At 65.0% G+C, this 112172-nt stretch carries 109 protein-coding genes and 1 other RNA gene (2 of these 110 cut by a window edge); 46 read left to right on the top strand and 64 right to left on the bottom strand.

From position 1 onward, the window contains the following. Positions 1–947: the 5' portion of an acyl-CoA carboxylase subunit beta gene (locus tag QTI04_RS11410; RefSeq protein WP_286615697.1), read on the bottom strand. Its footprint begins 673 nt before the window's first position; 947 of the gene's 1620 nt are visible here — the first part of the coding sequence; its start codon is at positions 945–947; its stop codon lies off the left edge, out of view. Between the two features lie 18 nt (positions 948–965). Then, a complete protein-coding gene (locus QTI04_RS11405) occupies positions 966–2141 on the bottom strand; it encodes an acyl-CoA dehydrogenase family protein (protein WP_286615696.1) in 1176 nt (391 codons plus the stop codon). 142 nt (positions 2142–2283) lie between these two features. Here QTI04_RS11405 and QTI04_RS11400 point away from each other — a divergent pair, with 142 nt between their 5' ends. From QTI04_RS11400 to QTI04_RS11375, 6 genes are all read left to right on the top strand, one after another. Next, positions 2284–4143: an acyclic terpene utilization AtuA family protein gene (locus tag QTI04_RS11400; RefSeq protein WP_286615695.1), complete on the top strand. Its 1860-nt coding sequence runs from the start codon at positions 2284–2286 to the stop codon at positions 4141–4143. A gap of 102 nt (positions 4144–4245) precedes the next feature. Further along, a complete protein-coding gene (locus QTI04_RS11395; protein ID WP_286615694.1) occupies positions 4246–5238 on the top strand; it encodes a substrate-binding domain-containing protein in 993 nt (330 codons plus the stop codon). Between the two features lie 5 nt (positions 5239–5243). Beyond that, positions 5244–5984, top strand: a complete 741-nt coding sequence (locus QTI04_RS11390; protein ID WP_286615693.1) for an ATP-binding cassette domain-containing protein — start codon at positions 5244–5246, stop codon at positions 5982–5984. Then, positions 5984–7033: an ABC transporter permease gene (locus QTI04_RS11385; protein WP_286598450.1), complete on the top strand. Its 1050-nt coding sequence runs from the start codon at positions 5984–5986 to the stop codon at positions 7031–7033. The genes QTI04_RS11390 and QTI04_RS11385 overlap by 1 nt, the downstream gene beginning before the upstream one ends. 125 nt (positions 7034–7158) lie before the next feature. Continuing rightward, a complete protein-coding gene (locus tag QTI04_RS11380; protein ID WP_286615692.1) occupies positions 7159–10095 on the top strand; it encodes a C1 family peptidase in 2937 nt (978 codons plus the stop codon). A gap of 145 nt (positions 10096–10240) precedes the next feature. Next, positions 10241–10486, top strand: coding sequence for a hypothetical protein (locus tag QTI04_RS11375; protein WP_286598452.1), 246 nt, complete (start codon positions 10241–10243; stop codon positions 10484–10486). A gap of 4 nt (positions 10487–10490) precedes the next feature. Here the strand turns inward: QTI04_RS11375 and QTI04_RS11370 are convergent, their stop codons facing one another. Next, a complete protein-coding gene (locus QTI04_RS11370) occupies positions 10491–10982 on the bottom strand; it encodes an H-NS family nucleoid-associated regulatory protein (protein ID WP_286598454.1) in 492 nt (163 codons plus the stop codon). Positions 10983–11142: 160 nt separating this feature from the next. On the opposite strand from QTI04_RS11370, the gene QTI04_RS11365 reads away from it, so the two are divergent. Next, complete coding sequence (locus tag QTI04_RS11365) at positions 11143–11877, top strand: response regulator transcription factor (protein WP_336621880.1); 735 nt, start codon at positions 11143–11145, stop codon at positions 11875–11877. Between the two features lie 20 nt (positions 11878–11897). On the opposite strand, the gene QTI04_RS11360 is transcribed toward QTI04_RS11365, so the two are convergent. After that, positions 11898–12104 (bottom strand): hypothetical protein, encoded by a 207-nt coding sequence (locus QTI04_RS11360; RefSeq protein WP_286598455.1) that lies wholly within the window; start codon positions 12102–12104, stop codon positions 11898–11900. Positions 12105–12210: 106 nt separating this feature from the next. After that, entirely contained in the window at positions 12211–12555 is a 345-nt protein-coding gene (locus tag QTI04_RS11355; RefSeq protein WP_286615691.1) for a hypothetical protein, read from the bottom strand. A gap of 123 nt (positions 12556–12678) precedes the next feature. Between QTI04_RS11355 and QTI04_RS11350 the strand changes: the two genes are divergently transcribed. The 3 genes from QTI04_RS11350 (at position 12679) to QTI04_RS11340 (ending at position 14860) form a co-directional block, all read left to right on the top strand. Continuing rightward, the gene (locus QTI04_RS11350; RefSeq protein WP_286615689.1) at positions 12679–13245 is read left to right on the top strand and encodes a hypothetical protein; all 567 of its coding nucleotides are present in this window, start codon (positions 12679–12681) and stop codon (positions 13243–13245) included. Between the two features lie 93 nt (positions 13246–13338). After that, positions 13339–14355, top strand: coding sequence for a tripartite tricarboxylate transporter substrate binding protein (locus QTI04_RS11345; RefSeq protein WP_286598459.1), 1017 nt, complete (start codon positions 13339–13341; stop codon positions 14353–14355). Between the two features lie 40 nt (positions 14356–14395). Then, a complete protein-coding gene (locus QTI04_RS11340) occupies positions 14396–14860 on the top strand; it encodes an EVE domain-containing protein (protein WP_286615688.1) in 465 nt (154 codons plus the stop codon). A gap of 9 nt (positions 14861–14869) precedes the next feature. On the opposite strand, the gene QTI04_RS11335 is transcribed toward QTI04_RS11340, so the two are convergent. After that, positions 14870–16153, bottom strand: coding sequence for an alpha/beta hydrolase (locus QTI04_RS11335; RefSeq protein ID WP_286598463.1), 1284 nt, complete (start codon positions 16151–16153; stop codon positions 14870–14872). A 112-nt stretch (positions 16154–16265) separates the two neighbouring features. Here QTI04_RS11335 and QTI04_RS11330 point away from each other — a divergent pair, with 112 nt between their 5' ends. Genes QTI04_RS11330 through QTI04_RS11320 form a run of 3 tightly spaced genes read left to right on the top strand, consistent with a single transcriptional unit; the run spans position 16266 to position 17028 of the window. Then, positions 16266–16649, top strand: a complete 384-nt coding sequence (locus tag QTI04_RS11330) for an META domain-containing protein (RefSeq protein WP_336621879.1) — start codon at positions 16266–16268, stop codon at positions 16647–16649. Then, positions 16646–16783, top strand: a complete 138-nt coding sequence (locus QTI04_RS11325; RefSeq protein ID WP_286615686.1) for a hypothetical protein — start codon at positions 16646–16648, stop codon at positions 16781–16783. The genes QTI04_RS11330 and QTI04_RS11325 overlap by 4 nt, the downstream gene beginning before the upstream one ends. After that, positions 16780–17028: an META domain-containing protein gene (locus QTI04_RS11320; protein WP_286615685.1), complete on the top strand. Its 249-nt coding sequence runs from the start codon at positions 16780–16782 to the stop codon at positions 17026–17028. Before QTI04_RS11325 ends, QTI04_RS11320 begins: the two co-directional genes overlap by 4 nt. Positions 17029–17065: 37 nt before the next feature. Here the strand turns inward: QTI04_RS11320 and QTI04_RS11315 are convergent, their stop codons facing one another. The 10 genes from QTI04_RS11315 to QTI04_RS11270 form a co-directional block, all read right to left on the bottom strand. Then, positions 17066–19090: an autotransporter outer membrane beta-barrel domain-containing protein gene (locus QTI04_RS11315; RefSeq protein ID WP_286615684.1), complete on the bottom strand. Its 2025-nt coding sequence runs from the start codon at positions 19088–19090 to the stop codon at positions 17066–17068. Then, positions 19087–20280, bottom strand: coding sequence for an ESPR-type extended signal peptide-containing protein (locus QTI04_RS11310; RefSeq protein ID WP_286615682.1), 1194 nt, complete (start codon positions 20278–20280; stop codon positions 19087–19089). Before QTI04_RS11310 ends, QTI04_RS11315 begins: the two co-directional genes overlap by 4 nt. A 221-nt stretch (positions 20281–20501) precedes the next feature. Beyond that, positions 20502–20924, bottom strand: a complete 423-nt coding sequence (locus QTI04_RS11305) for an FHA domain-containing protein (protein WP_286615681.1) — start codon at positions 20922–20924, stop codon at positions 20502–20504. 43 nt (positions 20925–20967) lie between these two features. Beyond that, positions 20968–21537 (bottom strand): NADPH-dependent FMN reductase, encoded by a 570-nt coding sequence (locus QTI04_RS11300; protein WP_286615680.1) that lies wholly within the window; start codon positions 21535–21537, stop codon positions 20968–20970. Positions 21538–21539: 2 nt separating this feature from the next. Next, on the bottom strand, positions 21540–22265 hold the full coding sequence (locus tag QTI04_RS11295) for an ABC transporter ATP-binding protein (RefSeq protein WP_286615679.1): 726 nt from the start codon (positions 22263–22265) through the stop codon (positions 21540–21542). Then, on the bottom strand, positions 22258–24069 hold the full coding sequence (locus tag QTI04_RS11290) for a branched-chain amino acid ABC transporter ATP-binding protein/permease (RefSeq protein WP_286615678.1): 1812 nt from the start codon (positions 24067–24069) through the stop codon (positions 22258–22260). The genes QTI04_RS11295 and QTI04_RS11290 overlap by 8 nt, the downstream gene beginning before the upstream one ends. Further along, positions 24066–24920: a branched-chain amino acid ABC transporter permease gene (locus QTI04_RS11285; RefSeq protein ID WP_286615676.1), complete on the bottom strand. Its 855-nt coding sequence runs from the start codon at positions 24918–24920 to the stop codon at positions 24066–24068. The genes QTI04_RS11290 and QTI04_RS11285 overlap by 4 nt, the downstream gene beginning before the upstream one ends. An 11-nt stretch (positions 24921–24931) precedes the next feature. After that, on the bottom strand, positions 24932–26146 hold the full coding sequence (locus QTI04_RS11280) for an amino acid ABC transporter substrate-binding protein (RefSeq protein WP_286598477.1): 1215 nt from the start codon (positions 26144–26146) through the stop codon (positions 24932–24934). Between the two features lie 37 nt (positions 26147–26183). Further along, entirely contained in the window at positions 26184–27038 is an 855-nt protein-coding gene (locus tag QTI04_RS11275; RefSeq protein ID WP_286598479.1) for a fumarylacetoacetate hydrolase family protein, read from the bottom strand. Positions 27039–27092: 54 nt separating this feature from the next. Then, the gene (locus QTI04_RS11270) at positions 27093–28064 is read right to left on the bottom strand and encodes a VOC family protein (protein ID WP_286615675.1); all 972 of its coding nucleotides are present in this window, start codon (positions 28062–28064) and stop codon (positions 27093–27095) included. 114 nt (positions 28065–28178) lie between these two features. Here QTI04_RS11270 and QTI04_RS11265 point away from each other — a divergent pair, with 114 nt between their 5' ends. Beyond that, on the top strand, positions 28179–28895 hold the full coding sequence (locus tag QTI04_RS11265; protein ID WP_286598482.1) for a GntR family transcriptional regulator: 717 nt from the start codon (positions 28179–28181) through the stop codon (positions 28893–28895). A 5-nt stretch (positions 28896–28900) separates the two neighbouring features. Here QTI04_RS11265 and QTI04_RS11260 read toward each other — a convergent pair whose 3' ends face one another. Next, positions 28901–29281 (bottom strand): hypothetical protein, encoded by a 381-nt coding sequence (locus tag QTI04_RS11260; RefSeq protein WP_286615673.1) that lies wholly within the window; start codon positions 29279–29281, stop codon positions 28901–28903. A gap of 460 nt (positions 29282–29741) precedes the next feature. On the opposite strand from QTI04_RS11260, the gene QTI04_RS11255 reads away from it, so the two are divergent. Continuing rightward, the gene (locus QTI04_RS11255) at positions 29742–29990 is read left to right on the top strand and encodes a hypothetical protein (protein WP_286615672.1); all 249 of its coding nucleotides are present in this window, start codon (positions 29742–29744) and stop codon (positions 29988–29990) included. A gap of 26 nt (positions 29991–30016) precedes the next feature. On the opposite strand, the gene QTI04_RS11250 is transcribed toward QTI04_RS11255, so the two are convergent. The 10 genes from QTI04_RS11250 to QTI04_RS11205 all read right to left on the bottom strand — a co-directional run bounded on the left by QTI04_RS11250 (position 30017) and on the right by QTI04_RS11205 (position 40494). Beyond that, positions 30017–31225: an OmpA family protein gene (locus tag QTI04_RS11250; RefSeq protein WP_286615670.1), complete on the bottom strand. Its 1209-nt coding sequence runs from the start codon at positions 31223–31225 to the stop codon at positions 30017–30019. Further along, on the bottom strand, positions 31222–33189 hold the full coding sequence (locus tag QTI04_RS11245; protein ID WP_286615668.1) for a serine/threonine protein kinase: 1968 nt from the start codon (positions 33187–33189) through the stop codon (positions 31222–31224). The genes QTI04_RS11250 and QTI04_RS11245 overlap by 4 nt, the downstream gene beginning before the upstream one ends. A 253-nt stretch (positions 33190–33442) precedes the next feature. Next, the gene (locus tag QTI04_RS11240) at positions 33443–34066 is read right to left on the bottom strand and encodes a hypothetical protein (RefSeq protein WP_286598488.1); all 624 of its coding nucleotides are present in this window, start codon (positions 34064–34066) and stop codon (positions 33443–33445) included. Between the two features lie 192 nt (positions 34067–34258). After that, on the bottom strand, positions 34259–34894 hold the full coding sequence (locus QTI04_RS11235; RefSeq protein WP_286598489.1) for a protocatechuate 3,4-dioxygenase: 636 nt from the start codon (positions 34892–34894) through the stop codon (positions 34259–34261). Between the two features lie 16 nt (positions 34895–34910). Further along, positions 34911–35291, bottom strand: coding sequence for an FHA domain-containing protein (locus tag QTI04_RS11230; RefSeq protein ID WP_286615667.1), 381 nt, complete (start codon positions 35289–35291; stop codon positions 34911–34913). Between the two features lie 359 nt (positions 35292–35650). Then, positions 35651–35989 (bottom strand): hypothetical protein, encoded by a 339-nt coding sequence (locus QTI04_RS11225; RefSeq protein ID WP_286598491.1) that lies wholly within the window; start codon positions 35987–35989, stop codon positions 35651–35653. 142 nt (positions 35990–36131) lie between these two features. After that, positions 36132–37604, bottom strand: a complete 1473-nt coding sequence (locus tag QTI04_RS11220) for a DegQ family serine endoprotease (protein ID WP_286615665.1) — start codon at positions 37602–37604, stop codon at positions 36132–36134. A gap of 90 nt (positions 37605–37694) precedes the next feature. After that, a complete protein-coding gene (locus QTI04_RS11215; protein ID WP_286615664.1) occupies positions 37695–39008 on the bottom strand; it encodes an ATP-binding protein in 1314 nt (437 codons plus the stop codon). Further along, the gene (locus QTI04_RS11210) at positions 39005–39664 is read right to left on the bottom strand and encodes a response regulator (protein ID WP_286598494.1); all 660 of its coding nucleotides are present in this window, start codon (positions 39662–39664) and stop codon (positions 39005–39007) included. The genes QTI04_RS11215 and QTI04_RS11210 overlap by 4 nt, the downstream gene beginning before the upstream one ends. Positions 39665–39723: 59 nt before the next feature. Further along, positions 39724–40494, bottom strand: a complete 771-nt coding sequence (locus QTI04_RS11205; RefSeq protein WP_286598495.1) for an IclR family transcriptional regulator C-terminal domain-containing protein — start codon at positions 40492–40494, stop codon at positions 39724–39726. Between the two features lie 122 nt (positions 40495–40616). Between QTI04_RS11205 and pobA the strand changes: the two genes are divergently transcribed. Further along, positions 40617–41798 (top strand): 4-hydroxybenzoate 3-monooxygenase, encoded by a 1182-nt coding sequence (gene pobA / locus QTI04_RS11200; protein ID WP_286598496.1) that lies wholly within the window; start codon positions 40617–40619, stop codon positions 41796–41798. Between the two features lie 11 nt (positions 41799–41809). Here pobA and QTI04_RS11195 read toward each other — a convergent pair whose 3' ends face one another. Beyond that, a complete protein-coding gene (locus tag QTI04_RS11195) occupies positions 41810–44140 on the bottom strand; it encodes a xanthine dehydrogenase family protein molybdopterin-binding subunit (protein ID WP_286615662.1) in 2331 nt (776 codons plus the stop codon). A 116-nt stretch (positions 44141–44256) separates the two neighbouring features. On the opposite strand from QTI04_RS11195, the gene aat reads away from it, so the two are divergent. From aat to QTI04_RS11180, 3 genes are read left to right on the top strand one after another with little or no spacing between them, the layout of a single operon-like run. After that, positions 44257–45009 (top strand): leucyl/phenylalanyl-tRNA--protein transferase, encoded by a 753-nt coding sequence (aat, locus tag QTI04_RS11190; RefSeq protein WP_286615661.1) that lies wholly within the window; start codon positions 44257–44259, stop codon positions 45007–45009. Further along, positions 45006–45755, top strand: a complete 750-nt coding sequence (locus tag QTI04_RS11185) for an arginyltransferase (protein WP_286599262.1) — start codon at positions 45006–45008, stop codon at positions 45753–45755. Before aat ends, QTI04_RS11185 begins: the two co-directional genes overlap by 4 nt. Positions 45756–45784: 29 nt before the next feature. Further along, positions 45785–46579 (top strand): IclR family transcriptional regulator, encoded by a 795-nt coding sequence (locus QTI04_RS11180; RefSeq protein WP_286598499.1) that lies wholly within the window; start codon positions 45785–45787, stop codon positions 46577–46579. Positions 46580–46633: 54 nt separating this feature from the next. Here QTI04_RS11180 and QTI04_RS11175 read toward each other — a convergent pair whose 3' ends face one another. The 7 genes from QTI04_RS11175 to QTI04_RS11145 all read right to left on the bottom strand — a co-directional run bounded on the left by QTI04_RS11175 (position 46634) and on the right by QTI04_RS11145 (position 55831). Then, positions 46634–47788 carry a serine hydrolase gene (locus QTI04_RS11175; RefSeq protein WP_286615660.1) on the bottom strand — a complete coding sequence of 385 codons (1155 nt, stop codon included), beginning with the start codon at positions 47786–47788 and terminating at the stop codon, positions 46634–46636. A gap of 117 nt (positions 47789–47905) precedes the next feature. Further along, positions 47906–49444 (bottom strand): 2-isopropylmalate synthase, encoded by a 1539-nt coding sequence (locus tag QTI04_RS11170; protein ID WP_286598501.1) that lies wholly within the window; start codon positions 49442–49444, stop codon positions 47906–47908. Positions 49445–49504: 60 nt separating this feature from the next. Beyond that, on the bottom strand, positions 49505–51208 hold the full coding sequence (gene leuA, locus QTI04_RS11165) for a 2-isopropylmalate synthase (RefSeq protein WP_286615658.1): 1704 nt from the start codon (positions 51206–51208) through the stop codon (positions 49505–49507). A 180-nt stretch (positions 51209–51388) separates the two neighbouring features. After that, positions 51389–52213 (bottom strand): CDP-diacylglycerol--serine O-phosphatidyltransferase, encoded by an 825-nt coding sequence (gene pssA, locus QTI04_RS11160; RefSeq protein ID WP_286598503.1) that lies wholly within the window; start codon positions 52211–52213, stop codon positions 51389–51391. Positions 52214–52376: 163 nt separating this feature from the next. Beyond that, positions 52377–53393, bottom strand: coding sequence for a ketol-acid reductoisomerase (gene ilvC / locus QTI04_RS11155; RefSeq protein WP_286598504.1), 1017 nt, complete (start codon positions 53391–53393; stop codon positions 52377–52379). 40 nt (positions 53394–53433) lie between these two features. Then, positions 53434–53925: an acetolactate synthase small subunit gene (gene ilvN / locus QTI04_RS11150; RefSeq protein WP_068683703.1), complete on the bottom strand. Its 492-nt coding sequence runs from the start codon at positions 53923–53925 to the stop codon at positions 53434–53436. Between the two features lie 130 nt (positions 53926–54055). Then, on the bottom strand, positions 54056–55831 hold the full coding sequence (locus QTI04_RS11145) for an acetolactate synthase 3 catalytic subunit (protein WP_286598505.1): 1776 nt from the start codon (positions 55829–55831) through the stop codon (positions 54056–54058). 287 nt (positions 55832–56118) lie between these two features. Between QTI04_RS11145 and QTI04_RS11140 the strand changes: the two genes are divergently transcribed. The 6 genes from QTI04_RS11140 to QTI04_RS11115 are packed head-to-tail and all read left to right on the top strand — an operon-like array spanning position 56119 to position 59547. Further along, positions 56119–56685, top strand: a complete 567-nt coding sequence (locus QTI04_RS11140; protein WP_286598506.1) for an RNA polymerase sigma factor — start codon at positions 56119–56121, stop codon at positions 56683–56685. Continuing rightward, positions 56682–57113, top strand: a complete 432-nt coding sequence (locus tag QTI04_RS11135) for a DUF3619 family protein (RefSeq protein ID WP_286598508.1) — start codon at positions 56682–56684, stop codon at positions 57111–57113. The genes QTI04_RS11140 and QTI04_RS11135 overlap by 4 nt, the downstream gene beginning before the upstream one ends. A gap of 53 nt (positions 57114–57166) precedes the next feature. Further along, positions 57167–57952: a DUF3106 domain-containing protein gene (locus QTI04_RS11130; protein ID WP_286615656.1), complete on the top strand. Its 786-nt coding sequence runs from the start codon at positions 57167–57169 to the stop codon at positions 57950–57952. Positions 57953–57971: 19 nt separating this feature from the next. After that, positions 57972–58538, top strand: a complete 567-nt coding sequence (locus QTI04_RS11125; protein WP_286615655.1) for an RDD family protein — start codon at positions 57972–57974, stop codon at positions 58536–58538. After that, positions 58535–58927: a diacylglycerol kinase gene (locus tag QTI04_RS11120; RefSeq protein ID WP_286598513.1), complete on the top strand. Its 393-nt coding sequence runs from the start codon at positions 58535–58537 to the stop codon at positions 58925–58927. The genes QTI04_RS11125 and QTI04_RS11120 overlap by 4 nt, the downstream gene beginning before the upstream one ends. A 29-nt stretch (positions 58928–58956) precedes the next feature. After that, on the top strand, positions 58957–59547 hold the full coding sequence (locus QTI04_RS11115) for a TIGR00730 family Rossman fold protein (RefSeq protein WP_286599263.1): 591 nt from the start codon (positions 58957–58959) through the stop codon (positions 59545–59547). 132 nt (positions 59548–59679) lie between these two features. Here the strand turns inward: QTI04_RS11115 and QTI04_RS11110 are convergent, their stop codons facing one another. Both QTI04_RS11110 and QTI04_RS11105 read right to left on the bottom strand, forming a co-directional pair. Then, complete coding sequence (locus QTI04_RS11110; protein ID WP_286565984.1) at positions 59680–60018, bottom strand: P-II family nitrogen regulator; 339 nt, start codon at positions 60016–60018, stop codon at positions 59680–59682. Next, positions 60015–61709, bottom strand: coding sequence for an NAD+ synthase (locus tag QTI04_RS11105; RefSeq protein WP_286615654.1), 1695 nt, complete (start codon positions 61707–61709; stop codon positions 60015–60017). Before QTI04_RS11105 ends, QTI04_RS11110 begins: the two co-directional genes overlap by 4 nt. A 107-nt stretch (positions 61710–61816) precedes the next feature. On the opposite strand from QTI04_RS11105, the gene QTI04_RS11100 reads away from it, so the two are divergent. Next, entirely contained in the window at positions 61817–62755 is a 939-nt protein-coding gene (locus QTI04_RS11100; protein ID WP_286615652.1) for a DMT family transporter, read from the top strand. A gap of 10 nt (positions 62756–62765) precedes the next feature. After that, positions 62766–64025: a GNAT family N-acetyltransferase gene (locus QTI04_RS11095; RefSeq protein WP_286615651.1), complete on the top strand. Its 1260-nt coding sequence runs from the start codon at positions 62766–62768 to the stop codon at positions 64023–64025. 65 nt (positions 64026–64090) lie between these two features. Here the strand turns inward: QTI04_RS11095 and ppa are convergent, their stop codons facing one another. Beyond that, the gene (gene ppa / locus QTI04_RS11090; RefSeq protein WP_286598519.1) at positions 64091–64618 is read right to left on the bottom strand and encodes an inorganic diphosphatase; all 528 of its coding nucleotides are present in this window, start codon (positions 64616–64618) and stop codon (positions 64091–64093) included. 258 nt (positions 64619–64876) lie between these two features. Here ppa and QTI04_RS11085 point away from each other — a divergent pair, with 258 nt between their 5' ends. Further along, positions 64877–67405 (top strand): sodium-translocating pyrophosphatase, encoded by a 2529-nt coding sequence (locus QTI04_RS11085; protein ID WP_286615650.1) that lies wholly within the window; start codon positions 64877–64879, stop codon positions 67403–67405. 204 nt (positions 67406–67609) lie between these two features. Then, positions 67610–68458 carry a metal-dependent hydrolase gene (locus QTI04_RS11080; RefSeq protein ID WP_286615648.1) on the top strand — a complete coding sequence of 283 codons (849 nt, stop codon included), beginning with the start codon at positions 67610–67612 and terminating at the stop codon, positions 68456–68458. Here QTI04_RS11080 and QTI04_RS11075 read toward each other — a convergent pair. The 4 genes from QTI04_RS11075 to QTI04_RS11060 form a co-directional block, all read right to left on the bottom strand. Beyond that, on the bottom strand, positions 68445–69011 hold the full coding sequence (locus QTI04_RS11075; protein WP_286565992.1) for a hypothetical protein: 567 nt from the start codon (positions 69009–69011) through the stop codon (positions 68445–68447). The two genes, QTI04_RS11080 and QTI04_RS11075, sit on opposite strands and share 14 nt — an antisense overlap. A gap of 231 nt (positions 69012–69242) precedes the next feature. Next, positions 69243–69485: a hypothetical protein gene (locus tag QTI04_RS11070; RefSeq protein ID WP_286598524.1), complete on the bottom strand. Its 243-nt coding sequence runs from the start codon at positions 69483–69485 to the stop codon at positions 69243–69245. After that, a complete protein-coding gene (locus QTI04_RS11065) occupies positions 69478–69825 on the bottom strand; it encodes a hypothetical protein (RefSeq protein ID WP_286615647.1) in 348 nt (115 codons plus the stop codon). Before QTI04_RS11065 ends, QTI04_RS11070 begins: the two co-directional genes overlap by 8 nt. 64 nt (positions 69826–69889) lie before the next feature. Next, a complete protein-coding gene (locus tag QTI04_RS11060; protein WP_286598525.1) occupies positions 69890–71467 on the bottom strand; it encodes a phospholipase D family protein in 1578 nt (525 codons plus the stop codon). Between the two features lie 117 nt (positions 71468–71584). Between QTI04_RS11060 and QTI04_RS11055 the strand changes: the two genes are divergently transcribed. From QTI04_RS11055 to QTI04_RS11025, 7 genes are all read left to right on the top strand, one after another. After that, entirely contained in the window at positions 71585–72139 is a 555-nt protein-coding gene (locus tag QTI04_RS11055; RefSeq protein ID WP_286615645.1) for a peroxiredoxin, read from the top strand. Between the two features lie 48 nt (positions 72140–72187). Next, positions 72188–73621, top strand: a complete 1434-nt coding sequence (locus QTI04_RS11050; protein ID WP_286615644.1) for an aldehyde dehydrogenase family protein — start codon at positions 72188–72190, stop codon at positions 73619–73621. A gap of 32 nt (positions 73622–73653) precedes the next feature. Then, positions 73654–74415: an SDR family oxidoreductase gene (locus QTI04_RS11045; RefSeq protein WP_286598529.1), complete on the top strand. Its 762-nt coding sequence runs from the start codon at positions 73654–73656 to the stop codon at positions 74413–74415. A 70-nt stretch (positions 74416–74485) separates the two neighbouring features. Next, positions 74486–75604: a GTP 3',8-cyclase MoaA gene (gene moaA, locus QTI04_RS11040; protein WP_286598530.1), complete on the top strand. Its 1119-nt coding sequence runs from the start codon at positions 74486–74488 to the stop codon at positions 75602–75604. Beyond that, positions 75601–76251, top strand: a complete 651-nt coding sequence (gene mobA / locus QTI04_RS11035; RefSeq protein WP_286598531.1) for a molybdenum cofactor guanylyltransferase MobA — start codon at positions 75601–75603, stop codon at positions 76249–76251. The genes moaA and mobA overlap by 4 nt, the downstream gene beginning before the upstream one ends. 13 nt (positions 76252–76264) lie before the next feature. Beyond that, entirely contained in the window at positions 76265–77581 is a 1317-nt protein-coding gene (gene glp / locus QTI04_RS11030; RefSeq protein ID WP_286598532.1) for a gephyrin-like molybdotransferase Glp, read from the top strand. A gap of 29 nt (positions 77582–77610) precedes the next feature. Further along, positions 77611–78093 (top strand): Crp/Fnr family transcriptional regulator, encoded by a 483-nt coding sequence (locus QTI04_RS11025; RefSeq protein WP_286598533.1) that lies wholly within the window; start codon positions 77611–77613, stop codon positions 78091–78093. A gap of 20 nt (positions 78094–78113) precedes the next feature. On the opposite strand, the gene rnhA is transcribed toward QTI04_RS11025, so the two are convergent. Both rnhA and QTI04_RS11015 read right to left on the bottom strand, forming a co-directional pair. Next, a complete protein-coding gene (gene rnhA / locus QTI04_RS11020) occupies positions 78114–78563 on the bottom strand; it encodes a ribonuclease HI (RefSeq protein WP_286598535.1) in 450 nt (149 codons plus the stop codon). A gap of 17 nt (positions 78564–78580) precedes the next feature. Further along, positions 78581–79348 carry a class I SAM-dependent methyltransferase gene (locus QTI04_RS11015; RefSeq protein WP_286615643.1) on the bottom strand — a complete coding sequence of 256 codons (768 nt, stop codon included), beginning with the start codon at positions 79346–79348 and terminating at the stop codon, positions 78581–78583. Between QTI04_RS11015 and gloB the strand changes: the two genes are divergently transcribed. Beyond that, positions 79347–80144, top strand: a complete 798-nt coding sequence (gene gloB / locus QTI04_RS11010) for a hydroxyacylglutathione hydrolase (protein WP_286615641.1) — start codon at positions 79347–79349, stop codon at positions 80142–80144. The two genes, QTI04_RS11015 and gloB, sit on opposite strands and share 2 nt — an antisense overlap. Next, entirely contained in the window at positions 80141–81703 is a 1563-nt protein-coding gene (locus QTI04_RS11005; protein WP_286615640.1) for a transglycosylase SLT domain-containing protein, read from the top strand. Before gloB ends, QTI04_RS11005 begins: the two co-directional genes overlap by 4 nt. 32 nt (positions 81704–81735) lie before the next feature. Here the strand turns inward: QTI04_RS11005 and QTI04_RS11000 are convergent, their stop codons facing one another. From QTI04_RS11000 to dnaX, 7 genes are all read right to left on the bottom strand, one after another. Continuing rightward, positions 81736–82569 (bottom strand): ABC transporter permease, encoded by an 834-nt coding sequence (locus QTI04_RS11000; RefSeq protein ID WP_286598542.1) that lies wholly within the window; start codon positions 82567–82569, stop codon positions 81736–81738. A gap of 1 nt (position 82570) precedes the next feature. After that, a complete protein-coding gene (locus QTI04_RS10995) occupies positions 82571–83386 on the bottom strand; it encodes an ABC transporter ATP-binding protein (protein ID WP_286615638.1) in 816 nt (271 codons plus the stop codon). A gap of 49 nt (positions 83387–83435) precedes the next feature. Then, the gene (locus QTI04_RS10990) at positions 83436–84470 is read right to left on the bottom strand and encodes an ABC transporter substrate-binding protein (protein WP_286598546.1); all 1035 of its coding nucleotides are present in this window, start codon (positions 84468–84470) and stop codon (positions 83436–83438) included. A gap of 112 nt (positions 84471–84582) precedes the next feature. After that, positions 84583–84975 (bottom strand): MAPEG family protein, encoded by a 393-nt coding sequence (locus QTI04_RS10985; RefSeq protein ID WP_286615636.1) that lies wholly within the window; start codon positions 84973–84975, stop codon positions 84583–84585. 25 nt (positions 84976–85000) lie between these two features. Continuing rightward, complete coding sequence (gene recR / locus QTI04_RS10980; protein WP_286598550.1) at positions 85001–85591, bottom strand: recombination mediator RecR; 591 nt, start codon at positions 85589–85591, stop codon at positions 85001–85003. Between the two features lie 17 nt (positions 85592–85608). Beyond that, a complete protein-coding gene (locus tag QTI04_RS10975) occupies positions 85609–85941 on the bottom strand; it encodes a YbaB/EbfC family nucleoid-associated protein (RefSeq protein WP_012747441.1) in 333 nt (110 codons plus the stop codon). A 41-nt stretch (positions 85942–85982) separates the two neighbouring features. Then, positions 85983–87800 (bottom strand): DNA polymerase III subunit gamma/tau, encoded by a 1818-nt coding sequence (dnaX, locus tag QTI04_RS10970; RefSeq protein ID WP_286615634.1) that lies wholly within the window; start codon positions 87798–87800, stop codon positions 85983–85985. 112 nt (positions 87801–87912) lie between these two features. Between dnaX and QTI04_RS10965 the strand changes: the two genes are divergently transcribed. Together QTI04_RS10965 and ffs are read left to right on the top strand one after the other, a co-directional pair. Beyond that, positions 87913–89037 carry a hypothetical protein gene (locus QTI04_RS10965; protein WP_286615633.1) on the top strand — a complete coding sequence of 375 codons (1125 nt, stop codon included), beginning with the start codon at positions 87913–87915 and terminating at the stop codon, positions 89035–89037. 38 nt (positions 89038–89075) lie between these two features. After that, positions 89076–89172: signal recognition particle sRNA small type (gene ffs / locus QTI04_RS10960), an RNA gene on the top strand. A gap of 389 nt (positions 89173–89561) precedes the next feature. On the opposite strand, the gene QTI04_RS10955 is transcribed toward ffs, so the two are convergent. From QTI04_RS10955 to QTI04_RS10945, 3 genes are read right to left on the bottom strand one after another with little or no spacing between them, the layout of a single operon-like run. After that, positions 89562–90812 carry a TIGR03862 family flavoprotein gene (locus tag QTI04_RS10955; RefSeq protein WP_286615631.1) on the bottom strand — a complete coding sequence of 417 codons (1251 nt, stop codon included), beginning with the start codon at positions 90810–90812 and terminating at the stop codon, positions 89562–89564. Further along, the gene (locus QTI04_RS10950; RefSeq protein WP_286615629.1) at positions 90809–94066 is read right to left on the bottom strand and encodes an exodeoxyribonuclease V subunit beta; all 3258 of its coding nucleotides are present in this window, start codon (positions 94064–94066) and stop codon (positions 90809–90811) included. Before QTI04_RS10950 ends, QTI04_RS10955 begins: the two co-directional genes overlap by 4 nt. A gap of 8 nt (positions 94067–94074) precedes the next feature. Further along, positions 94075–96627, bottom strand: a complete 2553-nt coding sequence (locus QTI04_RS10945) for a PD-(D/E)XK nuclease family protein (protein WP_286615627.1) — start codon at positions 96625–96627, stop codon at positions 94075–94077. A gap of 129 nt (positions 96628–96756) precedes the next feature. On the opposite strand from QTI04_RS10945, the gene trxA reads away from it, so the two are divergent. Next, positions 96757–97089 (top strand): thioredoxin TrxA, encoded by a 333-nt coding sequence (trxA, locus tag QTI04_RS10940; protein WP_286566019.1) that lies wholly within the window; start codon positions 96757–96759, stop codon positions 97087–97089. Positions 97090–97274: 185 nt separating this feature from the next. Next, a complete protein-coding gene (gene rho / locus QTI04_RS10935; protein ID WP_286566020.1) occupies positions 97275–98540 on the top strand; it encodes a transcription termination factor Rho in 1266 nt (421 codons plus the stop codon). A 24-nt stretch (positions 98541–98564) separates the two neighbouring features. Here rho and QTI04_RS10930 read toward each other — a convergent pair whose 3' ends face one another. Then, entirely contained in the window at positions 98565–99626 is a 1062-nt protein-coding gene (locus QTI04_RS10930) for an oxidoreductase (protein ID WP_286615625.1), read from the bottom strand. Positions 99627–99777: 151 nt separating this feature from the next. On the opposite strand from QTI04_RS10930, the gene QTI04_RS10925 reads away from it, so the two are divergent. From QTI04_RS10925 to QTI04_RS10915, 3 genes are all read left to right on the top strand, one after another. Then, positions 99778–100044: a type B 50S ribosomal protein L31 gene (locus QTI04_RS10925; protein ID WP_286598560.1), complete on the top strand. Its 267-nt coding sequence runs from the start codon at positions 99778–99780 to the stop codon at positions 100042–100044. 80 nt (positions 100045–100124) lie between these two features. Then, the gene (locus tag QTI04_RS10920) at positions 100125–101867 is read left to right on the top strand and encodes a hypothetical protein (RefSeq protein WP_286615624.1); all 1743 of its coding nucleotides are present in this window, start codon (positions 100125–100127) and stop codon (positions 101865–101867) included. Then, positions 101860–103200 (top strand): MATE family efflux transporter, encoded by a 1341-nt coding sequence (locus QTI04_RS10915; protein WP_286615622.1) that lies wholly within the window; start codon positions 101860–101862, stop codon positions 103198–103200. The genes QTI04_RS10920 and QTI04_RS10915 overlap by 8 nt, the downstream gene beginning before the upstream one ends. On the opposite strand, the gene phoR is transcribed toward QTI04_RS10915, so the two are convergent. The 7 genes from phoR to pstS are packed head-to-tail and all read right to left on the bottom strand — an operon-like array spanning position 103184 to position 109818. Next, positions 103184–104524 carry a phosphate regulon sensor histidine kinase PhoR gene (gene phoR, locus QTI04_RS10910; protein WP_286615621.1) on the bottom strand — a complete coding sequence of 447 codons (1341 nt, stop codon included), beginning with the start codon at positions 104522–104524 and terminating at the stop codon, positions 103184–103186. The two genes, QTI04_RS10915 and phoR, sit on opposite strands and share 17 nt — an antisense overlap. Before the next feature lie 44 nt (positions 104525–104568). Continuing rightward, positions 104569–105261, bottom strand: coding sequence for a phosphate regulon transcriptional regulator PhoB (gene phoB, locus QTI04_RS10905; RefSeq protein ID WP_286598564.1), 693 nt, complete (start codon positions 105259–105261; stop codon positions 104569–104571). Positions 105262–105303: 42 nt separating this feature from the next. Further along, positions 105304–106005 carry a phosphate signaling complex protein PhoU gene (phoU, locus tag QTI04_RS10900; protein WP_286566028.1) on the bottom strand — a complete coding sequence of 234 codons (702 nt, stop codon included), beginning with the start codon at positions 106003–106005 and terminating at the stop codon, positions 105304–105306. A gap of 9 nt (positions 106006–106014) precedes the next feature. Then, entirely contained in the window at positions 106015–106794 is a 780-nt protein-coding gene (gene pstB / locus QTI04_RS10895) for a phosphate ABC transporter ATP-binding protein PstB (RefSeq protein ID WP_286566030.1), read from the bottom strand. A 5-nt stretch (positions 106795–106799) separates the two neighbouring features. Continuing rightward, positions 106800–107684, bottom strand: a complete 885-nt coding sequence (pstA, locus tag QTI04_RS10890; protein ID WP_286615619.1) for a phosphate ABC transporter permease PstA — start codon at positions 107682–107684, stop codon at positions 106800–106802. Further along, entirely contained in the window at positions 107681–108751 is a 1071-nt protein-coding gene (gene pstC, locus QTI04_RS10885) for a phosphate ABC transporter permease subunit PstC (protein WP_286598566.1), read from the bottom strand. The genes pstA and pstC overlap by 4 nt, the downstream gene beginning before the upstream one ends. 23 nt (positions 108752–108774) lie before the next feature. Then, positions 108775–109818: a phosphate ABC transporter substrate-binding protein PstS gene (gene pstS / locus QTI04_RS10880; RefSeq protein ID WP_286598567.1), complete on the bottom strand. Its 1044-nt coding sequence runs from the start codon at positions 109816–109818 to the stop codon at positions 108775–108777. A 245-nt stretch (positions 109819–110063) separates the two neighbouring features. On the opposite strand from pstS, the gene QTI04_RS10875 reads away from it, so the two are divergent. Next, the gene (locus QTI04_RS10875) at positions 110064–111584 is read left to right on the top strand and encodes a Ppx/GppA phosphatase family protein (RefSeq protein ID WP_286615618.1); all 1521 of its coding nucleotides are present in this window, start codon (positions 110064–110066) and stop codon (positions 111582–111584) included. 13 nt (positions 111585–111597) lie between these two features. Here the strand turns inward: QTI04_RS10875 and QTI04_RS10870 are convergent, their stop codons facing one another. Further along, the gene (locus tag QTI04_RS10870) at positions 111598–112059 is read right to left on the bottom strand and encodes a histidine phosphatase family protein (RefSeq protein ID WP_286615616.1); all 462 of its coding nucleotides are present in this window, start codon (positions 112057–112059) and stop codon (positions 111598–111600) included. A gap of 5 nt (positions 112060–112064) precedes the next feature. Continuing rightward, positions 112065–112172, bottom strand: the end of a protein-coding gene (gene ppk1 / locus QTI04_RS10865) for a polyphosphate kinase 1 (protein WP_286598572.1). The gene runs 2031 nt beyond the window's last position; only the last 108 of its 2139 coding nucleotides appear in the window; the start codon falls outside the window, past its right edge; the stop codon is at positions 112065–112067.

Genomic DNA, 112172 nt, shown 5'->3' with positions numbered 1-112172 from the left:
GAGTCGTCGGCGATACGGGCAATCACCTCTTTCATGTTCACCGGGCGCTTGGGGTCCATCGGCATGATGCCGAGCAACTCTTCGGCGTCGTAGCGTGGAGGCTTGAACTTGCCGGCGCGTTCCGGCGGCATGTCGCGATGCCAGTCGATGTGGGCGAGGATCTCCCGCGCGATGCGGATGGCGTCGCGATCGTCTTCTGCCAGGTAGTCGCCCAGGCCGGAGATCGAGGTGTGCATCACCGCGCCGCCCAGCTCTTCCTCGGTCGCGATCTCGCCGGTGGCGGCCTTGAGCAGCGGCGGCCCCGCGAGAAAGGCGCGCGAGCGGTCCCGCACCATCACGATGTAGTCCGACAGGCCCGTCTGGTAAGCGCCGCCAGCCGTGGAGGAACCGTGCGTGACAGTGATCACCGGCAAGCCAGCTGCCGACATGCGTGCGAGATTCCGGAACAGGCTGCCGCCGGTCACGAACTCCTCGACCTTGTAGGTCATGAGGTTGGCGCCCGCGCTTTCGACCAACTGCACGTAGGGCAGCTTGTTCTCGAGCGCCAGTTCCTGAACGCGCAACTGTTTGGGGATGCCCATCGGCTGCAGCGCGCCGGCGTCGATGCCCGAATCCGAAGCGTTCACCATGACGCGCACGCCCGACACCCAACCGATGCCGCTGATGACGCCTCCGCCCGGAACGCTTTTCTCCAGGTCGGGGTTGTCCAGGCCCAGCCCGGCCAGCGAGCAGATCGGCAGAAAAGGCGTGCCGGGGTCGAGCAACAGCGACAGGCGCTCGCGCGGCAGCAATTGGCCGCGCTTCTCGAAGCGCTCGCGCGACTTGGCCGAAGTGGCGGCGCTGCGTTCTTCGTAGCCGCGCATGCGCTCGATCAGGGCCAGCATGCCCTCGCGATTCGCCTGGAAGGTGTCGCCGGCGGCGGAGATGTTCGATTCGATGGTTGCCATGTGCCTTTGCCTGCCTTCCTATACGCCCAGTTGCCGGGCGGCGAGGTCCTTCATCACCTCTTCGGACCCGCCGCCGATCATCATCACCTTCACTTCGCGGTAGATGCGCTCGCTTTGCGTGCCGCGCATGTAGCCCATGCCACCCAGCAACTGCACGGCCTGGTCGGCGCAGAACTGCATCGCCTGCGTGGCCTGGACCTTCGCCAGGCACACGCGCGCCACCAGTCGGGCCGGGTCGTCGAGCTGGTGCTGGATGCGGTAGGTCAGGTCGTAGACGAGAGTGCGCGCCGCATCGATGCGAAGGGTCATGTCCATGAGCTTGTGCCGCACGACCTGCCGCTTCGACAGCGGCGCGCCGAAGGAGATGCGTTGACGCGTCCAGTCGACCGACTCCTTCAGGCAGACCTCGGCCATTCCGCATGCGAGCGCCGACATGAAGAGCCGCTCGGAATTGAAGTTGTTCATGAAGGTCTTGAACCCGTGGTTCTCCTCGCCGACGAGATGGGCGACGGGGACACGGCAGTTGTCGAAACGCAGGTGAGCGGTGTCGGAACTCCACCAGCCCATCTTCTTGAGCGGTGTGCGCGTCAGTCCCGGCGTATCGCCGTCGATGACCAGCACCGAAATGCCGCCTGCGCCTTTGCTGGCAGGGTCGGTCCGGACGGCCGTCGTGATGAAGTCGGCACGGATGCCCGAGGTGATGAAGGTCTTCTCGCCGTTCACGACGTAGTGGTCGCCGTCTCGGATCGCGGTGGTCCGAAGGCTGGCCACATCGGAGCCGCCCGAAGGCTCGGTCACGGCCAGCGCGGCGATCTTCTGCCCCGCGAGCACTGGCGGGAGCACGCGGCGTTTGAGCGTCTCGCTGCCGGCGACAAGGATGGGCGGCAGCGCAATGCTGTGCGAGTTGAGAGACGCCTGCACGCCGCCGCAGCCGCAGCGGGCGAACTCTTCGGCCACCACGATTTGATAGAACAGGTCCGCCGGTGTACCGCCGTACTCCTCGGGATAGTTCAGGCCCAGCACGCCCATCTCGGCCGCGCGTTGGTACAGCGAGCGCGGGAAGGTCTCGGCCTCGTCCCACTCGTTCACGAAGGGCGTGATTTCGCGGGCGATGAACTCGCGCAGGCTGGCACGGAACTGCTCGTGATCGGGACTGAAATAGAAAGGCAGCGGCGGCGCGTCCAGGAATTCCATGGGTGACTCCTCATGGCCCTGGAGACTAGCTACCGCACTCCTCGCGGTCTTGCGCGGAGTGGCTACGGCGTAGCGACTTGGCACAAGCCTTTCAGGGTGCATCCCGATAAGCTGAACGCATCCCTACAGCCAGGAAATACCCATGACCAGCCGCCGCCCTCCAGCCGCACAGAAGATTGTTCGCATCGGCGGCGCCTCGGGCTTCTGGGGCGACAGCATGGTGGCCGCGCCGCAACTGGTGAAGCTGGGCCGTCTCGACTACCTGGTGTTCGACTTCCTGGCCGAGACGACCATGTCCATCCTCGCGGCGGCGCGGGCCAAGAGACCCGAGATGGGCTACGCGACGGACTTCGTTGACATCGCGATGAAGTCGGTGCTCGGCGAGGTCAAGCGCCAGGGCATCAAGGTGGTCAGCAATGCGGGCGGCATCAACCCCCACGGGTGCGCCGATGCGCTGCGGGCGCTGGCGGAGGCCGAGGGCATCTCGCTGCGCATCGCCGTCGTCGAAGGTGATGACGTCAGCGCGCAGATGCCGGTGCTGCGCGAGCGAGGCGTGGCGGATATGTACACCGGCGAAGGACTGCCAGAGAAGGTGTTGAGCGCCAATGCCTACCTTGGCGCACTGCCGATCGCGGCCGCGCTGGCGGCGGGCGCCGATGTGGTGATTACTGGCCGCTGCGTCGACAGTGCCGTCACCCTCGGCCCGCTGATGCACGAGTTCGGCTGGACCAGCGACGACTTCGACCTGCTGGCCTCTGGCAGCCTCGCGGGCCACATCATCGAATGCGGATGCCAGGCGACCGGCGGCCTGCACACCGATTGGGAGGACATCCCCGACTGGGCGAACATGGGCTACCCGATCGTGGAGTGTCATGCCGACGGCAGTTTCTTCGTCACCAAGCCCGAAGGCACGGGCGGCAAGGTGATCCGCGCCGCGGTGGCCGAGCAGATGCTGTACGAGATCGGCGACCCCGCGGCTTACATGCTGCCCGACGTGACCTGCGACTTCCGCCATGTGGTCATTGAGCAGCAGGCCGAGAACCGCGTGCGCGTCAGCGCCGCGAAGGGCCGGGAGCCCTCCCCGACCTACAAGGTTTCGGCGACCGAACTCGATGGCTTTCGCTGCGCCGGCAGCCTGGTGATCATCGGCATCGACGCCGAGAAGAAGGCGCGGCGCACAGCCGAAGCGATCATCGAGCGCACCGGCCGCATCCTGCGCGAGAGCGGCCAGCCGCCCTTCACTTCCACCTGCATCGAGGTGATCGGGTCGGAGTCGCTGTACGGCCCGCACGCGCGGACACGCGGCGTGCGCGAGGTCACGATGCGCGTCGTGGCGAACCATCCGCAGAAGGCGGCGCTCGCCATGTTCGCGCGCGAGATCGCTCCGGCGGGCACCTCCTGGGCACCCGGAACGACCGGTCCCGGTGGCGGGCGGCCGGCGGTGTCGCCATTGATCAAGCCTTTCTCCTTCCTGCTCGACAAGGAGGCAGTGCCGGTGGCATTCGTGCTCGATGGCGAGCGCCATCCGGTGACCGTGCCTCGGTTTGCAGAAGATGCGGAAGCTCCGGCCATCGAGCTTCCCGCTGTCTATCGGAACCCCGACGAACCACAGGAGGATGTGCGCCTGATCCAGCTCGCCTGGGCGCGCAGCGGCGACAAGGGCGATCTCTCCAACATCGGCCTGGTTGCCCGTCGCCCCGAATGGCTGCCCGTACTGTGGGACCGCGTGAGCCAGCAAGCGGTGCGCGACTACCTCTCGCACCTCGTCCATGGGCCGGTCGAGCGCTTCTACCTGCCGGGCACCGCCTCGATGAACCTCGTGCTGCACGATGCGCTCGACGGCGGCGGCCCTTCGTCGATGCGCATGGATCCGCTCGGCAAGGGCATGGCGCAGATGCTGCTCGATATGACGATCTCCGTGCCGGCGTCTGTTGCAGTGCAATGCGCGACCGCGAAACCTACGGGTCAGCACGCTCGACAGGCCCAGGGGCCAGTCCTATAGTCGGGCTCCTCTTGGGCCGCAGCCAGCCCGCAGGAGATGCCGCAGCAGGCCCGCGATGCAAGAGTGATCGACAGTGCAAATCCACAACGAAGGAGACGCGCAATGAAGAAGTCGGTTCTCATGGTTGTCGGCGCCACCCTGGTCGCTCTTTTCGCCGCCGCTCCGGTGCTGGCGCAAAAGAAGACACTCGCCGTCGTCGTGAAAGGGTTGGACAACCCTTTCTTCACTGTGCTCGGTGACGGGTGCGCTCTCTGGAACAAGGAAAACGCCAGTTCCGAGTACACCTGCCTCTACACCGGCCCGGCATCCAGCGCCGACGAGGCAGGCGAAGTGCAGATCGTCGAGGACCTGATCAACAAGGGCGTTGCCGGCATCGCCATCTCGCCGTCCAACGCGCCGGCCATGGCCACGATGCTCAAGGCCAAGAACCCGAAGATGCCGATCATGACGATCGACGCCGATCTCGCCACCGCCGACCGCTCACTGCGCAAGACCTATCTCGGCACCAACAACTACGACATGGGCGTGCTCATGGCGAAGCACCTGAAGGAACTCAACGCCAAGGGCGGCACGGTCTGCATGCAGCTCGGCAACGTGGCGGCAGACAACATCAACGCACGCGCCGCGGGCTTCCGCGACACCATCAGCGGCAAGAAGGGCATCGACCGGCTCAAGGGTGAAGGCGGATGGACCGAGATCGCGGGCTGCCCGCTCTTCACCAACGACCAGATCGACCTCGCCAATCAGCAGATGGCGGATGTGTTCACCAAGAACCCGAAGCTGAACGCGTTCATCCTGGTCGGCGGTTGGGCGCAGTTCGGGCCGCAGGCCTACGCGCAGGTGACCGACCAGGTCATGCCGAAGCTCAAGTCCAAGGAGCTGATCATCATCGCGGGCGACACGCTGCCGCCGCAACTGGATGCGCTGAAAGCCGGCCGCAGCCATGTGCAGGTCGGACAGCGGCCCTTCGAGATGGGCCGCCGCGCGCCGGCCGTGCTGATCGACCTGATCACCGGCAAGAAGGTGAACGATCCGCTTTACACGGGCCTCGACGAGTGCGTCCCGACAAACCTGGACAAGTGCCCGGCCAAGTAACGCCCATGGCTGTCCTGGAGCTCTCAGGGGTCTCCAAGCATTTCGGCGCCATCCAGGCGCTGACCGATGTGTCCCTGTCGCTCGGGGCCGGCGAGGTCGTCGGCCTGATGGGCGACAACGGGGCGGGCAAGTCGACGCTGGTCAAGATCGTGGCGGGCAACTACCCGCCGAGCCAGGGCGAGGTGACGATGGAGGGCCGCAAGGTCGCCTTCCACAAACCCGCCGACGCGCGTGAGGAAGGCATCGAGATCGTCTACCAGGACCTCGCGCTGTGCGACAACCTCACGGCCGCTGAGAACGTCTATCTCGGCCGCGAGTTGACGCGCGGCATCGGCCCTATCAGGGTGCTGGACTACCGCGCGATGTTCCAGCGCGCCGGGGAGTTGTTCGCCGAACTCAAGTCGGAGACGCGGCCGCGCGACCTCGTGCGGCGCATGTCCGGAGGACAGCGCCAGGCCGTCGCGATCGCGCGGACGCGGCTGGCGGACCCTCGCATCGTGTTGATGGACGAGCCCACCGCCGCCATCAGCGTGCGCCAGATCGCCGAAGTGCTGAGCCTGATCCGGCGGCTGCGGGACCACGGCATTGCGGTCGTGCTGATCAGCCATCGCATGCCGGACGTCTTCGCCGTCGCTGACCGGATCGTCGTGCTGCGCCGCGGCGTGAAGGTGGCCGACAAGCCCATCGCGCAGAGTTCGCCGGAAGAGGTCACGGGCCTCATCACCGGCGCCATCGGGACCGCGTGATGAGCCTCCCCGGCGAATTCGATGCGGCGACAAGCCTCCAGGATTCGATAGGCCGGCGGACACACCGCACCTGGCTGGGCTGGCTCGTCAGCCAGCAGACCTTCTGGGTGTCGGTGGCCGCAGTCGTGGCCTTCGTCGTGCTGTCGCTGGCGAGCGATGTCTTCGCGACACAGCAGAACCTCTTCAACGTGACGCGCAATTTCGCTTTCGTCGCGATCATCGCGATCGGCATGACGGCGGTCATCATCACAGGCGGCATCGACCTTTCGGTCGGCGCGGTGCTCGTGCTCTCGGGCATGGTGATCGGCATGACCATGAACGCGGGCACCTCGATCTGGGTGGCGATCCCGCTGGCGCTCGGCGCCTCGCTGCTGGTCGGCGCGTTCAACGGCGTGATGATCGCGTACGTCGGTGTGCCGCCCTTCGTGGTCACGCTGGGCATGCTGTCGATCACGCGCAGCCTGGCCATGGTGTTGTCCAACAACCGGATGGTCTATCAGTTCGGCCCCGACCAGCCGCAGTTGCTGGCACTGGGCGGTGGCTTCGTCAATCTCGACCTGCCTTTCGTCGATGTGATCCGGGTGCCCAGTCCCGTGCTGTTCCTGATCGTGTTGCTGGTCATCGCCAGCTTTCTGTTCCGCTGGACGCGCTGGGGCCGGTACCTGTATGCCATCGGCGGCAACGAACGCGCGGCGATCATGACCGGCGTGCCCGTCAAGTTCGTCAAGGTCAGCGTCTACATGTTCTGCAGCCTGTGCGCAGGCGTCACCGGCATCCTGGAGGTCGGCTGGCTCGGCACCGTCACCACCAGCCTCGGCCAGGGAATGGAACTGTCGGTGATCGCGGCATCGGTCATCGGCGGCACGAATCTCACGGGTGGCATCGGTACCGCGTTCGGCGCGGTGGTCGGAGCGGCGCTGATCGAGGTCATCCGCAACAGCCTGATCCTGCTGGGCATAAGCACCTTCTGGCAAGGCACCTTCGTCGGCAGCTTCATCATCGTCGCGGTGCTCTTCGACCGGCTGCGTGCGCGCGGCGCGAACGACTGAACGGCACCGCACTGCCCTTCCGTCATACCCCGTTTGTAGAATGACGATTCGCGGAGGATTTCTGCACGATGGGCAGTGCCCCGACGAGCGTCGCCCTGCGTCGCGCCGAGGCTGGAGAGAGACGTATGGACATCCTGATGCTCAAAGGAAGCAGCGGCGCGGACGTCGACAAGCTGCGCACGGCGCTTGCAGCAACACTCGGCAGCGAAGCGGCCGGATTCCCCTCGCTCGGCAAGCCGGGCACTCCGATCGACGAGGACTTCGACGCGGCGATCAAGCGATGGCAGGCAGGCATCGGCGTCATCGCGGATGGCGTGGTCGGGCCGCGATGCCAGATGCTGCTGGACCTGATTCCCGACGTCGAAGCCAGCCTTTCGCTCCCGCTGACGGTGGGCAAGGTGAGCCAGGTGTTCCCGGCCACCAAGCCCGCGAACATTGCGCGCTACCTGCCCTACATCAGTTCGGCACTGGGCGTGGCGCACCTCACCGACCCCGCCATGATTCTCGGTGCGCTGGGCACCATCCGCGCGGAGACCGAAGGCTTCGTGCCGATCTCGGAGTTCCAGTCCAAGTTCAACACCGCGCCCGGCGGTCCGCCCTATGGGCTCTACGACCTGCGCAAGGACATCGGCAACGGCGCGCCGGGGGACGGCGCGAAGTACAAGGGCCGCGGCTTCGTCCAGCTGACGGGCAAGGCCAACTACGTCAAGTACGGGAAGGACGTCGGTCTTCAGCTCGCGGCCATGCCGGACATGGCCAATGCGCCTGAGATCGCAGCCGTGCTGCTCGCCCTCTTTCTCCAGGACAAGGCCACGGCGTTCCGCGCCGCGATCGCGAAGGACGACTACAAGGCTGCCCGCAGGCTGGTCAATGGCGGCTCGCACGGCCTGGACAGCTTCCGGGACGTGTTCCTCCGCGCCAAGGCCGTCTGGAAGGACGAGCTGACCATCGCCGCCGCCGGCAGCATCCCCGCGGGCAGGCCGGGCGTTGCCGCCCGACGCGCCGTGGCGAGCGCCACCCGATCGATTGCATCTCGCTCGGCCCGTCCGCGCAGCAGCAAGGACTCGTTGACCCGCAAGGATGCCGCCGACATCCGGGACCGCCTGTACATGCCGCCGGCAGTCAGCCTGCCGGACGTCTACCCGCCCATCGAACAGTTCCACTACCTGCCGAGCTACACCAGGGCCAACCTGATCCTCGCCCAGGGCCGTGAGGGGGCGTGCACCGGCTTCGGGCTCACCTGCGTGATCAACTACATGCGCTGGATCAAGGAACGCACGCCCCCGGACATGACCTCGGTCAGCCCCCGGATGCTCTACACCCTCGCGCGGCGCCACGACGAGTACGAAGGCGAGAACTACGAAGGCTCGACCTGCCGCGGCGCGATCAAGGGCTGGTTCAATCACGGCGTCTGCCTGGAATCCGATTGGCCCTACACAGCGGGCAAGGCCACGGCGCCGAAGTATGGTTTCGCCAAGCGAGCCGCGAACATCACGCTGGGGGTCTACTACCGGATCGACACCAGCTCGATCACGGACCTGCAGGCCGCGATCTCGCAGCATGGCGCCATCTTCGCGTCGGCCTACACGCACGACGGCTGGGACACCGTCCCCACGTTCGATGCTCCGTCGGATCACTCCAAAGTGCCGGTCATCGAGTTCGACGGCCGGAAGTCGGAATCGGGCGGCCACGCCTTCGCCTTCGTCGGCTACAACGAGCACGGCTTCATCCTCCAGAACTCCTGGGGCACGAGCTTTGGTGCGGGCGGCTTCGCCGTGCTGGGTTATCTCGACTGGCTGGCCAATGCGATGGATGCCTGGGTCGTGTCGCTCGGTGTTCCGCGCGTCATCGCCGGCCAGCTGGCGGCCGCGGGATCGAGCGGCGTGGATGTCGGACGCTCCGGTGCGGACAGGAGCAAGTGGTGGGACACCAGCCTCGCCTACCAGCACAGCGTCGTTCTCGGCAACGACGGCCGCGTGAGCCGGTACCTCACCGAGGACGAGCAGCCGAGAAAGCTCCAGCAGCAGGCCTACGTGCTGCCCGACGCATGGTTTCGCCAGCAAGGGGGCCAGCGCAAGCGCCTGGTCCTGTATGCGCACGGCGGCCTCAACAATGAAGCGACGGCCATCAAGCGCGCGAGCGCCATGGGACGCTACTTCATCGGGAACGGCTGCTATCCGATCCTTCTCGTGTGGAAGACCGGCCTGCTGGAGTCGTTGACCGACATCATCACGGACATGTTCCGCAAGCAGCCTGCCGTGGCCGGCGCGCCGGGCTGGGTCACGGATGCGAGCGATCTCGCCATCGAGAAGACCATCGCCCGGCCCGGAGCGAAGCCGATCTGGAGCGAGATGAAGGAGAACGCCGAACTCGCCTTCGTGGAACGGCGCGGCGGGGATCTCCTGCTGGACGCGCTATCGAACCTCGCCGGCACATGGGGCAGCGACTTCGAACTGCACGTCGCCGGCCATTCGGCCGGTTCCATCGCCATCGGCCACATGCTCAAGGCACTGGCTCTGCGGAGAGACAGTGGAAGGGACCAGGGTCTCTGGAGCAGGCTCACTTCGCTGAGCCTGTTCGCGCCGGCATGCAGCGTGGACTTCGCCAACCGCACTTATGCGAAGAACCAGGAAGTGATGCAGCGGCTCCACCTGGACATCCTCGCGGACAAGGTCGAGCGTGACGACAATGTGGCTGCGATCTATCGCAAGTCGCTGCTCTACATGGTCTCGAACGCACTGGAGGCCGACGTGCATGCGCCTATCCTCGGCCTGGACCGGGTCACGGATGCGAACGATACGGGTTGGGATGGAACCTCGGACACGGGCGATGCGCTCAAGGCCTGGCGACAGGCGGCCGAGGACAGCGCCCTCGCCGACCGGACCACGAAGGTGACGGCCTCACAGGTCAAGGCGGCGATCGACGTCAACGGCAAGCCGGTAATGATCCCCGCCGCGCACGGAAGCTTCGACAACGACATCGACGTGATAAGCCGCACCGTGCTGCGCATCACGGGGGACGCGAAGCTCGCCATGCCCATCGACGATCTGCGCGGCTTCTAGGTCGCTCAGGAATGGAGCGGCGGCAGGGTTCCCCGTGCGCCGCAGTTTTCTCTGGCGGTCGTGACTTCCTACCTTGGGAGTCCGATCCGCTCCGCGATCCAATACGGACCGCATGAACCCGATTTCACAGCGAATGAAGCCAGCCTTGAGCCTCGTCGTCGAAGAACCCATCGCCGGGCACTACTACTGGATGATCGTTCTGACGGGAGGGTGGCTTCGCCTCTCTCCCACCCTCATCGATTCCGCGTCCGGGCCGCTGCCTTCGTACCAGGCGGCGCAGGAGGCTGGGCGTCAGGTGCTGGGCGCCATCAAGGCGACGGATGATCGCCCCATTCCGAGTGGCTTCGGCGGCGCCTGGGACATCATGACGATGCCCGGCGCACTGGTCTGAGGCTTCAGCCTTTCAGGTCCTCGAGCGTCTTTCCGCTGGCCAAGGCCTCTTTCATCCAGCGCGGCTGAGGCCCGCGGCCAGTCCATGAGTGTCCGCTGCCATCGCGATAGAGCACGGACGACGGGCGGCGCTTGAACTTGCGAGTCTTGGCCTTCTTGGCCGGCGCGGCCGGAGTGCCGCTCATGAATTCGTCGAGCGATCGGCCCGAGGCCAATGCATCGCGAAGCCAATGCGGACGTGGCCCGCGACCCGACCAAGCATTGCCATCGCCATCGCTGTATTTGGCGCCCTTGACTGTGGCTGCATTCTTCGTCGCGGACTTCCGGACGGCGGCAGGCGCAGCGCCAAAACCGAGTTGGTGCGCGGTCAATCCGTAGTGATCGATCGCCACCTTGATGCGCGAGATCACGCCTGAGACCTCTTTCTCGCGAAGGGCATCGGCCTGTCGCTGCAGCGTCGCGATCTTCTTCTGAAGTTGTGAATAAGTTTGGGTCATAAGTCGTCTTTGTCTAATCAATCAAGAGGCGTAGCTTAATCCCAACGGTCATGACGCCTCCAGAAGAGTCCTTTTCCCTCTTTGAAACATCTGTTTTTCTGGGCGAACAATGCTATTTTTTTCGCCTTCAAACTCCCTCGAACGTGACAAACGCCGCGACATGTCCATCTGGTCGAACAGCACTGCCACTTCATGCGAGCTCTGGCATGCGAGGATCAAAAGCTCAAAGCAACTCGATAAGTTTGGCAAAGACGACATGAGCATTTATGTGATCGACGACCATCCACTCATGCGAGACGCAGTCTCCATGGTGCTGCGCAGGGTGCGCCCCGCGGCCAACATCGTCGAATTGGACCGACTGTCGCGATTGGACGACGCCGTCGTCAAGCACGGTGCGCCCGACCTGGTCTGCCTGGACCTGAATCTGCCGGACACCACCGGCTGCTCCGGTGTAATTGCCGTGAAGCAGTGCTTCTCGGGTGTCCCGCTCGCCGTCTATTCGGCCTCTCCTGCGGCTGACATGGAGGCGCAATGTCTCGCGCACGGTGCGGATATCTATATCGACAAGGCCAGTGGCGCCACGCAACTGACGTCATCGCTGCGAGCGCTGCTCGTCGATCCGGTCGACAACGACGCAGACTGCGATGAAGCGCTCGCCTCAGGAGATCCAATGACGAAGCGCCAGCGCCAGTTGGTGCAACTGCTCAATGAAGGACTGGGCAATCGCGAGATGGCCCAGCGTCTGGAGATCAGCGAAGACACGGTCAAGGTGCACATGTGGCGGCTGTACAAGCGCATCGGCGTCAGCAGTCGGACGCAGGCCCTGCACTACGCGAGGACGAAAGGATTACTAGGCCAGCAGGCCGATCAGTTTTCCAACGGCTCCGGGATCTGAGCAGACCGAACGCCCACCGATCAGCGAATCGTCGAAAGGCGCCCGAAGGCCGTGCCCGCGCCCATCGTGCTGGTGCATTCCTTGACCAGGGCGGCGGATTGCGTGACCTGATCGGTCATCCGCTCATTCAGTGGCCGCCAGCCGCGGTACAGGGGAACCACAAGGAACCAACCCGTTGCCCCCACGGCCAATGCGGCGCCAATGCAGACCCAGTGCATGAATTCCATTCCTCGACCTCTTCGTGTTGCGGTGGCCCTCAGTCTGCACGTTCACCCGTCCTTTGGGCATCCGCCGTTTGGCGCATCCTGAGCAGTTGCTCACGCTCTGAACCGGTCAGATATCACGATTTGCGTCGATCTCTGCGCTCGGCTTCCTGTCGATGCGCGGACTCATTCGCACGTGCACGATGCCGCGCGGGTACAGAAGCCCGCGGCGTTGGACGCCGTACTGGTTCCGGCCTTGCAGGAAGGCCGCGCTTTCGCTGGACAAGCAATGTCGCATCCCAGGCAGCCGCCAGATACCGGTGCAGCGCAAAAGTTGCCGGACTGCGGGGGCTGCATTGCGGTCGAAAGCGGTTGCCCGCAACCGCACAACAACGCCGCGACAATCAATATCAACGCTTTCATTGGACAGTTCCTTGTGTGGCCGATGGCCGATGTGTGAAATTCGTCTTCTCATCGTCGAATCTATCTTCAAGCCAGGCAGGGCGTGCAATTCGCACCGACTACAGTCTCGTTGGAAAAAAAGTCTTCAACTCGTGTGCGCGCAAGTCAGCCATGAGGCCAGCCTCACACGCCATTCATGACCTTCAAGAAACTGCGGATCACCGGGCCGGCAGCCAGCGTCTATGAGTTGGGCCAGCCCATGTGGGTTTACGACGGAAGCGTGCTCCTCGGGACGCTCGACCCCGTGCCATTGCTCAACATGGGCACGGAGATCCACGTCGAGGCCTTCACGCCCACCCGTGTCGTCCGTGACGAACGCCGCCACGTCGGCCGGCTGATTTTCCTGGAGATCTGCGCCTTCATTGCCGAGCACTTTCACCAGATCCAGGCGATCAGCTTCGTTTTCGCGCGGCAGGTCGACGTCCTGGGCGGCGGGGCGGAGCAGGCCACGTCGCGCGCTGAAACGGTGGACCGCATCGGCGCGGTCAATGTCCAGATCGCACCGAAGGCGGACGCCTTACCGGGCCACTTCGTCGTCTCGGGCGTCTGGGTCTACAGCGAGCGCAACCTCGAAACCCTCAAGATCGTGCTCGAAGAGCAGCGAGCGCTCTACCGCGCCACACCGATCGAAGCCGGCGCAAGAGACAAGCCCGGGCTCCGCGCAGCCCTCGCGCGCCTGATCGGCCGACGCAGCGATCCATAGCCGACGCTGCCGCGAAGGCACCGGTTCCCTTGTGAGTCACCCCGCACGCTCCTATGATGCGTCGATTGACCTCGCCAAGGTCGGGAGAACACCATGCTGCCCATCGAGTCGGACGTCTCACTTTCGCGTCGCATCGCATTGCAACTCGGCCTGGGCCTGGGCGCAGGCATGTTGCCTGGCATGGGAGCGGCGCAAGGCGCATGGCCCACCCGGGCGGTGACGCTGGTGGTCGGCTACCCACCCGGCGGGCAGACTGACTTCGCGGGCCGCATCCTCACGGCGGGCATGCAGACCAGTCTGGGCCAGGGTGTGGTGATCGACAACAAGCCGGGTGCCAACGGCAACATCGCCACCGACTTCATCATGAAAGCGCCGCCCGACGGCTACAAGCTGCTCGTGGGCAATGGCAGCAACATGGTGCTCAACCCGCACACCTATCGCAACACGGCCATGGCCGACCCGCTGAAGCTCGTGCCCATCGGGCTGCTGCTGACTTCGTCGCTGATGCTGGTCGTACCGTCGAGCCTCCCAGTCAAGGATCTGACCGAATTCATCGCCTGGGTCAAGGCACAGGACAAGGCGGGCACCGGCATCGACTATGCATCGGGCGGACCCGGCAGCCTCGTGCAGACCGCCATGGAGCTCTTCCGCGAGCGCATCGGCAAGCCCAAGATGAACCACGTCCCTTACAAGGGCAGCAGCCCGGCGATGACCGATCTGATCGCCGGGCGAGTCAACGCCATGTTCGACGCCTCGTCGGTGGTGGCCCCATTCCTCAAGTCCGGTCAGCTCAAGGCCCTGATGTCCACCGGCGCCAAGCGGGTGCCTGCGTTCCCGGATGTGCCGACTGCCACGGAGAAAGGCATCAAGGACTTCCAGATCATCTCCTTCATCGGGCTGTACGGTCCGCCCGGACTGAGCGCAGACATCGTCAAGAAAGTCAACACGGCGATGAACAGCGCGCTCAAGGATCCGAACGTGCAGAAGACCATCGCCGAGCGCGGCGACGATGCCGGCGGAGGCACGCCCGAGCAGTTGGGCGAGCTGACCCGCCACTACTACAAGCTGCTGGGCGAAGTCGTCCGGGCCAATGACATTCGCGCCGAGTGAGGCCTGCACCTCTGCCCACGAGAAGCCCAGAGACATTGAAGTGCCCCACTATTGGTTGATGAAATCCGAGCCCGACGACTGCTCGATCGACGATGCACTGGCCGCATCCGACGCAACGGTGCCATGGACCGGCGTGCGCAGCTTCCAGGCGCGCAACTTCATGCGTGATGGGATGCACGTCGGCGACGGCGTGCTGTTCTATCACTCGAGTTGCCCCCAGCCGGGGATCGTGGGAATCGCCCGCGTGGCATCCGGCACGCGGCCGGACCCGACGCAATTCGATCCGGGTTCGCCCTACTACGATTCGACTTCGCGGCGTGAAGCGCCGAAATGGCTGCTGCTGGATGTGCAGGCCCTGCGCAAGACCCGCCTGCTCGGCCTGCCCGAAATGCGCGCGACGCCAGAGTTGGCCGACATGATCGTGCTGCGCAGGGGCAACCGACTGTCCATCACCCCGGTCGACGAAGTGCACTGGCACCTGATCACCGACAGGATGCTGGCCTGATGGACGCTGTCAGCGTCTGAACAGGCGGTAGATCCGGTCGTAGAAATCGGAGGGAAAGGTCCAGTAGCGCGCACCGCCGGGCGACCTCTGTTCGTCGAGCCCGCGGCGCAGCGGCGGAGCGCTGAGTAGGAACTGCGCAAGCATGTCGCCGCTGACCCAGGGATCGTCGTACCAGAACGCGTGCGAACTCACCGGCAGGTTGGGAATGTCGTTGGGGTCCACGCGGATGAGGTCGAAGCGCAGTTTCTGCGATGCCTCCACCAGGAAGTTCGTCTGCTCGGCGCTCAGTTCGGTGAGGTTGGGCCGGCCGGCACGCGAAGCGCGGCCGACGATGGCGGCAAAGCGCAGCACCGAATCATTGAGGTTGGCCGCAATGCTGACGCGATCGATGATGTGGATGTACGCGCCCAGTTCGTTCACGAAGCGCCGCGTGTCGATGTCTGGCGCCGCGAAGTAGATCTGGCCCAGACGCAGGCGGGCTTGCAACGCTTCGTGCGATTCGCCTGGCCGTGGCGTCGCCAGACGTGCCAGCGCCGGGCTCAGCACCTGCGCGCCCGCGCTGTAGGCCAGCACGTCGATCCTCGATGCCTTGGTGTTCTCGGCCAGGAGCTCGACCAGCCGCGCAAAGGGTTCGACCGTCCGCGCGGCGTTGCTGACGTCCGTGAGGTAGCGAAGAATCGATCCCGCGGAAGGCCACATGAAGACCAGCACCACCATCCGACGCCCCGTGAAATGCCGGAACTGCGCCGCCTGCGCGGCCGCGCGCGGAACGGTGTTGTTGGACCCATGCACATAGATGAGCAATTCGCTGTTCGAGCTCGCTTCCAGCGCCTTGTTCACGAGTGCGAAGAAGGCCTGTGCCTCGGGTGAATCCTTCACCTCCTGCTTGGCCTTGAGCACGGCCATCTGCTCGAGACTCTCCAGATGGACGATGGGCCTCTCCGCGGGATCGTTGCTGGTGGAGAGCCGGTGAAGCGTCTCCCAGTCGAGCGTCTCGTCACCGACCCGGACATGTGCCACACCCATCCGCAGATCGTCCGTGGGCACGATCGTGTGCAGGGGCTCGGGCTCTTCGATCAACACCAGCCGGTTGGTGGCGTACAGCACGGGGACGTCGGTGGTCTTCAGCTTGGGACCGATCTTCTCGAAAGGATCGACATCGCCGTTGCTGAAGCTGACCGGCGTCGGCATGAGCCGCACATGCGAATCGCAACCGGACAGCAGACTCAGCGTCAGCAAAGCGACAACAGCCACGACAGCCTTGCCCAGGCCGGATTCGAGAGCGGATTTCATTGGCATTCTTGAACACATGGATGGACGCCACGATAGCGTTGTTTGAAGCGCTCATCATCGCCGCGGCTCGTGGCTAAGATGGCAGCCCAGCAGGACGAACGAAGGATTCGACGTGAAGGCCAAGTCACCACTGACGCTGATCATGCTCGCAGCGCTCGCCATTCCGGCGGCCGCCACGGAGTTCGAGGGGCCGACCTGGCAACTCACCGATCTTCGCGGGCTCGATGCAGGCACCCTCCCCTCGGGTCCCAAGTCGGTCACGGCGCATTTCGAGCGCGGTCGAATCAGTGGCTTCTCGGGCTGCAATCGGTACTTCGGGTCGTATGCAGTCAAGCAGGATCGCCTCGTCATCGGCTCCTTGGCGGGTTCCATGATGGCGTGCGACCCATCTTCGATGGCAGTGGAAAACGCCGTCAAGCGCGCGCTGGCCGGCACCTTCCGACCCGTCGTGGCCGACGGCCGTCTCAGCCTGACGGCGGAGAGCGGGGAGACGTGAGCGTCGTGCCGGGCATCGCGCTCACGACGGCCTGGCGACCGTTGTTGAATCCGGTGATGGTCGAGCTCAGGCCCTCCAGCGTGGGCGTGGGCTCGGCCTTGAACGACAGGATCGTTTCAAGGGAGGGCTCGTGAAGGGCTTCGCCGGCTGCAACACCTTCCGCGCTACATACAAGGTCGACGGCAACCAGATCGCAGTCGGCCCCGTGGCCACCACGCGCCGGATGTGTGCCGGCGAAGGCGTGATGCAACAGGAGCGGGAGTTCCTCTCGGCGTTGAAGTCGACGAGCAAGTGGGCCTTCAGCGGCGCCCTCCTCGACATGCATCGTCCCGATGGCGAACGTACGTTGACGGGCACCCGCGAAAGTACGCCCAACTAGTCCGACCTCACACCGCCGAGCGGATGCGGGCAGCGCATCACCATGTGTACTTGGCGCCCAGCCGGATGGTCGTGGCGCTGTAGTCCTGGCTGCCCCACTGGTAGCCCAGGTTGCCCCAGCCGGTCCAACCACGACCCAGGTCGGCATTGACCCCCACCTTCGCCTCGTAGCGATTCTTGGGGTACAGGTCCCCCAGAACCACCTGGTTGAATGCCAGAGCGCCATCCACGCTGTCATGCCACCAGTTCAGTGTGAGGTACGGCTGCCACTTGCGGCCGTCCTCTTGCGTCCAGGTGCGGTATGTGCGCAGTCCCAGGCGCGAGATCCAACCGCTCTGATTGCCGCCGTCCACGACGCGAGTGCCGTTGGTCTCGAGGACGTCGTCTTCGCTGTAGTGGAGGTAGATCAACTGCGCCTGCGGCTCGATGATCCAGTCGCTGTCCTGGCGAATCTTCATCGCATAGCCGCCTTCGCCTGACACGGTCAGCACCTTCGAGTCGTAGCGCACTTCGGGCAGCAAGTCGCCGTTTACCGTGTTCTTGAACCAGCCGTAGCTGCCCCATACATCGACGTAGGCGCCGAGCCTGCTCTCGTCGTTCTGGTACCAGGTGCCGTAGGCACCCAGATTCCAGCCGTCCGCCTTGCCACGCGATTGCGCCGTGTTGCCGGCGGCGGTCGCATCGCTGCGCGCCTCGCCATAGCCGAGCATGCCGCCCAGGTGGAGACGGCCGCGCTCGCCGCCTACGTTCCAACGCGCAAGGTCGCCGCCGCCCTGGATCAGGCTGGTGTCGGTGTCGGCGGTGAAATTGCCGTCGCGGCTGGTGGTGTCGGCGGTCCTGCCGACGACGCGTAGCCATCCGGAGCGACGCTTGTCGTCTTGATTGTCAAAGCGCTGGGTCTCGATCCATTGAGGCTCGCCCAGGCGGTCGTGCAAACTATGAACGAACATGTCGGCGGCCTGACGCTGGTTGGCAAGGTAGGCGCCGACTTCGGGACGGTACAGGGGCGCCTTGCCGATCGGCGGGGGCGGAGGCGCCACACCCGGCGGGGGCGGAGGCGCCACACCCGGCGGGGGCGGAGGCGCCACACCCGGCGGGGGCGGAGGCGCCACCTCGGGCGGGGGCGCAGGCACCACGATCTCGCGCTCCGAGCGCAGGTACCAGGCTTGCGCATTGGAGGCATCGGCACTGCCACGAAAGAGTCGGTATTCGTAGGGGCCTTCGACCACGCGGCCGCTGAGGGCGAATGCCCCCGGGGCGGTGGTGCCACCGTTGACCGTATCGATCAGCTGGATGCCGTTGCCGAGCGTCACGGCACCGGGGCCGCCCGCATTGGCGATGCGAAGCCCTGTCAGGCCCGTCGCCGTGCCGCCGTTGATGATCAGCCGATCCGACGGCGAACCATCTCCTCCCAGGAAGGTGTTCAAGCCGATCGTGCCGCCGCTGCCCGAGTAGTTGACCGCGGTCAGCGTCTTGAAGGTCGATCCCGCACCCGGAATTCCGGGCGGCGGGCTGAACATGATCTGGCTGGCAGTGTTCGTGAGGCTGGTCACATTCGAATTGCCCGTCAGCGTCCACAACGAGCCATCGCTGAAGGTCACATTGCTGGTGCTGTTCGCATCTGTGATGGCCGCCCCTTGCACGGTGGACGGGTCGACAGACAGGTTCAAGGTGGTCCGATTGCCGGTGTTGGCGCTGCTGACATTCAGCCACCGCCCGTCGTTGACGGTTGCTACCGAATTGTTGAACGTCATGTTGGTCACGCCGCCGGTGGCGGAGATCGATGCACCCTGCGGACTTGTGAGCGTCACATTGGAAAGTGCAGCCGTGTTCACCGTCGTCGCAGCGCCGGCGGATGTGAGGAAGCCGTTGCTGCCGGCGCCAGTGGCGGTCAGCTGGCTGTCGCTCAAGGTCAGCGTCGCGCCTTGGGCGACTTGCGCGCCGGGGGCGGTGGCACCGCTCGTCACCATCGCCAGGTTGTTGCCCGTGAGCGCTGAATTGAGGCCGGTCGCGATAACGCCGGGATTGGACGTCCCCGAGGTTTCGATCCTGCCTCCGGTCATGGAACCTCGTGCCCCACTCTGTACCCTGACGCCACCTCGGTGCCGCCGCCGCTCATGACGTCGATGTTGGTTGCGCTCAGCGTGGTGCCTACGTCTGTCACGTAAATACCCGTAGCAGAAGAACTCCGAACGGTCGCCTGGTCCAGTGTGACCGTCGCGCCAGCATGCGCAAAAATCCCGTGGGAACCACCCGTGCCGTTCGTCACTACAGAGATTCGGTTCCCGACGAGGGTTCCACCATTGGACTGAATCCCGACTCTGGCGGTACCGTCTGCGGTGATCGAGCTGTCAGAAATGTCGACGATTCCCCTCGTACTCAAAAGTCCGAGGCCGTCCGCAGTTTCGATCGTCACCCGCTGGAGGGTCGCTCGATCGCCCCCAACTTCAAGATGAACCCCCTGCGCATTGCTGCCGGTTGCCGTGATGGATGTATCGAAGAGGTTGACCGTTGCCACGGCACCGTTGTTAATGTTGACGACATTGGAGCCTGATCCCGTCGTCAGGAGCGTTGCATGATTGAACGTGGCCGTCGCTCCGGAAATATTGAGCAGCACGGCATACGTAGTGGCTCCTACGGTGGAAATCGAAATGGGGGAAATCGAAGTTCCGTTCAACTGAGCTATGGCAGCAGCATTGGAAAGCCGCACGCCATAGCCGGTGCCCGTCGTGTTGATGGTGACACCCGGGTTGACAATCATCGATCCCGGTCCCGATAGAAAGAGGCCGGAGGCCCCTGCACCAAGGCCCGATGTCGTGATCGTGATCGGCCCAGGCGCTGGCCCGGCCGCTGGATCGATCACCAATGTGCCACCGCCGACTTGAGCGCCGGCACCGGTCGCCGTTGACACGTTGGTGCCGCCGACGATCGTGGTCGTGCCGGTATTGACGATCACCGTGCTGGCTAGATTCCCCGGTCCGACTGTCTGGGCACGCGCGGATTCGAGGCCAATCCCAACGAGAGCGAGCGCCGTCCCGGTCGTTGCCGTTGCTCCCATCAGCGACCTGACGCCGCATGCGGTCAGAACTGCGAGATGCTGCCGCGTGAGGAGTGCGGGAACCCTGCGGATCGACTCGGACTTCAAGTGAGAGGCGGTGTTCGTGGTTGACTTCCTGCCGTGCCTGGCCATCTCGGATACGACAGCCCAAACCTGCTGCGAATCATTCCAGACAATGCTGAATACGCGATTCATGGTTCACCCCCTCTAACTCTTCTCAGACCAACCTGCGCGCCAGGATCCGTCCAACGAGGCCGTTCTCGCAAGGCGAGAGCGCATCGGGTGTCTACTACGATCGGTTTTCGGCTCGCTGTCAACCCTGTTGAATTGAAGTTGCAACTTCACGAAGCCCATGCGCTTTGAGCTCCGGCAATTGGCATTCGATCCGGGGGTCGATCGCCGTCGGGGCTACCTACTCAGAGCTTCCCGCGTCGGCTGGGCGGGACATCGGGCCTCGTCGGCTCGTGATGGGGATCGCGATCGCGATCGAGGTCAGGCGGAAAGCCGGGCACAGTGGGCACGCGCTGGGCCTCGACCCGGCTGAATTCCTGGTCGCCCTCGACGAACCGCATTTCGTGGTTGCCGAGCTGGATGATGTCGCCATCGACGAGAGCCTGGCTTTCGATGCGCTCACCATTCACGAAGGTGCCGTTCCGGCTGCCCAGGTCACTGATGGTCGTGAACGCCGCCTCGACGGTGATGACCGCATGCTGGCGACTCGCCTGGGCGGACGCGATCACGATATTGTTGTGCGCGCCCCGCCCCAGCGTGTTGTCGTGCTGATGGAGAGTGACCTGGCTGGTCTCTCCCGCGGCCGTCGTCGTGATCAGGTGGGGCATGCCGTATCGCTCTCAGTCGTCGCATGGCAATGCTATTCGCACTTCAGCTGTCGTGCGCGTGGGACGCGAGCTTTCCGACCAGTACGGCGAATCTGTCGACGAAGGCCTGGAGAAAGACCCGCGTCGATTCGTTGGCAATGTTGCCTTCGGCATCCAGCAGGTCGGGCTTGAAAGAGACATAGGCCTCGCCGCCCATCACCGTCGCGCCGAGGATACCGAGGATCTGCCGCAGGTGCTGCTGACCGACCGCAGTGCCGATAGCGCCCGGCGATGTGCCCGTGATGGCTGCAGGCTTGTCGCGCCAGACGTTCTTGTCGCTCGGCTTCGAACCCCAGTCGATCGCGTTCTTAAGAAGCGCCGGCAATGAGCGGTTGTGCTCCGGCATGACGATCAGGACCGCATCACACGCAGCCACCGCGGCGGTAAAGCGGTTCACCGTGTCAGGCCTGGCGCCTTCGAGATCACCGTTGTACATCGGCATGTCGTCGATGCGAATGTCCTCGAAGCTCAAGGTGGGCGAGCCCAGCCTCACGATGGCTTGCGCGAGCTTGCGGTTGATGGATTCGCGGCGGTTGCTCCCGACGATCACGCCGACTTTGCAGGGTAGTTTCATGTTCAGATTGTGGCGTGGTCGGCTTCGAGCCCGAGGTAGGCGCGGCGCAGTTCAGGGCGAGCCATCAGCTCGTCGGGCCGACCGAGGGCGACGATGCGGCCTTCTTCCAGCACTGCGGCGCGCTCCGCAATGTCGAGCGCCATACTCACATTCTGTTCCACCAGCAGTACGGCAATGCCGTCGGCGTGAATCCGGCGGATGGCATCGAACATGTCGAGCACGATGCTCGGCGCGAGGCCCAGCGAAGGCTCATCGAGCAACAGCAGCTTGGGTTGCGCCATCAGCGCGCGGCCGATCGCCACCATCTGCTGCTGGCCGCCAGAGAGCGAACCGGCGGGCTGCGCCAGCTTCTCGGTCAATGCCGGAAACAGCGCACACACGCGGTCCAGCGAGCGTGCGCGGTCGGCGCGCGCCGCCGGAAGATAGCTGCCGAGCTCGAGGTTCTCGCGCACGGTCATTTCCGTGAACAGGCGCCGGCCTTCGGGCACCAGCGCGATACCGCGGCCGCAGAAGCGATGCGGCGCGAGGCGCGAGATGTCGTGGCCATCGAACAGCATGTGCCCGGCGCTGATGCGATGCAGCCCGGCGATGGCGTTGATGAGCGTGCTCTTGCCCGCGCTGTTCGGGCCAACGACGCAGAGAAGTTCGCCCTGGCCGATGGAGAGCGAGACATTCCACAGTGCGGTTGCCTGACCGTATGCGACGCGGATCGATTGCAGTTCAAGCATGGGCCGGCTCCGAGTCGGCGACTGGCGCCGGTGCGGCGGATGCGCACACGGGCGCGCCCTCTTCCTTCGCATGGCCCAGGTACGCGGCGACCACCTCAGGTCGCTGCATCACGTCGCGAGGCGCGCCTTCGGCCAGAACTTCGCCGCGATTGAAGATCACGACGCGATCGCACAGCGCCATCACCGCACGCATGACATGCTCGACAAAGACGATGGTTGCACCCTGATCGCGAATCCGGCGGATGAGCGCCACGGCCTCGTCGATCTCCGAGGGCGTGAGGCCCGAGAGCACCTCGTCGAGCATCAGCACCTGCGGGCGCGATGCCAGTGCCCGCGCGAACTCGAGGAACTTGCGCTGATGCAGATTGAGTTCGCCCGGCAGTGCCTGGGCGCGCTCGGTGAGACCGGTGAATGCAAGCCATTGCCACGCCTCCGCTTCCGCCGTGCGGCGGTCCAGAGAGGCGGCGCCGAACATCGCCGGCAATGCCACGTTTTCCAGCACCGTGAGATGCGCGAAGGGCCTCGGAATCTGATACGTGCGCGCGATGCCGCCATGCGCGATGCGATGCGCCGGGATGCCGGAAATCTGCTTGCCTGCGAACTCGATCGAGCCAGCCGTCACGGCATAGTGCCCGCTCGCCACGTTGATGAAGGTGGACTTGCCCGATCCATTGGGCCCGAGAAGCCCGAGGATTTCGCCCTGCCGCACTTCGAGATGCACCCCGCGCAGTGCTTGCACACCTTTGAAGGACTTGCGCACGCCTTGCGCCCGCAACAGCACGGCACCGCTCGTCAGCAAGGTTCGCACCGGCTGGACTGCAGCAGGCGCGGCAATCGGCGCATGCGTCGCGCGTGCAATGCCACCTTTGCGCGCGCCCCACCACTTCAGCGCCTGGCCCAGCAGGCCCTCAGGCATGAAGAGAATCACGACGATCAGCACCAGTCCCGTGAGCCCCTTGCCTACGATAGCGCTGTCGCCTCCGGTGAAAGCGTAGAGCAGCAGCGTGATGGCCGTCGCACCGACGATCGGCCCGGCCCAGTGCCGCGTGCCGCCCAGCACCGACATCAGCACGACCGTGAGCGGCATCGCGATGGTGAAGGTATCGCCGGTCGTCACATAGGAGATGAAGAGCGCGTGTACGCCGCCCACCACGCCGGCGAGCCCGCAGGACAGCGCGAAGGCACCCAGCTTGTAGCGATAGGTCGGCACGCCCATGACCTCGGCGACGTCCTCGTCGTCATGGATCGCGAACAGGCCGGTACCGAAGCGCGAGTAGTAGACCGCGATCGCAGCCAGCACCGAGAGCACCGCCGCGAGGAGTGCGAGCAGATAGAACGTGCCCGAAGGCGACGGCCCGATCTTCGGGACTGGCACCGCGCTCATGTAGACGCCCGGCCCGCCGTCGATCGGCGTGTTGAGGATGATCGTCGCGACGACGAAGGTCGCGGCCAGCGTCAGCAGCGAAAACAGCTCGGCGCGCACGGCCTGAACCCGAAACGCCACGGCACCGAGCAATGCGCCGAACACCGCCGCGATGGCGGCTGCGGCAGGCAGCGTCCAGAGAAAGGGCACGCCGAATCGCGTGGCCAGCGTGGCCGTGGTGTACATGCCGATGCCGAAGAAGGCGCCGTGCCCGAAGGAGAAGTAGCCCGAGTAGCCCGACAACAAGTTCCACGATGTCGCGAGCGCGATCCAATGCAGCACCAAATAGAGGATCGACTCGTAAAAGGCCGGCAGGCCAAGCCAGGGAACGACCGCAAGGCCCGCTCCCGCGGCAAGGATCCATAGCAGGGAACGCTTCACGCCACCCTCCCCGGCCGCACCAGCAACACGAGCATGAGCAGCGAAAAGGACACCAGCGGCGCCCACGACGGCGCGGTCACCGCCATGGTGACGGCCTCGGTCACGCCGATGATGCAGCCGGCAATCAACGGCCCCAGCGGCCGGCCCAGGCCGCCCAGCATCACGGCAGCGAAGACAACGCCGATCCATGCGTAGATCTGCGACGGCGACAGCGTATAGGCCAGCGCGATGCAGACACCCGCCACCCCCGCCAGCGAAGCGTTGAGACCTGAGAGCATCAATGCCAGCGCGTTCTGGTTGACGCCGAAGGCCGCGGCAATCGGCGCGTCTTCCGCAGCGGCGCGCATCGCCTTGCCGAGATCGGTGCGGCGCAGCGCAAGCCAAACGGCCAGAGAGATGCCGACGCCAAGACCCAGCGTGATCAACTCAGGCACCGGCAGGAAGAGCGGCCCGAGGCGCAGTTTGTGCTCCGCATAGGCCGACTCCAGCTTGCGATAGTCGGCCGTCCACGTCCATTGCAGCAGCGCCTCGATGATCACCGTGATGCCGAAGGTGACGAGCAGCGAGTTGAAGGGACTCACTCGGAAGCGCGTCAACACCCAATGCAGCGCCGCGCCCAGCACGAAGAACAAGGGCACGATGAAGACGAGCGTGAGCAGCGGATCGACTCCGCGATGGCTCGACAACTCGTAGGTCAGGTAGGCCCCCAGAAACGCGAGCGCGAAGTGCGCCAGATTGATCTGCCGCAACATCCCCCACGACAGGCTCAACCCCAGCCCGAGCAGCCCGTAGAGCGCGCCAGTGAAGAGGCCCGCGAGAACGGCCTGGGCCAGGAGCGTGGCGCTGGGCAAGGTCATCCTTCTTATGCGCCTCGCGTTTGCAGCTTCGCGCCCGGGGCAGCCCAGTCAGCGGGCCAGACCGTGACCCACTTGCCGTTCTGCACCTGCTTGACGCGGCTCAGGTCCGCACCGAAGTTGCCGCGCTCGTTGAAGCGCAACTTGCCCTGGATGGTGTCCACCTGATTCGCCCGCAGCCAAGCGGCCATGGCCTTGTCGTCCAAGCCCTTGGTGGCGACCACCGAGGCTTCGATGAGCTGCCAAGCTGTGAACGACGCCGCGGCCTGCGTCTCGACCGCCGTGTCGGGCATGCCGGCGCGGGCAGCACGTTCGCGGTAGACCTTGACGAACTCGGCGGCCACCGGATTGTTGGTGAACGGCGGATGGTCCTCGAAGATCGTCATCGACAGCGCGCCATTGGCTTCGGGCGCCTTGAGCATCGGCGCCGGTGCGGGCACGTGATAGAAGTGATGCAGCGGCGCGTAGTCGATCTTCTTCATGGCATCTAGCAGCTGGTTGCCCTCCAGGCCGATCGCGCCGGTCCAGATGAAATCCGGATTCGCTTCCTTCACGCGCCCGGCGATCGGGCCGAAGTCGCGATTGCCGAAGTCCCACTCGAGGAAGATCACTTCCTTCAGACCGCGCTGCTTGGCGACTTCGCGCGCACCGAGCGCGACGAAATGCACCGAGGGGAACTTGCTCGTGACGACCGCGATGGTCTTGGGCGGCGTTGCCGAAGCGGCCAGCGCATCGAGCACCAGCGCCGGGAGCGTCTTCTCGGGGTCGGGCCCGATCGACCAGGCCGGAAACTGCTGGTCGTACTTCGCGAGGTTCGGTATGCCGAAGGTATGGTGCACCAGTGTCTTGTTGTAGCGCTGCGCCACGCCCATGGCCGACAGGATGTTGCCCGTCGCGTACGGGCCGATGAGCAAGTCCACCTTGTCGGAGGTCACGAGCTGCTCGTAGAGCGTGCGCGCCAGGTCGGGCTTGGATTGGTCGTCCTTCAGCACCCATTCGACCGGCCTGCCCAGCAGGCCGCCGCGCTTGTTGAGTCCATCGACATAGATCTCGCCGGTGAGCTTGTGCACGAGGCCCGTGGCCGACAGCGGCCCCGTGAGTGCCAGCGTGCCACCGACGCGGATGGGTGCACCGGCGGGCTGCGCCGATGCCGGATGAGTCAAGAGCGCACTGGCGCCCAGAGCGCCGGCGGCGGCAACGAAGGATCGACGGTCCATGTTCATGCTTGTCTCCTGTGGTTGTTCTGGGAAGCGAGAGGGCTCAGTCTCCATCGACGACGGGATTCGAGAGCAGCCCAATGCCCTCGATCTCGACCTCGCACACATCGCCCGCCTTCATGAAGATCGGCGGCTTGCGCGCGAACCCCACGCCCGCCGGCGTGCCGGCGATGATGATGTCGCCCGGCTGCAATGCAAAGGGCTCGGAGCACACCGACACCAGCGTTGCGACGTCGAAGATCATGTCGCGCGTGTTCGCCTCCTGCAGCACTTGGCCGTTGAGGCGGGTCTGCAGCTTGAGGCCGGTGGCGCCCGACGGCAGCTCGTCCGCCGTGACGAACTCGGGGCCGAAGGCACCGGAGCGATCGAAGTTCTTGCCCATCATCCATTGCGCCGACTTGAACTGGTAGTCGCGGATCGAGCCATCGTTGAAGAGCGAGTAGCCCGCGACGTGGTCGAGCGCCCTGCCCTTGTCGATGTAGCGGCCCGCCTTGCCGATGACGACCACCAACTCGCCTTCGTAGTCGAACTGCGTCGATACGTGCGGACGCACCAGCGGCTGGCCATGGCCAACCCATGAAGACGGAAAGCGGTGGAACAACACCGGGTACTTGGGAGGCTCGAAGTTTCCTTCGGCCGCATGGTCCACGTAATTGAGCCCGACGGCGATCGCCTTCGATGGCATCTGCACCGGTGGCAGCCAGTCGATGTCGGCGAGCGGCAGCCGCGAACGGGCCGACGTCCCGGCCCGTTTCACCGCCGCCAGCCCTTCAGGCCCGGCCCGCAGCAACTCGTCGAGGGTGGCGGGCAGGCCTTCGGCCGTGAGGTTGACGATCTCCTGATCGAGGCGCAGGCCAATGGCCGGCCGGCCGTTGCTCTGGAAAGCTGCGAGGCGCATGTTGGATGTCTTCCGTGAGGTGAAGGGAATACCGAAGGGACCGACGCCTGCAGTTCAGCCGTTGCGGATCTCGTAGTTGGTGATGAAGTCCTCCGGCACCGCCGGGCCCCATGCATAGAAAGAGTCCTCGGGCGGATGGTCGGCTGCGGGCCACTCGAAGCCGCCGGGCACGTAGTCGATGTCGTAGGAGTACTCGGCGTGGCTTCCCCACGGATCGCGCACGTAATAGAAGTAGTTGGAGCCCAGTACGTGGCGCCCGACGCCCCACCCCCGCGGATAGCCCGCCGCGTACATCTGCTCCATGCCGCGCCCGACCTCGTCGATGCTGGCGACGTCCCAGCTGGTGTGGTGAAGACCCGGGCCGTCGGACTTGGCCATCGCGATCAGGTGGTGGTCGCTTCCGTGCGCGCCGTGCATGAAGACCACGAGCTCGCCCGAGCGATCGGTGAGGCGCAGGCCGAGCGCATCCTGATAGAACACGATGGCATCGCCCACGTTGGGCGAAAACAGCAGCACATGCGACAGCCGCCTCGGCCGGACCTTCGGAATGCGAGATCGCGCGAGCGAAGCGCCGGTGCCCAGCGGCACCGCGGATTCCGCGACGCGTTCGGCACGCGCATCCGGGGAGCTCTTCGGCGCCGCGACGATCTGCACAGGGAAACCGTCCGGATGCCTGACCCAGATGCCTTCCGCATCGCCCAGCGGATGCGGCTCGCAGCGCGGGACGCCCAGCCGCTCGATGCGCTCGGCGACAGCCGCCAGGTCCTCGGTGAAGCAGCCGAAGCGCAGGTACTGAAGCTTCTTCGGGCCGCTCGCCTGAAACAGCGAACCCCATGCGTGGGGATGACCGACCGTGTACAGATCGAGCCGCCCATCCCTGCGTTCGACCTGAAGCCCAAAGGCCTCGTAGAAACGCGCCGCCTCATCGAGATCCGGCACGGTGAAGACGAAGCGGTCCAGCGAATGCACGCTGTGGTCGTCGGCGCGGTTCGAATCCTTGCGGGTGCGCAGCTGAATGTCGGCCATGTTGTCTCGCTCCAGTTCGAAGTTTGTACGCTTCTTGGAAATAATATATTCTTTGCGTCAAACTATATCGACAAGTTATTTATCTATGGTTAGGGTTTACAAGAAGTGGCTGCGATGAACGAGCGCCCCGGCAGAGGCATCAGCCAGACACGCCTCGTCTACGAACGGCTGCGCACGGCCATCGTCGGCGGCCGGTTGCTGCCCGGGTCCAAGCTCAACATCGCCGCGCTGGCCGAGGAAATCGAAGTCAGCGCAGGCGCGGTGCGCGAAGGCCTGGCCATGCTCGAGGCCGAGGCACTGGTGGTGTCGGAGCCGGCGCGCGGCTATCGGGTGAGCCCGGTGTCGGCGGTCGAGTTGCTCCACCTCGTCAAGGCGCGCATCGAGATCGAGAAGCTTTGCCTGGCCGAGGCGATTCGCCATGGCGACCTGGATTGGGAAGGCGCCATCGTCTCGGCCTTTCACCGCCTCTCGCGCGTGGCCGAGCGCGACGCGGAGCGCCCCACGCAACTCAGCGCCGAATGGGCGCAAAGCCACGGCGAATTCCATCGGGCGCTGGTGGCCGGTTGCCCGAACCAGTGGCTGCTGCGAATGCACCAGATCCTCTACCAGCAGAGCGAACGCTATCGACAGCTCTCGGCGCCACTGGCGATGACGGAGCGCGACGTGAAGGGCGAGCACCAGGCGCTGGTCGACGCGGTGCTCAACAGGGATATCGAATCTGCGCAGGCGCTGATTGCCGAGCACCTCGACAACACGGCGCAACTTTTGCTGAACTCTCCCCACCTGGCGTTGTCGCCCGCCGACGCGCCGACGGGAAACGTCGCCGCTTAGCCTGCCTAGGTGCTTTCGCGCGGCTTCAGCGTGGTGAAGTCGAGATACGCCGTGGCCTCGAAGCTCGATTCGGAATCCTCCCTTGGCGGAGTTGCCGGTTCGGCGAAGTCCATGAAGTCCGTCGGAGCGAACGCGACATCGCGCCGGACCGGGACCAGGGCTTGTGCATGCCGCTCTTTCGCACTCGCGCGCAGCCGGGCCAGATCTGCCCGCACCTCTTCCAGCGTTCTCATGGGCTTGACCGTCGCAGGCGCCTCTTCGGGCTCGGGCTGCACGACGGCTTGCACGACTTCTCGGACGGGCTGAGGCGGCGAGACGACGGGCGCCGGCGCTTCGGTCTTGATCGGCAGCGGCGGGAGAGGACTGCGCTCCTTGACCTGTTCCATGGGAGTGACAAAGACAGCAGGCTGCTTGAACACCGGAGCGGCCGGCGCTGGCGATCGGAACGGCTCCCTGGCCACAGGGTGTGCCGCCGGACGATGGCCCGATGCGACGACGCGTGGCGTCGAACGTGATGGCACGCGCTTTCTGGGTCCGCCACGAAGGCCACTCAGGAATCGAAGGAACGTTCTAACCCAGCGAGAAGTTTCCATGACGCGCGAGACCCAAAAAGTTTGGCGCGATTGTTAAACACCGTTACGTGTAATCGAATGGATTACTTTTCGCCGGGTTGGCGAATTTGCGCACAAATACACGAAGCTCTGTGGAGTCGAGGCTCCACGCCAAGGTGTCGCGGCGACCGACGCCTGCGGCCAAGCCGGCCGAGAAAGCGGCAGACCCAGCGTGATTTTCGGGTAGCGGTCGGCCGCCGCGACGCGTCACAATCTGTTCAACATGACACAGCAGATGCCCCACCCCGACGACCTGACTGACGACGAACTCGCCGAGCACGCCCATGCTTGGCGCCGTCAGGCACTGCGAGGAGATCGCAGTGCCCGGGCCCCGGCGCATGCCTACGAAACCGCGCTGCGGGAGCGTGTCCGCGCATCGGTTGCCGCGGACTTGATCGCCAGCGCTTCGAACGTCCAGTCCGAAACCAAGCGCCCGTGGTGGCGCAAGTTCTGGCCGTCGCAAGGCGGCAGCGCTTCCGTCTGACAGTCGCGCCTGCCCCGGCGACCGGATCAGCTGCAGGCGACGATCTTGAATTCGACCCGGCGGTCCAGCGCGTCGACCGCGTCGTCGGTGCCGCTGCCGATGATGTTCTCGCGAAAGCCCCTTCCGCTCGGCGTCGTGCGGTCGCTGAGCACCGTCGATTCATCGATCAGGCGCTGGCGGATGTAGCGGGCACGCTGCAACGACAGCTGATCGTTGTACGCGACTGGCCCCGTGTGACTGGTATGGCCGACGATGTCCATGCAGACCTTCGCATCGGCGCTGGCCCTGGCGATCTCGCGCAGCCACATCGTGTAAGGCCCGCTGATCCTGGTTTCCGACCAGAACGTCGTGGCGTTCGGATTGAACAGGAACTTCACTCCCAACTGCTGGTTGGCGATGCCATAGGCGACGATCTTGCCGAAGGCGTCCTCAGCCTCCGCTGTGCGCCCGAGCTTCACCGAACTCAGATAGATGCCGTTCAGCACACGCAACTGTTCGCCGGTCGGCCCGCCGCCCGCAGCGCTGTATTGCGCCAGCGCGTCCTGATAGCGCTGGGCGTTGTAGTGCGCGGTCCCCTCCTTGATCGCGGGCGCGGCCGCGAGACGCTCGAGGTAGTATGCATCCGCATGCTGGCCCGGCGGGGTCGCGGTGGTGCGCACGTAGCCTTCGATCACCCGGTCCTTGGTGGGCACGGGCGTGTCGCGGTAGTACGGCAGCGGCGTGTGATCGAGGCCCTCGTCGCGTGCCACGGCTGACGACTGGCCGACGACGGTGCCGCTGGCCAGTTCCGTCAGCGCGAGGTTGATCTGCAACGGACTGCGCGGTTCATCGACGGACAGGCGGGTCATCGTACCCGTCAGCAAGTAGCGGGCCTTGGCCAGGTTCGCGCTGTCGAATGGCATGATTTCCATCGTCTCGAACTTGGCGTTCAACCGCTCCGTCACCCGGTCCTGCAACATCTGGGTTGCAGCGGTCTGCTGTGCGCTTCCGGCATCGACCATCGGGTCGAGCACCACGCTTCGCTTCGATCCCATCTTGGCGAGAAAAGCCGGACCTTTCTGCGTCTGCTTGACCAGGCCGTCGGTCGCCTGCGCCACGGCCTGGTCGAAGGGAAGTTCGGTCTTCGATGAACTGGCGACGGGTGGTGCTGCGCAGCCTGACAGTCCCAGCATGAGCGACAGAACGCCCGTCAGGGATGCGGCTTGCAGCCAGCGAGCGAAGGTCGTGGTCATCATTCACACCCCTTTCTCAAGATAGCCGCCTCTTCCGCCGTGACGGGTCCCAGCGAGGCGCGTTGAAGAATGTCGGTGCACTTGTTGTGGACCTGCGGGATCTCAGGCGACACCATCTGTACGACGGCGGGACTCACCGGCTGAGCCGGTTGCTCTGCCGCTGGAATGCGCGCTTCGCGGCGGGTCTGGCGGACAGGTTCGACGGGCGCACGCGCGACGGGCCTGCGAGCCGGTGCGGGTGCCCGTACTTGGGGCGTCTTTGTTTCGCTTCGCGGCGATGATGGTTCAACGGCCGCGGCGAGGTCGGAATCAGTCAGCGGGGATGTCGGCGCTGCAACGACGGGTTCCACGGTTGGCACTGGCGCGTCGGGTCCCGGGACGACGGGCGCCCGAGACGGCGCAGGCAACGCAAGCGCCTCGGTCGCCGACATGGGCTCAGGCTCCGGGGCCCGGGCCGGCGCCGCAGCAGGCCTTGGGATCGCGGCCACGGTCGGTGCGGGTGGAGGGATCGGGTCCGGCACGGATGTGCCGGGCAAGGGTGTACGCGCCGCCGTCGGCGAAGGGGCACGATCATCGATGCGGTCATGGTCGATGTAGCCGAACACCACCAATCCGACGCACAAGACCGCGGCAGCCAGCGCAGCGATCTTGATCCGGCTGTTTCGCCTTTGCGCTGCACTCGGCGCCACGTGCAGCGGCGGCCAGTTGGAAACGGGAGGCCGGAAATGGGGTGCCGAAATCTCGAGCGGTGGCAGCGCAACATCGGCGGGTTCTTCTGAATCCCGCGCGTCGGAATCGCTCTCGTCGGCGGCGAGCGAGACTGTGCGCTCGGGCGCCGGCTCCATCGGCGGTTCCGCGAAGATGTCATCCATGCCCTCGTCGCCCGGCATGGTCGGCTCGGACGGCACCTCTACAACCAAGGGCGCAGGGGCCGCACCGCACGGCACATCCGACCGCCGCACCGCACGCAGAAGATCCAGGTCCTGGAGTTGCTGGCCACAACTCAACATGGTCCAGAACTCGGCGGCGCTTTGGGGCCGGTTGCGGGGGTGCAGCGCCAGCGCGGCATCGATGGCGGCCAGGAACGGCTCGCTGTAGCGGCCACGTGCCAACTCGGAAAGCGGCTTCAACCGATCGTCCATCAGGCGTTCGATTGACGGCGGCGGCGGTTGCCCGACGATGGCCGAGTAGACGACGCTGGCGAGCGCGTACAGGTCAGTCCAGGCGCCTTGCTTCATCGAAGCGACTTCGCCGTACTGCTCGATCGGCGCGAAGCCGGGCTTGAACACCACCGTCGGCGAGGGCCCGACGCCCTCGATCACCCTCCGCGCCGCGCCGAAATCGAGCAGCACGGGGCCGTGATCGGTGAGCAGGATGTTGTCCGGAGCGATGTCGCGATGGAAGCAACTCGCAGCGTGCATGGTGCCGAGCGCATCCAGCAGCGGATGCAACCAGCCGCAAAGCTCCGCTTCGTCGGGCGCCCTGCCGAGTTCCGCCAGCGCACGCGCGAGGGTCGGCCCCTCGTAGTACGGCATGGCCATGTAGGCCGTGCCGTTGCCTTCCCAGAAATGCAGCACCCTGACGAGCGAAGGATGGTCGAAGCGGGCCAGGATCCGAGCCTCGTTGAGGAAGCTGCGCATGCCGAGGCAGAAGTCGTCCTTGTGGCGCTGCGACTTGACCACGACCGCCGGCGACACGCTGGCGCGCGAGGCCAGGATGGCCGGCAGGTATTCCTTGATCGCGACGTGCTGCTCCAGCGAATGGTCCCAGGCCAGGTAGACGATGCCGAACCCGCCTTCGCCGATGGGCCCGACGATCTCGTAGTCCTGCAGCCGCATGCCTTCGGGCAAGGAATGTGCGCTGCCCTGAGTGATGTCGGCCCACTCCAGCGCCAGTTTTTCATGTGCGCCTCGTCCCGTCACCGAGCCCGGCACGGTGCGCGTATCGGATGAAATGACAGGGCTCATTGAATTTCAGCGGGCGTCTTGCGAACGCTTGCCCGATTTCCAAGCCATGCACAGCACGATGCGAACCAGCAATGAGATCACGTCAGATCCTCTCTGTCGTGACGGCGACTCTACTGCGCGCGAAGTGAGGAAACATTCACCAGAAGCACTAGCCGAACGGACGCTCCGCCTGCCCGTGTTCCGCGAGGCCCGGCCATATGCGGTATGGAAGGAAATTGCCGGCCTCGCCCCCGGTCGCCGAGCGACGCGCGAACTAGCTGGGTCTGTGCGTCGAATCGGCTGTCGAGCCGCCCGAACGGACCCAATAGAACTGCTTGCGCTCCGTCATCTCGGCAACGCGCACACGCCGTCCGGGCGCGGTGCGGATCTCGCCGTCGGCGGCGCAATACAGCGGCACCCCTTCCGGCGTGGAGCGATGGGCGCGCAAGAGCGCGTTCAACCGGACCCTGACGCTTTCGCGGGCTGGATTGCTGGAGTGGAGCACGAGCACTTCCCGGGTCGCGATGACGCGGGTGCGCTGCGGCTGGACCTCGTCGGTCGGCGACTTCCCCACGCCGACGCATGCCCACACCGCATCGACGTCCAGCGCCATCATCACTGCGTCAGGGGTTTCGAAGCCGCGCAGGGACGCACTGTTCGCCGCGGCGAGGCAGCCAGTCAAGTTGGGCGTGAGGTCGAAGCGGACTGAAGCGAACACGTCGTCGACCGAACGAGGGACTTCGACAACGATGTTTCGAATCGCGCCGGTCGCCGTCGCAACTTCATGGGCACGCTTGGCGCGTCGCCGGGCCCTCACGTGCGCGACGGCCGCAAACCCTGCCACGGGCGCGGCGGCGGCCATCACCTTGATTGCCAGCAGGCCATCACCCGAGAACATCAACAGGCCTCCAGGAGGCAGACGTGATCTGGGGCAATGTGTGGAAGCAGGGAATTCATACGGAGGCGTTGGGTTCCAGCACTCAAGGGCCGGGACTTGTAACAGCGAGGATACCTTCGACAGAGCGCGTGACGACCGCGTCACGGGCTGCCTTCGCTCATCGCACCGGCATTAATTCACGGGGGCGAACCCTCAAGCAACAACGACGATCGGGAAGCTGGCCTTCCATCCGTCCGGTGCACGCTCGAAAGGAACCGTGATCGCCGCGCGGTCCTGTTCGGACAGGTTGCGCCAGAGAAAATCACGCGCATTGCCGGGCGCGCCCGCCACATAGAGCTGGGTGGTGAGCAACTCGCGCGGACCGAGTTTGACCTTCACGTGGATGTGCGGCGTGCGACCCGTGTAAGGCACGGGGCGGATGGTGCGAAACCGATACCGTCCCTGCGCATCGACGGCGATCCGGCCGAAACCCTGAAAGGCCCGGTCGGCTCGGTCGCCGTCGCCCGGATGGTGGTAATGCCCGGCCTGATCGCACTGCCAGATCTCCACGAACGCTCCGGTCAGCGGTTTTCCGTCGAGATCCGCGACACTGCCTTCGACCCAGGTCGGCTCACCCGCCGCGTAGTTCAGTGCGCCGTTGCGTAGCAAATCGTTGTCCGTGTCGCCTGGCAGGGTCACGGGGTAGAACGGACCTTCCGTTTGCGACGGCGTTGCGCGCCGTGCTGCCTGCGGCTGCGCGCGAGCGCTCAGCCAGAAGGTCGGCAATGCCACCAGCGCCGCCGCAACGGAGCGTCGGGGAAGACCCACAGTGCTGCGCGGTGTGTTCATTGCAATGGACGGATGTTCAGGGCTTCACGCCGAGTTTCAGGAGGTCGATGTCCGCCAGCTTGCCCGGAATGGTGACCAGCCGCAATGCCTCGGCCGCCGCAATCGGACCGCTATCGGCCAGGTAGCGGATCTGGTAGCTCCCCAGTTTGATTTCGTCACCGTTGTTCAGGGCAACGGATTCCTTGCGTTCGCCATTGACGTAGGTTCCGTTGTGGCTCTGCAGGTCGCGAATGGTCATCGTGCCCCCTACCGCCTCGAACACGGCGTGCGATCGGCTCACGAGGGGATTGTCGAGAACAAGGTCGCAGCTGTCCGCGCGACCGATGACGAACGGGGTTCCCGTCACATTGACTTGCTTGGCCGAGCCATTCTTCTGCAGCACGATCAGTCTTGGCATCTTCTATCTTTTCATTCCTGTGCACGCGCACGTAACAGGCAGTGCGCCGAACTTCCGGAGTATGCCGGTTGGTGGTGCCATGCCCCCATTGGAGAGATTTTCGATTGCGGGATGACCACGTACCTTGTAGGTCATGCAACCAACCCTCACGCTCGCGGGCAGATTCCGCATGTCGTTCGCGCCAACCCGCACGTTTCAGCCTGCTGCGGTGCCCTGTAGCACGCCCGATGAACCGCTTCTGGTGTTGCGTGGCGTGTCCGTAAGGGAAACGATTCGATCGCGAGCGGCCAAGGTGATCGCCGTGACAGCGATGCATTTCGACGTGCGGCGCCGCTAGGCTGTGATGCTGGCGACGTTCGCTAGAGAACCGGGTGGCCGGTGGTGAACATGCACGAGTCGGGATCGGTGGAGGAGTTCGGTCCGCTGGCACCCTCATCCGGCAAAGGGGCCGCCGTGCTTTCCCCGATGCCGACGGGGTTCATGGGTTTGCCGAATGGCGCGAGCCCTTGCAGCACGCGCAAAGCCGAAGCGCCCTGAATGAGCGCTTCGGAATAATCGGGAAGACCTCGGGTCGAGGAATCGATGGGCCGGTATCCCAGGCACTCCTCGGATTCCGCCTGCACAGCCTCCAACAGGACCCAATGGAATTCATTGGGCTCCAGTTCAAGAACAGTCAAGGCCAGATCGCGCCGAACCATGGGATTCCTCTAATTCAGTTGTTTCAACGAATTGTTATCGTCCTGTGAAATTTCCACCAAGGCACTTTTGCACATGGGGCACGCCCTGCCCCCGCGAACCGGCACTTTGTCTCGATTTGCCGGCTTCGTGGAGGGCAGTGGATCAGCCGAGGCGAACAGGCACGAAGATCTTGTCGCCGTCGCGCTGAATCAGCAGGGCCACGGACTTGTCTGCCTTGGCCACCACTTCGCGCACTTGTTCGATGCTCTTCGCTGGCGTGCCATTGATAGCCAACAGCACGTCGCCTGGCTGAACCCCGGCCATCGCGGCTGGGCCGCCCACGTCCTGGATCAGCAGGCCGCCGTCGACTGCAGCGTCGCGCTGTTCCTGCGGCTGCAACGGGCGCAGCGCCAGGCCGAGCTTGCCTTGGCCGGCACCGCTGTCGTTCTTCGCGACGGTGGTCGACTTCTCGGCCGAATCAGCCAGCTTCGCGGAAATCTCCTCGCGCTGGCCCTGACGCCAGATTTCGAGCGTGATCTTGCTGCCAGGCTTCTTCTGGCCGATCAATGCCGGCAGGTCGCCCGAAGCAACGATCGGTTCGCCGTCGACCTTGCGGATGACGTCGCCCGAGCGCAGGCCGGCTTCATCCGCCGGACCACCCTTTTCCACGTTCGACACCAGCGCGCCTTCGGGCTTGTCGAGCTTGAACGAATCGGCAAAGGCCTGATTCACTTCCTGCACAGCGACGCCGAGGCGTGCATGGCTGGCCTTGCCCGTGGCGACGATCTGGTCCTTCACCTGGATCGCGACGTCGATCGGAATGGCGAACGACACGCCCTGATAGCCGCCGCTGCGACTGTAGATCTGCGAATTGATGCCCACCACTTCGCCGCGCGTATTGATCAGCGGGCCGCCGGAGTTACCGGGGTTCACCGCCACGTCGGTCTGAATGAAAGGCACATAGCTGTCATCGGGCAAGGTTCGGCCCTTGGCGCTGACGACACCAGCAGTCACGGTGTTCTCGAAGCCGAACGGCGAACCGATCGCGAGCACCCATTCGCCCACCTTGAGGTCCTTGGTGTTTCCGACCGACAGGGTCGGCAGATTCTTGGCGTCGATCTTGAGGACGGCAACGTCTGTCTTGGTGTCCGAACCCAGCACCTTGGCGCGGAACTCACGACGATCGGTCAGCTTGACGGTGACTTCCTTGGCGTCCTTCACCACGTGGGCGTTGGTCAGGATGATCCCGTCAGCGCTGACGATGAAGCCGGAGCCCTGTCCGCGCACCGGCGTCTCGCGCTGCGGTTGTTGTCCGCGCGGGCCGCCCTGGCCTTGGAAGCGGCGGAAGAACTCGTACATGGGGTCATTGGGATCCATGCCCTGGGGGCCCTCGGCACCTGCCGTCTTCGTCGTGCCGGTCACGCTGATGTTGACCACCGCAGGGGCATGGCGCGCCGTGATGGTCGAAAAGTCGGGCATGGAAACCTGCGGCCCAGCGGCGGGAGCCGTTGCGGCCGGAGACGGCGAGGCCACGGCATTGGCGCTGGTATAGGCACCGGTAGCCACGGCGCCGATCACGCCGGCGGCCGCCAGCGAAAGGACGAGCGCACGGGGCGTGGACAAATTGTTTTTCATCTGGAATCCTTCCGAGGTTTTGAGAGAGTCAACGGAAGGAATGTCGGGCCAGACGCTTAAGCGCGCCTTAAACAGGCAGGAGCGCCGCGCTCAAGCCGCCGTCGAAAACCGCACGGTGACGCGCAGTCCGCCGAGGCTCGCCGACCGATCCAGCGAAAGCGTCGCACCATGCAAGTCGGCAATCGACTTGACGATCGCAAGGCCGAGACCGCTGCCCGGCGCCTGCGGTTCGCCAGAACGGTAGAAGCGGTCGAGCACGCGTTCGCGCTCGCCGGCCGGAAGGCCCGGACCGCTGTCGTCCACGCTGAGTTCGACCGCGTCCGTGCCCGCAGCGATCTCGACGTCGACACGTCCGCCGTCAGGCGAATATTTCACAGCGTTGTCGAGCAGGTTGCGCAGCAGTGTGCGCAGCGCCTCGGCCTGGCCCGGAACCTTGAGGGGATCGGCCCTGACGACGCCGATATCGATCATGCGAGCCTGCGCGGTAGAAACGACGTCGGAAATCGCGAGCCGCGCCACTTCCGACAGGCTCACCGACTCCCGCCGGGCGCCGGCCAGGGCGCTGCCCTCGTGACGCGCAAGAGCCAACATCTGCTCGACCAGCCGGGTCGCGCGGTCGATGCCCGCAGTCAGGCGTGCGACTGCGAGTTCGCGGGTGGGCTCGTCGGTCGCACGCTGCAAACCCTGTATCTGAAGCTTGAGGGCCGCCAGCGGCGAACGCAACTCATGTGCCGCATCCGCCACGAAGTGCTTTTGTGCCTCGAACGCCCGCCGAACGCGGTCGAAAAGCAGATTGAGCTCGTGCACCAGCGGCCGCACTTCCTCGGGCAGATCGTTTTCGCTCAGCGGCGACAGGTCGTCAGCCTGCCGCGCCGCGACCTGGCTGCGCACCCGCGCCACAGGTGCAAGCGAAAAGCTCACCACCCACCAGACGACTAGCATCAGCAGCGGCGCCGCCAGCGCGATCGGACCCACGGTGCGCAACGCCAGGGTTCCTGCCATGCGGCGTCGTGCGGCCATGTCCTGCGCCACCTGAATCACCAATGCGCCGGTCTGCAGAGAAAACACACGGTAGGTCGTGCCTCTGGCCTGGACGTTCGAAAAACCCAGCACGGCACGCTGCGGCAATGCAGCCTGCGCGGCAGATTCGAAGATGCGGATGCCGTCCAGGGTCCAGACCTGCACGATGAATTCGAAGTTCTCGTCGCCAGCGCCGATTCCGCCGACCGCCGCGCTGGGTGGCAGCCCCGCGCGCAACGAGAGCGCCATCTGCCGCATGTGGTGGTCGAAGATGTCATCGGCTTCGTTGAGCACGGTGCGATAGGCGACGAAGGCCTGCGTACCCGCCGCGAGAACGATGGCCGCCAGCAGGAACCACAGCAGGCGCGCGCGGAGTGACTTCATTCCTTGGGCACCATGTAGCCGACCCCGCGCACGTTGCGAATCAGGTCTGCGCCCAGCTTCTTGCGCAGTCCGTGGACGTAGACCTCGACGGCATTGCTGCTGATCTCGTCCTTCCAGCTATAGAGCTTTTCCTCGAGTTGCGCGCGTGACAACACCATGCCGGGACGGGCCAGGAGCGGCTCGAGCACCGCCCATTCGCGCGCGGACAGCATGACCGGCTGGCCCCCCACGGTGACTTCACGCGTCGCAGGGTTCACGCTGACACCCATGTGCTCGTAGACCGGCTCCGCCCGGCCGGACGCCCGTCGCAGCAGTGCCCGGATGCGAGCCAGAAGTTCGTCGAGGTCATAAGGCTTCAGAACGTAGTCGTCCGCACCGGCGTCCAGGCCTTCGATGCGTTGCTGCACAGAGTCGCGCGCCGTGGCGATCAACACCGGCATGCGCTGCTTGCGGGCCCGCAGGGAGCGCAAGACCTCGAGTCCATCGCGGCGGGGCACCCCGAGGTCCAGCACGACCAGGTCGTATTGCTGCGCCCGAAGCGCCGAGTCGGCCGCGTCGCCGTCCTTGACCCAGTCGACCGCGTACTGTTCGGCACGCAGCAGATCGAGCACGGTCTCGCCGATCATCACATCGTCTTCCAACAGAAGCAGTCTCATCGTTCATTCGTCCGTGAAGCGATCTTCGAGATGGTAGCGACGATGAAGTTCACTGGCACCTACAGGAGCGCCCTCACCTCGCGCGCGGCCTCGAAAAGCAGCGGCAGCATGTCGCGCCGCACCACCTCCTCCTGATAACGCCCGCCGGACAGCACCACGTTGAGCGCGGCCACCGTGCGGCCCTGCATGTCGCGCAGCGGCACTGCGAGGGCCTGCACGCCGAGTTCGTGCTCTTCGCTGGCAAAGCAGAAGTCGTCCTTGCGCGCCTGGGCAATGTGCTGCCGCAATACGCGCGCCTGCGTGATGGTACGAGGTGTGAGGCGCGGGAGGCTGCGCCCCTTGAGCCATTCCGTGAGCTTGGCGGCGCTCATCGCTGCAAGCAGCACGCGCCCGGTCGACGTTGCATGGGCGGGCAGGCGCGCGCCGAGGTGCAGGCCGTAGGCCAGCACCCGTGTCGGCGCGCCGTAGTTGCCGCTGCGCGCGACGATGACCACTTCCTCCCCGTCGAGCACCACCGCGGAGAACGACTCCTGCGTTTGCGCGGCGAGGCGGTTCAACGTCGGCTGCAGCGCACGCGGCAAGCGCGACGACGCGAGATAGCTGCCCGAGAAGCGCAGCACCTTGGGCGCCATCCAGAAATAGCTGCCGTCCGTTTCGAGATAGCCGAGATGCGCCAATGTGAGGAGGTGGCGCCTGGCCGCCGCACGCGTGAGGCCCGCCCGCTCGGCGGCCAGGGTGGCGTTGAGCCGTTGGCGCTCGGTGTCGAAGCTTTCGAGCACGGCCATTCCCTTGGCGATGCCTTCGATGAAGTCTGGTTTGGCGATGGTCATGAACCGAAGTGTTGCGCGATCATCGCGCAGGTTGCCTCATGATCGCACAGAGCGTGCCATGCAGACGCCCCGAGATGGCCTCATCGCCCTACGCTTGCCGGAAACGCCATCAGGAGACACACATGCGAACTCAGGTTGCCATCATCGGCGCAGGCCCCGCTGGACTTTTGCTGGGCCAATTGCTGCACAAGGCCGGCATCGACAACGTCATCGTCGAGCGGCAGACCGGCGAATACGTGCTGGGCCGCATCCGTGCCGGCGTCCTGGAACAGGTCACGATGGACCTGCTCGCACGCGCCGGCGTCGACGCTCGCGCCAAGGCAGAAGGCTTGCCGCACGAAGGCATCGAGCTCCTCTTCAAGGGTGCTCGGCATCGCATCGACATGCACGGCCTGACGGATGGCAAGCAAGTCACGGTCTACGGCCAGACCGAAGTCACCCGCGACCTCATGGCGGCGCGAGAAGCTGAAGGCCTCACGACCATCTACAGTGCTTCCCAGGTCAGCCTGCACGACTTCGATACGAAGTCTCCGCGCGTGCGCTACGAAAAGGACGGCGCCACGCACGAGATCGAATGCGACTTCATCGCCGGCTGCGACGGGTATCACGGCGTCAGCCGCGCCAGCGTTCCGGCGCAGTCGCTTCACACCTACGAAAAGATCTATCCCTTCGGCTGGCTCGGCGTGCTGGCCGATGTGCCGCCGGTATCACATGAGCTGATCTACGCCAACACCTCGCGCGGTTTCGCCCTGTGCAGCATGCGCAGCGCAACGCGCAGCCGCTACTACGTGCAGGTGCCCACCGAAGAGCGCGTCGAGAACTGGAGCGACGAGGCTTTCTGGAACGAGCTCCGCCTGCGCCTCGACCCGGAAGCCCGCGACCGCCTCGTCACGGGCCCGTCGCTTGAAAAGAGCATCGCGCCGCTGCGCAGCTTTGTGGCCGAGCCGATGCGCTTCGGCAGTCTTTTCCTGGCCGGCGACGCAGCCCACATCGTGCCGCCGACAGGCGCCAAGGGCCTGAACCTGGCGACAGCCGATGTCGGCTACCTGTCGCGCGCGTTCGAGATCTTCTATGGCGAGAAATCAGCCTCGGCGCTCGACCGCTACTCCGACCTCTGCCTGCGTCGGGTCTGGAAGGCGGAGCGCTTTTCGTGGTGGTTCACTTCTCTGATGCATCGGTTTCCGGAGACCGGCGAGTTCGGCCAGAAGATCCAGGAGGCCGAACTCGACTACCTGGTTCATTCGCGCGCTGCCTCGACTTCGCTCGCCGAAAACTACGTCGGCCTGCCGCTGGAAGAGTTCTGAGCGTCGGCGGCTCAGGCCGCCGATGCCATCAAATGCCAGACGCGTGCCGGCGTCAAAGGCATGTCCAGATGCGGCGTGCGGTCGGCCAGGCCGTTGCGTGCCAGTGCGTCCGCCACCGCGTTGACGATGGCCGGCGTGGCGCCAATGGTCCCGAGTTCGCCCACGCCCTTGACGCCCAGCGGGTTGTTCTTGCAGGGCGTGGACTCGTCCATCTCCATGCGGAACATGGAGGCAATGATGTCCGAGCGCGGCGCGGCGTAGTCCATGAGGCTCCCGGTCAGCGGCTGCCCGGTTTCGGTGTCGTACACCACGCGCTCGTAGAGCGCCTGCCCGATGCCCTGCACGGCACCGCCTTCAAGCTGGCCGCGCACGATCATCGGATTGACCACCCGTCCCACGTCGTTGACCGAGGCGTAGCTGACCACGCTGATGTCGCCCGTCGGCGGATCGACCTCGACTTCCGTGATGTGGCAACCGTTCGGCCAAGTCGGGCCCGACACCGTACTCGTCGAATCCACGAAGATCTGGCGTTCGGGCTGGTGCCCCGCCAGGGTGAACAGGTCGAGTTGCAGATCGGTGCCCGCCACCTTGAACACGCCCGCCGAGTATTCGATGTCCGCAGCCGACACTTCGAGTTCCTTGGCTGCGAGTTCCTTCGCCTTGTCGATGGTCCGCTCCGCTCCCACCCGCACCGCCGAGCCGCCGGTAAAGAGCGAGCGGGATCCTGCGCTGCCGAAGCCGTCGCCGCGATCGGTGTCGCCCATCACGATGCGCACTTTCTCGATCGGCACGCCAAAGGCGTCGACCACCAGTTGCGCGAGGGTGGTCGCAATGCCCTGCCCCATCGCGTTGACGGCGGAAAACACTTCGATGATGCCGTCGGCCTGGACGGCAACGGTCACTCTCTCCTCGAACACGTTGCCGCCGGTCCATTCGAGGAAAGTCGCGATGCCCAGGCCACGCATCCGCCCTTGGCGTTTCGATTCAGCCGCGCGTTTGTCGAAACCCTGCCAATCGGCCAGGGCCAGCGCCTGGTTCATCACCGATTCGAACTGGCCCGTGTCGTAGGTCTGCTGCATCGGATTGGTATAGGGCATCTGCTCCGGCCGGATGAAGTTGCGCCGTCGCAGTTCGATGCGGTCGATGCCGATCTGGCGCGCGGCCTCGTCCATCAGGCGCTCGATCGTGTAGATCGCCTCCGGACGGCCAGCGCCGCGATAGGCGCCGGTGGGGGCCGTGTTGGTCAGCACCGCCAGGAAATGGAAGTCGATGGTCTGGATGTCGTAGACGCTGGTCTGCACCCAGGGGCCGATAAGAAGCTGGATCGCGACGCCGGTGCCGGTGGCGTAGGCGCCGACGTTGGCGTGCGTCTTGATGCGCAGCCCCAGGATCTTGCCATTCGCGTCGAGCGCCAGTTCGGCGCGGGCCTCGATGTCCCGTCCATGGGAGGTCGCGAGAAACTCCTCGCTGCGGTCAGCCACCCATTTCACCGGGCGCCGGAGCGCGCGCGCTGCAAAGGCGACGGCAATGTCTTCCGGATAGGCGCCGGTCTTCATGCCGAAGCCGCCGCCGACGTCACCCACGACCACGCGCACCTTTTCCTTGGGCAGGCCGATCGCGTCGCAAATCGAGTCGCGAACGCCCGAAGGCATCTGCGTGCTCATGCGGATCGTGATCCGATCCGAATCGGCATCGAAGTCGGCCAGCACCGTTCGAGGCTCGATGGTGAGGGCGACCACCCGTTGGTTGACCACGTCAAGCGCGACCACATGGCTCGCCTTAGCAAAGGCCGCTGCCGTCGCTTCTCTGCTGCCGTGCCGCATTTCGGCGGCGATGTTGCCTGTGGCTTCATCGCAGATCAGGGGCGCACCGTCGGCAGTCGCGCTGGCCAGGTCGACCACCATCGGCAGCTCTTCATAGTCCACCACGACGGCTTCGGCCGCGTCGCGCGCTTGCCGCTGGGTTTCTGCGACCACGACCGCGACCGGCTCGCCAACGAAGCGCGCCCGTTCGAGCGCCAGCGCTCGCCGTGCCGGCGTGGCGCAGTCCGTACCGTCTGCCCGCCTGAACCCCGCCGCGCCGGGCATTGGCTTGACGCCCGCCGTTGCCAGATCGGCACCCGTGAAGACGCCCAGCACGCCAGGCATAGCCGCGGCCGAGGTGGTGTCGACCGAAACCAGTCGCGCATGGGGATAGGGGGAACGCACGAAGCTCAGCCAGGCTTGTCCTGGCAACGAGACGTCGTCGGTGTAGCGGCCGGTTCCGTTGAGGAGGTTCTCGTCTTCCAGCCGCCTGACGGCCTGGCCGCTGCCGAAGCGCATGGGATTCGTATCTGTGGTCACCGTGGTCCTCTTTGTCTGGAGCAGTTGTTGCGGGCGCAAGAACAACTATATGGGGCTTCGGGAACATTCGGCGCGCGACGCCATCGCAGAAGCTGAAGCCGTGTATACATCCAATCATGCAACTACCCTGGCTCGATCCCGGCGACCCGCTGCCCGACGCTGCCTCCGCATGGGGAGATTCGGACCCCGTGCCCGGTCTGCTGGCCGCCGGCGGCGGACTCGACGTCGCCAGTCTTCTGCAAGCCTACAGCAACTGCATTTTCCCGTGGTTCAGCGAAGGCCAGCCGATTCTCTGGTGGAGTCCGGATCCCCGGATGGTCCTCGACGTGAGCCGGTTCAGGCTGCATCGGTCGCTGCGCAAGACGCTGGCGCGATTCCGTTCCACCCAACGATGCGAGATCCGCATCGACCACGGATTCGAAGCGGTGATCTCCGCTTGCTCCCAGGCCCCTCGCATGGGCCAGACCGGCACCTGGATCCTTCCAGAGATGGTGCGCGCCTATACAGCCCTGCACCGCGCCGGCCATGCACACACCGTCGAGACCTGGATCGACGGTGAACTTGCGGGAGGTCTCTATTGCGTATCGATTGGGCATGCCGTCTTCGGCGAGTCGATGTTCGCGCGCCGAGCGGATGCGTCCAAGATCGCGCTGGCGGCGCTCGTCTGCTTCTGCCGCCGACACGGCATCACCATGATCGATTGCCAACAGAACACCGCCCATCTCGCCAGCCTTGGTGCCCGGGAAATGCCACGGGAACGTCTGGTGTCGCACGTTGCCCACGCACGCCTGAAGACGAGCCCTGCATGGCGCTTCGACCTCGTATACTGGAACGAACTCCTGTCTGCGCGACCCTCTTCAACGACGTGACGCACCTCAAGGATCTCCCGCTCCACACGCTGCAGTTCTACGCGACAGCACCCTATCCGTGCAGCTACCTGCCGGACCGGCAGGCGCGCTCGCAGGTCGCCACGCCCAGTCACCTGATTCACAACGACGCCTACTCGGACCTCGTTCTGAGCGGGTTTCGACGCAGCGGCATGTTCACCTACCGGCCGTATTGCGACGGTTGCAGCGCCTGCGTCCCGCTGCGAGTGCTCGCGAACGACTTTCGGCCCAATCGCAGCCAGCGCCGCGCACTGGCGCGCCACTCCAACCTCCAGGCGCGGGTCTTGAAGCTCTGCTTCGTGCCCGAGCACTACCAGTTGTACCTGCGCTATCAGAATGGCAGGCACGCGGGCGGCGGCATGGACCATGACAGCATCGACCAATACACCCAGTTTCTGCTCCAGAGCCGGGTCAATTCCCGCCTCGTGGAGTTTCGCGAAACGCAGTCGGACGGCAGCGCCGGCGCCTTGAAGATGGTGTCCATCCTGGATGTGCTGAATGACGGTCTCTCGGCGGTCTACACCTTCTACGAACCCGAGGTCGGCGCGGGTTATGGGAATTTCAGCGTGCTGTGGCAGATCGAACAGGCCCGCAAGCTCCAGCTACCCCATGTCTACCTCGGCTACTGGATCGAGGGCAGCGCCAAGATGAACTACAAGGCCCGATACACGCCGCACGAGGTGCTGATCGATGGCCAATGGCAACCGCCAAGCCATTTCACCAAGTAAAATCGCGACCGGTCAAAACCGCGTTGCACATGAGAAAACCCCAATCCGACGTTCCCGCCACGCCTGTCATCCAGGTCATCGAGCGGATGTTTTCGCTGATCGACGTCCTCGCGTCGCGTGAGGAAGCGATTTCCCTCAAGGAGATCAGCGAGAAAACGGGGCTGCACCCGTCCACCACCCATCGCATCCTGAACGACCTCGCCGTAGGCCGTTTCGTCGATCGTCCCGAGGCGGGCAGCTACCGGCTTGGCATGCGCTTGCTGGAGCTGGGCAATCTGGTCAAGGGGCGGCTCAATGTGCGCGACGCCGCGATGACGCCGATGCGCGAGTTGCACAAGCTCACGCAGCAGCCCGTGAACCTCAGCATGCGGCAGGGTGACGAGATCGTCTATATCGAGCGGGCGTACAGCGAGCGCTCGGGCATGCAGGTGGTGCGCGCCATTGGCGGACGGGCGCCCTTGCATCTCACGTCGACAGGCAAACTGTTCCTCGCCGTGGACGAGCCCCAACGCGTGCGCAGCTACGCCACGCGAACCGGCCTGGCCGGCCACACGCGCAACAGCATCACGCAACTGCCGGCCTTGGAGCGCGAGCTCTCCAAGGCACGCCAGTACGGCATCGCGCGCGACAACGAGGAACTCGAACTCGGCGTGCGTTGCATGGCAGCCGGGATCTACGACGACCAGGGCAAGCTCGTTGCCGGCCTGTCGATCTCTGCGCCGGCAGACCGCCTGGACGACGGGTGGCTGCCCAAGCTGCAAGCCACCGCCAATGAGATCTCGAGCGCCTTGGGCTACAAAGCAAGCACGCCAACGGCAGCCTGATTGGCCAACCGGCCCTCGTCGGGCGAGGGATGTGAGACGGAGAAGCTGGCTTGCTCAGCCAGCGATATGCGCTGCGACGCTCTGCTGCGCAGCCGGGCTCAGCATGTGATTGGCTTCGACCCAGCGACGCACGCGCTCCGCGTCGCCGATGCGGCTGAGCTTGCCGGCCGAATCGAGAAACACCATGATCAGCTTGCGCCCGGCGATCTTCGCTTGCATCACCAGGCACTGACCTGCCTCCGAGATGTAGCCGGTCTTCTGAACGCCGATGTCCCAGTCAGGACTCTTGACGAGTCGGTTCGTCGTGTTGAACTGCAGAACGCGGTTGCCGACTTCGACTTGGTATTCAGGTGACGTGGAAAGCTGGCGCACGGTGGCATCGGCGTAAGCGGCATTCACCAGCAAGGCGAGATCCTGAGCGCTGGACTGATTGCGACTCGACAGGCCCGTCGGCTCTACATAGCGGGTGTCCTTCATGCCGAGCATCCTGGCCTTGGCATTCATGACGCTCACGAACGTGGCCAAGCCACCCGGATAGGTGCGTCCCAGTGCATGTGCAGCACGGTTCTCGCTGGACATGAGCGCCAGGTGCAGCAATTCGCCGCGCGGCAAGGTCGAGCCCACGGTCAGCCGCGAGCGACTCCCCTTCTCGGTATCGACGTCGTCCTGCGTGATGGTGATCAGTTCGTCAGAGGGCAACTTTGCCTCGCTGATGAGCAGACCGGTCATGAGCTTGGTCAGGGAGGCGATCGGCAGAACGGCATGATCGTTCTTGCTGAAGAGCACCTCATGGGTGTCCTGGTCGATCACGAGGGCCACGCTGGACTTCAGATCCAGGGCATCTTCGGTGCCATGCAGCCCGGCCAACTGGCCGAAGGACTGGCGGGCGGGCATTTCTGCAACACGGACGATCGATCGGCGTTGCACGGCAACCACGGTCTTGCCGTTCTTCTGGCGGATCGAAGCCACCACATTGCGACCGCCGCGAACGACCCGTTCACTTTTGTCCGCCGAAGCAACACTGCGAGATGGAACGGCTGCCGTCTTCCGCTTGCCGTCGGCGCTGACCGCTGCCTTCTTGGCAGGCTCTTTCTTTGCCGCGAAGGCCGAGGGCAACAAAAACGCCGTGGCGCAGAGCGCGACGGCGATGAGACGAAATGCGGGAAGAAACCGCTGGCTGGAAACTCGATTGAAACGGGCTTCAGGCATTAAGAATTCTCCAGCGGCGACGTAAGGGAAGCCGCAAGTTTATCGAAATCGAAAAAGACACGCAATATCAGTTAGTTGCATCCTTTTCTTCAATCGAAAGCAAGGATCCCGCGAAACCTAACCTTGTGCCGCCACTCTCTCAGCTTGGCTCTGTAACTTGTTGAGGGCACTCAAATAAGCCTTGGCCGATGCGACGACGATGTCGGGGTCTGCACCCACGCCGTTGACGACCCGCCCGGCGTTCTGCAACCGCACAGTGACTTCTCCCTGGCTCTCGGTCGAACCGCTGATTGCATTGACCGAATAGAGCACCATCTCGGCGCCGCTCTTGACATGAGCCTCGATCGCCTTCAGTGAGGCGTCTACTGGCCCATTCCCATCCGACTCCCCGGTGACCTCCTTGCCATGCACTGTAAACACGACGCGGGCCTGAGGCCGCTCACCTGTTTCACTATGTTGCGACAAGGATACAAATCCAAACTGCTCTCCAACGTGCGAGAGCTCCTCATCGCTGACCAAAGCGAGGATATCTTCGTCAAATATTTCACTTTTTCGATCCGCGAGTTCCTTGAAGCGGGCGAACGCGGCGTTGATGTCAGCCTCGCTCTCCATCGTCACGCCCAAGTCCTGCAGGCGCTGCTTGAAGGCATTCCGGCCGCTGAGCTTCCCCAGCACGATCTTGTTGGCGGTCCAGCCGACGTCCTCGGCGCGCATGATTTCGTAAGTGTCCCGCGCCTTGAGCACTCCATCCTGGTGGATGCCCGATGCGTGCGCGAAGGCGTTGGCCCCGACCACGGCCTTGTTCGGCTGAACCACGAAGCCCGTGGTCTGGCTGACCATGCGGCTGGCGGCAACGATGTGTCGGGTGTCGATGCCGAGTTCGAGGCCGAAGTAGTCCTTGCGGGTCTTCACGGCCATGACGATTTCCTCGAGCGAGCAATTGCCAGCGCGCTCGCCGAGACCATTGATGGTGCACTCGACCTGCCGCGCTCCGCCGATCTTTACGCCGGCCAGCGAGTTGGCCACCGCCATGCCGAGGTCGTTGTGGCAATGCACGGACCAGACCGCCTTGTCGCTGTTCGGGATGCGCTCGCGCAGCGACTTGATGAAGTTGCCGTAGAGCTCGGGAATGGCGTAGCCGACGGTGTCCGGCACGTTGATCGTGGTGGCACCCTCGTTGATGACGGCTTCGAGCACGCGGCACAGATAGTCGGGATCGCTGCGGTAGCCGTCCTCCGGGCTGAACTCGACGTCGGCGACCAGGTTGCGCGCGAAGCGCACGGCCAGCTTGGCCTGCTCGAACACCTCGTCGGGTGTCATCCGCAGCTTCTTTTCCATGTGCAGCGGGGACGTCGCGATGAAGGTGTGGATGCGCCCGTTGGCCGCACCCTTGAGCGCCTCGGCAGCGCGCGAAATGTCTCTGTCGTTGGCACGTGACAGGCCGCAAATCGTCGCGTCCTTGATCGCCTTGGCGATGGCCGACACGGCGTCGAAGTCACCGTTCGAGCTTGCCGGGAAACCGGCTTCGATCACGTCCACCCGCAGGCGCTCCAACTGGCGGGCGATGCGCAGCTTCTCGTCCTTGGTCATGGAGGCGCCAGGCGACTGTTCGCCGTCGCGCAAGGTCGTGTCGAAAATGATCAGTTTGTCAGCCATCGTGGATCTCCTTGGATTCTGTTTGCCCCGCTCATGCGGGGCAATGTGGAAGTCAGCGCGTCACGCCGGTTCAGCCACTGATTGTGCGCTGCGCGCGCCTTGCGCCCGTGCCCGAGTCAGCCCGGAAACAATGGCCTTGAGCGACGCCGAAATGATGTTCGCATCCATGCCGACGCCAAACAAGGTCGTCGCGTCGTCGACGCGCAGCTCGAGGTATGCAACAGCTTGCGCATCCGCACCGGCACCGATCGCGTGCTGGTGGTAGTCGATCACGCGGATCGAATGCCCCGTCGCACCGGCCAACGCGTGAATGAAGGCGTCGATCGGCCCGTTGCCCCGGCCTTCGATGGCGCGAATTTCACCCTCCCAAGGCAGGTCGGCACGCAGCACCACCGAGGCGTCAGCGCCCTCCCCCTGCTCTTCCAGCACACGGTGCTGCGGACCGGTTTGATCGTGAACGCGGTACTCGCGCTCGAACAGCGCCCACAGGTCGGCCGCGGTGAGTTCCTTGCCCGCGACGTCCATGACGCGCTGCACGGTCTGGCTGAACTCCATCTGCAGGCGGCGCGGCAATTCGAGCCCGTATTCGCTCTCGAGCAGATACGCAATGCCGCCCTTGCCGGACTGGCTGTTGACACGGATCACGGCCTCGTAGCTGCGGCCGACGTCCTTCGGATCGATCGGCAAGTACGGCATGTCCCAGACGTCGCCTTCCTTGCGGGCGCCGAAGGCTTTCTTGATTGCGTCCTGGTGCGATCCGGAGAACGACGTGTAGACCAGGTCGCCGACGTACGGATGGCGCGGGTGCACCGGCAACTGGTTGCAGTGCTCCACCGTGGCGCGGATCTCGTCGATGTTCGAGAAGTCGAGGTCCGGCGATACGCCCTGGGTGTACAGATTGAGAGCGACGTTCACGAGGTCGAGGTTGCCGGTACGTTCACCGTTTCCGAACAGGCAGCCTTCGATGCGATCGGCGCCCGCCATCAACGCGAATTCGCCTGCCGCAGTGCCTGTGCCGCGATCGTTGTGGGGATGCACGGACAGGACGATCGCATCGCGGCGCGCCAGGTTGCGATGCATCCACTCGACCATGTCGGCAAAGATGTTGGGCGTCGAATGCTCAACGGTCGAAGGCAGGTTGACGATGCACTTGTTCTCCGGCGTCGGAGCCCAAACCTCCGTCACGGCATCCACCACCCGTTTCGAGAACGCGAGATCGGTGCCCGAGAACATCTCCGGCGAGTACTGGAAGATCCAACGCGTGTTCGACTGCTTCGCGGCGAGTTCGTTGAATATGCGTGCGTGTGTGGTCGCAAGGTCGACAATCTGGTCCTCGTCCATGCCGAGCACCACGCGCCGCATGATGGGTGCCACAGCGTTGTACAGATGCACGATGGCGCGCGGAGCGCCTTGCAGGGACTCGAAGGTACGTTCAATCAGGTGGTCGCGTGCCTGGGTGAGCACCTGGATCGTCACGTCATCCGGGATGCGGTCTTCCTCGATCAGCTTGCGCACGAAGTCGAACTCGACCTGCGAGGCGGAAGGAAAGCCCACCTCGATTTCCTTGAAGCCGATCGCCACGAGCGTTTCGAACATCCGCATCTTGCGGGCGATGTCCATCGGCTCGACCAGTGCCTGGTTACCGTCGCGCAGGTCGGTCGACAGCCAGATCGGAGCCTGGGTCAGCACGGCATCGGGCCAGGTTCGGTCCTTGAGGCCGATCTGTGCGAAGGGACGGTACTTGAGGTTGGGTTGCTTCAACATCTGATTTTTCTCGCTGTGGTTGGATCAACCAGCAACCCCAAAACAAAACGGCCCGTTGCTGGTGCGAACGGGCCGTGGTGAAGGATTTGCGCGCGCGCTACCGACTCCGCCCGTAGGGGATCAGTAGTAGGGCCAGCGAAATCTTGTTCATGGAAGGGCTGAAATGTATCACAGCCTGGTTCAGTTGTGCAGGCCGCGTTCGTCCGGTTCGTCGGTCGAGATGCTGATGACGCTCACCTGCTGCCCCTTGGCTTTGCGCCAGGCGTAGACCACATAGCCGCTGAGCCCATAGGCCACGAACATGCCGAACAGCACCGTCGGCGGGTGGATGTTGACCACCGCAATGCCGAGCGCGATCAACACAATCGCCGCGAAGGGCACGCTGCGCTTCATCTGTATGTCCTTGAAGCTGTAGAACGGTGCATTAGTCACCATCGATAGGCCCGCATACAGCGTGAAGCCGAAGGTGATCCAGGTGATCTGCTGCCACGAGAGATACAGCACTTCGCCGCCGCGCCGACCCCACTCGGTCATGAGCCAGATAAAGCCTGCGACGAGCGCTGCCGCGGCCGGCGACGGCAAGCCCTGGAACCAGCGCTTGTCGACCACACCCGTGTTGACGTTGAAGCGTGCAAGGCGCAAGGCGGCGCAAGCGCAGTAGACGAAAGCTGCGATCCAGCCCCAGCGCCCCAGTCCCTTCAGGGACCATTCGTAGGCAATGAGTGCAGGCGCGGCACCGAACGACACCATGTCCGACAACGAGTCCATCTGCTCGCCGAAGGCACTCTGCGTGTTCGTCATGCGCGCAACGCGGCCGTCGAGGCTGTCGAGGATCATCGCTGCAAACACGCCGAGGGCGGCGAGGTCGAAGCGCGCGTTCATCGCCATCACGATCGCGTAGAAGCCACCGAACAACGCCGCGAGCGTGAACAGGTTCGGCAGAATGTAAATGCCCTTGCGGCGCTTGCGGGGCGCGACGTCGTCGGGGACGGTGTCGTCATGCATGCGATCGACCTCCGGCGCCCGTCTTCGCGGCGCATTGGGCAGTCTGATTCATGGCAAATGAGGGTATCGAACGCATCGGTCGCAGTGTAGTTCAGGCGCTCTCGCGCCCAGAAAGAAAAGGGCCACCGCAACGGGTGGCCCTTGTCATGGCGGACAAGTCCGATCAGTTGCGGGTCTGGTCGACCAGCTTGTTCTTCTTGATCCAGGGCATCATCGCGCGCAGCTTCTCGCCCACCACTTCGATCTGGTGCTCGGCGTTCAGGCGACGGCGGCTGATCAACGTGGGCGCACCGCCCGCGTTTTCCAGCACGAAGCTCTTGGCGTATTCGCCGGTCTGGATGTCCTTCAGGACTTGCTTCATGACCTTCTTGGTTTCATCCGTCACGATGCGTGGGCCGGTCACGTACTCGCCGTACTCGGCGTTGTTCGAGATCGAGTAGTTCATGTTGGCGATACCGCCTTCATAGATCAGGTCGACGATCAGCTTCAGTTCGTGCAGGCATTCGAAGTACGCCATCTCGGGGGCGTAGCCAGCTTCCACCAGCGTCTCGAAGCCAGCCTTGATCAGCTCGACGGTACCGCCGCACAGCACGGCTTGTTCGCCGAACAGGTCGGTTTCGGTTTCTTCGCGGAAGTTGGTCTCGATGATGCCGGCCTTGCCGCCGCCGTTGGCCGTGGCGTACGACAGCGCCAGGTCGCGCGCCTTGCCGCTCTTGTCGGCATGCACGGCGATCAGGTGCGGCACGCCGCCACCCTGCGTGTAGGTGTTTCGCACCGTGTGGCCCGGCGCCTTGGGAGCGACCATCCACACGTCGAGGTCGGCGCGCGGCTGTACGAAACCGTAGTGCACGTTGAAGCCGTGTGCGAAGACGAGCGAAGCGCCTTCCTTGATGTTCGGCGCCACGTCATTCTTGTAGACGCTGGCGATCTGCTCGTCGGGCAGCAGGATCATGACGACATCGGCCGCCTTCACGGCGTCAGCCACTTCTGCCACCTTGAGTCCGGCCTTCTCGACCTTGGGCCAGGAAGCACCACCCTTGCGCAGGCCGACGACAACCTTCACGCCGCTGTCGTTCAGGTTTTGCGCGTGTGCATGGCCCTGGCTGCCGTAGCCGATGATTGCAACGGTCTTGCCCTTGATCAGGCTCAGATCGGCGTCCTTGTCGTAATAGACCTTCATGATTTCTCCTTCGTTGATTCGGTGGATGTGGACAGTGGATTCAAACGCGCAGGATGCGCTCGCCGCGGCCGATGCCGCTGGCGCCGGTACGGACGGTCTCGAGGATCGCGCCGCGATCGATGGCTTCGAGAAACGCGTCGTTCTTGCCGTGGTCGCCAGTGAGCTCGATGGTGTAGCTCTTGTCGGTCACGTCGATGATGCGGCCGCGGAAGATCTCGGCCATGCGCATCATTTCCTCGCGCTCCTTGCCGACTGCGCGCACCTTCACCATCATGAGCTCGCGCTCGGTGTAGGCGCCTTCGGTCAGGTCGACGACCTTGACGACCTCGATCAGGCGGTTCAGATGCTTGGTGATCTGCTCGATCACGTCGTCGGAACCCGCCGTGACAATGGTCATGCGCGACAGGCTCGCATCCTCGGTGGGAGCGACTGTCAGCGATTCGATGTTGTATCCGCGGGCCGAGAACAGGCCCACGACGCGGGAAAGTGCACCGGGCTCGTTCTCGAGCAGCACGGCAATGATGTGTTTCATGGCAAGCATGACTCCTCTTTTCGCCGCCCTCCCCCGCGCACGGTAATGCGCGGGCTTGGCGGGCAATAGATTCGTCAGAAGTAGGTTGAACAAGGCGCCGGTCCGCTGAACGGTCCGGCTATTCGTCTGATCAAAGGTCCTCGGAACCCAGCAGCATTTCGGTGATGCCCATGCCGGCCTTGACCATCGGGAACACGTTCTCGGTAGGGTCGGTACGGAAATCCATGAACACCGTGCGGTCCTTGAGCTTGCGCGCCTCGCGCAGCGCCGGCTCCACGTCCTGCGGGCGCTCGATCAGCATGCCGACATGGCCATAGGCCTCGGCGAGCTTCACGAAGTTGGGCAGCGCGTCCATGTAGCTGTGGCTGTAGCGGCCCGAATACTCGATCTCCTGCCACTGCCGGACCATGCCGAGATAGCGGTTGTTCAGCGAGCAGATCTTGATCGGCGTGTTGTACTGCAGGCAGGTCGACAACTCCTGGATGCACATTTGCACAGAACCTTCACCCGTGATGCAGAAAACCTCCGACTCGGGCTTCGCGAGCTTGATACCCATCGCATAGGGGATGCCGACGCCCATGGTGCCCAGGCCGCCCGAATTGATCCAGCGACGCGGCTCGTCGAAGCGGTAGTACTGCGCGGCCCACATCTGGTGTTGGCCGACGTCCGACGTGATGTAGGTATCGGTGTCCTTGGTCATGTTCCAGAGGGTTTCGACCACGTACTGCGGCTTGATCACGTCCTTGTTGCCGCGGTCGTACTTGAGGCAATCCTTGCTGCGCCAGCCTTCAATGGTGTCCCACCAACTGGAAAGCGCGCCCGCGTCGGGACGCGTGGTGCTTTCCCGGATCATCGAGATCAGTTCGGTCAGCACGTCCTTCACGTCGCCCACGATCGGGATGTCGACCTTCACACGCTTGGAGATGCTGGACGGGTCGATGTCGACGTGAATGATCTTGCGTTCGTTCTGCGCGAAGTGCTTGGGATTGCCGATCACGCGGTCATCGAATCGCGCGCCCACCGCCAACAGCACGTCGCAGTTCTGCATGGCGTTGTTGGCCTCGATGGTGCCGTGCATGCCGAGCATGCCGAGGAACTTGCGGTCGCTCGCCGGGTAGGCGCCCAACCCCATCAGAGTGTTGGTGACCGGGTAGCCCAACATGTCGACCAAGGTGCGCAGCTCATTCGTGGCGTTGCCGAGCAGCACGCCGCCGCCGGTATAGATGTAGGGACGCTTGGCTGTCAGCAGGAGCTGAAGCGCCTTGCGGATCTGACCCCCGTGTCCCTTGCGCACCGGGTTGTACGAGCGCATCTCGACTTTCTCGGGATAACCGCTGTACGTGACCTTCTTGAACGAGACGTCTTTCGGCACATCCACGACCACCGGGCCCGGACGGCCGCTGCGTGCGATGTGGAAGGCCTTCTTCATCGTCATGGCCAGATCCTTCGGATCCTTGACGAGGAAGTTGTGCTTGACGATCGGACGCGTGATGCCGACCGTGTCGCATTCCTGGAAGGCGTCGAGCCCGATCGCCGCCGTCGGCACCTGACCCGAGATGATCACCATCGGGATGCTGTCCATGTACGCGGTCGCGATGCCGGTCACCGCATTGGTCAGGCCGGGGCCGGAAGTGACCAGCGCCACGCCAACCTCGCCGGTGGCGCGCGCATAGCCGTCGGCAGCATGCACGGCGGCTTGCTCGTGACGTACCAGCACGTGCTGGATGGTGTCCTGCTTGTAGAACGCGTCGTAGATGTAGAGAACCGCGCCGCCCGGGTAGCCCCAGACGTACTGGACGCCTTCGGCCTGCAGTGCCTTGACCAGCACTTCGGCGCCCATGAGTTCTTGCGTTTGACTGCCAGTGACGGCTGCTGCGGAAGCGAGTTCCGCCTTTGAGATTTCCATGATCAACCTTTTGCGATTTTCGGGAACGAAAAACCTTGGGTGCCCCTTCGCCAGCTCTTTTGAAGCCGCGTCAGGACTTGAGGCCACAACCATGGGCGGATTTGTCATACCACCGGACCGTGACCCGTTTGCCTTTTGACTTGCAAGGCGGATTATGACACTGGATCGAGGTTCGCCAACCCGCCAAGGGCCGATGCATGCACAAAGGCATAATCCGCGGCGGCGAAAACTCCAACGTCCCTGAGAGACATATCCCCCACGCGGCGCCTCCCCGGCGCCAGACTCGCTTGGCCACTGAACAAGAACTTTCCGACTTCCTGAAGAGCGTTGAACGGCGTGCTTTCAAGCGCTCCGTCTACCACGTGCGGGACGAAGAGGCGGCGCTCGACATCGTGCAGGACAGCATGATGAAACTCGCCGAGCACTATGGCGACAAGCCGGCCAGCGAATTGCCGCTCCTGTTCCAGCGGATTCTCTCGAATTCGACCCTCGATTGGTTCCGCCGCCAAAAAACTCGCAGGGCTCTCTTCTCGAACCTGAGCGACTTCGAGGCAGTGGACGATGACGGTGATTTCGACCTGCTCGAACACGTCCAGCTCCCCATGGACACGCGCGAAACCGAAAGCGCCGAGGACACCACGCGGCGCGCCCAAGTGTTCCACGAGATCGAGGAACAAATCGCCGCCTTGCCGGGTCGTCAACGCGAGGCCTTTCTGATGCGTTACTGGGAAGAAATGGACGTCGCCGAAACGGCCGCCGCAATGGGTTGCTCCGAAGGGAGCGTCAAGACCCATTGCTCGCGCGCCGTTCATGCCTTGAGCAAAGCGCTTAAGGCCAAGGGAATTTCGCTATGAATAGAACGCTTTCTGCCCCCTCCGATGCGCTCGAAGAGCAATTCGGCCGCCGTGTCGCCAGCCGCCTCTCAGCCGGCAACCTCGAGTTGTCGCACGAGGTCAGCGAGCGCCTGCGGGCTGCCCGGGTGCAGGCCGTAGCGCGTCGCAAGGCGGTTCCGCAGCTTCGCATCGCCCCTGCAGTGGTGTCGAACGGCCGCACGGCAACGCTGGGTGGTGCCGGCTGGTGGTGGACGCGCATCGGCTCGGTCGTCCCGCTGATCGCCCTGGTGGCTGGGCTGATGGCCATCAGCGTGCTGCAGGAGGACAACCGCGCCAACGAGCTCGCCGAGGTCGACTCCGCGCTGCTGACAGACGATCTGCCGCCCGCGGCCTATACCGACCCGGGCTTTGCCCAGTTCCTGAAGACGGAAGCAACGTCCGAACGTTGATCGTCCGCTACCGAATGTCCCCACATCCCCTTCCTCGCGCTGAAGCGCTCGGCTTGGCTCGGCCGCGCCCCTGGACCACCGGCGCGTGGCTGGTCGCGGGCTTGCTGCTTGCGGATGCGGGTTTCCTTGCGGCGTCCGCGAGGGCGCAATCGGCCAAGCCCGGAACCTCCGTCGCGCAGGCGACGCAGGCGCCGGCCAAGCAGACAGTCGCCAAACCCCTGTGGCGCGACCTGACTACTCGCCAGCAACGGGCGCTCGAACCCCTCGCCCCGGTTTGGGACGATCTGACAGAACCGCACAAACGCAAATGGCTGGTGATTTCGCGCGACTACGCCAAGTTGCCAGAAGCGGACCAGGAGATCCTTCACAGCCGGATGACCGAGTGGGCGAGCCTGAGCAACCAGCAGCGCGCGCAGGCCCGGCTCAATTTCGCCGACGTCAAGCAGGTCCCGGTGGACGAGCGCAAGGCGAAGTGGGAGGCCTACCAAGCGCTGAGCGACGAAGAAAAGGGCAAGCTCGCAGCGCGCGCCACGACCTCGACGACGCCGGGCGCAGCGCCCACCGTCCGTCCTGTGCCGGCCCAGAAGCTGGCACCGATTCCCGCCATCGGCCCAGAGGGCCAGCACACGCCGCGGATTCAACTGACTCCTCCGGCTGCGACAGCCCCTTTGGCATCCACGCGACCACTCGTTCCGTCGCCAGCGCCGGCTCCCGCTTTTCCGCCAGTCAGCGCGGAGGCGCAGGTGCCTTCACCGCCCGCCTCCACGCCGACCGCCGAAGTGCCGGCCCCGGTCGCTCCACCCGTGCGCGTGACCGAGCAGCCGTCTTCCGCGCCGTGATCCTGGTTTCAAGGTGTCGATGACCCCAAGTTCCTCCAGCAGGCCTGCCTCCGAGCGCCCGGCTTCCGACGACGTCTCCCTCTCCGCCCCTGCACGGCTCACTACGCCCGGCCTATGGCGACGAATGGCATGCTGGCTGTACGAGGGCATGCTGCTTTTCGCGGTAGTGTTCGTCGCTGGCTGGCTGTTCAGCACCCTCGGCCAGATGCGCGACGCGATGGATTCACGGCGGCACCTGCTGCAGGGCTTCCTGTTCGTCGTCTTCGGCGTGTACTTCGTGTGGTTCTGGTCCAAGGGACAGACGTTGGCCATGAAGACTTGGGGCATCCGGGTGGTCGACCACTTCGGCCGCCCGCTCACGCAAGGCCGAGCTCTGGTGCGCTATCTGCTGAGTTGGGTCTGGTTCCTGCCGCCACTCGCCGCCATTTCGCCGTTCAAGCTGTCAGGCGCAGAAGCCTTGTTACTGGTCGTCGGGTGGGTTGTGGTATGGGCCCTCCTCGCGCGGTTTCACCCGGAACGCCAGTTCTGGCATGACGCCTGGGCGGGCACACGCCTGATCGCCTCCAAGCCGCTCAGCAGGCGATGAGCGACGCCAATCCCGTCAACCCGCAGAAGTCGCGGCGCGGCTTGGCCCGTGTCTGGCATGCGACGCTCATTTCGGTCGATGGCTTTCGCGCGGGCTGGCGCGAAGCCGCGTTCCGGCAGGAGGTGGTCTGCGCCATCGTCATGCTGCCTTCGGCCTTCTGGATCGGTCGGAGCTGGGTCGAAGTCGCGATCCTCGTGTCGACCGTGGTCCTGGTGCTGATCGTCGAACTGCTCAACAGCGCCATCGAAGCCGCCATCGACCGCATCGGCCCGGAGTGGCATTCGTTCTCCAAGACCGCCAAGGACCTAGGCAGCGCCGCCGTGCTGCTTTCCCTCGTGCTTTGCAGCGGCATCTGGATCGCGGCGCTATGGCAACGCTTCGCCACGTAGACGACGTCCGGGCGCGGCATGATTGGGGCATGACTCCCTCATTCTCAATTTGTGTGTATTGCGGCTCCCGGCCCGGTGAGCGGCCTGAATTCACGGAAGTGGCCCAGGCCGTCGGCAGTTGGATCGGCGAACGCGGCGGCCAGTTGGTCTATGGCGGTGGCCGCACCGGCTTGATGGGCACTGTCGCCCAGGCCACTCGCGCGGCAGGCGGGCGCGTCGTCGGCATCATCCCCAAGGCCCTGGTCGACAAGGAACTCGCCAACCGCCAAAGCGACGAACTTCATGTCGTCGACACCATGCATGAGCGCAAGGCCATGATGGGCGAGCGCGCCGACGCCTTCATCGCCCTGCCCGGCGGCATCGGCACGCTCGAAGAACTGTTCGAAATCTGGACCTGGCGTCAGCTTGGCTATCACGACAAGCCGGTAGGCATCCTGAACGTCGACGGCTACTACGACGCCCTCCTGGCCTTCCTGTCGCACAGCGTGCGCGAAGGCTTCATGGGCGAATGGCAAATGGACCTGGTCCGCACAGGCAACGACGCCACCGCCCTCCTCGAAGCCCTCGTCGAAGAGTCCCGCCGCCACCCCCGCGGCGACAAACTGGCAGAAGTCCTTTAGCAGGACCAAAAAATAGCGCAGCGCCCCCTCTTCAGCGGGGGGCCGCCGCGCCCGGCCGTCCGAAGCGGCCGGCCCGCCCCCGCCAGGGGGTAGGCGAAGCGACACGCAGTGCGCGCAGCCTTGGGGGCGAGCCTATACAGCCGCTTCGTCCTCTTCACCCGTGCGGATGCGTACGACGCGCTCCACATTGGTTACGAAGATCTTGCCGTCGCCGATCTTGCCGGTGCGCGCCGCGCTGACGATGGCATCGACGCAGCGGTCGACGTCCGCCTCGTTGACGACAACTTCCACCTTCATCTTCGGCAGGAAATCGACCACATACTCGGCGCCCCGGTAGAGCTCGGTGTGCCCCTTCTGCCGGCCGAAACCCTTGACCTCGGTCACGGTGAGTCCGGTGACGCCGACCTCAGCAAGGGCCTCGCGCACATCATCGAGCTTGAACGGTTTGAGGATGGCGGTGATTTGCTTCATACGGTCTTTCTTCCGGCGGTTTCGTTGAACATGCTGGTGATAGGGTAGCGCCAATCCTTGCCAAAGCTCCGGTGGGTGACCCGGATTCCCACCGGCGCCTGGCGTCTTTTGTACTCGTTGATCTTGATCAGTCGGGCCACGCGCTCGACGATGGGGCGCTCATAGCCCGCCGCGATGATCTCGTCGATTCCTTCGTCGTCTTCCATGTAGCGTGCCAGGATCCCGTCAAGGATCTCGTAGGGCGGAAGGCTGTCCTGATCGGTCTGGTCCGGGCGCAGTTCGGCGCTCGGAGGGCGCGTGATGATCCGCTCGGGGATCGGCTCCGAGCCGGTGCCGTACGGATCGTGGGCATTGCGCCAGCGCGCGAGCGCGAACACGGTCGTCTTCAGCAAGTCCTTGATGACTGCGAATCCGCCCGCCATGTCGCCGTACAGCGTGCAATAGCCGGTCGCCATCTCACTCTTGTTGCCAGTGGTCAGCACGATGGAGCCGAACTTGTTGGACAAGGCCATCAGCAGCGTGCCTCGAATACGCGCCTGGAGGTTTTCCTCGGCGGTGTCCTCGGGCAGGTCCTTGAAGTCGTCAGCGAGCGCACCCAGGAAGGACTCGAAGGTGTGCTTGATCGAGATTTCGTCGTAGCGCACGCCAAGCCGCCGGGCCATCTCGCGTGCATCGATGCAGCTGATATCGGCCGTGTAGGGCGACGGCATCATCACCGCGCGCACCTTGTCCTTGCCCAGTGCGTCGACGGCGATCGCCAGCACCAGTGCGGAGTCGATGCCGCCCGACAGGCCCAGGATCGCGCCAGGGAAGCCGTTCTTTCCGATGTAGTCGCGAACGCCCAGAACCAAGGCATCCCAGAGTTGGGCTTCGGCTTCGCGCGGAGGTGCCGCGGCAGCCTCGTCGCGCACGAAGCGGCCGCGACCGTCGGTACGCTCCATCTGGGCGAAGACCAGCTTCTCCTTGAAGCTTTCCGCCTGCAGCGCAGTGCTGCCATCAGACTGGAGCGCAAACGAGGCACCGTCGAACACGACTTCGTCCTGCCCCCCCACCAGGTGCGCATAGACCAGCGGCAGGCCCACTGCCTTGGCGCGGTCCGCCATGCGCATCACTCGCTCGCCTTCCTTGCCGACGTGGAACGGCGACGCATTGATGACCGCCAGCACTTCGGCGCCGGCGTCCTTCGCGAGCTGCGCCGGTTCGTCGAACCAGGCGTCCTCGCAGATCAGCAAGCCGACAGACACCCCGCCCGCCTCGAACACGCAGACACTGTCGCCGGGCGTGAAATAGCGGCGTTCGTCGAAGACTTGGTAGTTCGGCAGTTCGCGCTTGGCATAAGTGCCGAGAATGCGGCCCTCGCTGAGTACGCTGGCGGCGTTGTGCCGCAATTGCACTGCGACCGACTTGCCGCGAAGGCTTCCACCCGTGGGATGGCCGACGACAACCACCATGCCGTCGAGATCCGCCAGCTCCGTCGCGACGGCCGTGACCGCATCGTCGCAGGCCGACACGAATGCTGGCCGAAGGAACATGTCCTCCGCCGCGTAGCCGCAGATCGAGAGTTCGGGCGTGAGCAGCAAGCGGGCCCCTTGCGCGTGGGCGGATCGCGCCGCGTCGACGATCTTCCGCGCATTGCCGGTGAGGTCACCCACCACGAAATTGAGCTGCGCGATCGCGAGTTTCAGTGTCATATCGAAGCAAGAAAAGGGCTGGTCGATTATGTCATCGGCCCTTGCGAGACAGGCCGCGTAACCCGCCACGCACACGCCTTCGTGGGGGCTGTTACCCTCGCCGGGCGATGCGCACAGGTTCTTCTCTCGCCAGCTTCTTCGACTCATTCGTTCCGCGGCCACAGAGCCAGGCCTACGTGCTGCTCGTGTTCACCACGTTGACGTGGGGCGCCAACGCGGTGGCCGCGCGTCTCGCTGTGGGCGAGGTCTCGCCGATGATGCTGACGTTCTTGCGCTGGATCGTCTGCTGCGTGGCGCTCGCGCTCACGTCACGCCAGGAGATCGCCTCTCACTGGCGCTCTCTGTTGCCGTCGTGGCGCTCCATCACGCTCATGGGCGCACTCGGCTTCACCGGCTTCAACGCCCTCTTCTACGCGGCGGCGCATCACACGACGGCGATCAACATCGCGATCATCCAGGGCACCATTCCGGTGCTCGTGCTGGTGGGCAGCTTTTTCTTCTTCGGCAGCCGAATCACCGGCCTGCAGGTCGTGGGCGTGATGCTGACGCTCGCCGGGATCGCGGTCGTCGCATCGCGCGGGCAACTCGCCATGCTGGCGCAACTGGCGTTCAACGTCGGCGATGTGTGGATGATCATCGCTTGCCTGCTGTACGCCGGCTACGCCCTCGGACTGCGCAGGAGGCCGGCCGTTCCGGCCATCGTCTTCTTTGCGGCCACAGCTGCGGTCGCTTGCATCGTTTCGCTGCCGCTGGTGGCAGCCGAGATTGCCATGGGACAGTTCTTCATGCCGACGGCCAAGGGCGTCGCACTGGTGCTCTTCATCGGCCTGTTGCCGTCGTTCATCTCGCAAGTCACATTCATCCACGCAGTGGGGCTGATCGGGCCCGCGCGGGCCGGCGTGTTCCTCAATCTGGTTCCGATCTTCGGGCCCGTGCTGGCTGTCCTGGTCCTTGGCGAGCCGCTGTCGACCTACCACGCGGTAGCTTTGGCCCTCGTGCTGGGCGGGATCTACATCGCCGAAAGCCTCGGGGCCCGCAAGCGTTGACGAGACTCCATTGACCGATACTGTCATTCGCATTCACAGCGCGGCGTCGGAGATCGACGCCGCCGCTTGGGACGGACTGCTGGCGCTGCAACCGGCGCGCTCCCCTTTCATGCGCCACGCGTACCTCGACGCGCTGGACGCCAGCCGTAGCGCGTCGCCGGCCAGCGGTTGGACGCCGCAGTTCATCACCCTCTGGGAAGGCAACCAGCTCAACGCTGCCTGCCCGCTCTATATCAAGGACCATTCGTACGGGGAGTACGTGTTCGACTGGGCCTGGGCCAATGCCTACGAGCAGCACGGACTGACCTACTACCCCAAGGCCGTCGTCGCCGTGCCATTCACGCCCGTGCCAGGTGCACGCCTGCTTGCGCGCGATGAAGCGAGCCGCACCCTTCTGGCACAAGCATTGGTTGCGTGGTGCAAGGAGTCGGAGGTGTCGTCGCTGCATCTGCTCTTCGGCGCGGACGAGGACATCGCGGCCTGTTCGGAAGCCGGCCTGATGCTGCGCCACACCGTGCAGTTCCACTGGACCAACATCGCCCCCGCGCTCGGCACTGACGTGTCCTCGCTGCCCCCCGAGGGGGCGCGTTTCGCCTTGGGGCGGCCCGGCGGCGAAACCGGACGATGGACGGACTTCGACGCCTTCCTCGCCAGCCTGTCGCACGACAAGCGCAAGAAGATCCGCCAGGAGCGCCGCAAAGTCCGCGATGCCGGCGTGAGCTTCCGCTGGTTTCGCGGCACCGACATCAGCGATGCCGACTGGGACCTTTTCTATCGTTGCTATGCCCGCACCTACCGCGAGCACGGCAACCCGCCCTACCTGAACCGCGATTTCTTCCATCGCATGGCGGCCAGCATGCCCGAGGCGTGGCTGCTTTTCATCGCGGAGCGCGGTGGCAAGCCGATCGCGGCCAGCCTGATCGCGCTCTCCGCAGGCCGGGGCGGCGACGATGCGTCCGAGCGACCGCTCGTGGCCTACGGACGCTACTGGGGGGCGCTCGAACGCGTCGATTGCCTGCACTTCGAGGCCTGCTACTACCAACCGCTGCAGTGGTGCATCGAACACGGCGTAGAGCGCTTCGAGGGCGGTGCGCAAGGCGAACACAAGATGGCGCGCGCACTGATGCCCGTCATGACCACCAGCGCGCACTGGCTGGCTCACCCCGCGTTCGCTGACGCGGTGGAGCGCTTTCTCGAACGCGAAGGCGCAGGCATCGAGAACTACATGGACCACCTCGGCGAGCGCAGCCCGTTCCGCACAGCGGATTGATCCCCAACGAAAAGCGCCTCGCGACACATGCCGCGAGGCGCCTTGCAAATTTCCGGATCTGGAGCTTACTTCTTGAAGTTCGCGATGCCGTCCATGATTTCCTTCTTGGCAGCGTCGATGCCTTCCCAGCCCAGCACCTTGACCCACTTGCCGGCTTCGAGATCCTTGTAGTGCTCGAAGAAGTGCGTGATGGCCTTCAGGCGCATCGGGTTCACGTCCTCGACCTTCTTCCAGTGGCTGTAGATGGGCAGCACCTTGTCGGTCGGCACGGCGAGCACCTTGCCGTCGATGCCGGCTTCGTCTTCCATCATCAGGATGCCGATGGGCCGGCACGGCACCACCACGCCGGGCACCAGCGCCCAGGGCGTGATCACCAGCACGTCGACCGGGTCACCGTCGCCCGACAGGGTCTGCGGCACATAGCCATAGTTGGTCGGGTAGTGCATCGCCGTGGTCATGAAGCGGTCGACGAAGATCGCGCCCGATTCCTTGTCGACTTCGTACTTGATCGGATCAGCGTTCATCGGGATTTCGATGATGACATTGAAGGCGTCGGGGGCGTCTTTGCCGGGGGAAACTTTGCCGAGGGACATGGTGCGTGTCTTTGGAGTAGTTGAAAGTGTTGTACGCCGGATGCGGACAAACCCGAAGTTTACTTTCCATGTCACGCCACAGTCGCACAGAACGCGAGTTTTGCCTGTAAATTGGCCGCGTTGGCCAATCGGTCCCATGCCTCCACGGCATCGGGGCTTCGAGGAAGCAACGCGGCGGAAGCACTGACCCGTACGCGTTGCGCACAGGTCCGGCTTTCGTCTCCACAAGTTACGTCGAACTACTGGAGAAGCAAAGGCATGACTGGCAACACCCCTCTCGTCCTCGCCATCGTCTGCGGCCTCGTGGCCGTAGCCTATGGTTTCTGGGCGCGCAGCTGGATTCTTTCGAAAGACCCGGGCAACGCCCGAATGCAGGAGATCGCAGCGGCCATCCAGACCGGCGCCGCGGCCTACCTCGCGAAGCAGTACCGCACCATCGCGATCGTTGGCGTGGTGCTGGCCATCCTGATCGGCGTCTTCCTGGACGTGACCACCGCGGTGGGCTTCATCATCGGCGCAGTGCTGTCGGGCGCTTGCGGGTTCATCGGCATGAACGTGTCGGTCCGGGCCAATGTGCGCACGGCGCAGGCCGCGACCCAAGGCATCGGCCCGGCGCTGGACGTGGCCTTCCGTGGCGGCGCCATCACCGGCATGCTGGTGGTCGGGCTGGGCCTTCTGGGCGTGTCGGGCTTCTACTGGTTCCTCGTGGGCAATGGCAACCTGACGCCGGACAAGAACCTGGCGACGCTGCTCAATCCGCTGATCGGCTTTGCCTTCGGCTCGTCGCTGATCTCGATCTTCGCGCGACTGGGCGGCGGCATCTTCACCAAGGGCGCCGACGTCGGCGCCGACCTCGTGGGCAAGGTCGAAGCGGGCATCCCCGAGGACGATCCGCGCAATCCGGCCGTGATCGCCGATAACGTGGGCGACAACGTCGGCGACTGCGCCGGCATGGCCGCCGACTTGTTCGAGACCTATGCGGTGACGCTGATCGCGACCATGGTGCTCGGCGCACTGATGGTGGCCGCGGCGCCGGTGAATGCGGTGCTGTATCCGCTGGCACTCGGCGGCGTGTCGATCATCGCGTCGATCATCGGCTGCTTCTTCGTCAAGGCTTCGCCAGGCATGGTCAACGTGATGCCGGCGCTCTACAAGGGCCTCGCCGTGGCGGGCATCCTGTCGCTGATCGCGTTCTGGTTCGTGACCAGTTGGCTGATTCCCGACAATGCCATTGCTCCTTCCGGCAGCCAGCTGAAGTTGTTCGGCGCCTGCTTCGTCGGTCTTGCGCTGACGGCGGCGCTGGTGTGGATCACGGAGTTCTATACGGGCACGCAATACTCACCGGTGCGTCACATTGCGCAGGCCTCGACCACGGGCCATGGCACCAACATCATTGCGGGCCTGGGCGTGTCGATGCGTTCCACGGCCTGGCCGGTGATCTGCGTTTGCATCGCGATCATGGCCTCGTACATGCTGGGGGGCCTCTACGGCATTGCCGTGGCGGCTACGGCGATGCTGAGCATGGCCGGCATCGTGGTCGCGCTCGACGCCTACGGCCCCATCACCGACAACGCCGGCGGCATCGCCGAGATGTCGGAACTGCCGGCCAGCGTGCGCGACATCACCGACCCGCTCGACGCCGTCGGCAATACCACCAAGGCCGTCACCAAGGGCTATGCCATCGGCTCGGCCGGGCTGGCGGCGCTGGTGCTCTTCGCCGACTACACGCACAAGCTCGAGAGCTTCGGGCTCAACATCAGCTTCAACCTGAGCGATCCGATGGTGATCGTGGGCCTCTTCATCGGCGGCCTGATCCCCTACCTCTTCGGCGCAATGGCGATGGAAGCCGTAGGTCGCGCAGCCGGTTCGGTGGTGGAGGAAGTTCGCCGCCAGTTCCGCGAGATCCCGGGGATCATGGAAGGCACCGGCAAGCCCGAGTACGGCCGTGCCGTGAGCATGCTGACCGGCGCGGCGATCAAGGAAATGATGATCCCGTCGCTGCTGCCCGTGGTGGTTCCGATCCTGGTCGGCCTGCTGCTGGGCCCCAAGGCTCTGGGCGGCCTGCTGATGGGCACCATCGTCACAGGCCTGTTCGTGGCGATCTCCATGTGCACGGGCGGCGGCGCGTGGGACAACGCCAAGAAGTACATCGAAGACGGCCATCACGGCGGCAAGGGCTCCGAGGCGCACAAGGCGGCCGTCACCGGCGACACCGTCGGCGACCCCTACAAGGACACGGCAGGCCCCGCGGTGAACCCGCTGATCAAGATCATCAACATCGTGGCGCTGCTGATCGTGCCCCTGGTGGTCAAGTTCCACGCTGGCGACGCAGGCGCGATGGCACCGCACGCCGCACCGCCCCCCGCGACCGCACCGGCTGCACCCGCAGCCCCGGCTGTCGTCCCGCCGGCACCCGCAGCGGCTACGCCCGCCGCAGTGCCGGTGGCGGCTGCCGACTCGGGACCCTCGATCAAGACCGAGGGTGGCGTCGTCAAGCTCTACTTCGCCACCAGCAGCGCTGAAGTCCCTGCGGGCTCCAGCGAGGCGCTGGTCGACATCGTGAAGGCCGTGCAAAGCGGCAATCGCGTGCTGGTGAGCGGCTTTCACGACGCCTCCGGCGACCCCGCGAAAAACGCCGAACTCGCCAAGCAGCGCGCGATGGCGGTCGGCGCGGCGCTCAAACTGGCCGGCGTGCCGGACGACAAGGTCGAACTGGCCAAGCCCGCGGAGACGACGGCTGGCGGACCGCCCGCGGAAGCCCGCCGGGTGGAAGTGAAAGTCCAATAGGGCATGCCTGCCGCGGCAACCCTTGCGCAGGAGTTCTTCTACGACCCCCCACAGATGTGAAGCCGGCCTAGCCGCGCGCTGCACTACCGCTTCATGGCCGCAAGCCCGCTTGCGGCTTTTTTTCGTGGACCAGATTGATCACCAACGCAGCGCAACCAGAGGCACAATCCGAAAATACACACCTTCGACTATTTGGCAACTCCCATGACCGACCTCGTCGTACGCCGCCTGCTGATCGATCTTCAGCCGCCCTTTGCGCGCGACTGGTGTGGCGGCGATGCCTTCGCCACCGCTTTCTTCAACGCGCTGTCGATGAGCTTTCCCTTCGGCGAGCAATTTTTCATCGACGCCGTGCGCCGCGCGCTTCAGAACACGAGTGCCGAGGTGCGGGAGAAGCATCAGGCGGAAGTGCGCGGTTTCATCGGACAGGAAGCGACGCATCGCCGGATTCACGCCCTCTTCAACGCGCATCTGGACAAGCAGGGGCTGGAAGACGGCTGGACGCCCCGTGCCACGCAGCGCATGCAAGCTCTGGCCGATGCAGACCCGCGTCACGCCGTCGCCATCACCGCCGCAACGGAACACTTCACCGCCATGTTCGCCGAATGGCTGCTGTCACATCCCCAGTTGCTGGACGGTGCCGAACCGCGGCTGAAGACCATGTGGCTCTGGCACAGCGCCGAAGAACTCGAACACAAGAACACGGCCTTCGACGTCTACCAGGCGATCGGCGGCTCGCACGAATGGCGCGTCCGCTGGTTCCGCCGGGTCACGCTGATCTTCCTGGGCGATCTGTTCAGGCAGACGACCGCCAACCTGCGCAAGGAAGGCGTGTTGTGGAAGCTCTCGACATGGCGCAGCGGGGCCCGCTTGCTGCTGGGCCGTGGCGGCTTGCTACGGGAAAGCTGGGCCACCTGGTGGCGCTATCTGCGGCGGGACTTTCACCCCTCGCAACAAGACAGCGCCGTGTCCCGGCGCTGGCTGGCTGAAAACACATCGCGGTTCGTGCGCGTGGACGCGCCGCCCACGAGCGTCGCGCTCAGTTCAGGCTGATGCCGTGCGTCGGCAGTGCGCCCTGCTCGGTGCGCAGGGGTACGCCCTGGAGCGTGTCGAAGTCGGACGGTGCCTCGGGCACGCGCATCTCTTCCAGTTCGTGCAGCGACGCGACCCAGCGTCCGGCAGCCGATTCGGCAGGCTCGTCGTTGGTAAATATGCCGTCGCGGATGTAGAAGGTCTCGCCGGCCGGCCGCTCCATATGCAACTCGATCAGGCGCGAAATCGGGAAGGTATAGGTGACCAGCTTTTCCTTCGTCTTGCGGTCCTTGGCCCCGCAATTGAAAAAGCCTTCGGCGGCAATGACGATGCACGAGCCTTCCACCGAACTGTCGATGTCGCCGCCACAGCGCCAGACGGCCGTGGGCATCCGGACGCGCACCTTGTCGATGACGAGATCTCGTTGCTTGTTGAGGGCATTGAGCGGAGGCACCAGCGAACGCAGTTGCCGCAGGCGCTCGGCAAAGTTGTCGTCCATGCAGAACTCGACATGGTGCGTCGCGCCGCCCGAGCGCTTGACGACCTGCATGATGACGTGACGTTGCGGGCTCACAGGGGCCGTCCTTTGGCGAGCAATCGACGGAGCCCCGGGCTTTGAAGGGTTGACGAATGAATTCGGATCATTGAATCGACCGTGAATTAGAACTTTGGTATTGACGCAATTATTCGCATCAATTGTTTCCAACTGTAGATCGAATTCCGCAGAATGGGTAGGCGGTACGAAGTACTAAATCCGGCGCTCCAGGTGCGCTTCGCGCCGCCAATTCGGCGACGCCGAACGGGGTCAGGCCCCCCCGGCTTCGACCAATTCGTCGAGCGCCTTGCAGGTCGGCGCGCAGACCGTTTGCGACTTGCCCAGTAGCTGCCGCGTCCGCATCTGCGATCGCACGCGGTGCTTGCCGCACATGAAGCAGGACATCGTCGCCCCGCTGAACGATGCCGAGGCGCGAAACGGTGATCCCGGCGCCTTGGCCTTGTAACGGAGGCCGTCCGCCACAACGGCCGTCTTGACCTCGGCTTTACTCATGGTCGGCTTCCGGTCCTGCGCCACGCATGGCGCGTTCAATCGCGGACTTGGCAGCCAATTCGGCCGACAAAGACGTATCCAGCGCCGAGCGGCAGAGCCCGGCAAATTGGTAATTCATGTTTTCGTACACCTCCGCGGCGGCGGGATAGGCATCCAGCAATTGGCCGAGTTGGGCGCCCGGCTCGACATCGCGAAATTCCTCCACCAGGTGCATCACGACGGAGCGATATTGCTCGGCGCCCATCGGCACGGCGCTGTGTTCGAGCCGCTCGAGGAGCTGGGCGAGCACATGCGTCACAGCGAGGTCTGTCTTGTGCGCAGGGGTTTGAGTAGCGTTCATGGGCAGCATGTGGGGCGATGAAGGTCAATTGCAAGGGGAAGCACGCAGTTGCACCAACCGGGGATTACAACAGCATTTCAGGAACGATCGGCGCAATCAGCTTGTTGTAGAAGCGCAAAAAGAAGCCCGACTCCGGCTCGACCGTCAGGATGATCTCCTTCTCTCCGTCGGTGCTAAGCCATTCGACCGCGCCGGTTTCCTTTGAGAGGCGCAGGCGGTAAGAGTTCTGCAACTTGCTGATGTTGATCACCCGGAGCATTTCCCGCGCGAGCTGCGGGCTGTCGACCACCACGCCCATTTCGGTGTTCTGCGTCGCCGAGCGCGGATCCAGGTTCATCGACCCGATGAAGATGCGCTGCCGGTCGATGGCCGCCGTCTTGGCATGCAGGCGGCCGAGCGAGGTGCCAAAGGAGCCGAAACGCTCGTTGGCCGTGGTCCGCGCTGGGCTCAATTCGTAGAGGTCCGCGCCGCTGAGGAGCAACCGCTGGCGATAGCGTACGTAGCCGGTATGCACCAGCGGCTCGTCGTTGGCGGCCAGCGAATTGGTGAGCAGCGTCAGCTTCACCTTGCGCCGGGAAAGATCGTCGAAGGCGGCCATCCCCTTCTCGCCCGGCACCAGGTAGGGCGACGTCAGGTCCACCTCTTTTTTTGCGTCGAGCAGCAGCTCCCAGACTTTCATGGTGACGCTGGTGGACAGCGCCTCGTCCGCAGTCATGTACTTGGGCTTGCTCGGCGGATCAGCGACGGCATGCGCCTCGCCCCACAGCAGCCCCATGCGCCCGGCGTCCAGCTCTTCGCTGATCGGACCATAGCCGAGGATGTCGGAGGGCGGCAGCTCGATCTTCGGTGGCATCGAACTCATCCCGATCCAGTTGTCGAAGTCTTCCGGCCCGGGCTTTCGACCGCCCTCGCCTCTCACGATCTCCTGGATCGGCCACACCTGCTCGGCGTTCCAGTAGGCGTCGAAGATCAGTTCGAGCTCCCTCACCACCTTGCCGACCACCAGCGCATCCATGTCGATGAAGTTCTGCGCCTCGCTGAGCACGAAATACTCGTCCGCAATGTTGCGGCCGCCCACCACGGCCATCGCGCCGTCAGCGATGAAAAGCTTGTTGTGCATGCGGTGGTTGAGCCGTGCGATCTCATGCGGCGACGCAGCGAAGCGCGACACGAAGCCATCACGCCCACAACAGAAGGGGTTGAAGAGCCGAACCTCCACATTCGGCGTCTGCGCGAGAGCGAGCAGCGGCTGCTGGCTCTTGGCGGTATAGAGGTCGTCCACCAGCAGACGCACCCTCACACCGCGCGCCGCAGCCTCGCGCAGTGCGCGCATCAGCAGCCTTCCGGTGGCATCGTTCTCGAGCTGGTAGTACTGGACGACCAGCGATACCTGCGCTCGCTTCGCCAACTGGATGCGTGCATCGAGCGAATACACGCCCAGCGGCATCAGGCGAAAGCCGGAATGCTCACCCGGCGGCGTTGAGTCGGCCACGATCTTCGCCAGCCGGGTCGCCGCGTCGGGCCGTGTCGCGACTTCGACCGGCCGCTCGGGCGCCACCGGAAGCGAACCGCAGGCGCCCAGCAACGCGATCGCGGCAAGCATCAGCACCCATCGCACCAGACGGGTCGCGACTGGTTTCATCTGGTGTTCCCCTCGTTGATCAGATTGATATACGCGCACGACGACGATTTGGTTTGGCCCGCGCCCGGTGCGACCTCCAGTCCTAGAATTCGAATCGCCGTCACCCGGGGTTACATCATGATGCTATCGATCTTCGCGCGCGCGACCGTGCTTGCATGGGCAGCGGCCATGGCGACACCCGCCCTCGCCGCGCTCGACATCGGCGACCCGGTGCCGAAGTTCACGGCCACGGCGGCGCTCGGCGGCAAGACCTTCCGCTATTCGCTCGCCGACGCACTCGCCAAGGGTCCAGTGGTCGTGTACTTTTTTCCCGCGGCGGATTCCAATGACTGCTCCATCGAGGCGCACGCCTTCGCGGAGGCGATCGACCAGTTCACCGCACTGGGCGCCACGGTCATCGGCGTTTCCGCAGACGACATCGACACGCTCGCCAAGTTCTCGGTCAAGGCGTGCCAAAGCCGCTTCCCCGTGGCGTCCGACCAGTCCAAGACGGTCATACAGGGCTTCGACGCGGTGATGCAGACGCGGCCCGATTTCGCCAACCGGCTCTCTTACGTGATCGCGCCCAATGGCAACGTCGCGTACTTCTATCAGAACCTGAACCCGGACAAGCACGTGGAGCGCATGCTGAACGCGATCCGCGCCTTGTCGAAGACAACCGCGACGCGTTAAGCCCCGATCGTCCCGGCAACGTGGCGGGAGGTCGCTAAGATTTCCCCCATGCAACTCAACTACATCGGCAACGAAAGCGTTGCCTCCTCGTCCGGCCGCACGCTGCCGGTGATCGACCCATCCGACGGTCAGACCTTCGACGAGCTGCAACGCAGCAATGCCGCCGACATCGATGCCGCCGTGCGCGCCGCGCGCCACTGCTTCGAGACGACCTGGCACAAGGTCAGCGCGGCCGATCGCGGCCGGCTGCTGTACCGGCTCTCGCAGAAGATCGCCGAGCACACCGACGAACTCGCCCTCATCGAGCAGCGCGACTGCGGCAAGCCCGTCAAGCAGGCCCGTGCCGATGCGCTGGCACTGGTACGGTACTTCGAGTTCTATGCCGGGGCCTGCGACAAGCTGCATGGCGAGACCATTCCCTACCAGGACGGCTACAGCGTCTTCACCTGGCGCGAGCCGCACGGCGTCACCGGCCACATCATTCCGTGGAACTACCCGATGCAGATCTTCGGGCGCAGCGTGGGCGGCGCGCTGGCTGCGGGCAACGTGTGCGTGGTCAAGCCATCGGAAGACGCCTGCCTCTCGCTGATCCGCGTGGCGCAATTGGCGGCAGAGGTCGGCTTTCCGCCCGGCGCGCTCAACATCGTGACCGGCTACGGCCATGAAGTCGGCGACTCACTCGCCCGGCACGAGGGCATCGACCACATCAGCTTCACCGGCAGTCCCAAGGTCGGCACGCTGATCCAGCAGGTCGCGGCCGAGCGACATTGCCCCGTCACGCTCGAACTTGGCGGCAAGAGCCCGCAAATCGTCTTTGCGGATGCCGACCTCGGTGCCGCCATCCCCGTGCTGATCAACGCGATCGTGCAGAACGCCGGACAGACCTGCTCCGCCGGCTCGCGCGTGCTGATCGAGCAGAGCATTTACGAGCCGCTGCTCGAACGCCTCGGCCATGCCTTCGAGGCGCTGCGTGTCGGCCCCGCGGCGATGGACCTGGACGTCGGTCCGCTCATCCGCCAGACGCAGCAGCAGCGCGTGTGGGACTTCCTGTCCGACGCCCAGGTCGCCGGCATTCCGATGGTGGCGACCGGCGTGGTGGTCGACGAAGCGCCCGAAACCGGCTTCTACCAGGCGCCCACGCTGCTGCGCGACGTGCCGGTGGACCACCGCCTTGCACAGGAGGAAGTGTTTGGCCCCGTCCTGGCCGCGATGTCGTTCTGCGACGAGGACGAGGCGGTAGAGCTCGCCAACGCCACGCAATTCGGCCTCGTCGCCGGCATTTGGACGAGCGACGGCGCGCGCCAGTTCCGCATGGCCAAGCGCGTGAAGAGTGGCCAGGTGTTCATCAACAACTACGGCGCGGGCGGCGGCGTCGAACTGCCCTTCGGCGGCGTCAAGTCCTCGGGCTATGGCCGCGAAAAGGGCTTCGAGGCGCTCTACGGGTTCACCACACTCAAGACGGTCGCCATCAAGCACGGCTGACCAGACACATCACATTCAAACGGAGACAATCAATGCGAGTCAAGGACAAATCCATCATCGTGACCGGTGCCGGCGGCGGCATCGGCGAAGGCATCGCGAAGCGGCTGGCGGCCGAGGGCGCGCAAGTGGTCGTGAACGACATCAACACGGCGCTCGGCGAACAGGTGGTCGAGGCGATCCTGCGCGCCGGCGGCCGTGCCTCCTTCTTCGCAGCCGACGTCACGAAGTCGGCCGAGGTCAAGGCACTGGTCGATGCCGCGATCGAGCGCCACGGCAAGCTCGACGTGATGGTCAACAACGCCGGCTGGACGCACCGCAACCGGCCGGCGCTCGAAGTGAGCGAGGACGAATTCGATCGCTGCTATTCGGTCAACGTGAAGAGCATCTACCTGTCGACCATCCATGCTGTGCCGGCATTCCGCGCCAATGGCGGCGGATCGTTCATCAACATCGCATCGACCGCCGGCGTGCGTCCGCGCCCTGGGCTCACCTGGTACAACGGCTCGAAGGGCGCGGTGATCACCACCAGCAAGTCGCTCGCCGCCGAACTCGGGCCAGACAACATTCGCGTGAACTGCATCAACCCGGTCTTCAACCCCGACACCGGGCTCGCTGCCGAATTTGCCGGCGGGCCGGTCACCGAGGAACGCAAGGCCAAGTTCCGCGCCACCATTCCGTTGGGCCGTTTCTCGACCGCGCTCGACGTTGCCAACGCGGCCCTCTACCTCGCGAGCGACGAGGCGTCGTTCATCAGCGGCGTCTGCATCGAGGTCGACGGCGCGCGCTGCGTGTAGCTGACGCTGCCGTGGTCATGTAACCCCGAATGGTCGTCCGAGCGGGCGATGGGTTAAATTGCTCCACCCCATGACCAAGCATGTCGTCCCTGTCTCCGAGATCGGCCGCGTCCGTCGCACGACGCCGTCGGCTGCAAGCGTGGTTCCGGCCACCGGCGCATTGCTCGACCGGCTGGCCCGCCCGCTGACCGACTTGCGCATCAGCGTGACCGACCGGTGCAACTTCCGCTGCAGCTATTGCATGCCCAAGGAAGTCTTCGACAAGGACTACGAGTACCTGCCCCACAGCGCGTTGCTGAGCTTCGAGGAAATCACGCGCCTTGCGCGCATTTTTGCGTCGCACGGCGTGCGCAAGATCCGCCTCACTGGCGGCGAACCGCTGTTGCGCAAGAACCTCGAGGTCCTGATCGAACAACTCGCCGCGCTGCGCACGCCTGACGGCCAGCCGCTGGACCTCACGCTGACCACCAATGGGTCACTTCTCAAACGCAAGGCCGCTGCACTCAAGGCCGCCGGTCTGCAGCGCGTGACCGTCAGCCTCGATGGCCTGGACGACACCGTGTTCCGCAGCATGAACGACGTCGACTTCCCGGTGGCCGAAGTGCTCGCGGGCATCGAGGCCGCGCACGCTGCCGGGCTCGGCCCGATCAAGGTCAACATGGTCGTCAAGCGCGGCACGAACGAGCAGGAAATCCTCCCGATGGCGCGGCACTTTCGCGGCACGGGCGTGGTGCTGCGCTTCATCGAATACATGGACGTCGGCGCGACCAATGGCTGGCGCATGGACGAAGTGCTGCCGTCGGCCGAGGTGATTCGTCGAATCGCCGGGGAATTCCCGCTCTCGCCGCTCGAGGCCAGCGCGCCCGGCGAAACGGCGCAGCGCTGGGCCTATGCGGACGGTGGCGGCGAGATCGGGGTGATCAGCAGCGTGACCCAGGCCTTCTGCCACGACTGCAGCAGGGCGCGCCTGTCGACGGAGGGCAAGCTCTATCTCTGCCTCTTCGCCAGCATGGGCCATGACCTGCGTCCGCTGCTGCGCGGCGGTGCCGACGATGCGCAGATCACGACCGAGATCGGCCATGTCTGGCAGGGGCGCTCCGACCGATATTCCGAGCTTCGCGCATTGCGCGAGCCCGATACCGATGCAGGCGCACCGCGCCGCGTCGAAATGAGCTACATCGGCGGATGAGCGCGTCGCACGCCATCGCCGCCAGCGACATCACCGGGCTCGTGCTCGCCGGCGGGCGCGGTTCGCGCATGGGCGGCGTCGACAAAGGCCTGCAGAATTTCAATGGAACACCGCTCGCCCTGAATGCAGTGCTGCGACTCGGCATGCAGGTCGGCGAGATGATGGTCAACGCCAACCGCAACCTGTCGGCCTACGAATCTTTCGGCGTACCGGTCTGGCCGGATGGCCTGGCGGACTATGCGGGCCCGCTCGCAGGCTTCCTGACCGGTCTGGAGCGCTGCGAAACACCCTATCTGCTGACTGTGCCGTGCGACACGCCGCTGTTCCCGTTCGACCTTGCCGGCCGTCTGGCGGATGCCCTTGTGGCTGACGGCGCCGAGATCGCCATGGTCAACGCGCAGGAAACCGCCGACGAACCCGGCGGCGCGACCGTGCTGCGTCCCCAACCCGTGTTCTGCCTCCTCAGCGCCACCCTGCTTGAAAGCCTGGTGCGCTTCACCCAGGGCGGTGGCCGCAAGATCGACAAGTGGACCGCGCAACACCGAACGGTGCTGGTGCCCTTCGACCGACCAGGCGACGCGCCCGATGCGTTCTACAACGCGAACACCCTGGCCGAACTCCACGCGCTCGAAGGCCAGCGCCCCTGATTTCTTCCCTCTCATGAGCCGCATTGCCGACATCGCCGCCGCATTGGCTGGCTACGACCCCAAGGCCCTCGGCGTCGATGCCGTGCAGGCCTTCCTGGCCCGCCTGGCCGAGCCCGCCATCGTCACCGAAAGCGAACGCATTGCGCTGCGCGACGCACTGGGCCGCGTGCTGGCGGAGGACGTCATTTCGCCGGTGAGCGTTCCCCCGCACGACAACTCGGCGATGGATGGATTTGCATTCGACGGCTCTTTGCTCGACGCAGCGCCTGCCGCCGATGACGCCTCGGTGAGCCTGCGCGTGGTCGGCACGGCCCTCGCCGGCGCTGCCTGGCGCGGCACGCTGGCTGCCGGAGACGCCGTGAAGATCATGACCGGCGCGATGATGCCGGCCGGTCTCGACACGGTCATTCCGCAGGAGTTCTGCCAGGTCGAAGGCGATGCTGTGCGTTTCCCCGCCAAAGCACTGCGCCGCGGCGACAACCGGCGGCTCGCTGGCGAAGACCTGATGCAAGGCAGGCCCGCATTGCAGCGGGGCGAAATCATCTCACCTGCGGCGCTGGGCATGGTCGCCAGCCTCGGGCTGCCGATGGTGCCGGTGATGCGCCGCCTGCGCGTCGCGTACTTCTCCACTGGAGACGAGATCCTGAGCCTGGGCGAGGTGCCGCGCGAAGGCGCGGTGTACGACAGCAACCGCTACACCGTCTTCGGGCTGCTCACGCGGCTGGGTTGCGAGGTGATCGACCTCGGACTGGTGCGCGACGACCCGGCAACGCTCGAATCCGCACTGCGCCGCGCCGCCAGCGAAGCCGACGCGATCATCACCAGTGGCGGCGTCAGCGTCGGTGAAGCCGACCACACCCGAGCCGTCATGCAGCGGCTCGGCGACATGGCGTTCTGGCGGGTCGCCATGCGGCCCGGTCGCCCCATGGCCGTCGGCCTCATTCCGACGGAAGGGGATGTGCGCGGACCTGCGGTGCTTTTCGGCCTTCCAGGCAACCCGGTTGCGGTGATGGTCACCTTCCTCGCCTTCGTGCGCCCCGCCCTGTTGCGGATGATGGGCTGCAACGCCACATGCTCCGCGCCGCCACCGTTGCTGCGCGCCACGAGCGTCGATCCGATCCGCAAGAAGCCCGGCCGCACCGAATACCAGCGCGGCCGCGTGCAGGCCGTGCCGGGGCAGTTGCCTATGGTGCGCATCGCCGGCAATCAGGGTTCCGGCGTGCTCAGTTCCATGGTCGAGGCGAACGGACTGGTCGTGCTGCACCACGAACAAGGCAGCGTGGCAGCGGGCGATTCCGTCGACGTGATGATGTTCGACGGTGTGGTGTAAGGTCGTCGACCCCGACCCCAGGAGTTGCGATGCTCGCAGCCAGAATCGAGTTGATGCAGCAGATGCCCATCTTCGGCGCCATCGGCGCTGAGACCATCGAGTTTTTGCTGGCGCCGGCACCGGTGGTCAAAGTCCCGGCGGGTGGTTTCTTCTTCCACGAGAACGATCCGGCCAGCGGAATGTACGTGCTCGAGAGCGGGCGCGTCACGGTCTCCAAGAGCTGGCAAGGCCACGACCTGCTCCTGCGGCGGCTCGGTCGGGGCGACTGCTTCGGCGAAATGGCCCTGCTGGATCTTTTCCCGCGCAGCGCCTCGGTCCGCGCCGCGGAAGATTGCAGCGCCATCGAACTCTCGTCGGCCAACCTTTATCGGCTGTTCGAGCGCGACGTCGAGCAGTTCGCGCTCATCCAAATGAACATCGGCCGCGAAATGAGCCGGCGCCTTCGGATCACGGACGACTTGCTGTTCCGGGCCAGCATGGGCGAATCGGTGGAGACGCCTGAGCGAATCTAGTGCGCCCCTGCGGACCGACCTCAGATCCGCCCCAACGCCCTCTCCACGCCCTTGTTGGCCAGCGCATCCGCCCGCTCGTTGCCCGGATCGCCCGAGTGCCCCTTTACCCAGCGCCATTCGATCTGGTGTCCGCCTTCCGCCACCAACTTGTCGAGTTGCTGCCACAGCTCGACGTTCTTGACCGGCTGTTTGGTCGAGGTGCGCCAGCCTTTGGCCTTCCAGCCGCGGATCCATTCGGTGATGCCCATGCGCACGTACTGGCTGTCCAGGTAGAGCGTGACCTTGCACGGGCGCTTGAGCGCGCCCAGCCCTTCGATGACCGCCTGCAGTTCCATGCGGTTGTTGGTGGTGTTGAGCTCGCCGCCGAAAAGCTCCTTCTCGGTGGCGCCCGACTTGAGCCATGCGCCCCAACCGCCTGGGCCGGGGTTTCCCTTGCAGGCGCCGTCGGTGTAGATCTGTACTTCGTTCAAAAACCGTTTCCTTTTTGCTATCGATGAGTGGTGTCGCGGTGCATCTTGCCTGCGATCGGGACGGGGGCGCTGGCACGCGAGGCGGCTCGGCGCCAATCGGCGCTCAGCAGCCGCAGGCCGCGCACCCGCTTGACCGCCACGAGAAAATAAACCGCGCCGAAAATGGGCCACCAGCGCTCGCCGGCCTTGTCGAACCAGCGGCAACGGTCCAGCCATGCCTCGCTGCGCACCGCCGGCCGGTAGACGCCGAAGCGTCCGGATTCGACCTCGAAGCTCAACAGCCGCAGCCAGTCGCGCATGCGCCGATAGCCGATGAAATCGCCGGCCTCCGGCAGGAAGAGCTCGCCGAATCCAAGCCGCCGGTACAGGTGTGCGCGACGCTGCCGCATGCCCCAAAGGCTCGCGGGATTCAGGCCAGATATGACGACGCGGCCTTCAGGCACCAGCACCCGCTCGACCTCGCGCAGCGTTGCATGCGGATCGGGGCTGAGTTCGAGAGTGTGCGGCAGCACGACCAGGTCGAGGCTGTTGGCGGGAAAAGGCAAGGCCGAGAAATCGGTTACGAGCGCGCTCCGCCCCGGCATCGCGGGGTCGGACAAGGCCAGCCAGCGATGCGGCATGCGGTTGGTCCGAAGCCCCTCGACCTCGGCCAGGCCCAACTGCAACGCGTGATACCCGAACACGTCGGCCACCGCCTGGTCGAACTGCGCCTGCTCCCAGTCCAGCAGATAGCGGCCTGGGGGGGTCTCGAACCAATCATGCAAACCTATAATTTGACCGCTCATGACCCTCGTTCCGCTGCCTGCCTTTGCCGACAACTACATCTGGATGCTGCAGGACGGGCGCAACGCGATCGTGGTCGACCCAGGGGATGCCAAGCCGGTGTTTGATGCACTCGAGCGCGGCAATCTGCAACTGGCCGCGATTCTAGTCACGCACCATCACGCCGATCACACGGGTGGCGTGGCAGCGTTGCACGAAGCCACCGGCGCGCCGGTCTTCGGCCCTGCCCGCGAGCGCATTCCGGAGCCCTACGCACGCCTGTCGCACGGCGACCATGCCGACGTGCTCGGCCTGCGCTTCGATGTGATCGACGTGCCCGGCCATACGGCTGGCCATATCGCGTACTTTCTGCCGGCCGGTCCGCACAATGCGGCAGCGGGCGATCTCGCCCCTCTGGTCTTTTGCGGGGACACGCTGTTCTCGGGCGGCTGCGGCCGCCTTTTCGAAGGCACGCCCGCGCAAATGCTGGCCTCGCTCGACGCGCTCGCCGCGCTGCCAGGTAACACGCGCGTATGCTGCACCCACGAATACACACTTGCTAACCTGAGATTCGCGCGCGCGGTGGAACCGGGCAACGCCGATCTCGCTCAGTACATGACGCGGTGCGAAGCACTGCGCGCGCGCGGCGAACCGACGCTGCCTTCGCAGCTATCGACCGAGCGCCTCATCAATCCCTTTCTCCGCAGCCGCGAAGCCACTGTCAGTCGAGCGGTCTACGCTCACGCCGGCCTGTCAGTACAGGCCGCGGAGACCGAGGTGTTCGCCGCGCTGCGCCAATGGAAAAACGACTTTCGATGAAATTTATCGTTGCCGCCTGCCTTGCGGGCTCCCTCTTCCTCGCAGGCTGCGCCACCGGTACGGGTTCCTCGCCCAGCACGGACACGTCGAACGCTGCGTCAAGCAGCGCGGCCCCGGTGTATCCGGGCGGTGCGCTGACGCCCATCACCTCGGGCGACACGAAGTCGCGCGCCGTCGTGACACTCGCCCCGCCCACCGACATGTGGGACCGCATCCGCCGCGGCTTCAAGATGCCCAACCTCGATAGCGATCTCGTGCGTGACCGCGAGCAGTGGTATGCGAGCCGGCCCGACTACATGCAGCGCATGACCGAGCGCTCGAGCCGCTACATCTTCCACATCGTCGAGGAACTCGAACGTCGCGACATGCCGACCGAGATCGCGCTGCTCCCGTACATCGAAAGTGCCTTCAATCCGCAGGCGGTGTCCAGCGCACGCGCGGCGGGCATGTGGCAATTCATGCCGGCGACCGGCACCGACTTCGACCTCAAGCAGAATATTTTCCGCGACGACCGGCGCGACGTGGTCGCCTCCACGCGCGCTGCACTCGACTACCTGCAGAAGCTCTACGGCATGTTCGGCGACTGGCAACTGGCGCTTGCAGCGTACAACTGGGGCGAAGGCAACGTAGGCCGCGCCATCGCCAAGAACCAGCGCGCCGGCCTGCCGGCCACCTACACCGACCTCTCGATGCCGGCCGAAACGCGGATGTACGTGCCCAAGCTGCAGGCGGTCAAGAACATCGTCGCGAATCCGGAGCGCTTCAACGCCGATCTGCCGCTCATCGCCAACCACCCCTACTTTCAGACCGTCGCGCTCAAGCGCGACCTCGATGTGACACTGGCGGCCAAGCTGGCGGACGTGAAGATCGAGGACTTCCGCGCACTCAACCCCTCGGCGCACAAGCCGGTGTTGCTCGCCGCAGGCACGCCGGAAATCCTGCTGCCGTGGGACAACGCCGCCGTCTTCCAGCGCAACTTCGAAGCCTATTCGCAAGGCCAATACGCGAGCTGGACCGCCTGGACCGTGCCCACGACCATGACCGTTGCCGATGCAGCCCAGCGCTCCGGCATGAGCGAAGTCGACCTTCGTGCGATCAACAGCGTGCCACCCCGGATGCTCATCAAGGCGGGCTCGACGCTCATCGTGCCGCGCAGCGCACGCGTGCAGGAAGACGTCGCGGCGGTGGTCGCGGACACCGGTCAGCTGAGCTTCCAGCCCGAGATCGTCACACGCCGCACGGTGGTGAAGGCCGGCCGAACGGACAGCGTCGCGAGCATCGCCCGCCGCTACAAGCTGAGTCCGGCGAGCGTCGCCGAGTGGAATGACGTCAAGCAGACCCATTCCTTCCAGAAGGGCTTCAACGTGGTGGTGTACCTCCCGGTCAGGGCCGCGCGCTCGATGAGCGTCGGGACGGGCGCGACGCACGCGCGTGGGGCGCCAGTTCTCAAGAGCACGAGCGTCGTATCGAAGAGCACGCCCACCAAGGTCTCCAAGAGCTCGACCACCCAGGTCGCGCGCGAACAGCGCGGCGGCACGCCGTCGAAGAAGAAGCGCTGAAGCAAGGCCGGCGGCCGGCGTCGGGGCCGGCCTCAGAGCTTCTCGGTTTCTCCACTGCGCGGCTGCCACTTCATGAGGCGCTTTTCGAGGACTCCGACGATGCCGTCGAGTACGAGCGCAAACGCCGTCAGCACCACGATGCCCGCGAACACGGTGTTGACGTCGAAGGTGCCCTCCGCCTGCAGGATCAGGTAGCCGACCCCGCGCGCCGACCCCAGGTACTCGCCCACCACTGCGCCTACGAAGGCCAGACCGACCGAGGTGTGCAGGCTCGAGAACACCCAACTGGTCGCGCTCGGCAGGTACACCGTGCGCAGCAACTGCCGCTGGTTCGCGCCGAGCATGCGTGCATTGGCCAACACCACCGGACTCACCTCTCGCACGCCCTGGTACACGTTGAAGAAGACGATGAAGAACACCAGGGTGACTGCGAGCGCTACCTTGCTCCAAATGCCAAGGCCGAACCACAGCGCGAAGATCGGCGCCAGGATCACTCGGGGCATCGAATTTGCGGCCTTGATATAGGGATCGAAGACCAGGCTCGCTGTCGGCGCCAATGCGAGCCAGAGGCCGCAGGCGAGTCCCAGCAACGTACCGATCACGAAAGCCAGCACGGTTTCGAGCAGCGTCGTTCCGAGGTGGCGGTAGATGTCGGCATTGCCAGGCAGGCCATCGGGAAACAACGGATTCGGCGGGATGGCGACCGGCATGAACCAGCTCCAGATGCGCCCGGCGACCTGGATCGGCTCGCCCAGAAAGAACGCGAACTGCTGATTGCGAGACGCCACGTGCCAAGCCACCAGCAGCGCGATGAGGACCGTGATCTGCCAGAAGCGCGCATTGCTTTCGCTCGGCCGAAAGCTCATTTCACGCCGCCTTCCTGAGTTGCTGCGCGTAGCCTTCCAATACTTCGTCACGCAGCACGTTCCATATCTGCGTATGCAGTTCGACAAAGCGCGGGTGCGTGCGGACCTCGGCCACGTCGCGCGGCCGTGCGAGGTCGATGGCGAACTCGCCGATCGGACGGGTCGCCGGGCCGGCAGAGAGGACCACGACGCGGTCGCTCATGGCGATGGCCTCATCGAGATCGTGCGTGATGAAAAGCACCGCCTTCTTCTTCGCGGCCCACAGATCCAGCACCTCGTTCTCCATCAACTGCCGCGTCTGGATGTCCAGGGCGCTGAAGGGCTCGTCCATGAGGATGATGTCCGGGTCCAGGGCCAGCACCTGCGCGAGCGCCGTTCGCTTGCGCATGCCGCCGGAGAGCTGGTGCGGATAACGGTCGCCGAAGCCGCGAAGCCCGACCCGGGCAAGCCATTCTTCCGCCTGCGCGCGCGCCTGCGCATCGGGGACGCCACGGTACTGCAGGCCCACCATCACGTTGTCCAGCGCGCTGCGCCATGGCATCAGGGCTTCCGTCTGGAACATGTAGCCGGCGCGCGTGTTGATGCCGGCGAGCGATTGCCCGAATACCTTGATCTCCCCTGACGACGGCTCCAGCAGCCCAGCGCCCACATTGAGCAGCGTCGATTTGCCGCAGCCCGTGGGCCCGACCACCGATACGAACTCGCCATCGCGGATGCGCAGCGTGGTGCCGGAGACGGCGGTGAAGCGCTGGCTGTGATCGTCCTTCGAGCGGAAGGTGCAGCTGATGTCGAGAAGTTCGAGCGCGTAGTCGGCCATGGCGTTGCAAGAAAAAACCCGGCCGGAGCCGGGTTGCGGGACGTCGAGGTCAGGCTTTGAACCTGTCCTTGGCGCGGCGCGCAAAATCGTTGGTGTAGAGCTTCGACAGGTCGATCTTTTCGGGCTTGACCGTGGGATCGAAGCTCGCGATCGCGGTGAGCGCGGTCTTCGGCCCCTCGGCCGGCACCAGCCCGTCGGTCGCGATCGCTTCGCGCACCTTGTCGAAGGAAGCGAGGTACAGCGCACGGTCTCCCAGCAGGTAGGTTTCCGGCACCGTCTTGATGATGTCGCCCGGCCCCGCCGTCTGCAGCCACTTGAGGCCGTGCACGATGGCATTGGCCATGGCCTGGCACGTGTTCGGATGCTTCTGGATGAATTCCGAGGACGCATAGAGACAGGCAGCTGGCATGAGTCCGCCAAATACCTCCTGCGTGCCCTTGAGCGTGCGGGTGTCGCTGATGATCTTCACGTCGCCCTTCTGCTCGAGCATCGTCATCACCGGGTCGGTGTTGCTGATCGCGTCGATCTGCCCCGAGCGCAGCGCCGTCAGCGCGCCGGCGGCAACGCCCACGCCGATGTAGCTCACATCGCTGGCCTTCAGACCGCCGCGCGAGAGCACGAGATTGGCGACCATGTTGGTGGATGAGCCAGGCGCCGACACGCCGATCTTCTTGCCCTTGAGATCGGCGATGTTCATGTAGCCCGGCATGTTCTTCGTCGAGACGCCGATCGCGATCTGCGGTGCCCGGCCCTGGAGCACGAAGGCCTGGAAGTACTGGTTCTTCGCCTGCAGATTGATGGTGTGTTCGAAAGCACCCGAGCAGACGTCTGCAGAACCGCCCACGACCGCCTGCAGTGCGCGTGCGCCACCAGCGAAGTCGGAGATCTCGACATCAAGTCCCTCGTCCTTGAAATAGCCGAGTTGCTCGGAGATGGTGAGCGGCAGGTAATAGAACGCCGCCTTGCCGCCAACTGCAATCGATACCTTGGACTTTTCCAGCTTCGGCTGCCCATAGACCAGAGGCGCCCCGATGGCGGCGGCTCCCAGCGCAGCGGCAACGGTGAAGGTACGGCGATTGAGCATGAGTAACGCCCGCAGGCCCTTTGTTCGAATAATTCGAATCGAGCTTAGGGGCGCACTTCTGCGCCTGCATCGGGAACATCCCGTGCGGGTTTTTACGTAAACATGAAGACTGCTATCGCCCTGCGAACAGCAGCGCGATATTGACGAGGAACGCGAGTGCCCAGACTGCACTTCGCGCAGCGCCAACGCCTGCGATATAGAACGCGATATAGAGAATGCGCAGCGCCACGTAGGCTGCCGCCAGCAGATCTATGTCTTCCTGCGCCGCACCGAGTTGATGCGCAATGATGACCGCCCCGATGAAGAAAGGCAGGCCCTCGAAGCCGTTGGCCTGCGAAGCATAGGCCCGCGCGCGCCAGCCGGACTGGCGCCCACCCCACTCGCGCGGCCTCTCGTTGTCGCTCAGGCTGAAGGCGCCGGCCTTCGCGATGTACGACGACACGTAGGGCAGCGATACCGCGATCAGCACGCACCAGTAGGCCCATGTCAGGGGTGGCAGATGCATGACGTCTCCTCGCCCGGGTTGCTCATCAGCGCCGATCGACCAGCGCGTGCGCGATGGTGCCGAGATCGACATATTCGAGTTCACTGCCGGCCGGAACGCCACGCGCCAGCCGCGTCACAGTCAGGCCGCGCTGCCTGAGCGCCTCGCCGATCACATGAGCCGTGGCTTCGCCCTCGGCAGTGAAATTGGTGGCGAGGATGACTTCACTGACGGTACCGTCGAGCGCGCGCTCGAACAGCTTCGCGAGGCCGATGTCCTTCGGCCCGATGCCGTCGAGCGGACTGAGCTTCCCCATGAGCACGAAGTAGTAGCCGCGAAACGCACCGGTGCGTTCGAGCGCCGCCTGGTCGGCCGGCGTCTCGACCACGCAGAGCTTGCTGCCGTCGCGTCGCGCGTCCTGGCACACGCTGCAGATCGGCGCCTCGGTGAAGGTGTTGCAACGCTCGCAATGCCGCACATTGTTCGCAGCCTGCTCCAACGCGCGCGCCAGCATCTGCGTGCCGGCGCGATCGTGTTGCAGCAGATGGAAGGCCATGCGCGAGGCCGATTTCGCACCGACGCCGGGCAGGCGCCGCAGTGCTTCGACCAGCGCATCGAGCGAGCTGGAATCAGCCATTCAGGCCAGACGGCGCATCAGAACGGCAGCTTCATGCCGGGGGGCAGCCCGGGCATGCCCGCGGTCAGCTTGCCCATCTTCTGCTCGCTGGTTTCCTCGGCCTTGCGCACCGCAGCGTTGAAAGCAGCGGCCACCAGGTCCTCGAGCATGTCCTTGTCGTCGGCCAGCAGGCTGGGGTCAATCGTGATGCGCTTGACGTCGTGCTTGCACGTCATCACGACCTTCACGAGTCCGGCACCCGATTCGCCTTCGACCTCGATGGTGGCGAGTTCTTCCTGCGCCTTCTTGAGGTTGTCCTGCATTGCCTGCGCCTGCTTCATGAGGCCGGCCAGTTGTCCTTTGTTGAACATCGTTGGTCCTGTCGATCGTTAATGAGAATGAATGAATGAAACTAGGCCGGGCGAAGCGTACCCGGAACGATTCGCGCGTCCCAGTCACGCATCATCGACTGCACTTCGGGATCGTTGCGAATCGCCTCCTCGGCCACGCGCTGACGCTCGTCCGCCGCGTGCTTGTTGCGGCGCGCCGGGCTGTCGACGACAGCACCGATCTCGATGGCGATTTTCACGCCATGGCCAAGGGTTGCGAGCGCAGCCTGCAGCTTCTCCCGACTGCTCGTCTGGTTGAGCGATTCGCGCTCCACGCGCAGTAGCCACTGATCGACGTCGCGCGCCACCAATTGGGATTGAAGTGCGAGTTCGCGCGACAACGCCGCAATGGACTCGGCCGCGACCAATTGCGTGACCGTTGCGTGCCAGAAGTCGCCCTCCTCGCTCGGCTGGATCGGCGCAGAGATGGCAACGGATTCACCTTCTCGCGCGCCAGGCGGCGGTTGCACGCGGACCTGCATGGCGACCACTTTCGTGGCGACGGGTGTGGCATCGGCGGCAGGCGCGCGCCTCGGCGGTGCCGAGGCGGCCAGCGAAGGCGCATCCACGACCGGCAACCGATGCCCCGGTGGTGCGGTCGACGCGACGACCGGCCCCATCGAATCGGTTGGCGCGGCTGACGGCCGCACCAGCTCCGCAGGCACGGCACTCGGCGATTCCACCACGGGCCGCCGAGCTTCATTCAGAGTTTTTTTTTCCGCGCCGGCCGCGCCGGAGGGCTTGAACGCCAGCAGGCGCAGCAGCACCATCGTGAGCGCCGCGTATTCGTCGGGCGCGAGCCCCAGTTCGCCGCGGCCGTGGAGGCAGAGGCTGTAGAGCAACTGCGTTTCGTCCGCGGGCATCGATGCAGCGAGCCGCGCCGTTTCAGCTGTCTCGGGATCCGCACTGCTGACCGCTTCCGCGCGCGAGGGCACGGCCTGCAACACCGCCATGCCTTGCAGCACAGTGGTCATTTCCTCGAGGGTGGACGCGGCCGACAAACCATCCCGGCGCAGCCCCTCGGAGGTGTCGACCACCGTCTTGCCGTCGCCCTGCGCCAGCGCCTCGATGAGGCGATAGACGTGTCCGCGATCGACGCTGCCCAGCATTTGCCGCACGCCGCTCTCCAGCAGTTCGCCGTTGCCGAAGGCGATCGCCTGGTCGGTCAACGACAGCGCATCGCGCATCGAGCCGCGCGCGGCGCGTGCGATCAGGCGCAGCGCGAGCGGCTCGGCCGGCACGGTTTCCGTCTGCAGGACGCGGGTGAGGTGTTCGAGAACGGTTTCGGGCGCCATGGGCCGCAGGTTGAACTGCAGACAGCGCGAGAGCACGGTGACCGGCACCTTCTGCGGATCGGTCGTGGCCAGCACGAACTTGAGGTATTCGGGCGGCTCTTCCAGAGTCTTCAGCATGGCGTTGAATGCGTGGCCTGTGAGCATGTGCACTTCGTCGATCATGAAGACCTTGAAGCGGCCCTGCACCGGCTTGTAAACCGCCTGCTCCAGCAGCGCCTGCACCTCGTCGACGCCGCGGTTCGATGCCGCGTCCAACTCGGTGTAGTCGACGAAACGGCCCGCATCGATGTCCCTGCACGCCTGGCATATGCCGCACGGCGTGGCAGTGATTCCACCCTGCCCATCGGGCCCCTGGCAGTTGAGCGACTTCGCGAGGATGCGCGACACCGTGGTCTTGCCGACGCCGCGTGTCCCGGTGAAAAGATAGGCGTGGTGCAGCCGTTGCGACGTGAGCGCGTTTTCGAGCGCTTGGACGACATGCTCCTGGCCCACCATCTCGCTGAAGGTTTTGGGACGGTGTTTGCGAGCGAGCACGAGATAGGCCATCAGCGCATTTTAGGGGGGTGCCGGACCCGCCTCCCGCGCCAGCCTAGGCCATCTTGCAGATGGAATTCGCGCACCCCGCGCCTAGCATGAAAACACCATCGAGGAGACCGATATGCCCACCGCGCCACGCAAAAAGGCCGCCGGCACCGCCGCGGCCAGGAATTCCAGGCAGGCCGGCAATCCAGGCGCACGCCGCTATTGCGTGCAGCCCGTGCAGCCGGTGCGCAAGTTCGACCCCAGCGTGGCGCCAGGCCGCGCCAGTGCCATCATGTCCGCTAGCAAGAAATGGGTGAACGGCACGCAACTCACCTACTACTGCTTCAAGCGTGGCGATGCCGTGCCCGCGGCATGGCAAGGCAGCACGGCCGACATCGCCGTCGTCAACAGTTCGTTCGAGGCCTGGGCCAAGCTGGGTATCGGCATCAGCTTCCGCAAGGTGGATGCGCCCGAAGACGCCATCGTGCGAATCGGCTTCGACCAGCAGGACGGCTCGTGGTCCTATGTGGGACGCGACGTACTCGGCACCCGATCGCCGCAGGAACGCACGATGAATTTCGGCTGGCCGCTGACGACCGACTACGGACACGACACGGCTTTGCACGAGATCGGCCACACCATCGCACTCGAACACGAGCACCAGAACCCGAATGCCGGCATCACCTGGAATCGGAGTGCCGTGATCGCCTATTTCTCGGGCCCGCCCAACAACTGGGACCCGTCGCAGATCGAATGGAACATCCTGCGCAAAATTCCGACCTCGCAGATCAAAGGCACAACGTGGGATCCGGATTCGGTCATGGAATACCAGTTCGACGCCGGGCTCATCGAAGCCCCGGCGAAGTACACGGCCGGGCTCACGCCCAAGGGGGGACTCTCCTATGCCGACAAGGCCTGGGTCGTCGAGTCCTATCCCGGTGTGCGGGCGCCCAGCACCTCCACGCTGAAGGTCGGGCTCTCGCAACTGCTCAAGCTCAAGCCGGGCGAAACCCGCACCTTCGACTTCTTGCCGACGCGCACCCGTACTTACAACATCGGGACCTTCGGAACCTCCGACACGGTGATGGTGCTGTTCGAGGTCACGCCTTCGGGCAACGTGCAGATCGCGGGTGCCGACGACAGCGGCACCGACCTCAACGCCAAGGTCAGCATGCGGCTGCAGAAGGGGCGGCACTATCAGGTTGGCGTGCGTCTGTACTACGCCGATGCGGCACTTGAAACCTCGCTGATGGCTTGGTGAAGCGAGGGGTCGCCTGGAGTCGCCTACAATCGTCAGTTGACGGGCCTCCCCGCATGGTGAAGTGGCCAACCGGGTCAGGTGGGGAACCAAGCAGCCCTAACTGCGTAGTCAGTGCCGGGGGTAAGGCTCGTCAACCCCACAATCCAGAAGCCGTGAGTTTTCGATAGCTCACGCGCATCCCGCGGGGCCAGGCGCCCCGACCAGTTCTCATTGCTCGCGCATTCCAGCCGGGCTGTCGAGCGGGCCAAAATACTGTATTTAAATACAGTGATTCAAGTAGAATTCGTCGTCCCCAAGAACAACATCGAGGCGACACATGACCCCTTTCATCCCCCCAATGGCCGCTGCGCGGGTGCTTCCGTTCACACCCCGCCCGCAGATCGTCAGGCGTTCAACCTGGCCGTTCCCCGTCCCGCAGGAAAGAGGCGGAAGCGAGGATCTCAGGGGCCATGCGGCGCGCGTCGTCGCCACGACCGCACGGCACTGGCAAGTGCGGCGCTGAGGCCCCACTCGGCTCGCGATCGTCAACCGCCCTGCTTCCCCCATCGCATGAGCACGCCCCGTGCAGCAGCGGCACCAGAGGCCATGGACGCCGTCAGGAGGTAACCGCCGGTGGGCGCTTCCCAATCCAGCATCTCGCCTGCGAAGAAAACGCCGGGCAGCGCGGTGCTCATCAGGTGGTCGTCCAGCGCATCGAAGCGAACGCCGCCCGCGGTACTGATCGCCTCGTCGAGGGGCCTCGGCGCGAGAAGCCGAAGCGGCACGGCCTTGATGGTTTCGGCCAGCTTCTCGGGCACGTGCATTTCGTCGCGTGAGAGCACTTCGTGCAGCACGGCGGTCTTGATGCCTTCCAGCCCGAGCCGACTCTTCAGATGACTGGCGACGGAACGCGAGCCGCGTGGATGCAGCACAGCGGCGCGTACCTGCTCCGGGCTGCGATCGGGTAGCAGGTCGAGCAGCAAGGTGGCGCTTCCATTGGCGGCAATTTCATCACGCAGCAACGCAGAGACCGCGTAGATCAGACTGCCTTCGACACCCGTCGCAGTGGCAACGAACTCGCCCTTGCGCACGAAGCGATGGGCTACGGCATCCGTGAAAGAGATCGCGACCGACTTGAAGGGCATGCCCGCGAAGCGCTCGGCAAAGAAGGGCGTCCACTGCAGGTCGAAGCCGCTGTTGGCCGGCGCGAGCGGCGCGACTTGCACGCCGCGCTCCGACACCCACCGCACCCAGGCTCCATCGGAGCCAAGCCGCGACCAACTCGCCCCCCCGAGCGCGAAGACCACAGCATCGAAAGGCGCCACGACCTCACCGGCAGCGGTCGCGAAACGCAGCGCGGTTGCAGGCGCCGCGACATCGGGCCAGCCGAGCCACCGGTGCCGCATGTGGAATTGCACACCGGCCTGCCGCAAGCGATGCAGCCACGCGCGCAATAGCGGCGCTGCCTTCATGTCCTTGGGAAATACGCGTCCGGAGGTGCCGACGAAGGTCTCGATGCCCAGGCCGTGCGCCCACTTGCACAGTGTGTCGGGCCCGAAGCGGCGAAGCAGCGGTTCGATCTGCCCGCGGCGCTCGCCGAAGCGGCCTGCGAAGACGTCGAAGGGCTCCGAATGCGTGAGGTTCAGGCCGCCGCGCCCCGCGAGCAGGAACTTGCGTCCGACGGAAGGCATCGCGTCGTACAGATGTACCTGCACGCCCTGCGCACTGAGGACCTCGGCTGCCATCAATCCGGCTGGACCGCCGCCGACGACGGCGACACGTTGATCTTGTTTCATTCGAGTGTGACCAGTTCGCCCTGCCCGGTCAGGAACGCGGCGCGCACCGTCTCACCGGGATAAGCTTGTTGCACCGCATCGCGGTAGCGGTTGAGTTGTGCGATCAGGCTCGCGTCACGTTCGGGTCGGGCGGCGGACTTGTAGTCGAGCACCCACCACGCACCGCTCTCGCGATGGCGGACCAGGCGATCGATCCGCAGCGTCTGCCCTTCGTGGACCAGCGTGACCTCGTTGCCGTGCCAGTCGAGCGAATCGCTGTCCCAAGCCCATGCGCCCTTGCCGGAGCGAATCCGCTGCGCCAGGGCCGCCGCGGCACGCGCGGCCTGCAGGTCGAGCGAGAACTCGCGCGCCGCGGCACGAAGATGCTCGACCGGCAATGCGGCGCCGGGCTGCGCCCATTCGAGCAGCCGGTGCATGGCCTGCCCCATCGCCGACGCCCGCGCGTCGATATCGGGTGCAGCGAGAACGACAGTTCGCGTCGTTGAAGCCACCATCGGTTCTGGCAAGCGCAGCATCTGGAATGTGGCAGGGACGTGGGCGGAAGCCACACGGGCTGTGTCGCTCACATCGCCGACCAGCGTGCAGCGCGCCTCCAACCGCGCCCACCAGCTCTGGGCGTTGGGCCGTGCGGCGGCCACAGCGGAGACAACCAGTTCGCCCCGGGCGCGCGTCGTCGCTACATAAAGCGCGTTGATTTCTTCGCGGTGTCTTGCCGCCTGCTCCTGCGCAAGGTCATCGACGGTGCAAGCCGGCGGATTCTTTTCGCTCGCCATGAACACGAAGCGCTCGGGCGCGGCGGAATGGCCAGGCCATTTCACGAGCACGCCCATGGTCTGGGCACGCTGAGCCGATGCGTCGGTGTCGAGCAGCAGCACGAGTTCGGCTTCGAGGCCCTTGGCGCCGTGGACCGTCAGCAGTTGCACGGCGTCGGCCACCGCGACCGAAGGTGCGCGAACACCGCCGGCGCGGACCGCACGCACGAAGCCATAGGCCGTTGCGAAGCGCGCACCATCGAGTTCGAGCGATGCCGCCAGCAGCCCGCGCAGGTTGGCCAGCACGCTCTTGCGCAGCGCGGCGGGCGCGGCGGCAGCGAATTTCGCGAGCGCGTCCCCGTCGTGGAAGATTGCGCTCAACGCATCGTGCGGCGGCAACGCGGCGAGCCATTGCTGCCACTTGCGCAGACGCGGGCCAATGCCGGCAAGCGGCTCCGGCCAGTCCGGCGCCTGGAGCAGGTCGAACCAGCTCGCACGGCCCGCTCGCTGACGCAGCGCGAGCTGCACCAGGGCATCGTCGTCGGCGCCCCACAGAGGCGATTTCAGCGCTCGCGCGAGCGACAGGTCGTGGTCCGGAGAGACCAGCGCATCGATCAGCGCGACCACGTCCTGTACCTCGGGGGCGTCGTTCAGGTCGTTCTTCTCGGGCTGCTGGACCGCGATGTGCAGCTTGCGCAGTTCATCCTGCAGGACAGCCAGTCGGCTGCGCCGGCGTGCCAGCACCATGATCTGGCTGGGCGCCAGGCCGCCCGCGATGCGCTCGGCAATCCAGCGTGCCGCCTGCTCGCATTCCTTCTGCAGCAGGCGCTCTTCCGGCAGCACGCGCGGCGTGGTGAGGCTGTCGCGCCATGGCAGTGCACCATCAGCGTCGGCGACCAGTTCTCCGGTCGCTTCCGCAGGCCCTATCGAATCGCGAGATATCAGCGGCAGCTTGCGGATCTGTCCCGGCACGCGCGACTCGGTCGTATGGTTGCGGAAGCCGCTGAATTCGCCGGCCTGCTGGGCATCCTGCATTGCCGCATTGACCAGCCCGACCACCGCCTGCGCATTCCGGTGCGTGTGGTCGCAATTCAGCAGATCACCGTTGAGGCCCTGCTGGACGAATTGCTTCGCCGCGATGAACACCTGGGGCTCCGCACGCCGGAACCGGTAGATGCTCTGCTTCGGGTCGCCCACGATGAATACGCCCGGACGCCGACCACCCGCTCCCGCGTAGCTGCCGAGCCAACCATTGAGCGCCTGCCATTGCAGCGGGTTGGTGTCCTGAAACTCGTCGACCAGCAGATGGCGCACCTGCGCGTCGAGCCGCTCCTGCACCCAACCCCAAAGCTCCGCGTTGCCCAGAAGCAGGTGCGCGGCCTGCTCGACGTCGTTCATGTCGACCCAGCCGTTGGTGGCCTTGACCTCCATGAAGCAGACATTCAGCAAGCGCGTCAGTCGCGCCATGCGTTGCTGGTAGAGCCAGGCTTCGTGCTGCGCCTGCGCAGCGCAGAATTGCAGCGCACGTTCCTGCGCAGCCCGCACATCCTCGAGTCCGGCCAGCTTTTCGCTGAACTTGCGCGGCTCACCCTTCTGGGTCAGCAGCGCGTCGAGTACGCCGGCGGCCTGGCCTTCGGTTACGGCCTGTTCAAGTTCGACGCCCCGGCGCGAAAAGGTCGGGGCGCTCGCACGACCCAGCGCTCGGGCCGCAGCCAGCATCGTGCTGCGCCATGCAGGGTCATGAAGGAGGATGTCTTCCGGCGATTCGGCACGCGCGAAGGCGGGGTACATCTCGCCCATCGGCGTCACCGCCTCGTCGACCGCGTCGTGCGCATCCGCGAGCGCGAACTCGACGCGGCGCGTCAGCGCATCGTCCAGCGCCTTGGCGATTTGCGATCGACCATGGGTTGCGACCAGCGCGTGGTAGTCGGCCGATGCGGCCCCGTCTTCGGTGACGGCCGAATAGAACGGCCGCCACACGCGCACCCGCGCCTCGGCATCGTCTTCGAGCAACTGGTAATTGGCCGGCAATCGAAGCCGCTCCAGCACCGCGACCGGTGCGCTCCGCAGCAAGCCGGCGAACCACGCATGGAAGGTGCGGAACTGCACGGGGCGACCGCCTGCAAGCAGTTCGCGATAGAGGCCTTGCAGCCGTGGCGCGGCAGCCTCCGCGGCTGACGGGTCCATGCCACGCATCACCAGTTCGGCCACCAGTTCGACCGCCGGCTGCTCAGCGAACCTTTCGAGCCATTGGTCCAGGCGCTCGCGCATTTCGCCCGCTGCCTTCTTGGTGAAGGTGATCGCCAGGATCTCGTGCGGCGCACAAGCTCCCTCGCCCTCCTCCAGCAAGGCGCGAACGATTCGCGACACCAGCATCCAGGTCTTGCCCGCGCCCGCGCAGGCTTCGACGGCCACCGAGCGACGCGGATCGCAGGCGATGGCATAGAAGCGCTCGCGCGAGACGCGGACGCCGTTGTGTTCATAGGCTGCGGCGGCAGTCATGTTGGCGCTCATTCGGCCACTTCCCAGAAATCCTTGCGGCACAGGCCGCGGGCTGCACAGTGTTCGCACACCTGCCCTTCGCCGAGGGCCGGCAGCGCCGCACCTCGGCCGATGCGGGCGAGATCATCCATCACGCCGGCGACCAGTGCGTCGCGCGCAGTCACCACGTCCTCCTGCTCGAAGGTGCGCGTGCCGGAGGCCTTCTCTCCGACGTTGACATAGGCGGCGCGCAAGCTGTCGTCGGGAAACAGGGCGGCGTAGAACGCGAGCTGCGTGTCCTCCGTCGGCTCCTTGATGCGTTCGCGGGTCTTGTCCGCGGACTCGGTCTTGTAGTCGATCACGAAGGACCTGCCGTCGGGCGTGGCGTCGACGCGGTCGAGGCGACCGATGAGCTTCACGCTACTCAGCGGCACTTCCTTCCACGGCTCCGCCTCGACGAACACGGCGCCTTCGCCGGCCTCGTGTCCTGCCAGCCAGGCCAGATAGCCCTCGCGCACGGCCGGCCAGGCCGCGGCGAAGGGAAGGAATTCGGCCTTCGACAAGCCGAACTCGCGGGTCGCCAAGTCTTGCGCGACGGCCATCATGGCGCGCCGCGCCTGAAGATCGGCGGTCGGGCCGTCTTTCAGTGCCTCATGGAAATGGCCGAGCACGGCATGCAGCCAGTTGCCGAAATCGCGCTTGTCGATCTCCGAGTCGAGTTCATCGCTGTTGCGCAGGCCGAGCTGTCGCAACGCGAAGAAGCGGTATGGGCATCGGCGCAGGTCCTCGTAGGCTGTCGACGACAAGGTGGCGGGTACGAGCGCCTCGCCGCGCGGCTGGGGATGCGCGGTCGGCCGTGCCTCCACCTGAACAGGCTCGCGCGGATCCGCAGCATCGACCGCCGCATGGTCGAGGTGCAGCATCTGCACGAGCGGACTCGGCCTCACCGGCTCGCCGCTGGCGTCGAACTGCCGCCACAGCACATCGCAGTACGGTGCGCGCATCGCGATCGCCCATGCGGCGCGCTGTGCAGCCTCGAGGTCCTCGCGCGAAGGCAGTGACAGTCCGACGCGCTGCGCGGGCGTCCAATCGCCCGGCGGCTCGGGCGAAGCAGGCAAGCGCTGATCGTCGCACCCCGGGACGACGACCGCCGCGAAGGCGCGGCCGAGCAGCTGGTGCAGCGGCAGGACGACGACTTGCGGGATCTCGGTGCTCGCGGGAGCGACCACGAAGCTGGCCGCTTCGAGGACGTCGCGCACCCAGGCCGTGAATTCGGCCAGTGTGCAGCGCGAGCCTCGAATCTCGCCGTCATCAGCGTCCAGATAGAGCGCGGAAATCACTTCGATGCCGGCCACGTCACCGGCCAAATCCGCCCATTGACCGCCGGCTTCGAGCAGGGTCCGGGTCCCCGTCAGCCAGTCGCCGAGCGGCCGGGGGCGAATGAACTCGGACCGCAGGGCTTCGATGGCTTCGGTGAGCGGCAACAGCCCGGAATCCTGGGGCTTGTCGCTGCTCGCGGCCAATGAGCACCAGCTGCGCCAATCACGCATGCCGCGATCGCGCAGTCGCGCTTCGAGCGAAAGGACAGCGCGACCGTCGAAGGCACTTGCGCACTTGAGCCAGTCGAGCACCTGATCACTGCTCGCATCATGGGCACATGCGCGCAGCGCGCTCATGAGGTTCGCGGCGGCACGCGTCGTGGAAAGCTTCCAGCCAGTCTCGTCGTGGGGCACCACGCCGTGCGCTGCGATCTGCGCGCTAATGCGGCGGGTCAGTGCTCGGTCGGTGGCGACGAGCGCCACGGGAGCACGCTCTTCCGCCAGATGGCGCAACACGCAGGCCGCGGCGCGCTCCGCCTCGTCTTCAGGATCAGCCGCCGCATGCAAGTCTGAGACACAGACCGGCGCAATCAAGGCCGCGAGCGGCAGGTGCAAGGCGCGCGTACCGAGCAGCGAGGCGAGCTTGCGGGTCAGCGGGTCGCTCTGAAGCCCGTCCAGGACGATGAGCTGGTCGACCTGCGCGAGCGCAGCCCCTGTGAACAGCACATCGGTCGCATAGCTGGAGGTGGATGCCCACGCCAGTGCAATGCCGTTGAGGGCGCTCTCGGTATCGAACCATTCGGAACCCTTCCCCGCACCCACGATATCGCCCATGCGCTGGGCCCATACCGTGCGTTCATCGGGATGCTCGGCGGCAGCCAGCGGCGCGAGTTGCAGCACGATCTCGACCAGCCGCCCCGCCAGCGCGTTGCGAGACGCCGCAAAACCGGTGCGGGCCAGCAAGGACTGCGCAGTGAGCAGGTCGCGCGCCATGTCGAAGGCGATGTCGTCGATGCCGGGCGCGAACCCCCCGACGCTGCGCGCCCAGTTGCGCGTGGTTTCGAAGCGCGGCGCGAAACCCGGCGTGCCGTGCGCCGCCCACATGGCGCGCGCCACCTGCATCAGTTGTGCATAGGGGACAAGCACCACCGTGCGCGCCGCGTGGAGTCCTCGCTCGGACAGAACTTGGGCGATGCGGCTGACGATGCCCTGGGCCGGATCGCGCCAAAGCGCGTGCGCCGGATGGCGCTCAAATGGATGCATGGGGTGTAGTTGGAGTTGCTTTGGCTATCGGGGCCATAGCTTGCGCGTGGGCCACGCCGGCACTTGGTTTCTGTCACAATGACCCGCACTTTAGCTGCACCGAAACTCTCCGCGCAGAAGGACACATCCATGGCCAGCGACCTCATCAAACACATCTCCGACTCTTCTTTCGAAGCCGACGTGCTCCAGTCCGGCAAGCCTGTCCTGGTGGACTATTGGGCCGAATGGTGCGGCCCATGCAAGATGATCGCGCCGATCCTCGACGAGGTGTCGAACACCTATGAAGGCAAGCTGCAGATCGCCAAGATGAATGTCGACGAGAACCGCGACATCCCCGCCAAGTTCGGTATTCGCGGTATCCCGACGCTGATGCTGTTCAAGGACGGCCAACTGGCCGCTACCAAGGTCGGTGCCATGAGCAAGGCTCAGCTCACCGCTTTCATCGACCAGCAACTCGCCTGAGGCTCCCCAGCTGCCCGCGCGCAACGCGCCGGCAGCTTTTCTTTTTTTCCTGTCATAATTCCCCACAGATCACCGGCCCATTCAGGTACCCGGTTCGAGTTCCCCGGTTTGTGAGGCATCTCTCGCCTCTCCCCAAACCTCCCCCTCCTGGTTTTTCGACAGATTTCCCCGTAAGGGGTCATTCCATGCACTTAAACGAACTCAAGGCACTCCACGTGTCCGAAGTCCTCAAGCAGGCCGAAGCCCTTGAGATCGAAAACGTCGGCCGCATGCGCAAGCAGGAACTGATGTTCGCGATCATCAAGAAGCGCGCAAAGGCCGGCGAGCAGGTTTTCGCCGACGGCGTGCTCGAGATCCTGCCGGACGGCTTCGGCTTCCTGCGCAGCCCCGACACCAGCTTCACGGCCAGCACGGACGACATCTATATCTCGCCGAGCCAGGTGCGCCGCTTCAACCTGCATACCGGCGACATGATCGAAGGCGAAGTGCGCACGCCCAAGGATGGCGAACGCTACTTCGCGCTGACGAAGCTCGACAAGGTCAACGACGGCCTGCCCGAGGCGAACAAGCACAAGGTGATGTTCGAGAACCTGACGCCGCTGTTCCCCAAGGAACTGATGCGTCTGGAGCGCGACAACTTCAAGGGCGACGAGAACATCACCGGCCGCATCATCGACATCATCGCGCCGATCGGCAAAGGCCAGCGCGCCCTGCTGGTGGCCCCGCCCAAGAGCGGCAAGACGGTGATGATGCAGCACATCGCTCACGCGATCAGCGCCAATTACCCCGAAGTGCACATGATGGTGCTATTGGTGGACGAGCGGCCTGAAGAAGTGACCGAAATGCAGCGCACAGTGAAGGGCGAGGTCATTGCATCGACCTTCGACGAGCCCGCAGCGCGCCACGTGCACGTCGCCGAAATGGTGATCGAGCGCGCGAAGCGCCTGGTCGAACTCAAGAAGGACGTAGTGATCTTGCTGGACTCGATCACCCGCCTCGCCCGCGCCTACAACAACGTCGTCCCCTCGTCGGGCAAGGTCTTGACCGGCGGCGTGGACTCCAATGCACTGCAGCGCCCCAAGCGCTTCCTCGGCGCCGCGCGCAATGTGGAAGAAGGCGGCTCGCTCACCATCATCGGAACCGCGCTGATCGATACCGGCAGCCGCATGGACGAGGTGATCTTCGAAGAGTTCAAGGGCACAGGCAACTCTGAAATTCACCTCGACCGCCGTCTCTACGAGAAGCGCGTGTTCCCCTCGATCCAGCTCAACCGCAGCGGTACGCGCCGCGAAGAACTGCTGTTGCCGCCCGAGATCCTGCAGAAGACCCGCATCCTTCGCCAGCTCATGTACAACATGGACGAGATCGAGGCGATGGAACTCATGCTCAAGAACATGAAGGCGACGAAGACCAATGTCGAGTTCTTCGACATGATGCGTCGCGGAGGCTGATCGCCTCCTTGCGCTGGCACCAGGTCAGCGCACCGCCAGGGCCCGGCCTTCGGTCGCGCTTTGGCGTCCCAGGTCGAGCAGTTCCATGAGCTCGACTGCCTGATCCGGCGTCACCGGATTCGGGCCTTCCCCATGGATTGCATCGCGAATCGCCGCGTAGTAGCTGACGTAGTTGCCTGCCAGCGTGGGCACGGCCCCCGACTGAACGCGTCCGTCGTCGCGCACGATCGTGAGTTCGCCGTCGATCGGATCGACACCCCACCCCGCATCGCCCGGACGCCTTCCAGCGCGCAGCGCGTCCTCCTGTGGATCGACTCCCCGCTTGATGTAGCTGCCGCGTGTGCCGTGCACGATGTAGCGCGGCGCGGCGTACGCAGCCAGCGTGGTCGCATGCAGCACCACGCGCAGGGGTGCATGAGCGCCTTTCTCGTAACGCAGCACGGCGTGGAAGTAGTCTTCGACCAATGCGCCGTCACGCAGCGCGGCGGTATCGACGTGCAGGGTGTCAGGCCGGCCGAACAGTTGAACCGCCTGGTCCACCAGGTGCGATCCAAGATCCACCCAGAGGCCTGCGCCCGGCACAGGCTGCTCGCGCCAGCGTTCGCGCACCTGCGGCCGATAACGGTCGAAATGCGACTCGACATACACGGGACGCCCCAGTTCGCCGCGGGCGAGCAGGTCGCGCAGCGTCAGGAAGTCCGAGTCGAAACGGCGGTTCTGGTACACGGACAGCAGCCGCCCCTTCTGCCGGGCCAGGTCGGCCAGTTCGCGTGCCTGGGCGGCGTCCAGCGTGAAGGGTTTGTCGACGATCACATGCTTGCCGGCTGCGAGTGCAGCCGTGGCCAGCGGGTGATGCTGGGCGTTCGGCGCAGCGATCACGATCAGGTCGAGGTCGGTTCGGCGCAACAACGCCTCGACGTCCGGGACCACGTCGACCCCGGGCCAGTCCCCATGGACCTTGTGCGGCTGCGAACTCGCCACGGCCGCCAGTTCAAGGCCCGCAACGGCCGAAAGCACAGGGGCATGGAAGGTCTGGCCCGCGAATCCATAGCCCACGAGGCCGGCGCGCAAGGTGCGAAAAGGCATGATGAGGAGGCCTCTGGCGCTGAAAAGGACCAGTATGCGATAATTGTGGGCTTAGCGAAAAGTGCAACACGGCGCCGTGCCGTGTCATCCCCTCCGGGACAGCCCGGTTTGTGGTGGGTTTGTGGCTCTCGCATCGACCAAAGGAAAGACCATGAAAGAAGGCATTCACCCGAACTACCGCGAAGTTCTGTTCGTCGACCTGTCGAACGGCTTCAAGTTCGTGACCCGTTCGTGCGCGAACACCAAGGAAATGGGCAAGACCGACGACGGTCGTGAACTGCCTCTGTACAAGCTCGACACCTCGAGCGAATCCCACCCGTTCTACACCGGCACGCAAAAGTCAGTCGACAACATGGGCGGTCGCGTCGAGAAATTCCGCAACCGTTTCGGCAAGACCACCGGCACCGCCTCCAAGTAAGGAAGGCGCTTCCGAGTCGAGGGCAGCCCGGTTTACCGCGCTGCCCTTTTTCTTTCCCATCGACCCACCATCCTCTTCCGTTGAACCAGCCGACGCCCGCAATCGTTGCCCAGAGCGCCGTGCGCCGCCTGCCGCGCATCGCGTTGCTGCTGCTGTGCGCCGCCTACCTCATGCCCGGACTGCTGGGTCGGGGGCCCTGGAAGAGCGCTGACATCGGTGCCTTCGGCTACATGGCCGAACTCGCGCAGGGCAGCGGCGGGATCGCGCGATGGCTCGATCCGATGCTGCTCGGGCTGAGGCCCGAGACACCGGCGCTGATCCCGTACTGGATCGGCGCCTGGGCGATCAAGATTGCACCCACCTGGGTCAACCCCGACCTCGCCGTTCGCATCGCCTTTGCCCTGCTGCTGGCAGGCACGTTCACCGCCACGTGGTACGCCGTGTACTACATGGCCCGCACGCCGCGCGCACAGCCCGTGGCGTTTGCATTCGGAGGAGAGGCGCGTCCGACCGACTACGCGCGCGCCATCGCCGACGGCGCGTTGCTGGCGCTTATCGCCTGTCTCGGACTGGCGCAATTGGGGCACGAAACGACCCCGGCGCTCGCACAGCTTTTCTTCACGTCACAACTGTTCTTCGGCGTCGCTGCACTGCCCTATCGGCGCACCGGCGCCTTCATCGCGTTGGTGATCGGCGCCATCGGACTGGCGCTGAGCGGCGGGCCGACGGTGGCGCTGATGCTGGGCTTCGGCTGCGTGGCGATCCTGTTCGCGGAACTCCGGCGCGCCAGTGGCGACGACACGTCGGAGACCGAGCCCACCTACAGCAAGGGCGCCATCGCAGCGGTGCTGGGCGTCACGCTCTTGGCCGGCGCCTTGGCGATCGGGCTCGGACTGCTGCACTGGAAGATCGAGCTGCCGGGCAGCCGTCCGGGCATCCGTCTCATCGCCGATCTGCGCAGCCAGGCGAAGCTGCTGCTGTGGTTCACCTGGCCGGCTTGGCCACTCACGGTGTGGACGATTTGGCGCTGGCGGCGCCAGCTCACGGCGCGGCACGTCGCGCTGCCACTGTGGTTTGCGCTGGTCCCGCTGTTCGCCACCTGGACCACCAGCTTCTCCGAGCGCTCGCTGCTGCTCGCCCTTCCCGCCTTCGCGACGATGGCCGCCTTTGCACTGCCGACCTTGAGGCGCAGCGTCTCGGCGCTGATCGACTGGTTCACGCTGCTGTTCTTCACCAGCACCGCGGTCATGATCTGGGGCTACTGGATCGCGCTGCAGACCGGCTTCCCGCCCAAGATGGCCACCAGCGTCACCCGGCTGGTGCCCGGATTCGCCCCATCGTTCTCCTGGATCACCTTGACGTTCGCGGTGGCCGCGACGATCGCATGGGGTTGGCTGGTGCGCTGGCGCACCGGCCGCCACCGCGCCGCACTCTGGAAAACGCTGGTCCTGCCAGCCGGCGGCGCCGCCTTGTGCTGGCTGCTCGGCACCACCCTGTGGCTGCCGGCGCTCGATCACGCGCTGAGCTACGCGCCGCAAGTCCGCGTCATTTCCGAGCGCGTGGGCCAGCCCTCCTGCATCTCGACGCTGGCGCTCAGCCGGCCACATATCGCGGCGCTGCGGCACCACGGGCATTTCAACCTGCAGCACTTGTCGGCCCAGGGCGCGAACTGCCCCTGGCTGATCGTCGGACCCGACGCCGTCGGCTCCCTGCACAAGATCGTGAACCTCGAAGGCTGGCGCCTCATCGGCACCTTCCGCCGCCCGACCAGCGCGAGCGACGACCTGCTCCTCTTCCAACGGATTGCACCGGCCGGTGGCTAGCGAAAGGCGTGTGATCGCGCGCCACGCCGCAACAGTGCTGGTCGGCCAGCTGGCCGTGATGGCCTTCGGCGTCACAGACACGATCGTGGCGGGGCGCTACGCCGAAGGCGCGCTGGCAGCGCTCTCGGTCGGCTCGGCGATCTTTATCAGCGTATTTGTTTCCCTGATGGGCGTCCTGCAGGCGCTGCTCCCTGTATGGGCCGAACTCCACGGCGCCGGGCGGACGCCAGAGGTCGGCCGGTCGGTGCGGCAATCGCTCTACCTCTGCGGCATCACGATCGTGCTCGGCATGGCGGTGCTGCTCTTTCCGGCGCCGATGCTGGGATGGACCGAGGTGCCGCAGAGCATGCGCGCCGACGTCGAAGCCTACCTGCGGGTCCTCGCCTTCGCGCTCCCTGCCGCGCTGCTTTTCCGCCTGTTCAGCACGCTCAACCAGAGCCTGGGCAAACCGCAGCTCGTGACCTGGCTGCAATTGGCCTCGCTCGGCGTGAAGCTGCCGCTGTCGATCTGGTTCACCTTCGGCGGCGCGGGTGTGCCTGCGATGGGCCTGGCGGGCTGCGCCTGGGCCACGCTGATTGTCAACTTCGCGATGCTCGCGGCCGCGATCTGGCTGCTGCGCAGCCAGTCCTTCTATCGCGAGTACCGTTTCTGGCAGCGCGTCGAGGCGCCCGATTGGGCGCAGATCCGGCAATTCGCCCGCCTGGGGGTTCCCGCCGGCCTTGCCGTGCTGGTGGAAGTCACCTCGTTCACGCTGATGGCACTGTTCATTGCACGCCTGGGCACCGCCGCTTCAGCAGCGCACCAGATCGCGTCGAACCTCACTGCAGTGGCGTACATGATGCCGTTGTCGCTGGCCATCGCCACCAGCGCGCGGGTCAGTTTCTGGCTCGGCGCCGGTGAAGATGCTCTGGCGCGCCGGGCGTGCCGAAGGGGCTTCGAGCTGACCATCTTTTTCGCCCTGCTCTTCGCGGTATCGATGGCCGTCCTGCGCTGGCAACTCGCAGGCATCTACTCCGGCAATTCCGCGGTGATCGCCCTTGGCGCGACGCTGTTGCTGGCGACGGCCTTCTACCACCTCGCCGATGCGGTACAGACGCTGTGCGTCTTCGTCCTGCGCTGCTACCGCGTCACGGTGATGCCGCTGATCCTCTATTGCACCCTGCTCTGGGGCGTGGGGCTGGGAGGAAGCTATCTGCTGGCCTATCGCGGGATCGGGCCCTGGCCAGCGATGCAGTCGCCGCTGGCGTTCTGGCTCATGAGCGCCCTGGCGCTGGCGATCACGGCGGCGCTGTTCCTCGCGCTGCTGGTGTCGACCGTCAGGCGACAGCGCTGACCGCAGAGGCCTGACGCAGCCGCGTGACCGGAAACACGAGCGCGAACCGCGAGCCCTTGCCCACAGTGCTCACGATGCGCAGTTCGCCCCCGTGCCGCTGCGCAATGTGCTTCACGATCGCCAGCCCCAGCCCGGTGCCGCCCGTTTCGCGCGAGCGGCTTCGATCGATGCGATAGAAGCGCTCCGTCAGTCGCGGAATGTGCTCGGCGGCAATGCCTGGACCACTGTCCTGCACGGCGAATTCACCCCGGCCGTCGGGCAGCAGGCGCCAGGTCACTGCGATCTCGCCGCCGCCGGGCGTGTAGCGGATGGCATTGCTCACGAGATTGGACATCGCGCTCTGCAATTCGGTCGGCGCTCCGGCGATCTCGGAATCAGCCTCCATCGAGAACGAGAGTCGATGGCCTTGCGCCGACAGCCGGCTCGACAAGCCACGGCCTTCATCTTCGCACTGCGCCATCAATGCACGGATGCGCGTCCACCGATGCGGCGGCGGGGCGGCGCTGCCCTCCAGCCGCGACAGGGTCAGCAGATCATTGACCAGCGTCTCCATGCGGTGCGACTGCTGTCCCATGAGCGTGAGATAGCGCGAGCGCTCTTGCGCATCGAGCGGAAGGTTCTGCAGGGTCTCGACAAAGCCCGCGAGCACCGTCAGCGGGGTGCGAATCTCGTGCGAGACGTTCGCGACGAAATCACGCCGCATGGCCTCGGCCTGCTCCAGTGACGTGATGTCGCGCGTGAGGAGCATGCGCCGGTTGCCCGCGTACGGGTGCACCTGGACCGACAGCCGTGCCGAGTGGCTGCGATGGCCCCGCGCTTGCGAAGGCGCATCGATCACCACGTCACGGCTGTAGTTCCATGAAGCGAGGTAGGCCACGAACGCAGGGTCGCGCACCAGGTTGGCGAGGTGCTGCAGCAGGTCACGTTCGGCATCGATGCCGAACTGGCCGGCCGCCGTCTGGTTGCACCACTCGATGCGCCCCTGTTCGTCGAGCAGCACCACGCCGTTGGGCGAGGCCTGGATGGCCGCCAGAAACTCCTGCAGCCTCTCCTCGGCTTGCCGGGTCTGCAGCTCCCTGGCGCGCAGCAGCTTGCGGATGCGCTCGGCGAGCTCGCCCCACACGCCCGGGCCGCGAGACGGAAGCCCCGCGGCATCGACGCGCAGCACCTCCAGCAGCCGGCGTGCACGCCATGCGTCGAGCAGCAGCCACACCACGGCGCCCAGCCATGCACCGAGCCATGCGAAGTGCCAGCCGAGAATCGCCGCAGCGCAGGCGCCCCCAAGCAAGGAGGCCAGCAGGAAAGTTGCAATACGAAACGGCATGCCGGACCATTATCCCGCCCGGTCTTCTCAGCCGGAGCGGTCTCTCAAACAGTGGCCTGAGCCGTCAGCCGATAGCCGGCACCTCGCACCGTCTCCACCATCGCCGCGGCCGGGCCGAGCGACTCGCGCAGACGCTTGACGTGCACGTCGACCGTGCGCTCTTCGATGTAGACGTGATCGCCCCAGACCTTGTCGAGCAATTGCGCGCGACTGTGAACGCGCTCAGCATGCTGCATCAGAAAGCCCAGCAACTTGAATTCGGTCGGCCCCACCTTCAGCGGAGCGCCCTGCCAGGTCACGCGATGCGTCGCCGTGTCGAGCGCCAGCTCGCCGATCTCGACACGCTCGGTCACCGCTTCCGGCGCACGACGGCGCAGCACCGCACGAATGCGCGCCAGCATCTCCTGGGTGGAGAACGGCTTGGTGATGTAGTCGTCGGCACCGGCGTCCAGGCCCGCGACCTTGTCGGGCTCGTCGCCACGCGCGGTGAGCATCAGGATCGGCATCGCCTTGGTGCGCGAATCCTTGCGCCATTGGCGCGCCAGCTGCAGGCCGCTCTGCCCGGGAAGCATCCAGTCCAGCAACACCAGGTCAGGCAGGAAGGCATCGATCTCGCGTTGTGCAGCGGCGCCATCTTCCGCCCAGATGGGCTCGAAGCCATTGTGGCGGAGGTTGACAGCGATCAGCTCGGCGATCGAGGACTCGTCTTCAACGATCAGGATGCGGGGTTTCTTCATGAATCCTCAAATTCTCCATTCAATCCGCGTTCTGCGGGCGAGTCATTGAAGCTGCGCTTCGATGTCGTTCATCGAGGCGTGCCGCACGTCGGCGCCCTTGACGATGTAGATGATGAACTCGGCAATGTTCTTGGCGTGGTCGCCGATGCGCTCGATGGCCTTCGCCAGGAACAGCAGGTCGAGGCTGGCGGAGATCGTGCGCGGGTCTTCCATCATGTAGGTGACCAGCTTGCGCACGAAACCATCGAATTCCTTGTCGATCAGGTCGTCGTCCTTCAGGATCGACAACGCTGCGGCCGTGTCCAGCCGTGCAAACGCATCGAGCGCCTTGCGCAGCAGACCCGAGGCGAGATCGGCGGCGATGCGCAATTCCATCGAAGGCAACGCACGCGCCGATCCGCTTTCGATGATCGACTTGACCATGCGTGCGATCTTGTTGGCCTCGTCGCCCACGCGCTCCAGGTTGGCGGTCGTCTTGGAGATTGCAATCAGCAGGCGCAGGTCGCGGGCCGTCGGTTGACGGCGAGCAATGATCGACGACAGCTCGCGGTCGATCTCGATCTCCATCGCGTTGACGCGGTTCTCGGTCTCCATCACGCGCTCGGCCGCTTCGGAGTCGAACTGCTGGAGGGCATACACGGCCTGGTGAATCTGGGCCTCGACCATGCCGCCGAGCTCCATCACGCGCGACGATACGGTGTTGAGTTCGCTGTCGAACTGGCTGGAAAGGTGCTTCTCGGTCATGCGGTCTCCTTAGCCGAAGCGGCCGGTGATGTAGTCTTCCGTCTCTTTGCGCTTCGGCTTGAAGAACAGCTCTTCGGTCGCACCGAATTCGATCAGGTCACCCAGGTACATGTAGGCCGTGTAGTCGCTGCAGCGTGCCGCCTGCTGCATGTTGTGGGTCACGATGACCACGGTGTACTCGCTCTTCAGCTCGGCGATCAGCTCTTCGATCTTGGCCGTGGAGATGGGATCCAGCGCCGAACAGGGCTCGTCGAGCAGAAGCACTTCAGGCTTGATCGCGATGCCGCGCGCAATGCACAGGCGTTGCTGCTGGCCACCGGAAAGGCCCGAGCCACTTTGCTGCAGCTTGTCGCGCACTTCGGTCCAGAGGGCGGCCTTCTTGAGCGCCCATTCGACGCGATCGTCCATCTCCGAGGCACTAAGGTTCTCGAACAGCTTCACGCCAAAGGCGATGTTGTCGTAGATCGACATCGGGAACGGCGTCGGCTTCTGGAACACCATCCCGACCTTGGCGCGGATCAGCGCCACGTCCTGCTTCGAGGTCAGCAGGTTCTCGCCGTCGAGGGCGATGGTGCCTTCGGCACGTTGCTCCGGGTACAGCTCGAACATGCGGTTGAAGGTGCGCAGCAAGGTGGATTTGCCGCAGCCCGACGGACCGATGAAAGCCGTCACCTTGTTCTCGGGGATCTCGAGATTGATGCCCTTGAGCGCGTGGAACTTGCCGTAGTAGAAGTTCAGGTCCTTGACCGAGATCTTGGAGCGCGTCGGCTGAGCGAGTGTGGTTGCCATGGGGTTCAGAGTTTGTTGCGCGTGAGTACCCGCGCGAGGATGTTGAGCGCCAGCACCGCGACGGTGATCAGGAATACGCCGGCCCAGGCCAGCTGCTGCCAGTTCTCGTACGGACTCATCGCGAACTTGAAGATCGTCACCGGCAGGCTGGCCATCGGCTGCGACATGTCCGAGGTCCAGAACTGATTGCTGAGCGCCGTGAAGAGCAGCGGTGCGGTTTCGCCGGCAATGCGGGCCACGGCCAGCAGCACACCTGTGACCACCCCGGCGCGGGCGGCGCGCAGCGTGATGCTCAGGATGACTTTCCACTTCGGCGTGCCTAGCGCATAAGCCGCTTCGCGCAGGCCGGCAGGTATCAGCTGCAGCATGTTCTCGGTGGTGCGGATCACGACCGGGATCACGATCAGCGCCAGCGCCATCGCGCCGGCCAGGCCTGAGAAGGACCTGAAGTACGCCACCACCACCGCATAGACGAACAGGCCGATCACGATCGACGGTGCCGACAGCAGGATGTCGTTGACGAAGCGGACGATGTTCGACAGCCAGCCCTTCACGTTGTATTCCGCGAGATAGATGCCGGCCATGATGCCGATCGGCGTGCCGACGAAGGTGGCGAGAAGCACCATCGCCAGCGAGCCGAAGATCGCGTTCGCGATGCCGCCCGCCTCGTTGGGCGGCGGCGTCATTTCGGTGAGCGTGGCGAACGTCAGGCCGCCGATGCCGAGGCGCAGCGTCTCCCAGAGGATCCATATCAACCAGAAGACGCCGAAGGCCATCGCGGCCATCGACAGCGTCAGGGCGATGATGTTGACGCGCTTGCGGCTCGCGAACTTGGATGCGCGGGTCTCGTCGAGCGCCTTGGCGTTCAGGAGTCGTTCGGCCGTGGTCACGATTTCGTCCCTTCGCTCTTGCGCATCTGCATCAACAGGACCTTCGACAGGGAGAGCACCACGAAAGTGATGAAGAACAGCACGAGTCCCAAATACATCAACGAGGCCTGGTGCAGACCCGCGCCGGCCTCAGCGAACTCGTTGGCCAGCACCGAGGTGATGCTGTTGGCCGCCTCGAAGAGCGACAGCGAATTGAGCTGGTTGGTGTTGCCGATCACGAAGGTGACGGCCATCGTCTCGCCGAGGGCACGGCCGAGGCCGAGCATGATGCCGCCGATCACGCCGGCCTTGGTGTAAGGCAGCACGACCTTCGAGACCACTTCCCAGGTGGTGGAACCAAGGCCATACGCCGATTCCTTCAGCAGCGGCGGCGTCACTTCGAACACGTCGCGCATCACAGCGGCGATGAACGGAATGATCATGATCGCGAGGATGATGCCCGCCGACAGGATGCCGATGCCCACCGGAGGCCCGGACACCAGCGCGCCCAGGTAAGGCACGCCGTCAAACAGCTTCTGCAGCGGTTGCTGCACGTAGGTGGACAGGATCGGCCCGAACACCAGCAAGCCCCACATGCCGTAGACGATGGACGGCACCGCCGCCAGCAGTTCGATGGCCGTGCCGAGCGGGCGCTTGAGCCATGCCGGCGACATCTCGGTGAGGAAGAGCGCGATGCCGAAGCTCACCGGCACAGCGATCACCAGCGCGATGAACGAGGTGGCCAGCGTGCCGTAGATCATCACCAGGCCGCCGTACTCGTTTTTCACCGGATCCCACGCGCTGCTGGTGAGGAAGCCGAGGCCGAACTTCGAGATGGCGGGCCAGGCGCCGACCAGCAGCGACAGAAGGATGCCGATGAGCATCGCCAGCGTCAGCAGCGCGGCGCCCATGGCGGCCCAGCCGAACAGGCGGTCGGTGGTGGCGCCGGTGCGCGGCCGCTTAGCCGGCGGCGGGCTTGCTGTTGTGCGAGCGCGCTCGGCCGCGAGGTCGAGCGGGTTGGCACTTGCGGGGAAGGTGGATGACACAGGTCGCTCCGAAAGCGGCGCGCGATCAAGCGGAGTGCTCATGGCCGCGCGCCGTTCTGATTGGCTTACTTGAGTGCGGCGACGGGCTTGCCCGACGCGTCCTTGATGTCACCCCAGGCGACGACGATCACGCTCTTGACCTTGTCCGGCATCGGCACGTAGTCAAGGTCGGCGGCGGTCTTGTCGCCGTTCTTGTAGGCCCAGTCGAAGAATCGGAGGGTCGTGGCGGCCTGTGCCGGCTTGTCCTGCGCCTTGTGCATCAGGATGAAGGTCGCGCCGGTGATAGGCCACGATTCCTTGCCCGGCTGGTCGGTCAGCACCTGGTAGAAGGTCTTCGACCAGTCTGCGCCCGCAGCGGCGGCCTTGAAGGCCGAGTCGTCCGGAGAGACGAAGTTGCCGTCCTTGTTTTGCATCTGGGCGTACGTCATCTTGTTCTGCTTGACGTAGGCGTATTCGACGTAGCCGATGGAGTTCGGCAGGCGGTTCACGAAGGCCGCGACGCCTTCATTGCCCTTGCCGCCAGCGCCGTTGGGCCAATTGACGGCCGTGCCGTCGCCGACCTTGCTCTTCCACTCGGGGTTGGCCTTGCTCAGGTAGTTCGTGAACAGGAAGGTGGTGCCCGAACCATCGGCACGGCGCACCGTGGCGATGGCAGCGTCGGGCAGCGCGAGCGAGGCGTTGAGCGCCTTGATCGCCGGGTCGTTCCACTTGGTGATCTTGCCGAGGTAGATGTCGCCGAGAACCGTGCCGCTCAGCTTGAGCTCGCCGGGCTTGATGCCCTGAATGTTGACCACGGGAACCACGCCGCCGATGACGGTGGGGAACTGCATCAAGCCCTTGGCCTTCAGCTCGTCGTCGGTCAAGGGCATGTCGGAGGCGCCGAAATCGACCGTCTTGGCGTCGATCTGCTTGATGCCAGCACCGGAACCGACGGATTGGTAGTTGATCTTCGCGCCGGTGGCCTTGTTGAAGTCGGAAGCCCACTTCGAGTAGAGCGGCGCCGGGAAGCTGGCGCCGGCGCCAGTGGCGGCTTCCTGGGCAAACACCGGTGCGTGGGCGAAAGCCACGGCCAGAAGGCCGGCGGCTGCAAATTTGAACGTCGTTTTCATGATGCTTCCTTTGAACTGCACAAGGTCCCCTTTCGGGGCTTGGCACGGACTCTAGAAAGCTTGTGTGACAGCCCGATGACACCCGCCCACAGAGGAGAAGTCGACGCTTTTCGCGCGCTCCCGCATGACGCTGTCACACAACCGTCATGTGCCGGCTCTAGCCTTTCTCCCTCGCCGGGATACCGGTTGACGCAGGCGTGCGCAGCGAGGGCGCTACGATCACCCCCCGACTCCCCCACTTCAACATGCAAAACGGAACCCGTCTCGCCGCGGTCGATCTCGGCTCGAACAGCTTTCGCCTGGAAATCGGCCAGGTCGACCACGGCCAGATCCACCGCACCGAATACCTCAAGGAAACCGTTCGTCAAGGCAACGGCCTCGACAGCGACCGCAATCTCACGCCCGAAGCCATGCAGCGCGGCTGGGACGCGCTCGCCCGCTTCGGCGAGCGGCTTGCCGGCTTCAAGCGCTCCCAGGTCCGCGCCGTGGCGACGCAGACCCTGCGCGAGGCCCGCAACCGCGATGAATTCCTGTTGCGCGGACGCACCATTCTGGGTTTCGGCATCGACGTCATCACCGGCCGCGAGGAAGCCCGCCTCATCTATCAGGGCGTGGCGCACACCCTGCCCCAGACCGATGCCTCGAACCGGGAGCGCAGGCTGGTGGTCGACATCGGCGGGCGTTCCACCGAATTGATCATCGGCCAGGCGCTCGAAGCCGAGGTGATGGAGTCGTATCGGGTCGGCAGTGTCGCTTGGTCGATGAAGCACTTTCCGCTGGGTCTGTTCACGACGTCGGCCTTTCGCGCAGCCGAGATCGCCGCCAAGGCAGTGCTCGACGACGCGCTCGGCACCTATGTGCCCGACCGTTGGGACGTGGTCTACGGCGCCTCCGGAACCATCGGCGCCGTGGGCGATGTGCTGACCTTGGCCGGCGGCGAGCCGGGCCTGATCACCCGCGACGGGCTGGATTGGCTGGTCGACCGCCTGCTCAAGGCCGGCAGCGCCGACCGCCTGCGCATCGAAGGGATGCGCGAAGACCGCAAGGCGGTGATCGGCGGCGGCGTGAGCGTGCTGCGCGCCGTGTTCGACCTGCTCGAGATCGAAGAAATGAAAGTCGCGCAAGGCGCCTTGCGCCATGGCGTGCTGTACGAGTTGCTGGAGCGCGACGACACCGTGGCCGACCTCCGCACCACCACCGTGGCGCGGCTGGCCAACCGCTTTGCAGTCGATGCCGCACAGTTCAAGCGGGTCGGGGAAACAGCGGCCGGGCTGTTCGTGCAGCTCGACCCCAACGCACGTGGCGGCAGCACGACCAGCCGCGCCGGCCGCGCCCTGCGCAAGCTGGGCTGGGCCGCGCAGTTGCACGAGATCGGTGCGCAGATCTCCCACAGCGAATACCACAAGCACGGCGCGTACATCCTCGACAACGCCGACGCACCGGGCTTTGCGGTCAACGAGATGCACCTGCTGAGCCAGCTCGTGCTGGGCCACCGGGGCAAGCTGCGCAAGCTGGAGACTTCTCTGGACGACGAATCCTTCGTCTCGCAACTGTTGGCGTTGCGTCTGGCCGTGCTCCTGTGCCATGCGCGGCGCGATCCGGACCTGGAGGGGCTGCGGCTCGCACGGCCGGGCGGCGCCAGGCTGTTCACCATTGCCTGCCGCGCGGGATGGTCCGATCTGTACCCTCAATCGGCCCACCTTCTGCGGGAAGAAGTGCTGGCCTGGCAGAAGACCACCTGGCGCGTCGAACTCTCGGGCTGCTGAGCGCAGCCGTCTCTCAAAGCAGTTCCGGCGCCTGCACCGTGACGACCACGGTCTGCACGTCACCATCGCGCTCGCGCGTGCGAATCCACCAGACCGCGCCCTTGCGCACCGGGCAGCTGTCGTGCTGAAGGCCCAGCAGCAGCGAGATGGCCTGGCCGAGCGATGGCTGATGGCCAATCATGAGCACCACCGACTTGCCGTTCGGCCATCCCGCCGCGCCGAGTAGTGCGTCCGGCGTGGTGTCGGGCGCGAGTTCGCCGCGCAGCTTGTACTTGCGCCCGAGTGCCACGGCGGTCTGCTCGCAGCGGCGGGCCGGGCTGCAAATGATCCGCGTGCCTTCAGGCAATTGCCGATCGAGCCATGCCGCCATGCGCTTGGCCTGCTTTTCGCCCCGCGAGGTCAGCGAACGCTGCATGTCGTCGCAGCCTTCGGTCCAGTCCTCCGCCTCCGCATGGCGCCAGAAAATCAAATCCATGTGTGTCAATCCCGTAGTGCGGCGCGACGAAGTCCGCGCGACGCGTAGCGGTTCATGAGGGCGGTCTGCGCACCGTGGGCCTCGATGGCGCGGGAGGCGCCCTCCTCGCCCGG

The sequence above is a fragment of the Variovorax sp. J22R115 genome (assembly GCF_030317005.1).
Lineage (GTDB): Bacteria > Pseudomonadota > Gammaproteobacteria > Burkholderiales > Burkholderiaceae_C > Variovorax.
This window is presented reverse-complemented; position numbering and strand designations above follow the sequence as displayed.

What these genes read in the sequence shown, in the direction of transcription:
- ilvN (WP_068683703.1), bottom strand. Translation starts at nt 53,925, where the DNA reads ATGAAACACATCATTGCCGTGCTGCTCGAGAACGAGCCCGGTGCACTT.
- pobA (WP_286598496.1), top strand. Translation starts at nt 40,617, where the DNA reads ATGCGAACTCAGGTTGCCATCATCGGCGCAGGCCCCGCTGGACTTTTG.
- QTI04_RS11145 (WP_286598505.1), bottom strand. Translation starts at nt 55,831, where the DNA reads ATGGAAATCTCAAAGGCGGAACTCGCTTCCGCAGCAGCCGTCACTGGC.
- QTI04_RS11175 (WP_286615660.1), bottom strand. Translation starts at nt 47,788, where the DNA reads ATGCCTGAAGCCCGTTTCAATCGAGTTTCCAGCCAGCGGTTTCTTCCC.
- QTI04_RS11210 (WP_286598494.1), bottom strand. Translation starts at nt 39,664, where the DNA reads ATGAGACTGCTTCTGTTGGAAGACGATGTGATGATCGGCGAGACCGTG.
- moaA (WP_286598530.1), top strand. Translation starts at nt 74,486, where the DNA reads ATGACCAAGCATGTCGTCCCTGTCTCCGAGATCGGCCGCGTCCGTCGC.
- QTI04_RS10950 (WP_286615629.1), bottom strand. Translation starts at nt 94,066, where the DNA reads ATGACTGCCGCCGCAGCCTATGAACACAACGGCGTCCGCGTCTCGCGC.
- QTI04_RS11305 (WP_286615681.1), bottom strand. Translation starts at nt 20,924, where the DNA reads ATGCCCCACCTGATCACGACGACGGCCGCGGGAGAGACCAGCCAGGTC.
- QTI04_RS11005 (WP_286615640.1), top strand. Translation starts at nt 80,141, where the DNA reads ATGAAATTTATCGTTGCCGCCTGCCTTGCGGGCTCCCTCTTCCTCGCA.
- QTI04_RS11390 (WP_286615693.1), top strand. Translation starts at nt 5,244, where the DNA reads ATGGCTGTCCTGGAGCTCTCAGGGGTCTCCAAGCATTTCGGCGCCATC.
- QTI04_RS11350 (WP_286615689.1), top strand. Translation starts at nt 12,679, where the DNA reads ATGACCTTCAAGAAACTGCGGATCACCGGGCCGGCAGCCAGCGTCTAT.
- QTI04_RS10965 (WP_286615633.1), top strand. Translation starts at nt 87,913, where the DNA reads ATGCCCACCGCGCCACGCAAAAAGGCCGCCGGCACCGCCGCGGCCAGG.
- pssA (WP_286598503.1), bottom strand. Translation starts at nt 52,213, where the DNA reads ATGCATGACGACACCGTCCCCGACGACGTCGCGCCCCGCAAGCGCCGC.
- QTI04_RS11100 (WP_286615652.1), top strand. Translation starts at nt 61,817, where the DNA reads ATGCGCACAGGTTCTTCTCTCGCCAGCTTCTTCGACTCATTCGTTCCG.
- QTI04_RS11050 (WP_286615644.1), top strand. Translation starts at nt 72,188, where the DNA reads ATGCAACTCAACTACATCGGCAACGAAAGCGTTGCCTCCTCGTCCGGC.
- QTI04_RS10955 (WP_286615631.1), bottom strand. Translation starts at nt 90,812, where the DNA reads ATGAAACAAGATCAACGTGTCGCCGTCGTCGGCGGCGGTCCAGCCGGA.
- QTI04_RS11295 (WP_286615679.1), bottom strand. Translation starts at nt 22,265, where the DNA reads ATGCTTGAACTGCAATCGATCCGCGTCGCATACGGTCAGGCAACCGCA.
- dnaX (WP_286615634.1), bottom strand. Translation starts at nt 87,800, where the DNA reads ATGGCCTATCTCGTGCTCGCTCGCAAACACCGTCCCAAAACCTTCAGC.
- phoB (WP_286598564.1), bottom strand. Translation starts at nt 105,261, where the DNA reads ATGAAGAAACCCCGCATCCTGATCGTTGAAGACGAGTCCTCGATCGCC.
- QTI04_RS11355 (WP_286615691.1), bottom strand. Translation starts at nt 12,555, where the DNA reads ATGAGAAGACGAATTTCACACATCGGCCATCGGCCACACAAGGAACTG.
- QTI04_RS11115 (WP_286599263.1), top strand. Translation starts at nt 58,957, where the DNA reads ATGACTCCCTCATTCTCAATTTGTGTGTATTGCGGCTCCCGGCCCGGT.
- QTI04_RS11060 (WP_286598525.1), bottom strand. Translation starts at nt 71,467, where the DNA reads ATGAAACCAGTCGCGACCCGTCTGGTGCGATGGGTGCTGATGCTTGCC.
- QTI04_RS10985 (WP_286615636.1), bottom strand. Translation starts at nt 84,975, where the DNA reads ATGCATCTGCCACCCCTGACATGGGCCTACTGGTGCGTGCTGATCGCG.
- QTI04_RS11220 (WP_286615665.1), bottom strand. Translation starts at nt 37,604, where the DNA reads ATGAAAAACAATTTGTCCACGCCCCGTGCGCTCGTCCTTTCGCTGGCG.
- QTI04_RS11055 (WP_286615645.1), top strand. Translation starts at nt 71,585, where the DNA reads ATGATGCTATCGATCTTCGCGCGCGCGACCGTGCTTGCATGGGCAGCG.
- QTI04_RS11205 (WP_286598495.1), bottom strand. Translation starts at nt 40,494, where the DNA reads ATGACCATCGCCAAACCAGACTTCATCGAAGGCATCGCCAAGGGAATG.
- ppa (WP_286598519.1), bottom strand. Translation starts at nt 64,618, where the DNA reads ATGTCCCTCGGCAAAGTTTCCCCCGGCAAAGACGCCCCCGACGCCTTC.
- QTI04_RS11255 (WP_286615672.1), top strand. Translation starts at nt 29,742, where the DNA reads ATGCCCCACCCCGACGACCTGACTGACGACGAACTCGCCGAGCACGCC.
- recR (WP_286598550.1), bottom strand. Translation starts at nt 85,591, where the DNA reads ATGGCTGATTCCAGCTCGCTCGATGCGCTGGTCGAAGCACTGCGGCGC.
- pstB (WP_286566030.1), bottom strand. Translation starts at nt 106,794, where the DNA reads ATGGCAACCACACTCGCTCAGCCGACGCGCTCCAAGATCTCGGTCAAG.
- QTI04_RS10945 (WP_286615627.1), bottom strand. Translation starts at nt 96,627, where the DNA reads ATGCATCCATTTGAGCGCCATCCGGCGCACGCGCTTTGGCGCGATCCG.
- QTI04_RS11225 (WP_286598491.1), bottom strand. Translation starts at nt 35,989, where the DNA reads ATGGTTCGGCGCGATCTGGCCTTGACTGTTCTTGAACTGGAGCCCAAT.
- QTI04_RS11215 (WP_286615664.1), bottom strand. Translation starts at nt 39,008, where the DNA reads ATGAAGTCACTCCGCGCGCGCCTGCTGTGGTTCCTGCTGGCGGCCATC.
- ilvC (WP_286598504.1), bottom strand. Translation starts at nt 53,393, where the DNA reads ATGAAGGTCTATTACGACAAGGACGCCGATCTGAGCCTGATCAAGGGC.
- QTI04_RS11395 (WP_286615694.1), top strand. Translation starts at nt 4,246, where the DNA reads ATGAAGAAGTCGGTTCTCATGGTTGTCGGCGCCACCCTGGTCGCTCTT.
- aat (WP_286615661.1), top strand. Translation starts at nt 44,257, where the DNA reads ATGCAACTACCCTGGCTCGATCCCGGCGACCCGCTGCCCGACGCTGCC.
- QTI04_RS11125 (WP_286615655.1), top strand. Translation starts at nt 57,972, where the DNA reads ATGACCCCAAGTTCCTCCAGCAGGCCTGCCTCCGAGCGCCCGGCTTCC.
- QTI04_RS11135 (WP_286598508.1), top strand. Translation starts at nt 56,682, where the DNA reads ATGAATAGAACGCTTTCTGCCCCCTCCGATGCGCTCGAAGAGCAATTC.
- pstS (WP_286598567.1), bottom strand. Translation starts at nt 109,818, where the DNA reads ATGAAAACGACGTTCAAATTTGCAGCCGCCGGCCTTCTGGCCGTGGCT.
- QTI04_RS11250 (WP_286615670.1), bottom strand. Translation starts at nt 31,225, where the DNA reads ATGATGACCACGACCTTCGCTCGCTGGCTGCAAGCCGCATCCCTGACG.
- leuA (WP_286615658.1), bottom strand. Translation starts at nt 51,208, where the DNA reads ATGTTGAAGCAACCCAACCTCAAGTACCGTCCCTTCGCACAGATCGGC.
- QTI04_RS11105 (WP_286615654.1), bottom strand. Translation starts at nt 61,709, where the DNA reads ATGACACTGAAACTCGCGATCGCGCAGCTCAATTTCGTGGTGGGTGAC.
- QTI04_RS10925 (WP_286598560.1), top strand. Translation starts at nt 99,778, where the DNA reads ATGAAAGAAGGCATTCACCCGAACTACCGCGAAGTTCTGTTCGTCGAC.
- QTI04_RS11235 (WP_286598489.1), bottom strand. Translation starts at nt 34,894, where the DNA reads ATGAACACACCGCGCAGCACTGTGGGTCTTCCCCGACGCTCCGTTGCG.
- QTI04_RS11370 (WP_286598454.1), bottom strand. Translation starts at nt 10,982, where the DNA reads ATGACCCAAACTTATTCACAACTTCAGAAGAAGATCGCGACGCTGCAG.
- QTI04_RS11385 (WP_286598450.1), top strand. Translation starts at nt 5,984, where the DNA reads ATGAGCCTCCCCGGCGAATTCGATGCGGCGACAAGCCTCCAGGATTCG.
- glp (WP_286598532.1), top strand. Translation starts at nt 76,265, where the DNA reads ATGAGCCGCATTGCCGACATCGCCGCCGCATTGGCTGGCTACGACCCC.
- QTI04_RS11345 (WP_286598459.1), top strand. Translation starts at nt 13,339, where the DNA reads ATGCTGCCCATCGAGTCGGACGTCTCACTTTCGCGTCGCATCGCATTG.
- QTI04_RS10870 (WP_286615616.1), bottom strand. Translation starts at nt 112,059, where the DNA reads ATGGATTTGATTTTCTGGCGCCATGCGGAGGCGGAGGACTGGACCGAA.
- phoR (WP_286615621.1), bottom strand. Translation starts at nt 104,524, where the DNA reads ATGCCGTTTCGTATTGCAACTTTCCTGCTGGCCTCCTTGCTTGGGGGC.
- QTI04_RS11380 (WP_286615692.1), top strand. Translation starts at nt 7,159, where the DNA reads ATGGACATCCTGATGCTCAAAGGAAGCAGCGGCGCGGACGTCGACAAG.
- QTI04_RS11015 (WP_286615643.1), bottom strand. Translation starts at nt 79,348, where the DNA reads ATGAGCGGTCAAATTATAGGTTTGCATGATTGGTTCGAGACCCCCCCA.
- QTI04_RS11065 (WP_286615647.1), bottom strand. Translation starts at nt 69,825, where the DNA reads ATGAACGCTACTCAAACCCCTGCGCACAAGACAGACCTCGCTGTGACG.
- QTI04_RS11045 (WP_286598529.1), top strand. Translation starts at nt 73,654, where the DNA reads ATGCGAGTCAAGGACAAATCCATCATCGTGACCGGTGCCGGCGGCGGC.
- QTI04_RS11310 (WP_286615682.1), bottom strand. Translation starts at nt 20,280, where the DNA reads ATGAATCGCGTATTCAGCATTGTCTGGAATGATTCGCAGCAGGTTTGG.
- rho (WP_286566020.1), top strand. Translation starts at nt 97,275, where the DNA reads ATGCACTTAAACGAACTCAAGGCACTCCACGTGTCCGAAGTCCTCAAG.
- QTI04_RS11275 (WP_286598479.1), bottom strand. Translation starts at nt 27,038, where the DNA reads ATGCGCCTCGCAGCTTTCCAGAGCAACGGCCGGCCGGCCATTGGCCTG.
- QTI04_RS10930 (WP_286615625.1), bottom strand. Translation starts at nt 99,626, where the DNA reads ATGCCTTTTCGCACCTTGCGCGCCGGCCTCGTGGGCTATGGATTCGCG.
- phoU (WP_286566028.1), bottom strand. Translation starts at nt 106,005, where the DNA reads ATGACCGAGAAGCACCTTTCCAGCCAGTTCGACAGCGAACTCAACACC.
- QTI04_RS11230 (WP_286615667.1), bottom strand. Translation starts at nt 35,291, where the DNA reads ATGCCAAGACTGATCGTGCTGCAGAAGAATGGCTCGGCCAAGCAAGTC.
- QTI04_RS10990 (WP_286598546.1), bottom strand. Translation starts at nt 84,470, where the DNA reads ATGCTCAATCGCCGTACCTTCACCGTTGCCGCTGCGCTGGGAGCCGCC.
- QTI04_RS11000 (WP_286598542.1), bottom strand. Translation starts at nt 82,569, where the DNA reads ATGAGCTTTCGGCCGAGCGAAAGCAATGCGCGCTTCTGGCAGATCACG.
- QTI04_RS11300 (WP_286615680.1), bottom strand. Translation starts at nt 21,537, where the DNA reads ATGAAACTACCCTGCAAAGTCGGCGTGATCGTCGGGAGCAACCGCCGC.
- QTI04_RS11070 (WP_286598524.1), bottom strand. Translation starts at nt 69,485, where the DNA reads ATGAGTAAAGCCGAGGTCAAGACGGCCGTTGTGGCGGACGGCCTCCGT.
- QTI04_RS11365 (WP_336621880.1), top strand. Translation starts at nt 11,143, where the DNA reads ATGTCCATCTGGTCGAACAGCACTGCCACTTCATGCGAGCTCTGGCAT.
- QTI04_RS11080 (WP_286615648.1), top strand. Translation starts at nt 67,610, where the DNA reads ATGACCGACCTCGTCGTACGCCGCCTGCTGATCGATCTTCAGCCGCCC.
- gloB (WP_286615641.1), top strand. Translation starts at nt 79,347, where the DNA reads ATGACCCTCGTTCCGCTGCCTGCCTTTGCCGACAACTACATCTGGATG.
- QTI04_RS11025 (WP_286598533.1), top strand. Translation starts at nt 77,611, where the DNA reads ATGCTCGCAGCCAGAATCGAGTTGATGCAGCAGATGCCCATCTTCGGC.
- QTI04_RS11240 (WP_286598488.1), bottom strand. Translation starts at nt 34,066, where the DNA reads ATGTTCTCGGGTGATGGCCTGCTGGCAATCAAGGTGATGGCCGCCGCC.
- trxA (WP_286566019.1), top strand. Translation starts at nt 96,757, where the DNA reads ATGGCCAGCGACCTCATCAAACACATCTCCGACTCTTCTTTCGAAGCC.
- QTI04_RS11265 (WP_286598482.1), top strand. Translation starts at nt 28,179, where the DNA reads ATGAACGAGCGCCCCGGCAGAGGCATCAGCCAGACACGCCTCGTCTAC.
- QTI04_RS11360 (WP_286598455.1), bottom strand. Translation starts at nt 12,104, where the DNA reads ATGGAATTCATGCACTGGGTCTGCATTGGCGCCGCATTGGCCGTGGGG.
- QTI04_RS11270 (WP_286615675.1), bottom strand. Translation starts at nt 28,064, where the DNA reads ATGGCCGACATTCAGCTGCGCACCCGCAAGGATTCGAACCGCGCCGAC.
- QTI04_RS11170 (WP_286598501.1), bottom strand. Translation starts at nt 49,444, where the DNA reads ATGGCTGACAAACTGATCATTTTCGACACGACCTTGCGCGACGGCGAA.
- pstC (WP_286598566.1), bottom strand. Translation starts at nt 108,751, where the DNA reads ATGAGCACTCCGCTTGATCGCGCGCCGCTTTCGGAGCGACCTGTGTCA.
- QTI04_RS11110 (WP_286565984.1), bottom strand. Translation starts at nt 60,018, where the DNA reads ATGAAGCAAATCACCGCCATCCTCAAACCGTTCAAGCTCGATGATGTG.
- mobA (WP_286598531.1), top strand. Translation starts at nt 75,601, where the DNA reads ATGAGCGCGTCGCACGCCATCGCCGCCAGCGACATCACCGGGCTCGTG.
- QTI04_RS11280 (WP_286598477.1), bottom strand. Translation starts at nt 26,146, where the DNA reads ATGAACATGGACCGTCGATCCTTCGTTGCCGCCGCCGGCGCTCTGGGC.
- QTI04_RS11400 (WP_286615695.1), top strand. Translation starts at nt 2,284, where the DNA reads ATGACCAGCCGCCGCCCTCCAGCCGCACAGAAGATTGTTCGCATCGGC.
- QTI04_RS11120 (WP_286598513.1), top strand. Translation starts at nt 58,535, where the DNA reads ATGAGCGACGCCAATCCCGTCAACCCGCAGAAGTCGCGGCGCGGCTTG.
- QTI04_RS11180 (WP_286598499.1), top strand. Translation starts at nt 45,785, where the DNA reads ATGAGAAAACCCCAATCCGACGTTCCCGCCACGCCTGTCATCCAGGTC.
- QTI04_RS11260 (WP_286615673.1), bottom strand. Translation starts at nt 29,281, where the DNA reads ATGGAACAGGTCAAGGAGCGCAGTCCTCTCCCGCCGCTGCCGATCAAG.
- QTI04_RS10875 (WP_286615618.1), top strand. Translation starts at nt 110,064, where the DNA reads ATGCAAAACGGAACCCGTCTCGCCGCGGTCGATCTCGGCTCGAACAGC.
- QTI04_RS11315 (WP_286615684.1), bottom strand. Translation starts at nt 19,090, where the DNA reads ATGACCGGAGGCAGGATCGAAACCTCGGGGACGTCCAATCCCGGCGTT.
- QTI04_RS11245 (WP_286615668.1), bottom strand. Translation starts at nt 33,189, where the DNA reads ATGAGCCCTGTCATTTCATCCGATACGCGCACCGTGCCGGGCTCGGTG.
- QTI04_RS10995 (WP_286615638.1), bottom strand. Translation starts at nt 83,386, where the DNA reads ATGGCCGACTACGCGCTCGAACTTCTCGACATCAGCTGCACCTTCCGC.
- QTI04_RS11405 (WP_286615696.1), bottom strand. Translation starts at nt 2,141, where the DNA reads ATGGAATTCCTGGACGCGCCGCCGCTGCCTTTCTATTTCAGTCCCGAT.
- QTI04_RS10975 (WP_012747441.1), bottom strand. Translation starts at nt 85,941, where the DNA reads ATGTTCAACAAAGGACAACTGGCCGGCCTCATGAAGCAGGCGCAGGCA.
- QTI04_RS11335 (WP_286598463.1), bottom strand. Translation starts at nt 16,153, where the DNA reads ATGAAATCCGCTCTCGAATCCGGCCTGGGCAAGGCTGTCGTGGCTGTT.
- QTI04_RS11085 (WP_286615650.1), top strand. Translation starts at nt 64,877, where the DNA reads ATGACTGGCAACACCCCTCTCGTCCTCGCCATCGTCTGCGGCCTCGTG.